This window comes from Demequina capsici (genome assembly GCF_032102965.1).
Classification (GTDB): Bacteria; Actinomycetota; Actinomycetes; order Actinomycetales; family Demequinaceae; genus Demequina; species Demequina capsici.
In genome coordinates this window covers 1484814-1598088 of sequence record NZ_CP134880.1, presented here as the reverse complement: position 1 = coordinate 1598088, position 113275 = coordinate 1484814, and the positions used below count along the sequence as shown (strand labels likewise).

At 68.6% G+C, this 113275-nt stretch carries 106 protein-coding genes and 3 tRNA genes (2 of these 109 only partly in view); 75 read left to right on the top strand and 34 right to left on the bottom strand.

Annotated elements, in window-relative coordinates; translation table 11 throughout:
- Nucleotides 1-782, bottom strand: partial view of an aldo/keto reductase gene (locus tag RN607_RS07665; protein ID WP_313541597.1) — the 5' portion only. Its footprint begins 181 nt before the window's first position; the window shows 782 of its 963 coding nt (coding positions 1-782); the start codon lies at nucleotides 780-782; the stop codon falls past the left edge of the window.
- Between the two features lie 67 nt (nucleotides 783-849).
- On the opposite strand from RN607_RS07665, the gene RN607_RS07660 reads away from it, so the two are divergent.
- A complete protein-coding gene (locus RN607_RS07660) occupies nucleotides 850-1710 on the top strand; it encodes an undecaprenyl-diphosphate phosphatase (RefSeq protein ID WP_313495916.1) in 861 nt (286 codons plus the stop codon).
- 13 nt (nucleotides 1711-1723) lie between these two features.
- On the opposite strand, the gene RN607_RS07655 is transcribed toward RN607_RS07660, so the two are convergent.
- A complete protein-coding gene (locus RN607_RS07655) occupies nucleotides 1724-2587 on the bottom strand; it encodes a PAC2 family protein (protein WP_313495913.1) in 864 nt (287 codons plus the stop codon).
- Between the two features lie 23 nt (nucleotides 2588-2610).
- On the opposite strand from RN607_RS07655, the gene RN607_RS07650 reads away from it, so the two are divergent.
- Nucleotides 2611-3309, top strand: coding sequence for an HAD family hydrolase (locus RN607_RS07650; protein WP_313541595.1), 699 nt, complete (start codon nucleotides 2611-2613; stop codon nucleotides 3307-3309).
- Between the two features lie 72 nt (nucleotides 3310-3381).
- Nucleotides 3382-4956, top strand: coding sequence for a cache domain-containing protein (locus RN607_RS07645; RefSeq protein WP_313541593.1), 1575 nt, complete (start codon nucleotides 3382-3384; stop codon nucleotides 4954-4956).
- 12 nt (nucleotides 4957-4968) lie between these two features.
- Here RN607_RS07645 and RN607_RS07640 read toward each other — a convergent pair whose 3' ends face one another.
- Nucleotides 4969-5790, bottom strand: a complete 822-nt coding sequence (locus tag RN607_RS07640) for a RecB family exonuclease (protein WP_313541591.1) — start codon at nucleotides 5788-5790, stop codon at nucleotides 4969-4971.
- Nucleotides 5791-5863: 73 nt separating this feature from the next.
- On the opposite strand from RN607_RS07640, the gene RN607_RS07635 reads away from it, so the two are divergent.
- The 22 genes from RN607_RS07635 to pyk all read left to right on the top strand — a co-directional run bounded on the left by RN607_RS07635 (nucleotide 5864) and on the right by pyk (nucleotide 32354).
- Nucleotides 5864-6973 carry a M50 family metallopeptidase gene (locus tag RN607_RS07635; RefSeq protein WP_313541589.1) on the top strand — a complete coding sequence of 370 codons (1110 nt, stop codon included), beginning with the start codon at nucleotides 5864-5866 and terminating at the stop codon, nucleotides 6971-6973.
- A 19-nt stretch (nucleotides 6974-6992) separates the two neighbouring features.
- On the top strand, nucleotides 6993-7991 hold the full coding sequence (locus RN607_RS07630) for a tRNA (adenine-N1)-methyltransferase (RefSeq protein ID WP_313541587.1): 999 nt from the start codon (nucleotides 6993-6995) through the stop codon (nucleotides 7989-7991).
- Nucleotides 7991-9394, top strand: coding sequence for a proteasome ATPase (gene arc / locus RN607_RS07625; protein WP_313541584.1), 1404 nt, complete (start codon nucleotides 7991-7993; stop codon nucleotides 9392-9394). The genes RN607_RS07630 and arc overlap by 1 nt, the downstream gene beginning before the upstream one ends.
- A 1-nt stretch (nucleotide 9395) precedes the next feature.
- On the top strand, nucleotides 9396-10907 hold the full coding sequence (dop, locus tag RN607_RS07620; RefSeq protein ID WP_313541581.1) for a depupylase/deamidase Dop: 1512 nt from the start codon (nucleotides 9396-9398) through the stop codon (nucleotides 10905-10907).
- Nucleotides 10908-10916: 9 nt separating this feature from the next.
- A complete protein-coding gene (locus RN607_RS07615) occupies nucleotides 10917-11096 on the top strand; it encodes a ubiquitin-like protein Pup (RefSeq protein ID WP_313541578.1) in 180 nt (59 codons plus the stop codon).
- Between the two features lie 41 nt (nucleotides 11097-11137).
- On the top strand, nucleotides 11138-12544 hold the full coding sequence (gene pafA, locus RN607_RS07610; protein WP_313541575.1) for a Pup--protein ligase: 1407 nt from the start codon (nucleotides 11138-11140) through the stop codon (nucleotides 12542-12544).
- Between the two features lie 65 nt (nucleotides 12545-12609).
- Entirely contained in the window at nucleotides 12610-13500 is an 891-nt protein-coding gene (locus RN607_RS07605) for an FKBP-type peptidyl-prolyl cis-trans isomerase (RefSeq protein ID WP_313541572.1), read from the top strand.
- Entirely contained in the window at nucleotides 13500-14270 is a 771-nt protein-coding gene (gene hisF / locus RN607_RS07600; protein ID WP_313541569.1) for an imidazole glycerol phosphate synthase subunit HisF, read from the top strand. The genes RN607_RS07605 and hisF overlap by 1 nt, the downstream gene beginning before the upstream one ends.
- Nucleotides 14271-16142, top strand: a complete 1872-nt coding sequence (locus RN607_RS07595) for an ABC transporter ATP-binding protein (RefSeq protein ID WP_313541566.1) — start codon at nucleotides 14271-14273, stop codon at nucleotides 16140-16142.
- Nucleotides 16139-17914, top strand: a complete 1776-nt coding sequence (locus RN607_RS07590) for an ABC transporter ATP-binding protein (RefSeq protein ID WP_313541563.1) — start codon at nucleotides 16139-16141, stop codon at nucleotides 17912-17914. Before RN607_RS07595 ends, RN607_RS07590 begins: the two co-directional genes overlap by 4 nt.
- 28 nt (nucleotides 17915-17942) lie before the next feature.
- Nucleotides 17943-18311 (top strand): phosphoribosyl-AMP cyclohydrolase, encoded by a 369-nt coding sequence (gene hisI / locus RN607_RS07585; RefSeq protein WP_313495876.1) that lies wholly within the window; start codon nucleotides 17943-17945, stop codon nucleotides 18309-18311.
- Nucleotides 18304-19851 carry an anthranilate synthase component I gene (locus RN607_RS07580; protein ID WP_313541560.1) on the top strand — a complete coding sequence of 516 codons (1548 nt, stop codon included), beginning with the start codon at nucleotides 18304-18306 and terminating at the stop codon, nucleotides 19849-19851. The genes hisI and RN607_RS07580 overlap by 8 nt, the downstream gene beginning before the upstream one ends.
- Nucleotides 19852-19881: 30 nt before the next feature.
- Nucleotides 19882-20121, top strand: coding sequence for an HGxxPAAW family protein (locus RN607_RS07575; RefSeq protein WP_313495870.1), 240 nt, complete (start codon nucleotides 19882-19884; stop codon nucleotides 20119-20121).
- Between the two features lie 50 nt (nucleotides 20122-20171).
- Nucleotides 20172-20480 (top strand): CD225/dispanin family protein, encoded by a 309-nt coding sequence (locus RN607_RS07570; protein WP_313495867.1) that lies wholly within the window; start codon nucleotides 20172-20174, stop codon nucleotides 20478-20480.
- A 7-nt stretch (nucleotides 20481-20487) separates the two neighbouring features.
- Entirely contained in the window at nucleotides 20488-20931 is a 444-nt protein-coding gene (locus RN607_RS07565; RefSeq protein ID WP_313541557.1) for a DUF2752 domain-containing protein, read from the top strand.
- Between the two features lie 82 nt (nucleotides 20932-21013).
- Entirely contained in the window at nucleotides 21014-21823 is an 810-nt protein-coding gene (gene trpC / locus RN607_RS07560) for an indole-3-glycerol phosphate synthase TrpC (protein ID WP_313495861.1), read from the top strand.
- Nucleotides 21820-23028 (top strand): tryptophan synthase subunit beta, encoded by a 1209-nt coding sequence (gene trpB / locus RN607_RS07555; RefSeq protein ID WP_313495858.1) that lies wholly within the window; start codon nucleotides 21820-21822, stop codon nucleotides 23026-23028. The genes trpC and trpB overlap by 4 nt, the downstream gene beginning before the upstream one ends.
- Nucleotides 23025-23828, top strand: coding sequence for a tryptophan synthase subunit alpha (gene trpA / locus RN607_RS07550; RefSeq protein WP_313541554.1), 804 nt, complete (start codon nucleotides 23025-23027; stop codon nucleotides 23826-23828). The genes trpB and trpA overlap by 4 nt, the downstream gene beginning before the upstream one ends.
- Before the next feature lie 65 nt (nucleotides 23829-23893).
- Nucleotides 23894-24805: a prolipoprotein diacylglyceryl transferase gene (gene lgt, locus RN607_RS07545; RefSeq protein WP_313541551.1), complete on the top strand. Its 912-nt coding sequence runs from the start codon at nucleotides 23894-23896 to the stop codon at nucleotides 24803-24805.
- Nucleotides 24806-24924: 119 nt separating this feature from the next.
- A complete protein-coding gene (gene gltB / locus RN607_RS07540; protein WP_313541549.1) occupies nucleotides 24925-29460 on the top strand; it encodes a glutamate synthase large subunit in 4536 nt (1511 codons plus the stop codon).
- Nucleotides 29453-30919 (top strand): glutamate synthase subunit beta, encoded by a 1467-nt coding sequence (locus RN607_RS07535; RefSeq protein ID WP_313541546.1) that lies wholly within the window; start codon nucleotides 29453-29455, stop codon nucleotides 30917-30919. The genes gltB and RN607_RS07535 overlap by 8 nt, the downstream gene beginning before the upstream one ends.
- A gap of 16 nt (nucleotides 30920-30935) precedes the next feature.
- Nucleotides 30936-32354 (top strand): pyruvate kinase, encoded by a 1419-nt coding sequence (pyk, locus tag RN607_RS07530; RefSeq protein ID WP_313541543.1) that lies wholly within the window; start codon nucleotides 30936-30938, stop codon nucleotides 32352-32354.
- A gap of 132 nt (nucleotides 32355-32486) precedes the next feature.
- Here the strand turns inward: pyk and RN607_RS07525 are convergent, their stop codons facing one another.
- On the bottom strand, nucleotides 32487-32951 hold the full coding sequence (locus RN607_RS07525; RefSeq protein WP_313501660.1) for a methylglyoxal synthase: 465 nt from the start codon (nucleotides 32949-32951) through the stop codon (nucleotides 32487-32489).
- A gap of 160 nt (nucleotides 32952-33111) precedes the next feature.
- Nucleotides 33112-33185 (bottom strand) — tRNA-Leu (locus RN607_RS07520).
- Between the two features lie 21 nt (nucleotides 33186-33206).
- Here RN607_RS07520 and RN607_RS07515 point away from each other — a divergent pair.
- Together RN607_RS07515 and RN607_RS07510 are read left to right on the top strand one after the other, a co-directional pair.
- Complete coding sequence (locus RN607_RS07515) at nucleotides 33207-33833, top strand: ANTAR domain-containing response regulator (protein ID WP_313501659.1); 627 nt, start codon at nucleotides 33207-33209, stop codon at nucleotides 33831-33833.
- Nucleotides 33834-34095: 262 nt separating this feature from the next.
- Nucleotides 34096-35370: an ABC transporter substrate-binding protein gene (locus RN607_RS07510; protein WP_313501657.1), complete on the top strand. Its 1275-nt coding sequence runs from the start codon at nucleotides 34096-34098 to the stop codon at nucleotides 35368-35370.
- A gap of 426 nt (nucleotides 35371-35796) precedes the next feature.
- On the opposite strand, the gene RN607_RS07505 is transcribed toward RN607_RS07510, so the two are convergent.
- The 5 genes from RN607_RS07505 to RN607_RS07485 all read right to left on the bottom strand — a co-directional run bounded on the left by RN607_RS07505 (nucleotide 35797) and on the right by RN607_RS07485 (nucleotide 39996).
- Nucleotides 35797-36525, bottom strand: coding sequence for an ABC transporter ATP-binding protein (locus tag RN607_RS07505; RefSeq protein WP_313501654.1), 729 nt, complete (start codon nucleotides 36523-36525; stop codon nucleotides 35797-35799).
- Complete coding sequence (locus tag RN607_RS07500; protein WP_313501652.1) at nucleotides 36526-37389, bottom strand: ABC transporter ATP-binding protein; 864 nt, start codon at nucleotides 37387-37389, stop codon at nucleotides 36526-36528.
- On the bottom strand, nucleotides 37382-38365 hold the full coding sequence (locus RN607_RS07495; protein ID WP_313501650.1) for a branched-chain amino acid ABC transporter permease: 984 nt from the start codon (nucleotides 38363-38365) through the stop codon (nucleotides 37382-37384). Before RN607_RS07495 ends, RN607_RS07500 begins: the two co-directional genes overlap by 8 nt.
- Nucleotides 38366-38368: 3 nt before the next feature.
- Nucleotides 38369-39481 carry a branched-chain amino acid ABC transporter permease gene (locus RN607_RS07490; protein WP_313501648.1) on the bottom strand — a complete coding sequence of 371 codons (1113 nt, stop codon included), beginning with the start codon at nucleotides 39479-39481 and terminating at the stop codon, nucleotides 38369-38371.
- Nucleotides 39482-39579: 98 nt separating this feature from the next.
- The gene (locus RN607_RS07485; protein WP_313541541.1) at nucleotides 39580-39996 is read right to left on the bottom strand and encodes a PaaI family thioesterase; all 417 of its coding nucleotides are present in this window, start codon (nucleotides 39994-39996) and stop codon (nucleotides 39580-39582) included.
- A 66-nt stretch (nucleotides 39997-40062) separates the two neighbouring features.
- Here RN607_RS07485 and polA point away from each other — a divergent pair, with 66 nt between their 5' ends.
- The 6 genes from polA to RN607_RS07455 all read left to right on the top strand — a co-directional run bounded on the left by polA (nucleotide 40063) and on the right by RN607_RS07455 (nucleotide 49266).
- On the top strand, nucleotides 40063-42672 hold the full coding sequence (gene polA / locus RN607_RS07480) for a DNA polymerase I (protein ID WP_376784256.1): 2610 nt from the start codon (nucleotides 40063-40065) through the stop codon (nucleotides 42670-42672).
- Between the two features lie 10 nt (nucleotides 42673-42682).
- A complete protein-coding gene (locus RN607_RS07475; protein ID WP_313501644.1) occupies nucleotides 42683-43705 on the top strand; it encodes a 6-phosphofructokinase in 1023 nt (340 codons plus the stop codon).
- A 168-nt stretch (nucleotides 43706-43873) separates the two neighbouring features.
- Nucleotides 43874-45370, top strand: coding sequence for a 30S ribosomal protein S1 (gene rpsA / locus RN607_RS07470; protein WP_313541536.1), 1497 nt, complete (start codon nucleotides 43874-43876; stop codon nucleotides 45368-45370).
- Between the two features lie 126 nt (nucleotides 45371-45496).
- The gene (coaE, locus tag RN607_RS07465; RefSeq protein WP_313541533.1) at nucleotides 45497-46096 is read left to right on the top strand and encodes a dephospho-CoA kinase; all 600 of its coding nucleotides are present in this window, start codon (nucleotides 45497-45499) and stop codon (nucleotides 46094-46096) included.
- A 33-nt stretch (nucleotides 46097-46129) separates the two neighbouring features.
- Nucleotides 46130-48187 carry an excinuclease ABC subunit UvrB gene (uvrB, locus tag RN607_RS07460; protein ID WP_313541531.1) on the top strand — a complete coding sequence of 686 codons (2058 nt, stop codon included), beginning with the start codon at nucleotides 46130-46132 and terminating at the stop codon, nucleotides 48185-48187.
- A 26-nt stretch (nucleotides 48188-48213) separates the two neighbouring features.
- On the top strand, nucleotides 48214-49266 hold the full coding sequence (locus tag RN607_RS07455; RefSeq protein ID WP_376784133.1) for a TerC/Alx family metal homeostasis membrane protein: 1053 nt from the start codon (nucleotides 48214-48216) through the stop codon (nucleotides 49264-49266).
- Nucleotides 49267-49278: 12 nt separating this feature from the next.
- On the opposite strand, the gene RN607_RS07450 is transcribed toward RN607_RS07455, so the two are convergent.
- Nucleotides 49279-49560 carry a YciI family protein gene (locus RN607_RS07450; protein ID WP_313501636.1) on the bottom strand — a complete coding sequence of 94 codons (282 nt, stop codon included), beginning with the start codon at nucleotides 49558-49560 and terminating at the stop codon, nucleotides 49279-49281.
- A gap of 110 nt (nucleotides 49561-49670) precedes the next feature.
- Between RN607_RS07450 and uvrA the strand changes: the two genes are divergently transcribed.
- From uvrA to RN607_RS07400, 10 genes are all read left to right on the top strand, one after another.
- Nucleotides 49671-52511, top strand: coding sequence for an excinuclease ABC subunit UvrA (gene uvrA, locus RN607_RS07445; protein ID WP_313541529.1), 2841 nt, complete (start codon nucleotides 49671-49673; stop codon nucleotides 52509-52511).
- Nucleotides 52512-52520: 9 nt separating this feature from the next.
- Entirely contained in the window at nucleotides 52521-54404 is a 1884-nt protein-coding gene (gene uvrC / locus RN607_RS07440) for an excinuclease ABC subunit UvrC (RefSeq protein ID WP_313541527.1), read from the top strand.
- On the top strand, nucleotides 54401-55318 hold the full coding sequence (gene rapZ / locus RN607_RS07435; protein ID WP_313501630.1) for an RNase adapter RapZ: 918 nt from the start codon (nucleotides 54401-54403) through the stop codon (nucleotides 55316-55318). Before uvrC ends, rapZ begins: the two co-directional genes overlap by 4 nt.
- On the top strand, nucleotides 55302-56270 hold the full coding sequence (locus RN607_RS07430; RefSeq protein ID WP_313541524.1) for a gluconeogenesis factor YvcK family protein: 969 nt from the start codon (nucleotides 55302-55304) through the stop codon (nucleotides 56268-56270). Before rapZ ends, RN607_RS07430 begins: the two co-directional genes overlap by 17 nt.
- 20 nt (nucleotides 56271-56290) lie before the next feature.
- Complete coding sequence (gene whiA / locus RN607_RS07425; RefSeq protein WP_313501626.1) at nucleotides 56291-57274, top strand: DNA-binding protein WhiA; 984 nt, start codon at nucleotides 56291-56293, stop codon at nucleotides 57272-57274.
- Between the two features lie 172 nt (nucleotides 57275-57446).
- On the top strand, nucleotides 57447-58451 hold the full coding sequence (gene gap / locus RN607_RS07420; RefSeq protein WP_313501624.1) for a type I glyceraldehyde-3-phosphate dehydrogenase: 1005 nt from the start codon (nucleotides 57447-57449) through the stop codon (nucleotides 58449-58451).
- Between the two features lie 105 nt (nucleotides 58452-58556).
- A complete protein-coding gene (locus RN607_RS07415) occupies nucleotides 58557-59747 on the top strand; it encodes a phosphoglycerate kinase (protein WP_313501622.1) in 1191 nt (396 codons plus the stop codon).
- Nucleotides 59748-59750: 3 nt separating this feature from the next.
- The gene (tpiA, locus tag RN607_RS07410) at nucleotides 59751-60542 is read left to right on the top strand and encodes a triose-phosphate isomerase (protein ID WP_313501620.1); all 792 of its coding nucleotides are present in this window, start codon (nucleotides 59751-59753) and stop codon (nucleotides 60540-60542) included.
- An 83-nt stretch (nucleotides 60543-60625) separates the two neighbouring features.
- Nucleotides 60626-60871 (top strand): preprotein translocase subunit SecG, encoded by a 246-nt coding sequence (gene secG, locus RN607_RS07405; RefSeq protein ID WP_313501618.1) that lies wholly within the window; start codon nucleotides 60626-60628, stop codon nucleotides 60869-60871.
- Between the two features lie 29 nt (nucleotides 60872-60900).
- On the top strand, nucleotides 60901-61278 hold the full coding sequence (locus tag RN607_RS07400; RefSeq protein ID WP_313501615.1) for an RNA polymerase-binding protein RbpA: 378 nt from the start codon (nucleotides 60901-60903) through the stop codon (nucleotides 61276-61278).
- A gap of 82 nt (nucleotides 61279-61360) precedes the next feature.
- Here RN607_RS07400 and pgl read toward each other — a convergent pair whose 3' ends face one another.
- Genes pgl through tkt form a run of 5 tightly spaced genes read right to left on the bottom strand, consistent with a single transcriptional unit; the run spans nucleotide 61361 to nucleotide 68184 of the window.
- Entirely contained in the window at nucleotides 61361-62056 is a 696-nt protein-coding gene (pgl, locus tag RN607_RS07395; protein WP_313545390.1) for a 6-phosphogluconolactonase, read from the bottom strand.
- Nucleotides 62057-62073: 17 nt separating this feature from the next.
- A complete protein-coding gene (locus RN607_RS07390) occupies nucleotides 62074-62982 on the bottom strand; it encodes a glucose-6-phosphate dehydrogenase assembly protein OpcA (RefSeq protein ID WP_313545388.1) in 909 nt (302 codons plus the stop codon).
- The gene (zwf, locus tag RN607_RS07385; protein WP_313545386.1) at nucleotides 62979-64502 is read right to left on the bottom strand and encodes a glucose-6-phosphate dehydrogenase; all 1524 of its coding nucleotides are present in this window, start codon (nucleotides 64500-64502) and stop codon (nucleotides 62979-62981) included. The genes RN607_RS07390 and zwf overlap by 4 nt, the downstream gene beginning before the upstream one ends.
- Nucleotides 64499-66124, bottom strand: coding sequence for a glucose-6-phosphate isomerase (locus tag RN607_RS07380; RefSeq protein WP_376784254.1), 1626 nt, complete (start codon nucleotides 66122-66124; stop codon nucleotides 64499-64501). The genes zwf and RN607_RS07380 overlap by 4 nt, the downstream gene beginning before the upstream one ends.
- On the bottom strand, nucleotides 66121-68184 hold the full coding sequence (gene tkt, locus RN607_RS07375; protein ID WP_313501605.1) for a transketolase: 2064 nt from the start codon (nucleotides 68182-68184) through the stop codon (nucleotides 66121-66123). Before tkt ends, RN607_RS07380 begins: the two co-directional genes overlap by 4 nt.
- Before the next feature lie 195 nt (nucleotides 68185-68379).
- On the opposite strand from tkt, the gene RN607_RS07370 reads away from it, so the two are divergent.
- Genes RN607_RS07370 through der form a run of 11 tightly spaced genes read left to right on the top strand, consistent with a single transcriptional unit; the run spans nucleotide 68380 to nucleotide 77622 of the window.
- Nucleotides 68380-69342, top strand: a complete 963-nt coding sequence (locus tag RN607_RS07370; protein WP_313501602.1) for a heme o synthase — start codon at nucleotides 68380-68382, stop codon at nucleotides 69340-69342.
- Between the two features lies 1 nt (nucleotide 69343).
- Nucleotides 69344-70264, top strand: coding sequence for a site-specific tyrosine recombinase XerD (locus RN607_RS07365; RefSeq protein WP_313545384.1), 921 nt, complete (start codon nucleotides 69344-69346; stop codon nucleotides 70262-70264).
- A 29-nt stretch (nucleotides 70265-70293) separates the two neighbouring features.
- Nucleotides 70294-71109: a ParA family protein gene (locus tag RN607_RS07360; RefSeq protein WP_313501597.1), complete on the top strand. Its 816-nt coding sequence runs from the start codon at nucleotides 70294-70296 to the stop codon at nucleotides 71107-71109.
- Between the two features lies 1 nt (nucleotide 71110).
- Entirely contained in the window at nucleotides 71111-71983 is an 873-nt protein-coding gene (locus tag RN607_RS07355; RefSeq protein ID WP_313545382.1) for a segregation and condensation protein A, read from the top strand.
- Complete coding sequence (gene scpB, locus RN607_RS07350; protein WP_313545380.1) at nucleotides 71983-72537, top strand: SMC-Scp complex subunit ScpB; 555 nt, start codon at nucleotides 71983-71985, stop codon at nucleotides 72535-72537. The genes RN607_RS07355 and scpB overlap by 1 nt, the downstream gene beginning before the upstream one ends.
- A complete protein-coding gene (locus tag RN607_RS07345) occupies nucleotides 72537-73286 on the top strand; it encodes a pseudouridine synthase (RefSeq protein WP_313501590.1) in 750 nt (249 codons plus the stop codon). The genes scpB and RN607_RS07345 overlap by 1 nt, the downstream gene beginning before the upstream one ends.
- Nucleotides 73287-73334: 48 nt before the next feature.
- The gene (gene aroH, locus RN607_RS07340) at nucleotides 73335-73697 is read left to right on the top strand and encodes a chorismate mutase (RefSeq protein ID WP_313545378.1); all 363 of its coding nucleotides are present in this window, start codon (nucleotides 73335-73337) and stop codon (nucleotides 73695-73697) included.
- Between the two features lie 4 nt (nucleotides 73698-73701).
- Nucleotides 73702-74754 carry a prephenate dehydrogenase gene (locus RN607_RS07335; RefSeq protein ID WP_313501585.1) on the top strand — a complete coding sequence of 351 codons (1053 nt, stop codon included), beginning with the start codon at nucleotides 73702-73704 and terminating at the stop codon, nucleotides 74752-74754.
- Entirely contained in the window at nucleotides 74751-75425 is a 675-nt protein-coding gene (cmk, locus tag RN607_RS07330) for a (d)CMP kinase (RefSeq protein ID WP_313545376.1), read from the top strand. Before RN607_RS07335 ends, cmk begins: the two co-directional genes overlap by 4 nt.
- Nucleotides 75422-76126 carry a lysophospholipid acyltransferase family protein gene (locus RN607_RS07325; RefSeq protein WP_313545373.1) on the top strand — a complete coding sequence of 235 codons (705 nt, stop codon included), beginning with the start codon at nucleotides 75422-75424 and terminating at the stop codon, nucleotides 76124-76126. Before cmk ends, RN607_RS07325 begins: the two co-directional genes overlap by 4 nt.
- Entirely contained in the window at nucleotides 76123-77622 is a 1500-nt protein-coding gene (gene der, locus RN607_RS07320) for a ribosome biogenesis GTPase Der (protein ID WP_313545372.1), read from the top strand. Before RN607_RS07325 ends, der begins: the two co-directional genes overlap by 4 nt.
- 3 nt (nucleotides 77623-77625) lie before the next feature.
- On the opposite strand, the gene RN607_RS07315 is transcribed toward der, so the two are convergent.
- Nucleotides 77626-78396 carry a glycerophosphodiester phosphodiesterase family protein gene (locus RN607_RS07315; protein WP_313501574.1) on the bottom strand — a complete coding sequence of 257 codons (771 nt, stop codon included), beginning with the start codon at nucleotides 78394-78396 and terminating at the stop codon, nucleotides 77626-77628.
- The gene (locus RN607_RS07310; protein ID WP_313545370.1) at nucleotides 78389-79351 is read right to left on the bottom strand and encodes an alpha/beta fold hydrolase; all 963 of its coding nucleotides are present in this window, start codon (nucleotides 79349-79351) and stop codon (nucleotides 78389-78391) included. Before RN607_RS07310 ends, RN607_RS07315 begins: the two co-directional genes overlap by 8 nt.
- A gap of 79 nt (nucleotides 79352-79430) precedes the next feature.
- Between RN607_RS07310 and RN607_RS07305 the strand changes: the two genes are divergently transcribed.
- Nucleotides 79431-80810 (top strand): MFS transporter, encoded by a 1380-nt coding sequence (locus RN607_RS07305; protein ID WP_313501568.1) that lies wholly within the window; start codon nucleotides 79431-79433, stop codon nucleotides 80808-80810.
- 22 nt (nucleotides 80811-80832) lie between these two features.
- Here the strand turns inward: RN607_RS07305 and RN607_RS07300 are convergent, their stop codons facing one another.
- Entirely contained in the window at nucleotides 80833-81438 is a 606-nt protein-coding gene (locus RN607_RS07300; RefSeq protein ID WP_313501565.1) for a nucleoside deaminase, read from the bottom strand.
- A 112-nt stretch (nucleotides 81439-81550) separates the two neighbouring features.
- Here RN607_RS07300 and RN607_RS07295 point away from each other — a divergent pair, with 112 nt between their 5' ends.
- The 6 genes from RN607_RS07295 to RN607_RS07270 all read left to right on the top strand — a co-directional run bounded on the left by RN607_RS07295 (nucleotide 81551) and on the right by RN607_RS07270 (nucleotide 85477).
- Nucleotides 81551-82723: a GGDEF domain-containing protein gene (locus RN607_RS07295; protein WP_313545368.1), complete on the top strand. Its 1173-nt coding sequence runs from the start codon at nucleotides 81551-81553 to the stop codon at nucleotides 82721-82723.
- Nucleotides 82724-82732: 9 nt separating this feature from the next.
- Nucleotides 82733-83911 (top strand): GGDEF domain-containing protein, encoded by a 1179-nt coding sequence (locus RN607_RS07290; protein WP_313545366.1) that lies wholly within the window; start codon nucleotides 82733-82735, stop codon nucleotides 83909-83911.
- Nucleotides 83912-83973: 62 nt separating this feature from the next.
- Nucleotides 83974-84044 (top strand) — tRNA-Pro (locus tag RN607_RS07285).
- Nucleotides 84045-84064: 20 nt separating this feature from the next.
- A tRNA-Pro gene (locus RN607_RS07280) sits at nucleotides 84065-84138 on the top strand.
- Between the two features lie 284 nt (nucleotides 84139-84422).
- Nucleotides 84423-84707: a transposase gene (locus tag RN607_RS07275; protein ID WP_313545364.1), complete on the top strand. Its 285-nt coding sequence runs from the start codon at nucleotides 84423-84425 to the stop codon at nucleotides 84705-84707.
- Between the two features lie 47 nt (nucleotides 84708-84754).
- Nucleotides 84755-85477: an IS3 family transposase gene (locus RN607_RS07270; RefSeq protein WP_313545362.1), complete on the top strand. Its 723-nt coding sequence runs from the start codon at nucleotides 84755-84757 to the stop codon at nucleotides 85475-85477.
- Nucleotides 85478-86019: 542 nt separating this feature from the next.
- Here RN607_RS07270 and RN607_RS07265 read toward each other — a convergent pair.
- Together RN607_RS07265 and RN607_RS07260 are read right to left on the bottom strand one after the other, a co-directional pair.
- The gene (locus RN607_RS07265; protein WP_313545360.1) at nucleotides 86020-86952 is read right to left on the bottom strand and encodes an aldo/keto reductase; all 933 of its coding nucleotides are present in this window, start codon (nucleotides 86950-86952) and stop codon (nucleotides 86020-86022) included.
- 21 nt (nucleotides 86953-86973) lie between these two features.
- Nucleotides 86974-87831 carry an aldo/keto reductase gene (locus tag RN607_RS07260; protein WP_313545358.1) on the bottom strand — a complete coding sequence of 286 codons (858 nt, stop codon included), beginning with the start codon at nucleotides 87829-87831 and terminating at the stop codon, nucleotides 86974-86976.
- 137 nt (nucleotides 87832-87968) lie between these two features.
- Here RN607_RS07260 and RN607_RS07255 point away from each other — a divergent pair, with 137 nt between their 5' ends.
- Nucleotides 87969-88877: a LysR family transcriptional regulator gene (locus RN607_RS07255; protein ID WP_313545356.1), complete on the top strand. Its 909-nt coding sequence runs from the start codon at nucleotides 87969-87971 to the stop codon at nucleotides 88875-88877.
- A gap of 869 nt (nucleotides 88878-89746) precedes the next feature.
- Here the strand turns inward: RN607_RS07255 and RN607_RS07250 are convergent.
- Both RN607_RS07250 and RN607_RS07245 read right to left on the bottom strand, forming a co-directional pair.
- Nucleotides 89747-90649 carry a nucleotidyl transferase AbiEii/AbiGii toxin family protein gene (locus RN607_RS07250; RefSeq protein ID WP_313501556.1) on the bottom strand — a complete coding sequence of 301 codons (903 nt, stop codon included), beginning with the start codon at nucleotides 90647-90649 and terminating at the stop codon, nucleotides 89747-89749.
- The gene (locus tag RN607_RS07245) at nucleotides 90646-91752 is read right to left on the bottom strand and encodes a type IV toxin-antitoxin system AbiEi family antitoxin domain-containing protein (RefSeq protein ID WP_313501694.1); all 1107 of its coding nucleotides are present in this window, start codon (nucleotides 91750-91752) and stop codon (nucleotides 90646-90648) included. Before RN607_RS07245 ends, RN607_RS07250 begins: the two co-directional genes overlap by 4 nt.
- A gap of 431 nt (nucleotides 91753-92183) precedes the next feature.
- Here RN607_RS07245 and RN607_RS07240 point away from each other — a divergent pair, with 431 nt between their 5' ends.
- Together RN607_RS07240 and RN607_RS07235 are read left to right on the top strand one after the other, a co-directional pair.
- The gene (locus tag RN607_RS07240) at nucleotides 92184-92612 is read left to right on the top strand and encodes an SRPBCC family protein (RefSeq protein ID WP_313501554.1); all 429 of its coding nucleotides are present in this window, start codon (nucleotides 92184-92186) and stop codon (nucleotides 92610-92612) included.
- 53 nt (nucleotides 92613-92665) lie between these two features.
- Nucleotides 92666-92827 carry a hypothetical protein gene (locus RN607_RS07235; RefSeq protein ID WP_313501552.1) on the top strand — a complete coding sequence of 54 codons (162 nt, stop codon included), beginning with the start codon at nucleotides 92666-92668 and terminating at the stop codon, nucleotides 92825-92827.
- Between the two features lie 69 nt (nucleotides 92828-92896).
- Here the strand turns inward: RN607_RS07235 and RN607_RS07230 are convergent, their stop codons facing one another.
- Both RN607_RS07230 and RN607_RS07225 read right to left on the bottom strand, forming a co-directional pair.
- Nucleotides 92897-93415, bottom strand: coding sequence for a GNAT family N-acetyltransferase (locus RN607_RS07230; RefSeq protein ID WP_313501549.1), 519 nt, complete (start codon nucleotides 93413-93415; stop codon nucleotides 92897-92899).
- A gap of 16 nt (nucleotides 93416-93431) precedes the next feature.
- The gene (locus RN607_RS07225) at nucleotides 93432-93710 is read right to left on the bottom strand and encodes a type II toxin-antitoxin system TacA family antitoxin (RefSeq protein ID WP_313501546.1); all 279 of its coding nucleotides are present in this window, start codon (nucleotides 93708-93710) and stop codon (nucleotides 93432-93434) included.
- A gap of 412 nt (nucleotides 93711-94122) precedes the next feature.
- On the opposite strand from RN607_RS07225, the gene dinB reads away from it, so the two are divergent.
- A complete protein-coding gene (gene dinB, locus RN607_RS07220) occupies nucleotides 94123-95331 on the top strand; it encodes a DNA polymerase IV (protein WP_313501544.1) in 1209 nt (402 codons plus the stop codon).
- A gap of 329 nt (nucleotides 95332-95660) precedes the next feature.
- On the opposite strand, the gene RN607_RS07215 is transcribed toward dinB, so the two are convergent.
- On the bottom strand, nucleotides 95661-96779 hold the full coding sequence (locus RN607_RS07215) for a class I SAM-dependent methyltransferase (RefSeq protein ID WP_313501542.1): 1119 nt from the start codon (nucleotides 96777-96779) through the stop codon (nucleotides 95661-95663).
- Nucleotides 96780-96949: 170 nt separating this feature from the next.
- Between RN607_RS07215 and RN607_RS07210 the strand changes: the two genes are divergently transcribed.
- The 5 genes from RN607_RS07210 to RN607_RS07190 all read left to right on the top strand — a co-directional run bounded on the left by RN607_RS07210 (nucleotide 96950) and on the right by RN607_RS07190 (nucleotide 99770).
- The gene (locus RN607_RS07210; RefSeq protein WP_313545354.1) at nucleotides 96950-97192 is read left to right on the top strand and encodes a putative acetyltransferase; all 243 of its coding nucleotides are present in this window, start codon (nucleotides 96950-96952) and stop codon (nucleotides 97190-97192) included.
- Between the two features lie 175 nt (nucleotides 97193-97367).
- A complete protein-coding gene (locus tag RN607_RS07205; protein WP_313501536.1) occupies nucleotides 97368-97682 on the top strand; it encodes an ArsR/SmtB family transcription factor in 315 nt (104 codons plus the stop codon).
- On the top strand, nucleotides 97679-98215 hold the full coding sequence (locus RN607_RS07200) for an SRPBCC domain-containing protein (protein WP_313501533.1): 537 nt from the start codon (nucleotides 97679-97681) through the stop codon (nucleotides 98213-98215). Before RN607_RS07205 ends, RN607_RS07200 begins: the two co-directional genes overlap by 4 nt.
- 211 nt (nucleotides 98216-98426) lie before the next feature.
- Nucleotides 98427-99221: a hypothetical protein gene (locus tag RN607_RS07195; protein WP_313501530.1), complete on the top strand. Its 795-nt coding sequence runs from the start codon at nucleotides 98427-98429 to the stop codon at nucleotides 99219-99221.
- Nucleotides 99222-99341: 120 nt separating this feature from the next.
- Complete coding sequence (locus tag RN607_RS07190; protein ID WP_313501527.1) at nucleotides 99342-99770, top strand: hypothetical protein; 429 nt, start codon at nucleotides 99342-99344, stop codon at nucleotides 99768-99770.
- Between the two features lie 17 nt (nucleotides 99771-99787).
- Here the strand turns inward: RN607_RS07190 and RN607_RS07185 are convergent, their stop codons facing one another.
- Together RN607_RS07185 and RN607_RS07180 are read right to left on the bottom strand one after the other, a co-directional pair.
- Nucleotides 99788-100018, bottom strand: coding sequence for a hypothetical protein (locus RN607_RS07185; protein WP_313501524.1), 231 nt, complete (start codon nucleotides 100016-100018; stop codon nucleotides 99788-99790).
- Between the two features lie 86 nt (nucleotides 100019-100104).
- On the bottom strand, nucleotides 100105-101136 hold the full coding sequence (locus RN607_RS07180) for a P1 family peptidase (RefSeq protein ID WP_313545352.1): 1032 nt from the start codon (nucleotides 101134-101136) through the stop codon (nucleotides 100105-100107).
- A 151-nt stretch (nucleotides 101137-101287) separates the two neighbouring features.
- On the opposite strand from RN607_RS07180, the gene RN607_RS07175 reads away from it, so the two are divergent.
- Entirely contained in the window at nucleotides 101288-101782 is a 495-nt protein-coding gene (locus RN607_RS07175; RefSeq protein ID WP_313545350.1) for a DUF2231 domain-containing protein, read from the top strand.
- A 60-nt stretch (nucleotides 101783-101842) separates the two neighbouring features.
- Here RN607_RS07175 and RN607_RS07170 read toward each other — a convergent pair whose 3' ends face one another.
- A complete protein-coding gene (locus tag RN607_RS07170; RefSeq protein WP_313545348.1) occupies nucleotides 101843-104185 on the bottom strand; it encodes an immune inhibitor A domain-containing protein in 2343 nt (780 codons plus the stop codon).
- Nucleotides 104186-104379: 194 nt separating this feature from the next.
- Here RN607_RS07170 and RN607_RS07165 point away from each other — a divergent pair, with 194 nt between their 5' ends.
- A complete protein-coding gene (locus RN607_RS07165; RefSeq protein WP_313545346.1) occupies nucleotides 104380-104781 on the top strand; it encodes a TfoX/Sxy family protein in 402 nt (133 codons plus the stop codon).
- A gap of 6 nt (nucleotides 104782-104787) precedes the next feature.
- On the opposite strand, the gene RN607_RS07160 is transcribed toward RN607_RS07165, so the two are convergent.
- From RN607_RS07160 to RN607_RS07145, 4 genes are all read right to left on the bottom strand, one after another.
- Nucleotides 104788-105678 carry a carbohydrate ABC transporter permease gene (locus tag RN607_RS07160; RefSeq protein WP_313501512.1) on the bottom strand — a complete coding sequence of 297 codons (891 nt, stop codon included), beginning with the start codon at nucleotides 105676-105678 and terminating at the stop codon, nucleotides 104788-104790.
- Between the two features lie 3 nt (nucleotides 105679-105681).
- Nucleotides 105682-106584, bottom strand: coding sequence for a carbohydrate ABC transporter permease (locus RN607_RS07155; RefSeq protein ID WP_313545344.1), 903 nt, complete (start codon nucleotides 106582-106584; stop codon nucleotides 105682-105684).
- Between the two features lie 80 nt (nucleotides 106585-106664).
- Entirely contained in the window at nucleotides 106665-107966 is a 1302-nt protein-coding gene (locus RN607_RS07150) for an ABC transporter substrate-binding protein (RefSeq protein WP_313545343.1), read from the bottom strand.
- Between the two features lie 243 nt (nucleotides 107967-108209).
- Nucleotides 108210-109373: an aminotransferase class I/II-fold pyridoxal phosphate-dependent enzyme gene (locus RN607_RS07145; protein ID WP_313545342.1), complete on the bottom strand. Its 1164-nt coding sequence runs from the start codon at nucleotides 109371-109373 to the stop codon at nucleotides 108210-108212.
- Between the two features lie 205 nt (nucleotides 109374-109578).
- Between RN607_RS07145 and RN607_RS07140 the strand changes: the two genes are divergently transcribed.
- Nucleotides 109579-111252: an alpha/beta-hydrolase family protein gene (locus RN607_RS07140; protein WP_313545341.1), complete on the top strand. Its 1674-nt coding sequence runs from the start codon at nucleotides 109579-109581 to the stop codon at nucleotides 111250-111252.
- Between the two features lie 25 nt (nucleotides 111253-111277).
- On the opposite strand, the gene RN607_RS07135 is transcribed toward RN607_RS07140, so the two are convergent.
- On the bottom strand, nucleotides 111278-112276 hold the full coding sequence (locus tag RN607_RS07135) for an SDR family NAD(P)-dependent oxidoreductase (protein ID WP_313545339.1): 999 nt from the start codon (nucleotides 112274-112276) through the stop codon (nucleotides 111278-111280).
- Between the two features lie 157 nt (nucleotides 112277-112433).
- Between RN607_RS07135 and RN607_RS07130 the strand changes: the two genes are divergently transcribed.
- Both RN607_RS07130 and RN607_RS07125 read left to right on the top strand, forming a co-directional pair.
- Entirely contained in the window at nucleotides 112434-112826 is a 393-nt protein-coding gene (locus tag RN607_RS07130) for a ribonuclease E inhibitor RraB (protein WP_313501496.1), read from the top strand.
- Between the two features lie 425 nt (nucleotides 112827-113251).
- Nucleotides 113252-113275, top strand: partial view of an SAM-dependent methyltransferase gene (locus RN607_RS07125; protein WP_313545337.1) — the 5' portion only. The gene runs 444 nt beyond the window's last position; only the first 24 of its 468 coding nucleotides appear in the window; the start codon lies at nucleotides 113252-113254; the stop codon falls past the right edge of the window.

Below are 113275 nucleotides of genomic sequence, written 5' to 3'. Positions count from 1 at the left end.
TGCGCCGACATCCCCAGGCCATCGGCCGCAGTGGCCAACGCCTCGACCACCGAACGTGAGCGATCGCCCAGGTACGGGTCCACGAAGCCACCGAGGTGCTCGGAAGCGGCGCGGGAGTCGGCGGGCACCGCGTCTCTGTACTTCCCCGTCAGGACGCCCCGTCCGAGCGGAGACCAGGCGAGCACGCCCAGGCCCAGGCTGCGTGCCCCAGGCAGCACCTCCCGCTCGATCCCGCGCTGCAGCAGCGAGTACTCCATCTGCGTGGCGGACAGCGCAGGCCTGCCCGTGGCCTGCGTCGCGATGCGCGCCATCGCCCAGCCGGGATAGTTCGAGACCCCCACGTAGCGGGCTCGCCCCGAGTTCACGGCGATCTCCAATGCGTGGAGAGTCTCATCCGAGCTGGTCACGGCGTCGAAGGCGTGCACGAGCCACAGGTCCACATGATCGGTGCCCATCCGCTCCAGCGACGCGTCGAGAGTGTCGAGCATCGTGTCCCGGGACGCGTCGATGACGCCGCCGGCAGCGGTGCGTCGGATGCCTGCCTTGGTGCAGATCTGAACCTCGGATCGCGATACCGCGCCCTTGATCAGCGCCCCGATCAGGGACTCGGATCCTCCGTCCGCGTAGGTCGCCGCCGTGTCGAGAAGAGTGCCTCCTGCATCGAGGAACATCTCGAGCTGGTCCGCTGCCTCCTCCACGGAGGTGTCCCTGCTCCAGGTCATGGTGCCGAGCCCCAGGCGCGACACGTCGAGACCGCTCGTGCCGACCCTCCTGCGCTGCATGCGGACGACGCTACCGTCCTCCCCACGCGTGCCGGGGACACGACGCGCGGGCGCTAGCCTTGCCGACATGACATGGTGGGAAGCCGCACTGCTCGGCCTGATCCAGGGACTGACCGAGTTCCTCCCGATCTCCTCGAGCGCACACATCCGCGTGATCGGGGAGCTGCTGCCGCACGGCGCGGATCCGGGCGCCGCGTTCACCGCTGTGATCCAGATCGGCACCGAGGCTGCGGTGCTGGTGTACTTCTGGAAGGACATCGTCGCCATCGTCAAGGCGTGGGTGGCGGCGCTGGCAGGCCGCGACGGCAAGGACCGTGGGGCTCGCCTGGGCGCCCACAGTCCCGAGGCGAGGCTCGGGTGGTGGGTGATCATCGGTTCGATCCCCGTGGTCGTCCTGGGCGTGCTCTTCAAGGACGCCATCGAGACCGCGCTGCGGAACCTGTGGATCACGGCAGCGGTGCTGGCCCTGTTCGCCTTGGTGCTGCTGTGGGCCGACAGGATCGGTGCCAAGCGCCGTCACGTCGCCGATCTCAAGGGCAAGGACGCGGTGGCCCTCGGGCTCGCCCAGGCGCTTGCCCTGATCCCTGGAGTGTCCCGATCAGGCGGCACGATCTCGATGGGCCTGCTGCTCGGCCTCACGCGCGAGGCCGCCGCACGCTACTCGTTCCTGCTCGCGATCCCCGCGGTCCTGGGCTCGGGCCTGTTCGAGCTGACGACCAGCTTCGACGGGCTGACCGACGCCTCCGGCCCGGGTCTCGCGGCGACCGCCATCGCGACGCTCATCGCGTTCGTGGTCGGTTACGGCGTCATCGTGTGGTTCCTGCGGCTGGTGACGCACCGTTCGTTCGTGCCGTTCGTGGTCTATCGGATCCTGTTCGCAGGCGCGATCGTGTCGCTGCTCGTCACGGGGACGGTCGCGGCGATCTAGGCGATCGAGGGGACTACTTGCCGGGGCCGTTGTCGCGCCTGCGCAGGAACCGCTCGAACTCGGCGGCGATCGCGTCCCCTGACGCTTCGGGCAGGCTCGCCTCGTCGAGCATGGACTCGAGCCGCTCGACGTGCTGCGCGATCTCCTCGTCCTCCTCCATGAGCTCGTCGGCGCCCCTGGTCCAGGCCTCCGCCTCGTACGGCAGGTCCCCGAGATCGATCGGGGCACCGATGAACCGCTCGATCTGGCTCAGGAGCGCGACCGTGCCCTTGGGGCTTGGCGGATGCGCGACGTAGTGCGGCACTCCCACCCACATGCTGATCACCGTGATGCCGCGGAGCTCCGCCTCGTGGCCGAGGACTCCGAGGATGCCAGTGGGGCCCTCGTAGTCGGACCGCTCGAGATCGAACAGCTCTCGTGCGGTCGTGCTCTCCGAGGACACGAAGGTGGGCAGCGGGCGCGTGTGGGGGACGTCGACGAGCAGCGCTCCGCACGTGATCAGCGTCGTGACGTCGAGGTCCTCCGCGTGGTCCAGGATCTCGTCGCAGAACTGACGCCACCGCATCGACGGCTCGATGCCGCGCACGAGCGCGATCTCACGGTCGCCCCGCCATTCGCCCTGCGCCAATGACACGACGGTTCCCGGCCAGGACAGCACCTTGTCGCCGGACGCGAGACGGGTGAGCGTAGGGCGGCTCACCTGGAAGTCGTGGTAGTCCTCGGGGTCGAGAACGGCGTGCTCCCGCGCATCCCACATGTCCGCAAGATGGTCCAACGCCGCCGATGCAGCCGCCCCCGCGTCGTTCCAGCCTTCGAAGGCGGCGATCATCACTGACTCGTCCTCGGGGAGGTGGGGCACCTCGATCTCCTCGCTCATCCGGCCAGCCTAGACTGGCGTCCGTGAATCCACACGACTCCGACCCGGCCGCCGTCCTGTGGGACATGGACGGCACACTCATCGACTCAGAGCCGTACTGGATCGCCGCCGAGAAGGCGTTGGCGACGCGCTTCGGCGTGGTGTGGACGGATGAGGACGGCTTGGGCCTGGTCGGGCGGTCGCTGCCGGACTCGGCGCAGATCCTCGCGGCTCGGGGAATCGCGCTCGCACCCACCCAGATCATCGACTTCCTCGTCGCGTCGGTCGCCGACGACATGACGCGCCGGGTCCCTTGGCAGGACGACGCTCGGCGGCTCCTCGATGAGGTGGTGTCCGCGGGCATCCCGTGCGCGCTCGTCACGATGTCCTATACACGGCTCGCCGAGGCATTCCAGGCCCGCGTGCCTGAGGCGTTCCAGGTGGTGGTCGCGGGCGACGAGGTCGAGCGGGGCAAGCCCGATCCCGAGGCATACCTGCTCGCCGCGCGCCGCCTCGGCGTCGACATCACGGAGTGCGTCGCGATCGAGGACTCGCGTTCCGGAGTCCGGTCTGCCGCGGCGTCCGGGGCGCACACTCTCGCGGTGCGCAGGCTCACCGCCCTCGAGGAGATCGACGGCGTCAGTCGGGTCCGGTCGTTGGAGAGGGTGGACCTTGGCACGCTGCGCAGCATTCGCGCAGGCGTCGTGATCGACGAGCTCGAGGATGCGGCCGAGCTGAGCTGACACCGCGAGCCTCACACGGTTCGCTCTTCGGTCGATGAGATGCGCAAGTCGCCGTCGATGAGAGGAACCGCCGTGACCCGCACGCTCCACAGGCTGACGATCCAAACGCGCATACTCGCTCTCGTCGCGCTGATCGCCATCGGCATGGTGGCGCTCGTCGCCGTCGGCGCCATGACGCTCAAGACTCGGATCATGACCGAACGGCAGGAGGCCACCCAGCACGTGGTCGAGGTCGCTGCAGGGATCGTCGGGTCGTACGTCGCGCAGGCGCAGGCGGGGACGTTGACCACCGAGCAGGCGCAGCAGGCGGCGCTCGACGCGGTGCGCGGCCTTCGCTACGACGGCGCCGAGTACTTCTGGATCAACGACGAGACGCCGACGATGCTGATGCACCCCGTGAAGCCCGAGCTGGACGGCACGGACGTCAGCGGGATCACCGACTCCGACGGGACCGCCATCTTCGTCGAGTTCGTCCGCGTGGTTCAGGCGGACGGCTCCGGATTCGTGTCGTACATGTGGCCCAAGCCCGGCACCGAGACGGACGCGCCGAAGATCTCCTTCGTCCAGGGCGTGCCGGAGTGGGGATGGGTCATCGGCTCTGGCATCTACGTGGACGATGTCGCCGCGGCAGCGTGGTCCCAGTCGCTCGCGCTCGCAGCGTGGGGCCTCGGCATCCTGGTGCTCGTCGCAGGCATCGCATGGCTGGTGGGGCGTTCCATCGTGCGCGCCGTGGAGGACGCGACGGGGGTGCTCGCCTCGGGTGACATGGACACCCGCCTGCCGGAAGGGCGTCGTAGGACGGAGCTCGAGCTTCTCGCCGTCGCGTTGAACGAGACGCTCGAGCGCGCGGCGTCGGTGGCGCGGGACGTGACCGCGGCGGTCGAGCAGCTCGACGTCTCCGCGACGACGCTGGCGGCCAGCTCGGACGGCATGACGACCGACGTGGACCGCGTGGCGGAGCGCACCGCCGCGGTCTTCGACTCCGCCCAGGAGGTCACGTCGGGGATCGACACGATCGCGGCGGCGACGAATCAGATGGGTGCGTCGATCCGCGAGATCGCCGAGAACGCGCAGCAGGTGGCGCGCATGGCCGCGGAAGCGGTCGAGGCATCCGAGGCGACGAACCGGACGGTGGTGGCCCTGGGCTCGTCGAGTGAGGAGATCGGCGCCGTGGTGAGCGTCATCACGTCCATCGCGGAGCAGACGAATCTGCTCGCGCTCAACGCGACGATCGAGGCGGCCCGGGCAGGTGAGGCGGGCGCAGGGTTCGCAGTGGTGGCGAGCGAGGTCAAGGACCTCGCGCAGGAGACCGCGCGTGCGACCGGTGGGATCTCGGAGCGGGTGCTGGGGATCCAGACGACGGTCGAGCGTGCGACCGAGGAGATCGCGAGGATCGGAGAGATCATCCGCCAGATCTCGGACTTCCAGTCGACGATCGCCGGGGCGGTCGAGGAGCAGACCGCCACGACTTCGGAGATGGCGTCGAGCACCGAGCGGGTCGCGGAGGGCAGCCGCACCATCACGTCCGCGCTGGACGAGGTGGCCAACGCATCTCAGCGCACCTCGGCTGGCATCCGGGAGGTGAGCGTCGCGGCGGTGGCTCTCGCCGACACGTCCCGTCGGCTGCGGGCCGCGGCGGTGGTGTGACGTGGCTGCGAGCTAGACGCCGATGCCAAGAGCGCCCATCGCGCGCTCGGCCGTGAGCTCCGGGGGAGTGCCTCCGAACTCCGGGCACCACGCCTGGAAGCTGCACCAGTCGCACAGCCGGCTCCTCTGCGGGGCGAAGTCAGCGGCACGGGCGCAGGCGGTGATCTCGTGCCATAGATCACGGATCTCCGATTCGACGTTCGCGATGTCCTCATCGGAAGGGCGCAGCACCAATGTGCCTCCGTCCTTGAGGAACAGCAGCTGCAGCAGCGCCGGCCGCCGTCCTTGCAGCCGTTCGATCAGCAGCGCGTAGAAGCGCATCTGAAACCGCTCCTTGGTTCCGTACCGCGGGTGCGGGGTCTTGCCGGTCTTGTAGTCCGACAGCCGTACCGAGCCGTCCGGCGCCGTCTCGACCCGGTCGATGATGCCTCGCAGCAGCGGACCGTCCGGCAGCTGGAGCTCGACGAACTGCTCCCGGCCGGAAGGCTCGAGCCGGGTGGGGTTCTCCATGGTGAAGTACGTGCGCAGGCGTCCCCTCGCGTCCTCGAGCCAGGAGGCGAGCGCGGCATCGTTCTCGTGGAGGTCGGCCAGCGCGGGATCACGCTCAAGCATGCGCTGCCAGCGTGGCGCGACGGCGCCCAGCGCGGCCGTCTCCGTGCGCTCTGACGCGGGGAGCTCGAACAGGTCCTCGAGCACCGCGTGCACGAGCGTGCCGAGCGTCGCGGCCGCGGAGGGAGGCTCCGGGATCCTGTCGATCGTCCGCAGGCGGAACATCAGCGGGCACTGGCGGAAGTCGCTCGCCCGCGAGGGCGACAGGGCAGGGGGTCGAGGCATGCCGCCACCCTACGCGGACCGTCCGACACCCCGGCGTGCGGGCGTGAGCGTTTCGAGCGCTTACCGTTGACCCATGTCGTCCCAGCCCCGCCCCACCAAGGGCCTCTCCGTCGGAACCCTCGTCGGTGCGCGGATCATCGTGCAGCCGTCCACAGTGCTGATGCTGGTGGTGCTCGCCTTCCTCTTCGCCTCGGGATCCGGCGACATCACCGGAGCCACCTTCGTCCTCGGGCTCTCGCTCGCCGTGATCCTCTTCGTCTCGGTGTTCCTGCACGAGGCCGCTCACGCCCTGACCGCGCGCGCCTTCGGGCGACGCGTCGACGAGATCGTGCTGACGCTGTGGGGAGGCCACACGTCGTTCGACGCGCGGGAGCTGACACCCCGCGTGGCAGGCGTCACGGCGGTGGCCGGTCCCGCCGCCAACCTGCTGCTTGGGCTGGCCATCCTCGCGCTCAGCTCGGCGCATGTGCTCGACGGGCTCCCTGGGCGGATCCTGTCCTGGGCCGGGTACTCGAACCTGCTTCTCGCGGCCTTCAACATCCTCCCCGGCATCCCGATGGACGGTGGTCGCGCGCTCGAATCGCTCGTCTGGGCCGTCACGGGGCGCAGGCACACGGGAATGCTCGTGGCCGCCTGGGGCGGGCGCGTGGTCGCCGTGGGCGTCGTGGTGTGGGTCGTCGGGCAGCCGCTCGTCAACGGGGGGCAGCCGGATCTGTTCTCCATCATGTGGGCGGTGCTGCTCTTCAGCATCCTGTGGCCGTCCGCGTCCGCCGCGCTCAAGCACTCCCAGACCGTGGGGCGTCGTGCCGGGCTGTCCGCGACGAGCCTGATGAGCCTCGCCGTGCCGGTGAGGTACGACGTGACGGTGGCCGACGCGATCGCCGCCGCGCAGTCCTGCGGCGCGACAGAGGTCGTCGTGCTCGCGGCGGATGGAGCAGCCGCAGGGCGCTTCGGGCTCGACGTCGCGCTCACGGTCCCCGAGGACAGACGCGCCACGACGGGCCTCCAGGCGGTGACCATGCCCCTTCCGAGAGGAGCCGTCGTGGACGCCCGCAGCGACGCCGAGGAGCTCGTGGGGGAGCTCCGGGAGTGGTGGGGCCGCACCGACGCGTGGGTCGTCGTGCGGGAAGGGGAGCCTGTCGGCGTGCTGCGGCTCCTCGATGCCATGAACGCGCTCCGCTAGCGGCCCCTAGGATTGGCGCATGAACCCAGAGACCTCAGAACCCGTCGGCGCGCCCGAGCGCCGGGGCCCGCTGCGCGACGGCGACCGTGTGCAGCTCACCGACCCCAAGGGTCGGCACCACACGATCATCCTGGGCACGGGCAAGGTCTTCCACACGCATCGCGGCCACTTCGCGCACGACGACCTCATCGGTCAGCCGGAGGGCACCGTGGTCACGACGAGCGCAGGCACCGCCTACCTGGCGCTGCGCCCGCTGCTCAGCGACTTCGTGCTCTCCATGCCCCGTGGCGCCGCGGTGATCTACCCGAAGGACGCGGGGCAGATCATCCAGTACGCCGACATCTACCCCGGTGCGCGCGTGGTCGAGGCCGGCGTCGGCTCCGGGGCCCTCACGATGTCGCTGCTGCGCGCCGTGGGCGACCACGGGTCGCTGATCTCGATCGAGCGCCGCGAGGACTTCGCGGACATCGCCCGCGCCAACGTCGAGTCGTTCTTCGGCGGGCAGCACCCGGCGTGGCGACTCGAGATCGGCGACTTCGCGGATCGGATCGCCGAGGTCGCCGACCGGGGCACGGTCGACCGGATCGTGCTCGACATGCTCGCCCCGTGGGAGAACATCGAGGCGGCGGCCGACGCGCTCGCGCCAGGCGGCCTGCTGCTCGCGTACGTGGCCACCACCACGCAGCTGTCGCGCCTCGCCGAGGAGCTGCGGGAGCACGGCTCGTTCACGGAGCCGCAGGCGTGGGAGACGATGATGCGGACGTGGCACCTCGAGGGCCTCGCGGTGCGACCCGATCACCGCATGATCGGCCACACCGGATTCCTGCTGACGACCAGGCGCATGGCGCCAGGCGTCGAGGCGCCCCTGCGGCATCGTCGGCCCGCGAAGGGCTCGTACCCCGTCGACGAGGAATGGACGCCTGAGGACCTCGGCGAACGCGCGGTGTCCGACAAGAAGGTGCGCAAGGTGCGTCGGGACGCCGTGAAGGCCGCTCCGGACGCGATGGAGGAGGAGTGATGGTGCTGGACGGCCAGGACCGGACCGCGGCGCTCGAGCGTCGCAACGCCGAGTTGCAGCGGCTGCTCGAGCTCGCCCGCGAGCAGCTGGGGGAGATGCGCGAGAAGCTCGCGGAGGCGTCGATGCCCCCGCAGACCTTCGCCACGTTCGTCCAGTGGGTCGACGGGCACGCGGACATCGTGTCCCAGGGCCGACGGATGCGTGTCGCCGTGCTCCCGGGCGCGGACCTCGCGCTCGCGCCCGGCGACGAGGTGCTGCTGAACGGCATGAGCGTCGTGGTGGGCAAGGCGGAGCCCGAGCGGACAGGTCAGGCGGCCATCGTCCGTGAGGTGATCGACGACGAGCGACTGCTGGTGGTCCAGCGTGGCGAGGACGAGCGCGTCGCGATGCTCATCGGAGGCGACGCCCACGTGCGTGTCCACGAGGGCGACACCGTCATCATCGACCCGCGCACAGGGTTCGCCTCCGAACGCGTCGAGCGCACCGGGGTCGAGGCGCTGCTGCTCGAGGAGGTGCCCGACGTGGACTACGCGTCCATCGGAGGTCTCACGGGGCAGATCGAGCGCATCCGCGATGCCATCGAGCTCCCGATCGTGCATCCGGAGCTGTACCGCGAGCACCACCTGCAGCCGCCGCGCGGCATGCTGCTGTACGGCCCCCCGGGCTGCGGCAAGACGCTCATCGCGAAGGCGGTCGCGCACTCCCTTGCCGACGCCGTCGGCGCCGACCGCAGCTACTTCCTGTCGGTCAAGGGTCCCGAGCTGCTGAACAAGTACGTGGGCGAGACCGAACGGTACATCCGCACCATCTTCGAGCGCGCGCGTGCCAAGGCCCACTCGGGTGCGCCCGTCGTCGTCTTCTTCGACGAGATGGATGCGCTGTTCCGGGCGCGTGGATCCGGCGTCAGCTCCGACATGGAGACGACGATCGTGCCCCAGCTGCTCACCGAGCTCGACGGTGTCGAGGCGCTCAGCAACGTGATCGTCATCGGCGCCTCCAACCGCGAGGACATGATCGACCCGGCGATCCTGCGACCGGGCCGCCTCGACGTGAAGATCGCGATCTCGCGTCCCGACCGTCGCTCCGCGGCGGACATCTTCTCCAAGTACCTCACCGAGACGCTTCCGCTCGCACCGGGGGACCTCGAGGCGCACGGAGGCGACGTCCACGCCACCCTGAAGGCCATGATCGACGCCGCGGTCGAGCGGCTGTTCAGCCACGGCGACGCGGACCAGCACGCCTCCGGCGCCATGGTCCGCAACATCGTCGACCGCGCCAAGACCGCGGCCATCAAGACCGTCATCTCGGGCGGGGAGAAGGGCATCTCCACCGCGCACCTGCAGGCCGCGGCCGACCAGGAGCTGGTCGAGGCGCGCGCCGTCGCCGCGCGGGAGCTCATCTGACATGCGGATCGTCGGCCTGGAGACCGAGTACGGCATCGCTGACCCTGACCGTCCGGGAGCGAACCCCATCCTCATGTCGTCCCGCCTGGTGTCCGCCTGCCGCGACGCCCTCGGCGGCCTGACAGCGCGCTGGGACTATGGCGGCGAGGACCCGTTGCAGGACCAGCGTGGCATGCGGCGCGAGCGTCGATACGCCACCGGGGACCTGTTGACGGACTCCCCGGAGTACGACGAGGCGGCGCGCGGAGTCACGTTGCGACGCCGCCGCGGATCGTGGGAGGACCCCGCGCACCTCAACGCCGTCCTGCCCAACGGCGCGCGCTTCTACGTGGACCACGCCCACCCCGAGTACTCCGGACCGGAGGTGCGCTCCGCTCGCGACGCGGTCCGCTGGGATGCCGCCGGAGACGTCATCGCGCTCAACGCCGCGCAGCGCTACCAGGAGATCGAGGGCGAGCGGGTCGCTCTGTACAAGAACAACGTCGACGGCAAGGGCGCGAGCTATGGCACGCACGAGAACTACCTGATCCGACGCGATCTCGACTTCGATGCCCTCGCAGTCGCGCTCATCCCGCACCTGGTCACCCGCCAGATCTACACCGGCTCCGGTCGTGTGGGGCTGGGCCTGCACGGTGAGACGCCGGGCTTCCAGCTGTCCCAGCGCGCCGACTACATCGAGACCGAGGTGGGCCTCGAGACCACCCTGCGTCGCCCCATCGTCAACACCCGCGATGAGCCGCACGCGCTCCGCAAGCGGTGGCGTCGTCTCCACATCATCATCGGCGACGCGAACTGCCTCGAGGTGCCGACGCTGCTGAAGCTCGGCACGACCTCGCTGATCCTCGCGGCCATCGAGGCGGGCGACGAGCGCCTCGAGGCGCTCGAGCTGGTGGAGCCCGTGTCGGACGTCCGCACGGTGTCGCGCGATCTCGCCCTCACCGCGAGGCTCCGCCTGCGGTCAGGGGAGGAGGCGACGGCGCTCGAGATCCAGCGCGCGCTGCTCGAGATCGGGCGCACGTACGCCGCGGACGCTGCCGACGCCGAGGTCGTCGCGCGGTGGGAAGGCGTGCTCGACCGGCTCGGACGCGACGTCTCCGAGGCCGCTCGCGAGGTCGAGTGGGTGGCGAAGCTTCAGCTGCTCGGCCGCATGCGGTCCAAGAACGCGGGGCCCGGCGGGGAACCGCTCGCGTGGGACGACGCACGGCTTGCCGCGATGGACCTGCAATGGTCGAGGCTCGGCGACGGGCTCGCATGGCGTCTCGCCAGCGCGGGCGCGGCGGACCGCCTCACGACCGACGACGAGGTGGCCCAGGCCGTCGCCCAGGCGCCCACGGACACGCGTGCCAGGCTGCGCGGCGCCTCCGTCGTGAGCCGGTCCGACATCGTCGACGCGGCAGGGTGGTCCACCGTGGTCCTCGATCGGGACACGCGGCACGGCAACCTCGAGGTGGTGCATCTGGACGACCCGCACGAGTCCACCAATGCCCTCCTGGACTCCTTGATCGGCGGATAGACTGACGCCATGCCTCAGGTCAACGCTTCCGGTCAGCCCTATGAGGACGACGCTCCCGAGCCCGCAGCCGCTCCCGCGGCGCAGGCCTCGACCGACGCCCTCGACGATCTCCTCGACGAGATCGACGGATCCCTTCAGACGAACGCCGAGCAGTTCGTCCGCTCGTTCGTGCAGAAGGGCGGCGAGTAGGCCGCCCCGCGGGGGCTGAGCCTGCCCGCCGTGCCCACGCGATGCAGATCGCCGAGGTCCCGCCGCCTCTCGAAGTGGAGGCGTCACGCCGCATCTTCGGTCTCGAGACCGAGTTCGGCCTCCACGTCGTGGCCCCTGGTTCACGCCCGATCACTCCCGAGGAGGTCGCGGGTCATCTCTTCCATTCGGTGGTGCAGTGGGGACGCTCCTCGAACGTGTTCCTGACCAACGGGTCCCGGCTGTACATCGACGTCGGCGCGCACCCCGAGTACGCGACGGCGGAGTGCGACTCCATCGAGGACCTGATCGCGCTCGACAAGGCGGGGGAGCGCGTGGTCCAGGACCTCGTGGTCGAAGGCGAGCAGCGGCTCCGCGAGGCAGGTGTCGACGGTCAGATCCACCTGTACAAGAACAACACCGACTCCGCAGGGAACAGCTACGGCTGCCACGAGAACTACCTGCTGCGCCGTCGGGCCGACTTCGCGGGCTTCGGACGGCAGCTCCTTCCGTTCCTGGTCACGCGCCAGATCGTCACCGGCGCGGGGTGCATCACCCGCACCCCCGAGGGAGCGCACTACAGCTTCTCCCCTCGGGCGGATCACATGTGGGAGGGCATGAGCTCGGCGACCACCAGGTCCCGGCCGATGATCAACACCAGGGACGAGCCTCACGCCAACGCCGAGCTCTACCGTCGCATGCACGTCATCGTGGGCGACTCGACGATGGCGCAACCGACCACGCTTCTCAAGATCGGCTCCACCGACCTGGTGCTCCGTCTGCTCGAGGCACGGGTCGACATGCCGGACCTGTCGCTCGCCAAGGAGATGCAGGCGATCCGTGACGTCGCGCACGACCTCACGGGGGCCGCCGAGGTCGAGCTCGCCGACGGCAGGCGGATGACGGCGGTCGAGATCCAGCAGTCGTTCCTCGACATGGTGCGCTCGCACCTCGGCGATGTCATCGAGCCGACGGACGAGGTCTCGCGGATCCTCGACCTGTGGCAGCGAGGACTGGACGCCGTGCGCACGCAGGACTTCTCGACCGTGGACACCGAGCTGGACTGGGCGATCAAGCTCAAGCTGCTCCGTCGCTACCAGGCGAAGCTCGGCTGTGCCCTCGATGATCCGCGGCTGGCGCGGCTGGAGCTGGCGTTCCACGACGTCTCACCGGAGCGCGGTCTCACTCGCCGGATGGAGGAGCAGGGCCTGATCAGGACGATCGTCTCCGAGGACGCGATCGACCGTGCGAAGACCACGGCTCCCGCCACGACCCGCGCGCATCTGCGTGGTCGGTTCGTGCGTGAGGCGCTGGCGTCGGGCCGCGACTTCACCGTGGACTGGGTCCATCTGAAGTTCACGGGCCACGAGAGCCGCACCGTGCTCCTCAAGGACCCGTTCCGGTACGAGGACGAGCGCGTCGACATGCTGCTCGACACCGTCGCACGCTGAGCAGGGGCGTGCCGTCCCGCGCGTACACTGATCAGTCTGTCCGACCCCCTACCCAGGAGCGAACCATGCGCCGCGTCATCGCCCTCGCGATCGCGGGAGCCCTCATGCTGAGCGGATGCGTGAGCGGTCCTCCCGACGCCTCGGCGTCGGTGTCGGCCAGCGGCAACGTGGATGAGATCACGGTCGGGAACGCGGACGATGGCAAGTCGCCGACGCTCGACATCCCCGAGGGGAAGGTGTGGGACACCGCGCAGACCGAGGTGCTCTGGGAGGGGGACGGCGATCAGCTTGTCGACGGTCAGCCTCTGCTGCTCGACATGTACGGCATCTCGCTCGCAGACGGCTCCGAGCTGATCAACTCCTACAAGGGCCTCGCCCGATCCTTCCTGCTCGCTCCCGAGCTGCTCGGCCAGGACCTCTATGACGCGCTGCTGGGTGCCCGCGTCGGCACCCGGATCCTGCACGTGTCGCCAGCGCCGGCGGACAACCCGGATGGGGAGCCTCCCATCGCCCTCGTGATCGATGTGCTGCCGACGCACGCGGTCGGCACCGCGGTCGACCCCCTGAGCGACATGCCGGTGGTCACGACCGCAGCGGACGGCACCCCGTCCGTCACCATCGGATCGAACGTGCAGCAACCCACGGACCTGCAGGTCGTGACTCTCATCCAGGGAGCAGGCGAGCAGGTGCGCACCGGCTCGTTCGTCATGGTGAACTTCACGATGGTGTCATGGGACGGAGAGGTGCTCGACTCGTCGTGGCCGGAGGAGGTCGCGCCGCTCGAGGTAGAGGTCGGCTCCGGCCAGTCGATCCAGGCCATCGAGGACGGCCTGCTCGACCAGACCGTGGGATCCCAGCTCCTCATCCTCGCCCCAGCGTCGTACGCGTACCCGGACAAGGGCCCCGTGGTCCTCGTGGTCGACATCCTCGACGTGTTCACACCGGAGGACTCCTGATGTCTGTCGCAGTGCGAGTGATCCCGTGCCTCGACGTCGACGCAGGGCGCGTCGTGAAGGGCGTGAACTTCGAGAACCTCCGCGACGCGGGCGACCCTGTGGAGCTCGCGCGTCTGTACGGCGATGGCGGAGCGGACGAGCTCACCTTCCTGGACGTCACCGCGTCGTCGGGCGATCGTGAGACCACCTACGACGTCGTGCGGCGCACCGCCGAGCAGGTGTTCGTCCCGCTCACCGTCGGGGGAGGCGTGCGTGCACCCGAGGATGTCGACAGGCTGCTGCGCGCCGGCGCCGACAAGGTGGGCGTCAACACCGCCGCGATCGCGCGCCCCGAGCTCATCACCGAGATCGCGCACCGATTCGGCAACCAGGTGCTGGTGCTCTCCGCGGATGCCCGCAGGTGCCGCGACGGCGCTGAGACGGAGTCAGGCTTCGAGGTGACCACGCACGGCGGCCGTCGCGGCACGGGCATCGACGCGCTCGAGTGGATCCGCCGCGCCGAGGAGCTCGGCGCGGGCGAGATCCTCCTGAACTCGATGGACGCCGACGGCACCACGGACGGGTTCGATCTCGAGATGATCCGCAAGGCGCGCGCGACAGTCTCCATCCCGTTGATCGCGTCGGGCGGTGCAGGCACCGCGGAGCACTTCGTCGAGGCGGCACGCGCCGGCGCCGACGCGGTGCTTGCGGCGAGCGTGTTCCACTTCGGTGCGCTGTCGATCGTCGAGGTGAAGGAGCACATGCGCGCCGCAGGCATCGAGGTGCGGTAGATGAGCGGCCCAGCGAGGCCGGACGAGTACAGCCTCCGGGGCTCCTTCGTCCGCCAGTCGGTGCAGCTGCTCGTGCACGGTGTCAGGCAGTCGCCATGGTTCTTCGCGGGCGGCATCGCTGCCGCGAGCGTGTTCTCTGTCATGACGATCGTGTTCGGCACGCTCCTCGGCGCCATCACGGATGATGTGGTGATCCCAGGGGTCGCGGGGGATCCGGTCGGAGGGCGATGGGGCGAGATGACCGACGACCCGATGAGAGCGATCGTCTATGCAGGCGCCGCCTTCGTGGTGATCGGCATCGTGATCGCGCTGTCACAGGCGTTCCGCCAGGCGCTGACCCAGTCCGGTGTGGCGCGTGTGGGCGGCAGGCACCGCGAGGTCGTGTCGGAGTCGCTGTCGCGGCTGCCGATGGGCTGGCATCGTACGCAGTCGTCCGGTCGGATCCTCTCCGCGATCTCGTCTGACGCCGAGACCGCCACCGGCCCGCTCCATCCGTTGCCGTTCACCGTCGGGTCCTTCGTGATGATGGTTGCGGCCGGTGTGTCGATGTGGCGGTCCGATCCGTGGCTCGCGGTGACCGGCCTCGCGGTGATCCCGCTGATCCTGCTGGTCAACCTGCTCTTCGAGCGGGTCGTCACGCCGCTCTGGCGCCAGGGGCAGACGCTTCGCGCTGACGTGTCGAACATCGCGCACGAGAGCTTCGACGGTGGCACGGTCGTGAAGGCGCTCGGCGTGGAGCGCCGCGAGGGCCGCCGATTCGCTCTCGCGGCTCGCGACCTCGCGGCGGCTGACACGCGGGTCGGGCGCGTCAAGGCGTGGTTCGAGCCGCTCATGGATCTGATGGCGCCGCTCGGCGCGATCGCCTTGATGGTGGTGGGCACGGCGCGCGCGGCGGCCGGATACGTGTCCGTGGGTGAGGTGGTGTCGGCGATGTACTTCGTCACGCTCCTCGCGATCCCGATCCGCGGGCTCGGCTGGATCCTGGGTCAGATGCCTCAGGCGCTCGTGTCGTTCCGGCGCGTCGGTGAGATCGCGGAGGCGGCGCGCGAGGTGGATGAGCCCGGCCACATCGAGGTCGAGGGCTCCGGCGCGGGCAGCGTGATCTTCCGGGGTGCCTCGATCGCCGCGGACGACGGCCACGACGAGCTCACCGTGCTCGTCGAGGGCGCGTCGATCGAGTTGCGACCCGGCACGGTCACCGCGCTCGTGGGGCCTACGGGCTCGGGCAAGTCGACGATCGCGATGGCGGCCTCGCGCCTCACTCTTCCTGCCAAGGGCCAGATCCTGCTCGACGGTGTCCCGCTTCGAGACGTGAAGAACCTCGAGGCACACGTCGCGCTCGTGCCTCAGACCGCCTTCGTCTTCGCGGGCACGGTGCGGGAGAACGTGACGCTCGGAGCGGACATCGACGATGCTGCGGTGTGGGAGGCGCTGCGGCGCGCCGCGGTCCATCATGTGGTGCGAGGGCTCGTCGGTGCCGGCCTGGATCCGCTCGATGCCGTGCTCGACGAGCGCGGCTCCAACCTGTCCGGTGGGCAGCGCCAGCGGCTCGCCCTCGCCCGTGCCCTGGTGCGCCGACCGCGGGTGCTCATCCTCGACGATGCCACCTCGGCGGTGGACCCGGTGGTGGAGCGCGACATCCTGACTGGCCTGTCGCGCAGCGCCGACGCGCCCACGGTGCTCCTGGTCGCGTACCGGCTCGCCTCGATCATGCTGGCGCACAGCGTGGTGCACCTCGACTCGGGCCGGGTCGTCGACTCGGGGTCCCACGGTGAGCTCTTCGCGCGCGATGCCGGCTACCGCGACATCGTGCTCGCGTATGAGCGTGACGCGAGGCGCGACACCGACGGCACCGAGGAGGTCTCGTCATGAGCGAGCCGAGGACGTTGCGGGAGACCGCCCGTCGAGGGTTCGTGCTGAGCCCTGAGTTCCGGACCGGGCTCGGCGTGACGCTGGCGCTCGCAGGGGTGGCTGCGCTCGGCAAGATGGCGGTCCCCTTCGTCACCCAGCAGGTGACGGACAGGGGGCTGCTCGTGCCCGGCGGGGTGCAGGTGTCGGTCGCCTTCATCTTCGCGGGGATAGGCGCCGCGCTGCTGATCATGGCGACCATCGTGGAGCGCATCGTCCGCATTCGGATGGTCACGCAGGCGGAGCAGGGCCTCGCGACGCTCCGCATCAAGGCGTTCGACACCGTGCATGATCTCTCCGTCCTCACGCAGAACGCGGATCGTCGCGGACGTTACGTCTCGCGGGTGACCGGAGATGTCGAGACGATGCGCGACCTCATGCAGTGGACGGGTGCCGCCATGCTGGTCGCGGCGTTCGAGTCGGCGATCATGCTGGTCGTGATGGCCGTCTACGCCTGGCAGCTCGCGCTGGTCGTCGTCATCGCCTATGTGCCGACCGCGCTGATGGTGCGGATCATGCAGCCGCGGATCGTGCGCGCGTATGCGCGCGTCCGTGCGCGCAGCGCAGACCTGCTCGCGGCGACCGGCGAGCAGCTCGTCGGGGTCGCGACCATCCGCGCCTACGGCGTCCATCAGCACATGCGCGCCGATCTGGCCAGGACGAACCATGACATCGTCGCCGGCGACACCCGCGCGGGCTGGCTCGGCACGTCGCTGTTCTCCACGAACGCTGCTGCTCAGTCGATCGCGACCGGCCTCGCGCTGATCGTCGGCACACGCCTGGCGTTGTCGGGCACCATCAGCGTGGGTACGGTGGTCGCCTTCGCCTTCCTCGTCTACCAGTTCGCGGGACCCGTCGGCTGGATCATCGAGATGCTCGCCGAGATGCAGCGCGCGCTGGTCGGTTGGCGCAGGGTGATCGGCCTGGTCGACACACCGGTCACCGTCGCCGATCCGGGGGAGTCCGGCACGCCGATCCCTCGAGGGCACGGCGAGGTCGGGATCGACGGGGTCCACCTCACGTACCCCTCAGGCCCCGAGGTGCTCAAGGGCATCGATCTCACGGTGCCTGCGGGCCGGAGGATCGCGCTCGTCGGCGAGACGGGCTCGGGGAAGACCTCTCTCGTGAGGCTCCTCGCGCGTTTCATCGATCCGACCGCCGGCACCGTGACGATCGGGGGCGTCGATCTGCGCGACGTCCCCATGGAGGACCTGCGGCGCTCCGTCGCGATCGTGCCTCAGGAGGGATTCCTCTTCGACGGCACCATCCGCTCGAACCTGGCGTATGCCGTCGACGAGGGAGTCGGCGCCGACGAGCTGGAGCGCCGGTCGCTCGCGGTGCTGGAGTCGCTCGGCCTCGACGGATGGCTCGCGGCCCAACCGCAGGGGCTCGACACGCCGGTGGGGCCGCGAGGCGAGCTCCTCAGCGCGGGGGAACGTCAGCTCGTCGCCATCGCGCGGGCGTACCTGCGCGACCCTGACGTGCTGATACTCGACGAGGCGACCTCGGCGGTCGACCCTGCGACGGAGGTCCGGATCTCCCGCGCGCTCGAGTCGCTGATGCGTGGCCGTACCGCGATCGTCATCGCGCACCGGCTGTCCACCGCGGAGAGGGCCGACATGGTCGCGGTGATGGACCAGGGCCTCCTCGTGGAGGTCGGGTCGCACGCCGACCTCGTGCTGCGCGGCGGCATCTACACACGGATGCACGAGGCGTGGGTCGCGCAGACGCGTTGACGGCGTCGCGGCATGGAAGGATGGGCCCATGCCCTTGGATCCCACTCTGGCGTCGCGCCTGAAGCGCAATGAGGACGGCCTGGTCTGCGCGGTCGTGCAGCAGCACGACACCCGCGAGGTCCTGATGGTCGCCTGGATGAACGACGAGGCCCTCCACGAGACCCTGACGACGGGTCGCGCGGTGTACTGGAGCCGGTCACGACAGGAGCTGTGGCGCAAGGGCGACACGTCCGGGCATCGTCAGACCGTGGTCAGGGCCTCGCTCGACTGCGATGGCGACGCTGTGCTCCTCGAGGTGGATCAGGTCGGCGCCGCCTGCCACACCGGCGAGCGCACCTGCTTCCTGACGGGTGGGGACCTCGGCGCAGTCGATGGACGTGAGGTCGGGGATGACTGACGCGCCGGTGACGGTCGCCTGGGGCGAGACGTGGCCCGCGCTCCCGCGCTTCAAGGAGCTCGGGGCCAGCCACCGCGTCGTCCCTGTGGTGCGACGGGTGCTCGCCGACTCGACGACCCCCGTGGCGGTGTATCAGGCTCTCGCGCAGTCGCGTCCGAACACGTTCATCCTCGAGTCGGCGGAACCCGACGGCACGCTCGGGAGGTTCTCGTTCATCGGCGTCCGGTCTCGCGCGGCGCTGACCGTCGACGGCGATCACGCGCGGTGGACGGGCGATGTGCCCGTCGGTCTGCAGGGCGGCGCACCTCTCACCGCGATCCGCCAGGTCCTCTCGGAGCTCGCCTCAGAGGCGATCCCTGGGCTGCCGCCGCTGACGGGCGGCATGGTCGGCGTGCTCGGGTGGGACATCATCAGGCAGTGGGAGCCGACGCTTCCGAAGAAGGCGCCGGCCGAGATCGACGTGCCGGACGTGCTGCTCCTGCTCGCCACCGATATCGCCGTCGTGGACCACCTCGACGGCTCGGTGTGGCTGATCGCGAACGCTGTGAACGCGGATGCCCAGACCGCCGGCATCGAAGGCGCGTACGACGATGCGGTCCGGCGGATCGACTCGATGGAGCGCGACCTCGCCTGCGCGCCCGGCGGCGAGGTGTCGGGCCTGGACGACGCTCCTGAGCCGAAGGTGCATCTTCGTACCGAGCCAGGGGAGTACGAGCGGACGGTGGAGTTCGCGAAGGACGCGATCCGCGACGGCGAGGTCTTCCAGGTGGTGCCCTCGCAGCGGTTCGACGTGCCGTGCGACGCAGCGCCGATCGACGTCTACCGGGTGCTTCGCACGGTCAACCCGAGCCCGTACATGTACTGCTTCCAGCTCGAGGATGCCGATGGGCGTGCGTTCGCCGTCGTCGGCTCCAGCCCGGAGTCCTTGGTGCGTGTCGAGCGTGGCGACGTCTCGACGTTCCCCATCGCGGGCTCGCGCCCTCGCGGCGCCACACCGGACGAGGACCGACGGCTCGAGGAGGAGCTGCGCGCCGACCCCAAGGAGATCGCCGAGCACGTGATGCTCGTGGACCTGGCGCGCAACGACCTGGTCAAGGTCTGCGAGCCCACCTCGGTCGAGGTGGCGGACTTCATGGCGCTGAACAGGTACAGCCACATCATGCATCTGTGCTCGACCGTCATCGGTCGGCTCGAGGCGGGACACACGGCCTTCGACGCCTTCACGGCCACGTTCCCGGCCGGGACGCTGTCGGGTGCTCCGAAGCCGCGTGCGATCGCCTTGATCGACGAGGTCGAGCCTGCGCGGCGTGCCCTGTACGGCGGGGCGGTCGGCTACTTCGACTTCGCGGGGAACACGGACACCGCCATCGCGATCCGGACCGCGCTGATCAAGGACGGCATGGCGTACATCCAGGCGGGTGCCGGCATCGTGGCGGATTCCGTCCCCGCGAACGAGGAGGCGGAGACCAGGAGCAAGGCTGCGGCGATGATCCGGGCAGTTTTCCTCGCCTCGCGGCTCACCGCGCGCGGCCGTGGCTAGACTGTCGTCACCCGGACCCAAGGAGGAGAAGTGTCGAGCAGCGTCAAGCTGAGTCCCCAGGACCTTCCCGAGGCAGCGCCTCACAACCACGGTCGCACTCTCGCGGCCTGGGTGACGAACGTCGGGCTGGTGCTCGCAGCACTGGTCGCGTCGCTCGGTATCGGCATTCCTCAGATCTCTCTCGTGTGGGTCGGGGCAGCACTGGCCGTCGTGTCTCTCGCGGCGGGTGGTGCGCTCAAGGCTCTCGGCCACGGCCAGACCGCGAGCTGACCGCGGCGCTGGCAGGCGCCGTGCGACAACGCACATCAAGGAGAAGACGTATGACCGACATCCCGCCGCCCCCGCCAGCACCCGGCATGCAGCCCGCCTACGGCGCGCCGCAGCCTCCGAACAACAACCTGGTCTGGGCCATCCTGACCACGGTCCTGTGCTGCCTGCCGCTCGGCATCGTGGCGATCGTCAAGGCCGCCGAGGTCAACTCGAAGTGGGCCGCGGGCGACTACGCGGGCGCGCAGGCGTCCGCAGAGGCTGCCAAGAAGTGGTCGCTGTGGTCGGCCGGAGCGACGCTGATCCTCGGGGTGCTGTACATCCTCTTCTTCGTGATCCTCGGGGTCGCCTCGTCCAACTGAGGCATTCATGACTGTCACCTCACTACTGACGGAGCCTGGCGAGCGACTGCTCGCCAGGCTCCCGCCGTTCGTGGCTCCAGCGGCGGTGGCGGCGGCGAGCATCGCCGCGACGGCGTACATCGCGGGAGTCGACCCGCACGAGGCCGGGCACTATCCCACGTGCCCCTCGCTGTACCTCACGGGCTTCTACTGTCCGGGCTGCGGCTCGCTGCGGGCGATCCACGACCTGGCGCACCTCGACCTCGCCGGTGCGTGGGGGATGAACCCGCTCGCCGTCCTGGTGCTGCCGTGGCTCGCATGGCGGTGGATCCGGTGGGTCCTCGCCCTGCGCGGCGTGCGCACCACCACCCGGCCGGCGCCGGGGTGGGCGATCTACACGCTCCTGGGCGCGGTCGTCGTCTACACGATCGCGCGCAACATCCCTGTGCTCATGCCGTACCTCGCGCCGTGATCGCCGGGCGTCCTCGCGCCACGCAGCGGTCATCGAGGGGCCATCGCGGCGCTACCATGGACGCCAGGGAGGTGGAGCGCCCATGAGCGTGTTGCAGAGCATCGTCGCAGGTGTCCGTGAGGACCTTGCTGTGCGTGAGCAGTCGACGTCCATGGACGCGCTGAAGGAGCGCGCCGCGCGTCTTCCGAGCGCCATCGACGCGTACCAGATCCTGGCACGCGATGAGGTGGCGGTCATCGCCGAGGTCAAGCGGTCGAGCCCGTCGAAGGGTGACCTCGCGGACATCACGGACCCCGCGTCCCTGGCCACCGAGTATGAGGCGGGGGGTGCGTCGGTCATCTCCGTGCTCACCGAGCAGCGGAGGTTCGGCGGTTCGCTGTCGGATCTCGATGCCGTCCGCGCGAAGGTCGACATCCCGATCCTCCGCAAGGACTTCATCGTCACGCCCTACCAGGTGTGGGAGGCTCGCGCGCATGGCGCAGACGTCGTGCTGCTCATCGTCGCGGCTCTCGAGCAGATGGCACTCGAAGGATTGATCGAGCGGGTGCACTCGTTGGGCATGACCGCTCTCGTCGAGGTGCACGACGTCGAGGAGACGGCGCGGGCGGTGGATGCGGGTGCGCGGGTCGTGGGAGTCAACGCCCGCAACCTCAAGACGCTCGAGGTCGATCGCCACACCTTCGCACGGGTCGCTCCCGCGATCCCCGACGGGATCCTGCGGGTGGCCGAGTCTGGCATCCGCGACAGCCACGACGTGGTCGAATACGCCCGCCTGGGCGCAGACGCTGTGCTCGTGGGAGAGGCGCTCGTGAAGGATCGCGACCCTCGCACGGCGGTCGCCGAGATGGTCGCCGCCGGCGCTCATCCCGCGTTGCGATCGGTGCGCCCGTGACGGGATCGCTGCAGGCGGCGCCCGGGCCGTTCTTCGGCGAGTTCGGCGGACGCTTCCTCCCTGAGGCGCTGATGGCCGCGCTCGACGAGCTCACCGACGCCTACGACAAGGCGCGCGTGGACCCGTCGTTCACCGCAGAGCTCGACCGCCTCGCCAGGGACTACACCGGCAGGCCGTCGATCGTCACGGAGATACCTCGGTTCGCGGCGCACGCGGGCGGCGTCCGCATGTTCCTCAAGCGCGAGGACCTCAACCACACGGGCTCGCACAAGATCAACAACGTGCTGGGGCAGGCGCTGCTGACGAAGCGGCTCGGCAAGCGCCGTGTCATCGCCGAGACCGGTGCGGGTCAGCATGGCGTCGCGACCGCGACCGCCGCGGCGCTCATGGACCTCGAGTGCGTGATCTACATGGGCGAGGAGGACACCGAGCGCCAGGCCCTGAACGTCGCGCGCATGCGTCTGCTCGGTGCCGAGGTGATCCCTGTCGCCACGGGTTCCCGCACGCTTCGCGACGCGATCAACGAGACCTTCCGCGACTGGGTGGCGAATGTCGCCACCACGAACTACATCTTCGGCACCGCCGCAGGCCCGCACCCCTTCCCGGCCATGGTGCGCGACTTCCAGCGCGTCATCGGAGTCGAGGCTCGCGAGCAGATGCTCGCGCTCGGCGGCCTGCCCGACGCGGTGCTCGCCTGCGTCGGCGGCGGCTCCAACGCGATCGGATCGTTCGACGCCTTCCTCGACGACGAGGGCGTACGGCTCATCGGCTGCGAGGCGGCAGGCGACGGCGTCGAGACCGGCCGTCATGCCTCCACGATCACTGGAGGACGCCCTGGCGTGCTCCATGGCTCACGTTCATACATCCTGCAGGACGAGGACGGACAGACACTGCCGTCGCACTCGATCTCTGCCGGCCTGGACTACCCGGGCGTCGGGCCCCAGCACGCGTGGCTCGCCGATATGGGACGTGCCGAGTACTGGCCGATCACCGACGCGGAGGCCATGGACGCCTTCCGCCTGCTGTGTCGGACCGAGGGCATCATGCCGGCCATCGAGTCGTCGCATGCCCTCGCGGGCGCGATCAAGCTGGGGCGGTCTCTAGGGCCCGGCGCGACCCTGCTCGTCACGCTGTCAGGCCGTGGGGACAAGGACGTGGAGCAGGCGGCTCGCTGGTTCGCGATGATGCCGGGGGAGGACGCGTGACCGCGCTCGGAGACCGCCTCGATCAGATCAAGGCGGAGGGCCGCTCGGCGCTGATCGGCTACCTTCCCGTCGGCTATCCCTCGGTCGAGGTGTCCGTGCGTGCCATGCAGGCGATGGTCGAGGCAGGCGTGGATGTCGTCGAGGTCGGGCTCCCGTACTCCGATCCGGTGATGGACGGGGCGACGATCCAGCACGCCGCCGAGGCGGCGCTCGAACGCGGAGTGCGCGTCGCAGATGTGTTCGCTGCGGTCCGCGGCGTGGTCGAGGCAGGTGCGCCCGCTGTCGTGATGTCGTACTGGAACCCGATCCTCCAGTACGGGCCAGAGAGGTTCGCGGACGATCTGCTGGCCGCAGGCGGTTCCGGAGTGATCCTGCCGGACATCACCCCTGACTCCGGTGCAGGCTGGGCCGAGGTCGCCGCGGGCCGCGAGCTCGACACCGTCCACCTCGTCGCACTGACCACGACGCCGGAGCGCATGCATCTCACCTGCAAGGCGTCGTCGGGCTTCGTCTACGCGGCGGCTCTGATGGGTGTCACGGGCGAACGGTCGGTGATCGGCGGAGGGGCCGAGGAGCTCGTCGAACGTGCCCGGGAGGCGGGAGCCCCTCGCGTGTGCGTCGGCCTCGGCGTGACCACGGGACAGCACGCCGCCCAGGTGGCGCGATATGCAGACGGCGTCATCGTCGGCTCCGCCCTGGTGCGGTGCCTCGTGGAGAGCCCGGACGACGTCGAGGCTGGTCTCGACGCGCTGCGCGCCAAGACTCAGGAGCTCGCAGCCGGCGTGAGAGGACTCGTGTGAGGGCATCGATCCCCAGCCCACCGGTCGAGTGGTCGCAGTTTCACCTCGGACCGCTCACGGTGCACATGTATGCCATCTGCATCCTGGTCGGCATCTTCGTCGCGCTGTGGCTGACGGGCCGGCGCTGGAAGGCGCGCGGCGGCGAGCCTGACATCGTGGAGTCCATCGCGTTCTGGGCGATCCCGTTCGGAATCGTCGGCGGACGTCTCTACCACGTGATCTCGACCCCTGGCCCGTACTTCGGCGAGGGCGGCCACCCGTGGAACGCCTTCAAGATCTGGGAGGGCGGACTCGGCATCTGGGGGGCTGTTGCGCTGGGCGCCGTCGGCGCCTGGATCGGTGCGAGGCGTGCAGGCGTGTCCTTCACCGCGTTCGCCGATGCCGTCGCGCCGGGCATCCTGCTCGCGCAGGCGATCGGACGCCTGGGCAACTACTTCAACCAGGAGCTGTTCGGCGGTCCGACGGATCTGCCGTGGGGCCTGCAGATCGATGAGGCGTTCCGCCCGGTCGGCTACGAGGCGTTCGCCACCTTCCATCCCACCTTCCTCTACGAGATGCTGTGGAACCTGGCGGGCGTGGGCGTGATCCTCTGGGCCGACCGTCGGTTCAAGCTCTGGGGCGGGCGCGTCTTCTGGCTGTACGTCGCCGTCTACACCTCGGGACGCCTCTGGATCGAGACCGTCCGCATCGACACCGCGGTCCACATCCTCGGCCTGCGCGTCAATGTGTGGGTGGCTGCTCTGGTCCTTGCCATGTCGATCGTCATGTTCCTCGTGATGGGCGCGCGCCAGCGGCGCCTTGCCGAGGTGCCCGCGTGGAGCACGCTCGCTGCGAGCCCCCTCCGTTCCGGGGACCGGGCCGACTCGGCGTCCTCCGCGCCCGAGGACGGCGGCGACGACGCCGATCCCGGTGCCGGTACGCTTGAGGGCGAAAGCGACGTCGTCGGCAACCCCGACGATGCGCCCAGCGCGCAGTAAAGAGTTCCAAAAGGGCTTGCCCGGCGCGGTACTCTGGACATCCGTGTTCCCCTAGGGTCGACGGCGCCCATCACCCATCAGGATCCCGCTCCGCGCGGGGTTCGGCGAAGGACGGTTCAATGGACTCGCTTCTCAGCGCACCTCAGCCCGCGGTCGGGCTCTACAACCCGGCATACGAGCACGACGCCTGCGGCGTGGCGTTCGTGGCGACCCTGCGCGGCACGCCCGGCCGCGACATCGTCGAAGCCGGGCTGACGGCGCTGAAGAACCTGGAGCACCGCGGCGCCGTGGGCGCCGAGACGGAGACGGGTGACGGCGCGGGAATCCTCACGCAGATCCCCGACGCCTTCCTTCGCGAGGTCACCGACTTCCCGTTGCCGCCTGTCGGCGAGTACGGAGTGGGGATCGCGTTCCTCACGCCCGGCGTGGAGGACGCCGAGATCGCGGCGTTCACCGAGGCCGCGCAGGAGGAGGGGGTCGCGATCCTCGGGTGGCGCGACGTCCCCGTGGACCTCGGCCCGCTCGGTCCTTCCGCACGCGCCGCTGCGCCCGTGTTCCGTCAGGCCTTCCTCTCGTGCGACGGCCTTTCCGGCATCGAGCTCGACCGGCGCCTCTACCGCGTCCGCCGGCGTGCGGGACACCGCGGAGGACCGTTCTTCGCGTCGCTGTCCGCGCGCACCTTGACCTACAAGGGGATGCTGACCACTTATCAGCTCGAGAAGGTCTTCCCCGACCTGCTGCACCCCGCCTTCGCGTCGGAGCTCGCGCTGGTGCATTCGCGCTTCTCGACCAACACGTTCCCGTCGTGGCCGCTCGCGCAGCCGCTGCGGATGATCGCGCACAACGGCGAGATCAACACGGTCCAGGGCAACCGCAACTGGATGGCCGCCAAGGAGGGCATGCTGCGCTCCGAGCTGCTCGGAGACCTGTCGGACATCGCTCCGATCTGCACCACCGGGGCGTCGGACACGGCCTCGTTCGACGAGGTCCTCGAGCTCCTCCACCTCGCTGGTCGCTCGTTGCCGCACGCGGTGCTGATGATGATCCCTGAGGCGTGGCAGAACAACCCGCACATGGACCCTGCGCGGCGCGCGTTCTACGAGTACCACTCGACGCTGATGGAGCCGTGGGACGGTCCTGCTGCCCTCCACTTCACCGATGGCACCCTCATCGGCGCGACCCTCGACCGCAACGGGCTTCGCCCCGGGCGGTTCTGGCTGACGGACGACGGTCTCGTGGTCTGCGGCTCCGAGGCCGGCCTGCTCGACATCGACCCCGCGAAGGTCGTGCGCAAGGGTCGTCTCCAGCCTGGTCGCATGCTGCTCGTCGACACGGCGGGCGGTCGGATCGTCGAGGACGAGGAGATCAAGGCGCAGCTCGCGTCCGAGCATCCCTACGCGGAGTGGATCGAGAGGTACGCGATCCGGCTGTCCGAAGTCCCTGACCGCGAGCACATCTCGCACTCGTCGAGGTCGGTGCAGCGCAGGCAGCGCGCCTTCGGCTACACGGAGGAGGAGCTCAAGATCCTGCTCACGCCGATGGCCGCGACCGGCGTCGAGCCGATCGGCGCGATGGGCTCGGACACGCCGATCGCGGTGCTGTCGAAGAGGCCACGCCTGCTCTTCGACTACTTCGTGCAGATGTTCGCGCAGGTGACCAACCCTCCGCTGGACTCGATCCGTGAGGAGATCGTGACGTCGATCGGCGGAGCGATAGGCCCAGAGCCCAACCTGCTCGAGGCGCTTCCTGAGCATGCGCGCAAGGTGATGCTCGAGTTCCCGGTGATCGACAACGACGAGCTCGCGAAGATCGCGCACATCGATGCCGACCCGCGCCTGCGCGGGCTCTTCTCCGCGCGCAAGATCCGTGGCCTCTACCGGGTCGCGGACGGGGGAGAGGGACTCGAGAAGCGCCTGAAGGCGATCTTCGAGGAGGTGGACCAGGCGCTCGCGGACGGCGTGTCGTTCCTCATCCTGTCGGACCGCGACGCGAACAAGGACCTGGCTCCGATCCCATCGCTGCTCCTCACCGCTGCCGTGCACCACCATCTGGTGCGCCATCACACGCGCACGCAGATGTCGATGGTCGTCGAGGCGGGCGATGTCCGAGAGGTGCACCACGTCGCGCTGCTGATCGGCTACGGCGCGGGCGCGGTGAACCCGTACCTGGCGATGGAGACTGTCGAAGACCTCGCGAAGCGCGGTTACCTCGGCGATGTCAGCCCTGAGAAGGCGGTCAAGAACCTCATCAAGGCGCTCGGCAAGGGCGTGCTCAAGATCATGTCGAAGATGGGCATCTCGACCATCGCGTCGTACCGCGGTGCGCAGGTGTTCGAGGCGATCGGCCTGGCACGGGAGCTCGTCGACCGTCACTTCGTCGGCACTCCCAGCCAGATCGACGGGGTGGGCCTCGGCGTCATCGCGCAGGAGGTCGCCCAGCGGCACGCCGACGCGTATCCGGAGTCGGGCGAGCTGCCTCCTCATCAGCGGCTGAACACCGGTGGCGAGTATCAGTGGCGGCGTGACGGCGAGGAACACCTCTTCGATCCCGAGACGGTGTTCAAGCTTCAGCACTCGACGCGCACGCGTCGCTACGACCTGTTCCGCGAGTACACCGACCGGGTCGACGACCAGGCGAGGCGGCTGATGACGCTGCGCGGCATGCTCGAGTTCGCGTCGGAGCGGCCCGCGGTGCCGCTCGATGAGGTCGAGTCCGTCGAGGACATCGTCAAGCGCTTCAGCACCGGTGCCATGTCGTACGGCTCGATCTCCCAAGAGGCGCACGAGACCCTGGCCATCGCTATGAACAGGCTCGGCGCGAAGTCCAACACCGGTGAGGGTGGCGAGTCACCTGAGCGGCTCCTCGACCCCGAGCGCCGGAGCGCGATCAAGCAGGTCGCCTCAGGGCGGTTCGGCGTCACCAGCGAGTACCTCGTGAACGCGGACGACATCCAGATCAAGCTCGCTCAGGGCGCGAAGCCAGGCGAGGGCGGTCAGCTGCCCGGCACCAAGGTGTACCCGTGGGTCGCGGAGACCAGGCACTCGACGCCGGGCGTGGGCCTGATCTCGCCTCCGCCGCACCACGACATCTACTCGATCGAGGATCTCAAGCAGCTGATCCACGACCTCAAGAACGCGAACCCGACCGCGCGCATCCACACCAAGCTCGTGTCCGAGGTCGGTGTGGGCACCATCGCGGCGGGTGTCGCCAAGTGCAAGTCCGACGTGGTCCTCATCTCGGGTCATGACGGAGGCACAGGTGCGAGCCCGCTGAACTCTCTCAAGCACGCGGGAGCGCCGTGGGAGATCGGGCTCGCGGACACTCAGCAGACGCTCGTGCTGAACGACCTGCGGGACCGCATCGTCGTGCAGGTGGACGGACAGCTGAAGACCGGTCGCGACGTCGTGATCGCGGCGCTGCTCGGCGCGGAGGAGTTCGGCTTCGCGACCGCGCCGCTGGTGGTGTCCGGCTGCGTGATGATGCGCGTGTGCCACCTCGACACGTGCCCGGTCGGAGTCGCGACGCAGAACCCCGAGCTGCGCGCGCGCTTCAGCGGCAAGCCCGAGTTCGTGGAGACGTTCTTCGAGTTCATCGCAGAGCAGGTGCGGGAGCACCTCGCCGCACTCGGATTCCGCACGCTGGCGGAGGCCGTCGGTCACGTCGAGGCGCTTGAGACGCGCTCCGCGATCGCGCACTGGAAGGCCCGGGGCCTCGACCTGTCGCCGGTCCTCGCCCGCCCCGCGGCGGGTGCGGCCCTGCTCAACTCGACGACGCAGGATCACGGTCTGGCCGAGGCGCTCGACCAGGAGCTGATCGCGGCTTCGGCCGCGGCGCTGGACCGGGGCGAGCCCGTCCGGATCGAGCGTGCGATCCGCAACGTCAACCGGACCGTCGGCACCATGCTCGGATACGAGGTGACCCGCAGCCACGGCGGCGAGGGTCTCCCGGACGACACGATCGACATCACGTTCACGGGCTCCGCTGGTCAGTCGTTCGGCGCCTTCGTGCCGCGTGGCGTCACCCTCCGCCTTGTCGGCGACGCGAACGACTACGTCGCCAAGGGCCTGTCGGGCGGGCGCGTGATCGTGCGCCCCGCCCGCGAGGCCATGCTCGACGACTCGCGCGACGTGATCGCCGGCAACGTGATCGGGTACGGCGGGACCTCCGGTGAGATCCTTCTGCGCGGCGTCGTGGGCGAACGGTTCCTGGTGCGCAACTCCGGGCTCACGGCCGTCGTGGAGGGCGTCGGCGACCATGCGCTCGAGTACATGACCGGCGGCACGGCGGTCATCCTCGGACGCACGGGCCGCAACCTGGGAGCCGGCATGTCGGGGGGCACCGCATACGTGCTCGATCTGCGTCCCGAGCGCGTCAACAAGGACGCGCTCGCAGCGGGCGACCTGACGCTGGCACCGCTCGATCCCGAGGACGAGGTCATCGTCCGTACGCTCGTCGAGCGACACGTCGATGGCACGGATTCGCCGTTCGGCAAGGAGCTCCTGTCCTCGTGGAGCGATTCCGCGGCGCGATTCACCCGTGTGCTTCCCGCGCAGTACGCCAGAGTGCGTGAGGCGCTCGCAGAGATCGAGGCGAAGGGCGCGGACCTCACCGCGCCGGGAGCCTGGGCCGAGTTCCTGGAGGTGACCGGTGGCTGACCCGCGTGGATTCCTGAAGGTGAGGGAGCGTGAGCTGCCCGCGAACCGCCCCGTGCCCGTGCGCCTGCGCGACTGGAGCGAGGTCAAGGACGAGCTGTCCAAGGACTCGGCCCAGCTGAAGCGGCAGGCCGGCCGCTGCATGGACTGCGGCATCCCGTTCTGCCACCAGGGCTGCCCGCTCGGCAACCTGATCCCTGAGTGGAACGACCTCGTGTGGCGCGACCAGTTCGAGGACGCGATCGAACGCCTTCACGCGACGAACAACTTCCCGGAGTTCACGGGTCGCATCTGTCCTGCTCCCTGCGAGACGTCGTGCGTGCTCGGCATCAACCAGCCGGCGGTCACGATCAAGAACGTCGAGGTGTCGATCATCGACCGCGCCTTCAAGGAGGGACTGGTCACCCCGCACGTCGCTCAGCGGCACACGGGGCGCACCGTCGCCGTCGTCGGTTCAGGGCCTGCCGGTCTCGCCGCCGCGCAGCAGCTCACTCGTGCCGGGCACACGGTCGCGGTCTACGAGAAGGATGACCGGATCGGGGGTCTGCTCCGCTACGGCGTGCCCGACTTCAAGATGGAGAAGCGGCACATCGATCTGCGCGTGTCGCAGATGGAGGCGGAGGGCACCCGCTTCCGCACCGGTGTGAGCATCGGTGTGGACCTCACGTGGGAGGACCTGCGCGCGCGCTACGACGCGGTGCTGGTCGCTACCGGGGCCCCGTTGCCTCGCGACCTGCCGCTGCCTGGGCGGGATCTTGACGGCATCCACTTCGCGATGCCGTACCTGCACCAGGGAAACCAGGCCGCTGCGGGGGACGACGTCGTCGACCACATCACCGCCGAGGGCAAGCATGTGATCGTGATCGGCGGTGGCGACACCGGCTCCGACTGCATCGGCACGGCGCTGCGCCAGGGCGCCGCCTCGGTCACCACGCTGGCCATCGGCAAGAAGCCCCCGCTGGAGCGCACCGACGCCATGCCGTGGCCCACCGACCCGCGGGTGTTCGAGGTCTCGAGCAGCCACGAGGAAGGCGGCGCCCGCGACTACCTCGCGTCCACCGTCGAGTTCGTCGGAGACAGTGACGGACACGTGCGCGCACTGCGCGTCGCGGAGACCCAGTACAACGCGGATGGCTCGCGCACACCGACACCGGGGACCGAGCACGATGTGCCAGCAGACCTGGTATTGATCGCGATGGGGTTCACTGGGCCGGAGGTCACAGCGCTCCAGGATCAGGCGAGGGTAGCGTTGACCCCGCGCGGTCAGATCGACCGCGCCGAGAACTTCTCGACGTCTGCCGACGGCGTCTTCGTCGCCGGCGATGCGGGACGAGGCGCGTCGCTCGTGGTCTGGGCGATCGCCGAGGGTCGCGCGGCGGCGGCTGCCATCGATGAGTACTTGACCGGGAGCACCGAGCTCCCGGCCCCAGTGACGGCGCGCACCATTGCGCTCCGTGCATAACGCAAGGTTGGAGAACATGCGAAACGCGAAGATTGTCTGCACGATCGGACCGGCCACCGCGCCGCTCGACAGGATGCGCGAGCTGGTGAACGCCGGCATGGACGTGGCGCGGATCAACCGCAGCCACGGAAGCGCCGAGGAGCACGAGCAGGTCTACCGGAACGTTCGTCAGGCTGCCGAGGAGTCGGGCCGCAACGTGGCCGTCCTCGTGGACCTCCAGGGTCCCAAGATCCGTCTTGAGAAGTTCGCCGACGGCCCCCACGACCTCGCCGTGGGCGACGTCTTCACCATCACGACCCGCGACGTCGTCGGCACCAAGGACATCTGCGGCACCACCTTCAAGGGCCTTCCGGGCGACTGCCACATCGGCGACACACTGCTGATCGACGACGGCAAGGTGCGTCTTGAGGTCACCGAGGTGACCGACACCGACGTCGTCACGAAGGTCGTCGTGCCTGGCCCCGTGTCCAACAACAAGGGCATCAACCTTCCGGGCGTCGCCGTGTCCGTGCCCGCGCTGTCCGACAAGGACGAGTCGGACCTGCGCTGGGGACTCAAGCTCGGCGCCGACTACATCGCGCTGTCGTTCGTGCGGTCCGCCAAGGACTACGAGGACGTCGCCCGCATCATGGCTGAGGAGGGACGTTCGGTCCCCGTCATCGCCAAGGTGGAGAAGCCTCAGGCGGTCGACAACCTCGAGGAGATCGTCGACGCGTTCGACGGCGTCATGGTCGCCCGTGGTGACCTCGGCGTGGAGCTTCCCCTGGAGGAGGTGCCGCTCGTTCAGAAGCGCGCCATCGAGCTCTGCCGCGCCAAGGCGAAGCCCGTCATCGTCGCCACGCAGGTCCTCGAGTCGATGACCCACGCGCCGGTTCCGACCCGTGCGGAGACCTCCGACTGCGCCAACGCGATTCTCGACGGCACGGACGCGGTCATGCTGTCCGGCGAGACCTCGGTCGGCGACTTCCCGATCGTCACCGTCGAGACGATGGCGCGCATCGTGTCGAACACGGAGCTCAAGGGGCGCAGCCGGATCGCGCCGTTCCCGACCGTTCCGAAGTCGCGCGGTGGAGCGATCACCCACGCGGCTGCCGAGATCGCCGAGAACCTCGACATCAAGTACATCTGCGTCTTCACGCAGTCCGGTGACTCCGCCCGACGGATGTCGCGCCTGCGTCCCGAGACCCCGATGCTGGCGTTCACGCCCGATGACAACACGCTCCGTCGTCTCGCGCTGTCGTGGGGCATCACCGCAGAGCTCGTGGAGGCGCCGGAGTCGACCGATGCGATGGTCAAGGTGGTCGACTCGTACCTCAAGGACAACGGCCTCGCGTCGGATGGCGAGTTCGTGATCGTCGTGTCGGGTGCGCCGGTCGGCACGCCTGGAACGACGAACTCGATCCTCGTGCACAAGGTCGGTCAGATCCGCCACTGACGGGAGCCTCGGCTCCTCTGACGTGCGAAGGGCCCAGCCGGAGCTTCCGGCTGGGCCCTTCGTCGTCCCACGGCGGGCGAGGCTTGGAGCCGATTCCTCACACGGCGGGGCGTGGGCGACCGACTGTCGCGGTCACGCGTCCGGCGCGTCCTCCTGGGGGCGCATGTCCTCCCAGTTCCGCGGGCCGAGGTCCGGGATCGCGCGGTCGTAGTCGGACTCGAAGAGCTCGGAGGAGATGATGAAGTCGGCTGTCGCGACGTTCGACGCCATGGGGATGTTCCAGAGTGCGCCCAGGCGGAGCAGAGCCTTCACATCAGGGTCGTGGGGCTGCGGCTCCAGCGGATCCCAGAAGAAGATCAGCATGTCGATGAGGCCTTCGGCGATCCGTCCGCCGATCTGCTGGTCGCCGCCGACCGGGCCCGACAGGAAGCGCTGCACCGGGAGCCCGAGCTCGTACTCGAGCATGGTGCCGGTGGTGCCGGTGGCGTAGAGGTGGTGCGGTGCGAGGCGGACCTTGTTGAAGCTCGCCCACTGGAGAAGCTCCACCTTCTTGTTGTCGTGCGCGACCAGCGCGATATGCCTCTTGACGCGGTTCATGGCCGAGCCTCCGGAATGTCGGGCGTGCGCAGGGGAGGCACGCGGATAGGGGAACCTCCACAAGCATGCCAGACCATCGACACCGGCCTGACAGTCGCTGATCACGCCGGCTGCGGGGCGCAGTACTGGGACAGGCCTGCCCGCAGGGGTGCGCGCACAGTGCCCCGAGTGGGATTCGAACCCACACTGAATCGGGTTTGAGCCGACTCCCTCTGCCGGTTGGGGTATCGGGGCGTGACGACTAGGCTAGCGCCTGTGACAGCAGAACATGACAACAAGACGGCGGCCAGCGGAGCCGCGTCGACCAGGTCCCGTCGCGCCCTTGTGGTCGAGGACGAGGCCCTTATCCGCATGGACATCGTCGAGACGCTCACCGAGGGCGGCTATGAGGTCGTCGGTGAGGCCGGAGACGGCGAGGAGGCGATCGCCAAGGCGAAGGAGCTCAAGCCTGACATCGTCGTGATGGACGTGAAGATGCCGGTGATGGACGGGATCACGGCCGCGGAGCACATCGCGAAGGACCGTGTCGCGCCTGTGGTGCTGCTGACCGCGTTCTCGCAGACCGAGCTCGTGGAGCGCGCGCGCGACGCAGGCGCCATGGCGTATGTGGTGAAGCCGTTCACGCCCGGAGACCTGCTTCCGGCCGTCGAGATCGCTGCGTCGCGGTACCAGGAGATCAGGGCGCTCGAGTCGGAGATCGCAGACATCACGGAGCGCATGGAGACCCGCAAGAAGGTCGAGCGTGCGAAGGGCCTGCTCATGGAGAAGATGAAGCTCAACGAGCCCGAATCGTTCCGCTGGATCCAGAAGACGTCCATGGACCGCCGTCTCACGATGCGCGAGGTCGCTGAGGCTGTCATCGATCAGATGGGTGGCAAGTAGCCTCGACGTCGATGAGGGGCGCGGCTTCCGAGAGGGGGCAGCGCCCCTCTCGCGTGCCGCCCCACGGCTCACGCCGATGAAGTCGTCGTCGAATGCTCTGTTAAATGCAGATTTCCTCCGCACGGAAACCGCCAAGGTCACGAAATCGTGATGCGAGTGACCCATGAGAGAAACAATCGCTCGCTAGTTTGGCGGAATCGAGTAGGGACCGTCCCTACAGCGATGCGCTGACGGTGGCTCCCGTCAGTTTGGAGGAAAGAACATGGCACGATGGAACACCATCGCGCGTGGCGCGGCCGTAGCGGCCGTCGCGACGCTGGCGCTCGCCGCCTGCTCCACCGACTCGGGTACCGGGGCGTCCACCTCGGCCAGCGGTGACAGCAGCGCCTCCGGCGACGCGCTGAAGATCGGCACGCTGCTCCCGATCACCGGTTCGCTCGCCTTCCTCGGCCCGCCCGAGATCGCAGGTGTGAAGCTCGCCGTGAGCGAGATCAACGACGCTGGTGGCGTGCTCGGTCAGCCCGTCGAGGAGATCGACGCGGACTCGTCCGACACTGCGAACCCGCAGATCGCGTCGCAGTCGGTCTCGTCGCTGATCGCGGACGGCGTCGGCGGCATCGTCGGCGCGGCTTCGTCCTCGGTGTCCCTGAACGTCGTCGACGACATCGCCGCGGCCTCTGTCGTGCAGATCTCGCCGGCGAACACGTCGACCGCTCTGTCGGGCTACTCGCCCTTCTACTTCCGCGTCGCTCCGCCGGACACGGTCCAGGGCAACGCGCTTGCCAACGTCATCATCGACGACGGCATCAAGAACCTCGGCATCCTGGTGTTCGAGGACGACTACGGCACGTCGCTCCGTGACGTCATCGTCTCGACCGCTGAGGCGGCCGGCGTGAACATCACGTACGGCGCCACGGAGACGTTCGACCCCAACGCCACCAACTTCTCGGCTGAGGTCCAGGCGGTCATGGCCACGAACCCCGACGCCATCGCGGTGATCGCGTTCGACCAGACCAAGCAGATCATCCCCGAGCTCGTGGGTGCGGGATTCGATGGCTCCAAGCTGTACTTCACCGATGGCAACACGGCCGACTACTCGGCCGACCTGCCTGCGGGCACCCTTGAGGGCGCGAAGGGCACCATCCCCGGCGCCATGCCGTCGACCGACTTCCAGGCACTGCTGGACGGCGCGAACGGCTCCAAGCTCGACTCGTACTCCTACGGCGCGGAGTCGTACGACTCGACCATGCTGCTCGCCCTCGCGGCGGTCCGCGGTGGGGCGACCGACGGTGCGACGATCCAGGCCAACATGGCGGCGGTCTCCGGCGCTGACGGTGGCACGGAGTGCTCCGGCTTCCAGGAGTGTGCAGACCTGCTCGCCAGCGGCGAGGAGATCGCATACAAGTCCGTGTCCGGCTCCGGTGCGTTCAACGCGCAGAACGACCCGTCGTCGGCCTACATCGGCGTGTACGTCTTCGATGGCGACAACGTCCCGGTGTGGACCGAGGCGGTCTACGGCGAGGTCCCCGCGGCCTGAGTCGTGTAGGCAGCTGGTAGCACAGCGCTGGAAGGGCCCCCGGCTTCGGCCGGGGGCCCTTTCGCGTGTGCCGACGGACTGACCGCGGACGGGGTCTCCGCTCGCGTCGGCGGTCCTTCACTTCGGCCGTCCGCGCAGGGGAGACCGGTGCTGGGATGCCGTCGCGATCCCCGCCTTGCGGTCCTGCAGGTGGACGACGCGCCGGCCGCGTCAGCCCGAGCGAAGGCACCATGGGTGGCCGCGGCTTCGACACGGGAGTGCGTCCCGCTCGACGGCACGGGATCGCGTGCTGCCTTCCCTGGGAGCACCGGCTGGGCGGGTTGAACCGGCGGGGACGACATCGGGTCCGGAGCGCCGCGCGACGCGCGGAGACCGACGACGAAGGGCGCCACCACGTTGTGGTGACGCCCCTCGATCGACGCTGGTCTAGGCTCCGAGCGTCCCCAGGTAGAGCTCGATGACCTTGGGGTCCTTCAGCAGCTCCTGGCCGGTGGCCGTGTACGCCGACGTCCCCTGGTCGAGCACGTAGCCACGATCGGCGATCTGCAGGCAGCGGCGCGCGTTCTGCTCGACCATGATGACCGTGACGCCGGTGCGGTTGATGTCTCGCGTGCGCACGAACGTCTCGTCCTGGCGAGCAGGGGAGAGGCCCGCGGAGGGCTCGTCGAGCAGCAGGACGTGAGGATCCATCATGAGCGCTCTCGCCATGGCGACCATCTGGCGCTCGCCACCCGACAGGGAGCCTGCTCGCTGGCTCCGACGCTCGCCGAGCACGGGGAACAGGTCCACGATCTTCTCGAACTGCGTCTTGAAGCTCCTGTGCGCCTGGTAGGCACCCATCTCGAGGTTCTCCTCGATGGTGAGCGACGGGAAGACGTTGTTCGTCTGGGGCACGAAGCCGATGCCCCGCCGCACGAGCTCATCGGCGCGCTTGTTGGTGATGTCCTGGCCGGCGAGGGACACGGTCCCGGACCGGACGGGCACCAGCCCGAAGAGGGCCTTGAGGAAGGTCGACTTGCCGGCGCCGTTGGGTCCGATGATTCCGATGAGCTCGCCTTCGCGGACCTCCATGGTGCATCCGTTGAGGATGTCTATGCCAGGGAGGTAGCCGGCGGTGATGTCGTCGGCGTGCAGGATCACAGGTGCGTCGTTCACTTACCGCTCCTCGAACAGGTCGGTGTCGTGGTGCGCGCCCAGGTAGGCGTCCTGCACCGCTTTGTTGGCCATGACGGTGTTCGGCGGTCCCTCGGCGATGATCTTGCCCTCGGCCATCACCACCACCCAGTCGGAGATCCGGCGGACCATGTGCATGTCGTGCTCGACGAACAGGACCGTGACGCCCTGGTTCTTGAGCTCGACGATGTGGTCCAGCAGAGACTCGGTGAGGGCGGGGTTGACGCCGGCCATGGGCTCGTCGAGCATCACGATCTCCGGGTCCGACATGAGCGCGCGCGCCATCTCGAGCAGCTTGCGCTGACCGCCGGAGAGCTCCCCCGCATAGTCGTCACGCTTCTTGTCGAGCTTGAAGCGACGGAGCAGCTCCTCTGCCTTCTCGGTGATCTCCGCCTCCTGCTTCTTCCACAGGGAGGGGAACATCGCGCGCACCAGGTTCTCGCCGACCTGGTTGGCCGCGCCGAGTCGCATGTTCTCCATCACGGTCATGCGGGAGAGCGCCTTGGTCAGCTGGAACGTGCGCACCATCCCCGAGCGTGCGACCTGTGCAGGCGACTTCGAGTGAAGAGAGAACCCGTTGAACGACCACTCGCCGGTCTGTGGGCGGTCGAAGCCCGTCAGCAGGTTGAAGAAGGTGGACTTGCCGGCGCCGTTCGGCCCGATCAGCGCGGTGATCGCGTTGCGCTGGACCTCGAAGTGGGCGACGTCGACAGCCGTGAGGCCGCCGAAGCGACGCTGGATGCTGTCGGCCACGATGATCTTGTCGAGCTTCGGGGCGCCTGCCTCGTGGGGCACGTTCGCGAACGGGTCCTTGGCCGGCTTCGCGGGCTTGATCTTGTCAGCCATTGATCGCCAGCTCCCTTCTGTTGCCGAGGATGCCTTGTGGTCTGAAGATCACGAGCAGCATCAGTGCCACGCCCACGAGGATGAGCGCGAACGGCTCGCGCTGCGTGGCCGTCATCAGGGTCTCGGGGATGAACATCGCGGCGAGACCCTTCACAAGGACCAGTGCGGTCCAGAAGAGCACCGAGCCGAGGATCGGGCCGAAGACGGTCGCGGCACCGCCGAGCAGCAGCAGCGTCCAGATCCAGAACGTCGTGGGACGGCCCATCGAGTCGGGGGAGACCGCGTTGCCGAAGGACCAGAGGATCCCACCGAGCGCGCCGATCACGCCGCCGATCACGAGCGCCTGCATCTTGTAGGCGTACACGTTCTTGCCGAGCGAGCGGACCGCATCCTCGTCCTCGCGAACTCCCTTGAGCACGCGTCCCCAGGGAGACCTGGCGAGCATCCAGAACAGCCACGCGAAGATCGCGACCATCGACCATGACACGACGACGAGCCACCAGGAGGTGGACGACGACCCGTGGAGCGTCCACAGTCCGATGGTGATCTGCTTGTCGGGGAATGGCGACAGGGCCTCGAACGGGGCCTTGTAGTCGGACCCGCGGATTCCGGTGGAACCCCCGGTGATGTTCTTCATCACCGACGATCTGCCGAGGAATCTGACGAACTCTGCTGCTGCGATCGTCACGATCGCCAGATAGTCGCCGCGGAGCTTGAGCGTGGGCCATCCGAGTAGGAGACCGAACAGCATCGCGAGCACCATCGCGACGAGGATCCCCAGCCACATCGACCCGCCTTCGCGGACGGTGATCGCGTATCCGTACATGCCCAGGAGCATGAAGCCTGCGTGCCCCATGTTGAGCAGGCCCGTGAGCCCGAAGTGGAAGTTGAGGCCGATCGCGGCGAGCGCGAAGGCGGCGGTGGTGGGAGCGAACATCTCCCTGGTGGCGTCGGTGAGAAGGCCTGCGAAGTCCATGCGCTATCCGACCCTTTCCGCTCGTCCGAGAATTCCCTGTGGCCTCACGAGCAGCACCAGGATGAGGATCACCAGCGCGACGGCGACCTTGAGGTCGGCGGGCAGCCAGATCGTCGACATCTCGGCGACCACTCCGATCACCAGCGAGCCGACCAGGGCGCCGAACGCCTGGCCGAGTCCGCCGAGCGTGACCGCAGCGAACATCAGCATCAGGAGCCGGGCCCCTGCGTCGAACGCGGTGCCCTCCTCGTAGAGGCCGAGGAGGATGCCGCCGAGTCCCGCGAGACCCGCGGCGATGATCCACACGAGGCGGATGATCTTGCCGACCTGGATCCCGGACGCCGATGCGAGCGCTGGATTGTCGGAGACGGCGCGCGTCGCGCGTCCCAGGCGCGTCTTGAGGAGGAACCAGGAGACACCGCCCAGGCAGGCCAGCGCGATCACCAGGGAGATCAGGGTGGTCCGACCGATCGTGACGAGACCGAGGCTGATCGGCTGGTCGATCTCGATCGTGAGGCGGAACCGGCCGCCGCCTACCCACCACTGGATGAAGTTGAGCATCGCGAGCGAAAGACCGATCGACACGATCATCTGCTGGACTGTTCCGACGCCCCTGCGGCGCAGCGGGCTCCACAGGAACTTGTCCTGGAGCCAGCCGGTGCCCGCGGATACCGCGATCGCGATGATCGCGCCCACCACGAGCGGCAGCCCGATGGTGAACGAGACAGGTACGAACGGGATCGTGACGGGCTGGGGCGTGACCAGGAAGTACGTCAGCACGGCGCCGAAGGACACCTGCTCGCCATGGGCGAAGTTGCTGAGCCCCGTGGTTCCGTAGATGAGCGAGAGGCCGACGGACGCGAGCGCGAGGAGCGTTCCGAAGGCGAGTCCGTTGACGAGCGACTGGAGAATCCTGTTGGTCCCGGCAGTCGCTGTGGTGGTGGCGGTCGTGGTGCTGTCGCCGCTCGACGTGTCAGCGGCGACCACGTGGGTCGCCGTGTCAGTCGCCTGCGCGCTGTCGGACATGATCACCGAGATGACGGTGATGACTGCCGCAGCCAGCAGGAAAACGACGATCGCACGCACGATGACGCGGCGATCGATGGTCGTCGTCACTGTTTCCTCCTGTTAGGGATTACGTCAATCTAGACCAGGCATGTTTCGGTTGTGTAGCGACGCGATAACGTGACGGAGACGGATGGATTCCTGCCTTTCTATTCGGAATTCTGCGAATCAGGGACGAGAACGCAGGTAAGCCGCGCCGATGCGACCCTGATCCCCTTGTCGTCGACCACCTCGATCGTGTACGAGCAGACGCGTCCGCCGAGGTGCAGCGGAATCGCGGTGGCGGTCACGTGGCCATCTCTGACGGCCCTGTGATGCGTGATGGAGAGGTCGATCCCTACTGCGGTGCGTCCCGGGCCGGCGTGCACCGCTGCGCCGTACGAGCCGAGGGTCTCCGCCAGCGCAGCGGTCGCGCCGCCGTGGAGCAGGCCGACGGGCTGGGTGTTGCCTAGGACCGGCATCGTCCCGACCACCTTGTCCGCGCCGACCTCGAGCAGGGTGATGCCCAGGCGCTCCATCAGCGAGCCGGGGATGACGCGGGTCAGGTCTCCGTCGATGTCAGTCATGACGATAGGTTGTCATGTGTGAGCGCGACCCCCCAAGGCACACTTCTGTTGGTCGATGGCCTGTCGATGGCCTTCCGAGCCTTCTTCGGCCTTCCCGTGGAGAACTTCTCCACCGAGACCGGCACCCCCACGAACGCGGTGTACGGCTTCACGACGATGCTCGCCACCCTGATGAGGGACCGGGAGCCCACCCATGTCGCCGTGGCGTTCGACCTTCCCGGAGGGACCTTCCGCACGGAACGCCTGCCGTCGTACAAGGGCACGCGCGATGCGACCCCTCCAGAGTTCGAGCCGCAGGTCCCGCTCATCCGCGAGATGCTCGACGCCATGGGCGTCGCCGCGGTCGACAAGCCGCGCTACGAGGCCGACGACCTGCTCGCGACGTACTCTCGGCTGGGCCGTGAGGCGGGCCTGCGCGTGCTCGTGGTCTCCGGGGACCGCGACACGATCCAGCTGGTCAACGAGGACGTGACGCTCCTGTACCCGCGCAAGGGCGTGTCGGACCTCGTGGAGTTCACCCCTGACGCTGTCCGCGAGAAGTACGGCGTGGACCCCGGCCGCTATCCCGACCTCGCCGCCCTCGTCGGGGAGACGTCGGACAACCTGCCTGGCGTTCCTGGCGTCGGGCCCAAGACGGCTGCGAAGTGGATCGCCGCGTACGGCGGACTGGAGGGGATCCTCGCCCAGGCCGACGACGTGCCCGGCAAGGCCGGTCAGAGCCTGCGACAGCACCTGGACGCGGTGCGGCTCAACAGGGAGCTGAACCATCTGCTGACGGACCTCGAGGTGCCGCTCGCGCTCGACCAGCTGGAGTACACGGGCGCGGATGCTCCGGCGATCCACGCGGTCTGCGATGCGCTGCAGTTCCGCACGCTGAGGGACCGGCTCCTTCCGTTCGTCGCCGGCAGCGACCAGGCGGAGGCGCCTGCGACCCCCAACGAGCTTCAGGTGGTCGTCGACGGCGCGCTCGACGCGATCGTCGCGCTCGCGGGTCCGGTGGCGCTGCACGTCGAGGGACGCATCGGTGCGGACGCGGATGCCTGGGCTGTCGGCGTCGCCCAGGGCGGGGCCGCGTGGGGCCTCGACCTCGCGGATCTGTCCTCTGACGACGAGCGCAGGCTGTGGGACTGGCTCGCCGACGCGAACATCCTCAAGACGGTGCACGGCGCCAAGGACGCGTGGCACGCTCTCGCCGCGAGGGGAGCCGTCCTCGCCGGGGTGAGCGGCGACACCCAGATCGCCGCGTTCCTTGTGAATCCTGATCAGCGAGGGTTCGACCTCGACTCCGTCGTCCAGCGCTATCTGAGCGTGGTGGCGATGTCACCGTCGGGCGGCGGCGAGCTCGATCTCGGTCTCGGCAGCTCGGCAGCGACGGGTGCGGGGGAGCGCGCAGCGCACGTCGAGGCTCTCGCCGCCGCGCTCGAGGCGGAGGTCGACCAACGTGGGATGGCGGATCTGTACCGCGACATCGAGATCCCGCTGATCGACGTCCTCGCGCGCATGGAACATGCAGGGATCGCGGTCGACGCCGGCCATCTCGAGTCGCTCTCCGACGAGGCCCTCGGTCGCGCCGCGCTCGCCGCGCAGGACGCGTACGACGCGATCGACGGCGACCAGGTGAACCTCGGCAGCCCGAAGCAGCTGCAGGAGGTGCTGTTCGAGCGTCTGGGGATGCCGAAGACCCGCAAGATCAAGACGGGCTACTCCACCGACGCGGGCTCGCTCCAGGAGCTGTACGCCAAACGTCCGCATCCGTTCCTCGAGGCGTTGCTCGCGCATCGGGACGCCACCAAGCTGGCTCAGATCATCAAGGGTCTCGCTGCCGAGGTCCGTGCCGACGGGAGGATCCATACGACCTTCTCGCAGACGGTCGCCGCGACCGGCAGGCTCAGCTCTCGTGACCCGAACCTCCAGAACATCCCGATCCGCACCGACGAGGGCCACCGGATCCGCGAGGCGTTCGTGGTCGGCGACGGGTACGACACCCTCGTGACCGCCGACTACAGCCAGATCGAGATGCGGATCATGGCCCACCTCTCGGGAGACGAGGCTCTCATCGAGGCATTCCGGGCAGGCGAGGACCTGCACCGGTTCGTGGGCGCTCGCGTGTACGGCGTCGAGCCAGTCGACGTCACGCCTGAGATGCGATCCCACGTGAAGGCCATGTCCTACGGCCTTGCGTACGGGCTGTCGAGCTTCGGCCTGTCGAAGCAGCTGGGGCTGGACGTGAGCCAGGCGCAGGCGCTCATGGACGACTACTTCGCGAGGTTCGGCGGGGTGCGTGACTACCTGAGGGGGGTGGTCGCGCAGGCGCGTGAGGACGGCTACACGGAGACGATCTTCGGCCGTCGACGCTATATCCCGGATCTCACCTCGACGAATCGCCAGCGGCGTGAGATCGCGGAGCGGGCGGCGCTCAACGCGCCGATCCAGGGCTCCGCTGCTGACCTGATCAAGCGTGCGATGCTGGGCGTCGAACGACGACTTCGGGACGAACGTCTGTCCTCCAGGCAGGTCCTCCAGGTGCATGATGAGCTGGTGGTCGAGACCGCGCCGGACGAACGGGCAGCGGTCGAGGCCATTCTCAGGGAGGAGATGGGAGGTGCGGCTGACCTCGCCGTGCCTCTCGACGTGAACGTTGGAGCGGGCGCCAGCTGGCGCGCCGCAGGACACTAGGGATGGTGGCATGCGCATCGGAATCCTCACGGGCGGCGGAGACTGCCCGGGCCTGAACGCGGCGATCCGCGCGGTCGTGAAGCGCGGCACCGCGCAGCACGGCTGCTCGATCGTCGGCTTCCAGAACGGGTGGCAGGGCGTGATCGACGGGGATGCGAAGCCGCTCACCCGCGATGACGTGTCGGGCATCCTCGTCGAGGGAGGCACGATGCTGGGCACCGCCAGGTGCCACCCGCACAAGGTCCCCGGCGGTCTCGAAGCGGTGCGGGACACCGTGCACAACGAGAAGCTCGACGGGCTGATCTGCATCGGCGGCGACGGCACGCTCAAGGCGGCAGGCAAGGTGTCCGACGCCGTCGGTGTTCCCGTGATCGGCATCCCGAAGACGATCGACAACGACGTGGTCGGCACTGACAGCGCGATCGGGTTCGACACCGCCGTGACGGTGGCTACTGAGGCGATCGACAGGCTCCACTCGACCGCCGAGTCCCACAACCGGGTCATGGTCGTGGAGCTCATGGGCAGGCACAGCGGCTGGATCGCCGTCACCGCGGGAATCGCCGGTGGCGCGGACATCATCCTCGCCCCCGAGGAGCCCTTCGACATCGATCAGATCGCGAAGCGCATCAAGCATCGCCATCGCTACAAGAACTTCTCGATCGTGGCGGTCGCGGAAGGCGCCATCCCTGCCGAGGGCACCTCGTGGGACGGCAACGCGACGATCGACGACAAGGGCAACCCGATCGCAGGCTCGATCGGTCATGAGGTCACGAAGGCGCTCGAGGCGCGCACGGGGTTCCCCGCACGGCTCACGGTGCTCGGATACGTCCAGCGAGGCGGCATCCCGACCGCGGCGGACCGCCTGCTCGGCACACGCTTCGGCGTGGCCGCGATCGACGCGATCGTCGCGGGGGAGAGCCACAAGTTCACCGCCATCAACGGCGAGGAGGTCGTCCTGAAGGACTTCTCAGTGATGTCCGGCAAGACGAAGTGGGTCCCTGAGGGTCTCCTCGAGGCCGCTCGCGAGCTCTGATCGCTACGCAGGGCGATGCCAACCGTTACGCGACGGTGACCTTCGCCTCTTTGTACTGCGACGCGTAGAGGCGTTACCATTGTCGATGGCCTTCGTCGCGCCTTCGTGAGCGCGCAGTCGGCCTGTCCATATTCATTCGATTTCCATGTCCACCGGAGCAACTCCTTAATGTCCGTTTCCTCCCCCGAGTCCACCCCGATCGCCGTCAACGACATCGGCACTGCTGAGGACTTCCTCGCTGCCATCGACGCGACCATCAAGAACTTCGACGACGGCGACCTCGTCGAGGGCACCATCGTCAAGGTCGACCGTGACGAGGTCCTCCTCGACATCGGTTACAAGACCGAAGGCGTGATCCCCGCCCGCGAGCTCTCCATCCGCCACGACGCCGACCCCGATGACGTCGTCAACGTCGGCGACACCATCGAGGCGCTCGTCCTGACCAAGGAGGACAAGGAAGGCCGTCTGATCCTGTCCAAGAAGCGCGCGCAGTACGAGCGCGCCTGGGGCTCGATCGAGAAGATCAAGGAGGAGGACGGCGTCGTCACCGGTACCGTCATCGAGGTCGTCAAGGGCGGCCTGATCGTCGACATCGGCCTCCGCGGCTTCCTTCCGGCCTCGCTCGTCGAGATGCGTCGCGTCCGCGACCTCGGCCCGTACATCGGCCAGCAGATCGAGGCGAAGATCATCGAGCTCGACAAGAACCGCAACAACGTGGTCCTGTCGCGCCGTGCCTTCCTCGAGCAGACGCAGTCCGAGGTGCGCTCGTCGTTCCTCACCGCGCTGAAGCCGGGCCAGGTCCGCAAGGGTGTCGTGTCGTCGATCGTCAACTTCGGTGCGTTCGTCGACCTCGGCGGCGTGGACGGCCTGGTCCACGTCTCCGAGCTGTCGTGGAAGCACATCGACCACCCGAACGAGGTCGTGTCGGTGGGCCAGGAGGTCGAGGTCGAGGTTCTCGACATCGACATGGACCGCGAGCGCGTCTCGCTGTCGCTCAAGGCGACCCAGGAGGACCCGTGGGCCGTCTACGCCCGCACCCACGCGATCGGTCAGATCGTCCCGGGCAAGGTCACCAAGCTCGTCCCGTTCGGCGCGTTCGTGCGCGTCTACGAGGGCATCGAGGGCCTGGTGCACATCTCCGAGCTCGCCGTCCGTCACGTCGAGCTGCCCGAGCAGGTCGTTCAGGCTGACGAGGAGGTCTTCGTCAAGATCATCGACATCGACCTCGAGCGCCGCCGCATCTCGCTGTCCATCAAGCAGGCGAACGAGGGCGTCGACCCCGAGGGCGAGGACTTCGACCCCGCGCTCTACGGCATGACGGCCGAGTACGACGAGGCCGGCAACTACAAGTACCCCGAGGGCTTCGACCCGGAGACCCAGGAGTGGCGCGAGGGCTACGAGGAGCAGCGCGAGGCGTGGGAGGCGGAGTACGCCGAGGCCCACGAGCGCTGGGAGGCCCACAAGGCGTTCGTCGCCAAGCAGGAGGAGCAGGCCGCCTCCGCCGAGGCCGAGGCCCCGGCTTCCGCTGCCGCGCCGCGCAAGCGTGCCGCTGCCAAGGGTGCCCCGACCTCCTACAGCTCGCAGGACGAGGACCTGTCCGACGCCGGAACCCTGGCGTCCGACGAGCGCCTCGCCGCTCTGCGCGAGAAGCTGACGGGCAACTAACCGCTCGGTCACCGAGGGCCGCGATCCGTGAGGGTCGCGGCCCTCGGTGTATCCGGGGTGACGAGCCCGTGTGTCGTGTCCCACTTCAGGTTGCGGGTCGGGTCTCGGCGGTGATTGACTCCCGGCGTGCTTCGTATCGGATTGACGGGCGGGATCGCCGCGGGGAAGTCGACGGCCGCCGCCCGGTTCGCCGAGCTCGGCGCGCGTGTCGTCGACCACGACCGGCTTGCGCGTCGCGCGGTGGAGCCGGGATCGGCCGCGCTGGTCGACATCGTCAGGGAGTTCGGCGACCGTGTGATCGTGGATGGGCAGCTCGATCGGAAGGCGCTCGCCGACATCGTCTTCCACGACGACGCTGCCAGGGAGCGGCTGAACGGCATCGTCCATCCGACCGTGTTCGCGATGGGTCAGGCTGAGGACCGGATGGCGCGACGTGACGGCGTCCACGTGGTGGTCCACGACATCCCGCTCCTGTACGAGGCTGGTGGCAGCGGCGGATTCGGCCTGGTGGTCAGCGTGCAGGCCGATCGTGGAGTGCGCCTCAAGCGCCTCATGGACGGCCGCGGGATGACCCACGACGAGGCCGTGGCCCGCATCGATGCGCAGGCGTCCGACACCGAGCGTGCCTCGATCGCGGATGTGGTGCTCGACGGGTCAGGGACGCCCGAGCACCTGATCGCGCAGGTCGACGCGCTGTGGCGGGACCGGGTGCCGCATTCGGGCTGAGGTCGTGTCAGCCCGTCGGCGTACCGTAGGGGCATGAGTCCCGACCTTCGCAGAGCTGACCATCCCTTCAAGGTCATCTCGGAGTATCAGCCGTCCGGTGACCAGCCCAAGGCCATCGATGAGCTCGCGCGACGCATCGAGGCGGGCGAGCAGGACGTGGTCCTGCTCGGTGCCACAGGCACCGGCAAGTCGGCCACCACCGCTTGGCTCGTCGAACGGCTCCAGAGGCCCACGCTGGTGATGGCGCACAACAAGACCCTCGCGGCCCAGCTGGCGAACGAGTTCCGCGACCTGCTTCCGCAGAACGCGGTCGAGTACTTCGTGAGTTACTACGACTACTACCAGCCCGAGGCGTACGTCCCGCAGACCGACACCTTCATCGAGAAGGACTCCTCGATCAACGAGGAGGTCGAGCGGTTGAGATACTCCGCGACCAATTCGCTGCTCACCAGGCGTGACGTCGTCGTGGTCTCGTCGGTGTCATGCATCTACGGCCTCGGCACGCCCGAGGAGTACATCCAAGGGATGGTGACGCTCGCAGTCGGCGACGTGGTCGACCGCGACTCGCTCCTGCGCGAGTTCGTGCAGATGCAGTACTCGCGCAACGATCTCGCGTTCACGCGCGGCACGTTCCGTGTGCGCGGGGACACGGTGGAGATCATCCCCGTCTACGAGGAGCTCGCCATCCGTATCGAGATGTTCGGGGACGAGGTCGAGGCGCTCTACACGCTGCATCCCCTCACCGGGGAGGTGGTCGAGCGCCGTGAGCAGGTCCACCTCTTCCCTGCCTCCCACTACGTGGCGAGCGAGGAGCGGATGCGGACCGCGATCAGCACCATCGAGATCGAGCTGGACGAGCGCCTGCAGGAGCTCGAGCGTCAGAACAAGCTGCTCGAGGCCCAGCGTCTCAAGATGAGGACCACCTTCGATCTCGAGATGATGCGGTCGGTCGGCACCTGCTCGGGAATCGAGAACTATTCGCGTCATATCGAGCAGAGGGAGGCCGGTACGCCGCCCCACACTCTGCTCGACTACTTCCCCGACGACTTCCTGCTCGTGATCGACGAGTCGCATGTGACGGTGCCGCAGATCGGAGCCATGTACGAGGGCGACGCGTCGAGGAAGCGGACACTGGTCGATCACGGCTTCCGCCTGCCGTCGGCGCTGGACAACCGGCCGCTGAAGTGGAACGAGTTCCAGGAGCGCGTAGGTCAGACCGTATATCTGTCTGCGACCCCTGGACGGTACGAGCTGGAGCGTGCGGACGGTGCTGTCGAGCAGATCATCCGTCCCACCGGGCTCGTGGACCCGAAGATTGTCGTGAAGCCCACCGAGGGGCAGATCGACGACCTGCTGGAGGAGATCCGTGCACGGGTCGAGCGCGACGAGCGTGTGCTCGTGACGACGCTCACGAAGAAGATGGCGGAGGATCTGACCGAGTACCTCTCGGATCGTGAGGTGCGGGTCGAGTACCTTCACTCGGACGTGGACACGCTGCGCCGAGTCGAGCTGCTGCGCGAGCTGCGACGTGGACGGTTCGACGTGCTCGTGGGCATCAACCTGCTGCGCGAGGGCCTCGACCTGCCCGAGGTGTCGCTCGTGTCCATCCTCGACGCTGACAAGGAAGGCTTCCTGAGGTCCGGCACGTCGCTCATCCAGACGATCGGTCGAGCGGCGCGCAACGTGTCGGGCGAGGTCCACATGTATGCGGACACGATCACCGACTCGATGGCGACCGCGATCGATGAGACGAACCGTCGCCGGGAGATCCAGGTCGCCTACAACACGGAAAAGGGGATCGATCCGACCCCGCTTCGCAAGCGGATCGGCGATATCACGGAGATGCTCGCCCGCGAGGAGGCGGACACCGCGCAGACCCTCCAGGAAGCACGGGCGAAGGCGCCCACCCCCGCGACGGTCGACCCTCGGCATCGCGAGCGCCCGGCAGAGGATCTCGCGCAGCTCATCGAGGACCTGTCGGAGCAGATGCGCGCGGCCGCATCCGAGCTCCAGTTCGAGCTCGCCGCCAGGCTGCGTGACGAGATCGGCGAGCTGAAGAAAGAGCTCAGAGGCATGCTCGCCGCAGGATGAGCAACGCCCGCCCCTAGGATGATCGGGTGGAGTCGCCCCTCGTCTGGACCATCACGCTCGCCGGCATCGTCGGCATGTTCGTCTTCGACCTCATGGTGGTGGTCGGTCGCCCGCACGTGCCCACCTTCAAGGAGTCAGTGCGGTGGTCGCTGTTCTACATCGCATTGGCCCTGATCTTCGGCGCGAGCTTCTGGTGGTGGTCGACTCCCGACAAGGGCGCGCAGTTCCTCGCGGGCTACGTGACCGAGGAGTCGCTGTCCGTCGACAACCTCTTCGTGTTCCTCGTGATCCTGACGCGGTTCGCAGTGCCTCCACGACTGCGTGAGCGGGTGCTCCTCATCGGGATCGCACTCGCGCTCGTCTTCCGCGGAGCGTTCATCGCCGCCGGCGCGGCCGCGCTGGCCGCCTTCCACTGGGTCTTCTTCCTGTTCGGCGCATTCCTCATCTACACCGCGGTCGTGATCGGCAGGGGCGGCGGTGCGGAGGAGGGTGAGGTCGAGTACAAGGAGAACGCGTTCATCCGGCTGGTGCGGCGCGCCATGCCTGTGACCGATGGGTACCGGGGCACGAAGGTGCTCGTGCGCGAGCACGGCGTCCGCATGATGACACCGCTCCTGCTCGTCATCATCGCGCTCGGTTCCACCGACGTGATGTTCGCCCTCGACTCCATCCCGGCGATCTTCGGCCTCACCCAGGACCCGTACATCGTCTTCACCGCGAACGCCTTCGCGCTGCTGGGGCTGAGGCAGCTCTTCTTCGTCGTCGAGGGGCTGCTCACAAGGCTGATCTACCTGTCGTACGGGTTGGCAGTGGTGCTCGGGTTCATCGGCGTCAAGATGATCCTCGAGGCCTTGCATGGCAACTCGCTGCCGTTCATCAACGGTGGCATGCCCATGGAGGAGGTCCCGGTGCCGTCGACCTGGCTGTCGCTCGGCGTGATCGTCATCGTGCTCGGCGTGGCCGCCGCAGCATCGATGATCATGTCCAAGCGCACAGGCGCACACCTGCATGACCCGCTTGCAGACCCGTCGGTCGAGGTGCGTGACGGCAGCGACGAGGACGCAGGCACGAAGGAGTGACGGTCGGGACCGTCAGCCCCTGACCGCTCCCGCCCACGGGCGCACCGAGCAGCTGGCGACAAGTCCGTGCACCTGGTACGGGTCCTCAGCGAGCAAGGCGTCTACCGCGTCACGCGAGTCAGCCTCCGCAAGGAGGATCGCCCCCGGCTCGAGCTCGTCGTCGAAGCGGCCGAACGCGAGCATGGAGCCCGCGTCCATCAACGCGGCCAGATACGCGCGATGGCTGGGCCGCACCGCGGCCATCTGCTCAGCCTGGCTGCTGTCGTACCCGTACTGGATCGCCCACATCGTCATGCCCGCCATTGTGCCGTGAAGGTCGGTCGAGCAGGTGCCGACGCTCCCGGCGGCGCGACACTCCGGCGCATCGAACAAGTGTTCGATGCCGGGGCGCGTAGCATTGCCGTGTGAATGACCGGATCCTGGTGCGCGGAGCGCGCGAGCACAACCTCAAAGGCGTCGATCTGGACCTTCCCCGGGACGCGCTGATCGTCTTCTCAGGGCTGTCGGGATCGGGCAAGTCGTCCCTGGCCTTCGACACGATCTTCGCGGAGGGGCAGCGGCGGTACGTGGAGTCGCTCAGCGCGTATGCGCGTCAGTTCCTCGGGCAGATGGACAAGCCCGACGTCGACTTCATCGAGGGACTCTCGCCGGCGGTGTCGATCGATCAGAAGTCGACGAACCGCAACCCGCGTTCGACAGTGGGGACCATCACCGAGGTGTACGACTACCTGCGTCTGCTCTACGCGCGCGTCGGTACTCCTCATTGCCCGATCTGCGGTGAGGAGATCAGGTCTCAGACGCCGCAGCAGATCGTGGACTCCGTGCTCGCGCTGCCGGAAGGCACCCGCTATCAGGTGCTCGCGCCCGTCGTGCGCGGACGCAAGGGCGAGTATCAGGATCTCTTCGAGGAGCTGCAGCAGCAGGGCTTCGCGCGTGCGCGAGTCGACGGCGAGACGGTGCAGCTGACCGAGCCGCCCCAGCTTGAGAAGAAGCTCAAGCACGACATCGAGGTGGTCGTGGACCGCCTCGTGGCACGGGACGGCGTACGGCAGCGGCTCGCGGACTCCGTCGAGACGGCGTTGCGGATCGCCGATGGGCTCGTCGTCATCGACCCTGTGGATGGTGAGCTGCCGGCTCGGCGGTACAGCGAGAAGCGCGCGTGCCCGAACGACCACGTGCTCGCCCTCGAGGAGATGGAGCCTCGCACCTTCTCGTTCAACGCGCCCTACGGCGCCTGCCCGGAGTGCACGGGCATCGGAGTCCGCCTCGAGGTCGATCCCGAACTCGTGGTTCCCGACCCGACGGCGAGCCTCAACGAGGGTGCGGTGGCACCGTGGGCGCAGACGTCCTCCGAGTACTTCGGCCGCACCGTTGCAGCGCTCGCAGATGAGCTGGGATTCTCGCTCGACCAGCCGTGGCAGGAGCTGCCGAAGGACGCGCGCGACGCGATCCTGAAGGGCAAGGACTACCAGGTCCACGTCCGATTCAAGAACCGGTTCGGTCGTGAACGCCAGTACACCACCGGCTTCGAGGGCGTGATCACGTGGCTCGAGCGCCTGCATGAGCAGACGGAGTCGGAGTTCTCGCGCGAGAAGTACGAGGCGTACATGCGCGAGGTGCCCTGCCCGGTCTGCAGGGGTGCGCGCCTCAAGCCCGAGGTCCTCGCGGTCACGATCGGCGGGATGTCGATCGCCGAGGTGTGCGACATGTCGATCGCGGACGCGAAGCAGTTCATCACGACCGCGGAGCTCGACGACCGCGGCCGAGCGATCGCGGTCCAGGTGCTGAAGGAGATCGATGCGCGCCTCGGGTTCCTGCTCGACGTGGGGCTCGACTACCTGACGATGTCCCGCGCCGCGGGCACGTTGTCGGGAGGCGAGGCTCAGCGCATCAGGCTCGCCACGCAGATCGGATCGGGCCTCGTCGGCGTCCTCTACGTGCTCGATGAGCCGAGCATCGGACTGCACCAGCGCGACAACCGCCGGCTGATCGACACTCTCACGCGCCTGCGCGACCTGGGCAACACGCTCATCGTCGTGGAGCACGACGAGGACACGATTCGCACCGCGGACTGGGTGGTCGACGTGGGCCCGGGTGCGGGCGAGCACGGGGGAGAGGTCGTGTACTCCGGTACATACGAGGGACTTCTCACGAACGAACGGTCGATCACGGGCGCTTACGTGTCCGGCAGGCGCTCGATCGAGGCGCCGTCCGAGCGGCGGAGCCTGAGGGAAGGTCGTGCGGTGACGGTCGTCGGCGCGCGCGAGAACAACCTGCGCGGCATCGATGTCTCCTTCCCCCTCGGAGTGCTGACCGCCGTCACGGGCGTATCGGGCTCGGGCAAATCGACGCTCGTGAACTCGATCCTGTACACGAGCCTCGCCAACACGTTGAATCACGCGCGTCAGGTGGCCGGCAGGCATACGCGCATCACGGGAACCGAGCACCTGGACAAGATCGTGCACGTGGACCAGGGGCCCATCGGGCGTACCCCACGGTCGAACCCGGCGACGTACACGGGTGTGTGGGACAAGGTGCGCAAGCTCTTCGCCGACACGACGGAGGCCAAGGTCCGCGGCTACGGCCCGGGCCGATTCTCCTTCAACGTCAAGGGCGGCCGATGCGAGTCCTGCGCGGGCGACGGCACTCTGAAGATCGAGATGAACTTCCTGCCGGACGTGTACGTGCCGTGCGAGGTGTGCAAAGGCGCGCGCTACAACCGCGAGACGCTCGAGGTGCACTTCAAGGGCAGGACCGTGGCGGATGTGCTCGACATGCCGATCGAGGAGGCCGCGGACTTCTTCGAGGCGATCCCCGCCATCTCGCGCCACCTGCGGACCCTGGTGGACGTCGGGCTCGGCTACGTGAGGCTCGGCCAGCCCGCGCCCACGCTCTCAGGCGGCGAGGCGCAGCGGGTGAAGCTCGCCTCTGAGCTGCAACGACGCTCGACCGGTCGCACCGTCTACGTGCTCGACGAGCCGACGACGGGACTTCACTTCGAGGACGTGCGCAAGCTCCTCGCGGTCCTGCAGGGGCTGGTGGACAAGGGCAACACCGTCGTCGTCATCGAGCACAACCTGGATGTGATCAAGTCGGCGGACTGGGTGATCGACATGGGACCGGAAGGCGGCTCCGGTGGCGGCATGGTCGTCGCCGAGGGCACGCCCGAGCAGGTCGCGGGCATCGAGTCGAGCCACACGGGCAGGTTCCTCGCGGAGATCCTCGGCTCGGGCGTCCCCGCGTAGGCTGGCGCCGTGACGAACCCCGCGGAGTACCGGCCCGCGACCGGGACGATCCCGGCGCGGCCTGGTGTCTACCGCTTCCGCGACCCGCATGGTCGCGTCGTCTACGTGGGCAAGGCGAAGAGCCTCCGTGCCCGGCTTCAGAACTACTTCCAGCCGCTCGAACGGCTTCACCCGCGCACCAGGGCGATGGTGACGACCGCGGCATCCGTCGAGTGGACGGTCGTGCGCAACGAGGTCGAGGCGCTGATCCTCGAGCACACCTGGATCAAGGAGTACGACCCACGCTTCAACGTGGTGTTCCGTGACGACAAGTCGTATCCATTCCTCGCGGTCACCATGAACGAGCAGTTCCCGCGCATGCAGGTCATGCGAGGTGAGCGCCGCAAGGGCGTGCGCTACTTCGGGCCTTACGCCAAGGCCTGGGCGATCCGCGAGACCGTCGACACGCTGCTGAACGTGCTCCCCATGCGCACGTGCTCCTCCGCGGTGTTCCGCAAGGCGGAGAGGCAGGGCCGTCCATGCCTGCTCGGCTACATCGACAAGTGCGCGGCGCCCTGTGTCGGGCGGGTGAGCGCAGACGAGCACCGGGAGATCGCGGAACGGGTCTGCCAGGTGCTCGGCGGTGATGCGAAGCCCCTCATCCGCGACCTCACGCGCCAGATGGAGGACGCTGCCGCTCGGGAGGAGTTCGAGGTGGCCGCCCGTGCCCGCGACCGTCTGCAGGCGTTGCAGAGCGTCCTGGAACGCAACGCGATCGTCCTGTCGCCTGGAACCGACGCGGACATCTTCAGCCTCATCGACGAGGACCTGGAGGCGTCGGCGCACGTATTCCACGTGCGCGACGGGCGTATCGCAGGCGAGCGCGGCTGGGTCGTCGACAAGCCGGAGCCGCTCACCCCGGCGCAGCTGGTGACGCAGCTGGTGCAGGAGGCATACGGCGGCGTGGAGCCCGCCGACATCCCGCCAGAGGTCCTCGTCCCGGCGCTTCCCGAGGACGCCTCGCCGCTGTCGGAGTGGCTCGCCGGGGTGCGTGGCGCGAAGGTGTCCCTGCGCACGCCGGCCCGTGGCAAGAAGGCGGAGCTGGCGGCCACGGGGCGCCAGAACGCCCAGCAGGTGCTCGATCAGCATCGACTCAAGCGGGCCTCGGACCTGACCAGCCGATCCGCCGCGCTGCAGGAGCTGCAGGAGGCGCTCGGCATGGCGGAGGCGCCCCTGAGGATCGAGTGCTATGACATCTCGCACACGCAGGGGACCAACATGGCGGGGTCCATGGTGGTCTTCGAGGACGCCTTGCCGCGCAAGGCGGAGTATCGGCAGTTCATCGTGCGGGACGCGGCCGATGACACCGCAGCGATGGATGAGGTCCTGTCGCGGAGGTTCGCCCGTCTCCTGGAGGAGCGTCAGCTGCCACCGGACGAGCGCGAGTCGTCCCGCTTCGCGTACCCGCCGCAGCTCGTCGTGGTCGACGGCGGGCTGCCGCAGGTGGAGGCCGCAAGACGCGTGCTCGCCCGTCTGGGCATCGACGACGTAGCGCTCGTGGGGCTTGCGAAGCGCCTCGAGGAGGTGTGGGTGCCGGGGGAGGAGTTCCCGGTGATCCTGCCGCGTGGCTCAGAGCCGCTGTACCTCCTGCAGCGCGTGAGGGACGAGGCGCACCGCTTCGCGATCACCGCGCATCGCCGCAAGCGGGGGAAGGCGATGACTGCGTCCGCGCTCGACGAGATCCCTGGCGTGGGACCGGCGCGGGCGAGGTCGCTGGTCACGCACTTCGGTTCGCTCGCCCGGCTGCGTCAGGCGAGCGTCGAGCAGATCGCGATGGTGCCGGGCGTGGGCGACCAGCTCGCGTCGGCGATTCACGCCGCCCTGCACGGCACCGATGGCATGCTGGAGGCATGACGGACGACCCGGCGCCCGAGACGTATCCTTCGGGGCTTCCGCGCCCGGATCTGTCCGGAATGCAGCGGGACAGCAGGGTGCTGATCGTCACCGGGATGTCCGGTGCCGGGCGCACGCGGGCCGCCGCGGTGCTGAGCGATCTCGGCTGGTATGTGGTCGACAACCTTCCGCCGCAGATGCTCGGCTCGCTCGTGGCGATGGTCGCGACCGATCCGACGCGCAGGCTCGCCACGGTGGTCGACGTGCGCGGCGGCGGCTACTTCTCGGATCTCGAGGCGGTCATCGACGACCTCGAGGCGAGGGGCGTCGATGTGAGGCTCCTGTTCCTCGACGCGTCCGACGAGACGTTGGTGCGGCGGTTCGAGGAGGCGCGGCGACCCCACCCGCTGCAGCGGGATGCCACCATCCTCGAGGGCATCGCGAGGGAGCGCGAAGCGGTCGCCGCAGCGCGCGGCCGCGCGGATCTCGTGATCGACACCTCGCGGCTCAACGTCCATCAGCTGCGTGACGTGGTGACCGAGGAGTTCGCCGACGAGGCACCACGGCTGCATGTGAACGTGCTGTCGTTCGGATTCAAGAACGGCGCGCCTGTCGACGCCGACTACGTGGCGGATGTGCGCTTCCTCCGCAACCCGCACTGGGTCCCCGAGTTGCGTCCGCTCACCGGCCTGGATCCTGCCGTGCGGGAGCACGTGCTCGAGTCCGACGGTGCGCAGGAGTTCCTTGCCGGGTATGCGCGCGTGCTCGACATCGCGCTCGCAGGCTATCGCGCGCACGACAAGCACTCTGTGACGATCGCGGTGGGGTGCACGGGAGGCCGCCACCGGTCGGTCGCCATGGCCGAGGAGCTCTCTGCGCAGCTCAAGGCTCGCGGATATGACGTGAGGACGACTCACCGTGACAAGGATCGCTGACGTGTCGGCGCGGAGCTTCGTCGCGCTCGGCGGCGGCCATGGGCTGTACACGTCCTTGACGGCGCTGCGCCAGGTGGCCGACTCGCTGACGGCCGTGGTCACGGTGGGCGACGACGGCGGATCGTCCGGCAGGCTGCGGTCGGAGATGGATGTGGTGCCACCCGGCGACCTGCGGATGGCGCTCAGCGCGCTGTGCGAGGACACGCCGTGGGGGCGCACCTGGAGAGACGTCCTGCAGACTCGATTGGAGACGACCGGTCCCCTGCAGGGACACGCGGTCGGCAACCTTCTCATCGCGGGCCTCTGGCAGCACACGGGCGACATCGTGGAGGGGCTCGACTGGGTCGCACGGCTGCTGCACGCTCGTGGGCGCGTGCTGCCTCTGGCGCTGGAGCCGCTGGAGATCGTCGCGGAGATGCGCCTGCAGGACGAGGATCGGACCGTGCGGGGCCAGGTCGCGGTCGCCACCGCCGAGGGGCGGGTCGTGTCGCTGCGTCTGGAACCTGCGCAGCCGCGTGTGCCGGCGGCGACGCTCGAGGCGATCACGGAGGCGGATCACGTCGTTCTGGGACCGGGAAGCTGGTACACGTCCGTGCTTCCGCACTTCCTGGTGGCGCCTGTCGCAGAAGCGCTCGTGGCCGCCGCGGCCCGCACCATCGTCACCCTGAACATCGCGCATGAGGACGTGGAGACTGTGGGGATGGACCGGATCGACGACGTGCGCGCGCTGCGGCGCGCGGCGCCCGGCTTCGTGCCCGGGGCAGTGGTCCTGGACGAGTCGCATGCCTCGGACCCGGGCCTCGTCGAGGAGCTCGAGCGCTGGGGCACCACGGTGGTGGTCGAGCAGATGTGCCTGCGCGGAGCGATCGACCGCCACGATCCAGACCGTCTGGCAGCGGCGATCGAGCTCGCCGCGCGAAAGGTGACCCCCGGGGCACTCCGGTCTCCGTGACCCATGGCACGATTGTCCCCATGGCTCTGACGGCGAAGGTGAAGGACGAACTCGCGCGCGTGCAGGTCGACAAGGTGTCGGCTCGCAAGGCGGAGATAGCGACGATGCTGCGGTTCGCGGGGGGACTGCACATCGTGTCCGGCAGGATCGTCATCGAGGCCGAGCTCGACACAGCGATCGGTGCCCGCCGGCTGCGTACGTTCATCCAGGAGGTGCACAACCTGGGCTCCGAGATCATCGTCGTGTCCGGGGGTGCTCTGCGCAAGGGCAACCGGTACGTGGTGCGCGTGGTCAAGGACGGAGAGTCGCTGGCGCGGCAGACCGGGCTGCTGGATCACCGCGGTCGCCCCGTCCGGGGTCTGCCGCCGCACGTGGTCGGCGGATCCGTCGAGGACACGGTGGCCGCATGGCGGGGCGCGTTCATCGCCCACGGATCCCTGACCGAGCCGGGACGGTCCGCAGCGCTCGAGGTGACGGCTCCGGGCCCTGAGGCCGCCCTGGCGCTCGTGGGCGCCGCGCGGCGCCTGGGCGTGACCGCCAAGTCCCGCGAGGTGCGGGGAGTCGATCGCGTCGTCATCAGGGATGGCGAGGCGATCGCTCAGATGCTCGCTCGTCTGGGCGCGCACGACGCCATGCTCGACTGGGAGGAGAAGCGCACTCGGCGGGAGGTGCGCGGGACGGCGAACCGGCTCGCGAACTTCGACGACGCGAACCTGCGCCGCTCCGCACAGGCGGCCGTCGCGGCCTCGGCGAGGGTCGCGCGAGCGTTCGACATCCTCGGCGACGAGGTCCCCGAGCATCTGCGAGAGGCAGGGGAGCTGCGCCTGGCGCACCGCGACGCGTCGCTTGAGGAGCTGGGCCGTCTTGCGGACCCGCCGCTGACGAAGGACGCCGTTGCCGGACGCATCAGGCGCCTGCTTGCGACGGCCGACAAACGGGCCGAGGAGCTGGGCATCCCCGACACCGAGGCGGGCATCGGTCCCGACCTCATCGAGGTCGATTGAGGGCCAACATCCCTGCAAGCCGTCGGGACCTTCGTCGCGCGGAACGCGGCGTGGCTTAGTAGTAGGGTGGAGCCAGTGACCCGCCGTGGCGCGGTGTCATCTCGCACTACGACGTGCGGCAATCTGCTACCTAACGCGCCGAGGTCTTCGGCGCGAGCCGAGGAGAGAAACTGTGACCATCAAGGTCGGTATCAACGGCTTCGGCCGTATCGGACGCAACTTCTTCCGGGCCGCTCTGGCCGAGGGCGCCGATTTCGAGATCGTCGGGGTCAACGACCTCACCGACAACAAGACCCTCGCGCACCTGCTGAAGTACGACACCGTGCTCGGCAAGTTCCCCAAGGAGGTCACCTACGACGACGACGCCATCTACGTCGACGGCAAGGCGATCAAGGCTCTCGCTGAGCGCGACCCCGCCAACCTCCCCTGGGCCGAGCTGGGCGCCGACATCGTGATCGAGTCGACCGGCTTCTTCACCGACGCGACCAAGGCCAAAGCTCACATCGAGGCCGGTGCGAAGAAGGTCATCATCTCCGCGCCCGCGTCGAACGAGGACGCCACCTTCGTCGTGAACGTGAACCACACGGACTACGACCCGGCCTCGCACCACGTCATCTCGAACGCCTCGTGCACCACCAACTGCCTCGCGCCCGTCGCGAAGGCGCTGAACGACGCCGTGGGAATCGAGAAGGGCCTCATGACGACGGTCCACGCGTACACCGGTGACCAGAACCTCCAGGACGGCCCCCACAAGGACCTGCGTCGCGCCCGCGCGGCCGCGCAGAACATCGTCCCCACCTCGACCGGTGCCGCGAAGGCCGTGGCCCTCGTGCTCCCTGAGCTCAAGGGCAAGCTGGACGGCTTCGCGATGCGCGTGCCGACCATCACCGGCTCCGCCACCGACCTCACCTTCGAGGCCTCGCGTGAGGTCACCATCGAGGAGGTCAACGCCGCGGTGAAGGCTGCCGCCGAGGGCGCGATGGCCGGGACCCTCTCCTACGTCGAGGACGACATCGTCTCCTCGGACATCGTGGGTGACCCGCACCAGTCGATCTTCGACGCCAAGCTCACCAAGGTGAACGGCAACATGGTCAAGATCGTCGCCTGGTACGACAACGAGTGGGGCTACTCGACCTCGCTCGTCAAGCTGACCAGCTACGTGGGCGAGCGTCTCTAACGACTCACCGCCTGAAGTGACTGACGGCGACGCCCGCGCACGCTCCGGCGTTCGCGGGCGTCGTCGCGTCGCGACCCTCACACTCACGAGATTTCAAGGACTGAGATGAAGACCATCGACTCACTCGGCGACCTCAGCGGCAAGAAGGTCCTGCTGCGCGCCGACCTCAACGTGCCTCTCGACGGCACCACCATCACCGACGACGGCCGCGTGCGCGCGTCGGTGCCCACGATCGAGAAGCTGCTCGGCGCTGGCGCCTCCGTCATCGTCATGGCGCACCTCGGTCGGCCCAAGGGCGAGCCGGACCCCGCATACTCGCTGGCCCCGGCCGCCGCCCGCCTCGCGGAGCTGCTCGGCAAGCCTGTGACCCTCGCCGCCGACCTGGTCGGTGACGACGCCAAGGCGAAGGCGGCCGCGCTCGAGGCCGGCTCCGTGCTCATGCTTGAGAACGTGCGCTTCGACGCGCGCGAGACGTCCAAGGTCGACGAGGAGCGCCAGGCGCTCGCCGCCGAGCTTGCCGCGCTCGCCGATGTGTTCGTGTCCGACGGCTTCGGTGTCGTGCACCGCAAGCAGGCCTCGGTCTACGACGTCGCCCAGCTCCTGCCCGCCGCCGGCGGCCTGCTCGTGCAGAAGGAGGTCGAGTCGCTGAGCAAGGCCGTCACCGACCCGGCCCGCCCGTACGCGGTGGTGCTCGGCGGCTCGAAGGTCTCGGACAAGCTCGGCGTGATCGCGAACCTGCTGACCAAGGCCGACCGCCTGCTCATCGGCGGTGGCATGGTCTTCACGTTCCTCGCCGCCAAGGGCTACGGCGTCGGCAAGTCGCTCCTCGAGGAGGACCAGCTCGACACCGTGAAGGGCTACCTCAAGACCGCCGAGGAGAACGGCGTCGAGATCGTCCTTCCGACCGACATCGTCGCGGCGGAGGGCTTCGCGGCCGACGCCGCTCACCAGGTTGTCGCCGCGGACGCGATCCCGGACGGCACCATGGGCCTCGACATCGGCCCCGAGTCGGGCAAGCTCTTCGCCTCGAAGATCCTCGACGCCAAGACGATCGTGTGGAACGGTCCGATGGGCGTGTTCGAGTTCCCGGCCTTCGCCGAGGGCACGAAGGCCGTGGCGCAGGCCATGATCGACTCCGACGGCTTCTCCGTCGTCGGCGGCGGCGACTCGGCAGCCGCGGTCCGCCGCCTCGGCTTCGACGAGGCCGGCTTCGGGCACATCTCTACGGGTGGCGGCGCGTCACTCGAGCTGCTCGAGGGCAAGGTGCTCCCGGGCCTGGCCGTCCTGGAGGACTGACTGATGGCACGTACCCCGCTCATCGCCGGCAACTGGAAGCTCAACCTCGACCACCTCGAGGGCACCCACACGGTGCAGAAGCTTGCCTGGCTGCTGCGCGACGCCAAGCACGACTTCGAGTCCGTCGAGGTCGCCGTGCTGCCGTCCTTCACGTCTCTGCGTTCGGTGCAGACTCTCGTGGATGCCGACAAGCTCGACATCAAGTACGGCGCTCAGGACATCTCGCAGCACGAGTCGGGCGCCTACACCGGTGAGGTGTCGGGCGCGCAGCTCGCCAAGCTCGGCGTGAGCTACGCCGCTGTGGGGCACTCGGAGCGCCGCCAGTACCACGGCGAGACCGACGAGATCGTCGCCGCCAAGACCAAGGCCGCATTCGCGCACGGCATCGTGCCGATCGTGTGCGTCGGCGAGGGACTCGACATCCGCAAGGAGGGTCGTCACGTCGAGTACACGCTGGCCCAGGTCGACGGCGCGCTGAAGGACCTTCCGGCGGACAAGGCCAAGGACGTCGTCATCGCCTACGAGCCCGTCTGGGCGATCGGCACCGGTGAGGTGGCGACCCCCGCGGACGCGCAGGAGGTGTGCGCCGCGATCCGTGGTCGCATCGCCGAGCTGTACGACGCCGAGCTCGCGGACGGCGTGCGCGTGCTCTACGGTGGCTCGGTCAAGTCCTCGTCCATCGCTCAGCTCATGGCGGAGACCGATGTGGACGGCGGCCTGGTCGGAGGCGCGAGCCTTGATCCGGAGGAGTTCTCCAAGATCGCCCGCTTCAAGGAGCACCAGGTCGGTCTGTGATGCATGACGGCGCGGCCTGGGTTGTCCCGGGCCGCGCCGTCGTCGCGTAAACTTGACCCGACAAACGACGACCTGGGAGTACCGTGCAGATTCTGGAAGGCATCCTTTGGGTGCTGCTCGTCATCTTCAGCATCGTCATCATCGGCCTGGTGCTCATGCACCGTGGCCGCGGCGGCGGTATCACCGACATGTTCGGCGGAGGGCTTGCCTCGGGCATCCAGTCGTCGTCCGTGGGTGAGCGCAACCTCTCGCGCATGACGTGGGGCGCCGGAATCCTCTGGTTCATGGTGATCGTGCTCCTTGGCCTGATTCAGCGCTTCGCGCTGTGACCGACTGATCCTGAGGGGGTACGGCACCGATGGCTGGTGGAAACGCTATCCGTGGCTCGCGCGTCGGCGCGGGTCCGATGGGTGAGAACGAGCGTGGAGAGTCCGCTCCGCGCCGGACCGTGAGCTACTACTGTGCGAACGGTCATGTGAACTCCCCGAGCTTCGCGCTCGGCGAGGACTTCGAGGATCCGGAGATCCCGCTCGAGTGGGACTGCCCTCGCTGCGGTCTTCCCGCGGGCCTGGACCCCGAGAACCCGCCTGAGCCGATGCGCAACGAACCGTACAAGACGCACCTGGCCTACGTGAAGGAGCGCCGTTCGGACGCCGAGGGCGCGGCGCTCCTCGAGGAGGCGCTTGCGGTCCTGCGCGAGCGGCGTGGAGACGTGGAGGTCGTCGCGGCTGACTAGCCGCCTGCGCTCGTGATGAGCTGACGACGAGAGAGGGGCTCCGCCATGACGGCGGGGCCCCTCTCTCGTCGTCAGCCGACGCTCAGATTGCTGTCGCCGCAGCTGCGTCGATGATCCAGAGGGTCTCGTCGGTGCCGCGTGCCGCAGCGCCGGGGAAGGTCTCGTCACCGTGCACGCATGACGCCACGGAGGCGGCCTTCTCCGCTCCGGCTGCGATGACCCATACGCGCCGGGCCCGGCGGATCGAGTCGAGCGACAGCGTCACTCGCGTAGGGGGCGGCTTGGGGGAGTTGTGGACGGCGTATGCCGCGGGACCCCCGTCGGTGTAGCTGGGGTGGCCGCGGAAGAGCGAGGCGACGTGTCCATCGGGCCCGAGCCCCAGCATGAGGACGTCCCAGGCGGGATCGCCCGCAGCCGTGATGGCGGCACGGTAGGCCTCCGCTGCAGCCTCGGCTGTGTCGTGCTCCGACGATGCTCCCATCCGGTGGATGTTCTCCTCCGGCAGAGGAAGCGCCGCCAGCATCGCGGATTGCGCCTGTCCCTCGTTCCGGTCCGGGTCGCCGGCGGGCACGAAGCGTTCGTCTCCCCACCACACATGCACGGACGTCCAGTCGACGTCGCCGGCCAACGGAGAGGCCGCGACCTCGGCCAAGGTGCCGATCCCGACGGTGCCGCCGGTGACGACGACGTTGACGACGTCCTGGGCGGCGAGCACGTCCTGGATCGTCACGAGCAGTCGCGCCGCGGTTGTCCGGGCCACGGCGTCCCGGTCGGGCATCACAAGAACTCTGCGGTTCATCGGGTTCCTCCAAAGGTTGCCAGCGTCTCGCCGTACACGGGATCGTCGTCGAGGCGCCGCAGCTCCTCCGCCAGGCACTCGTCGAGGGTGCGTGCCGGCAGCGCGATGACGTGGTCCGGCTGACCGGGCTGCGACAGGGTCGCGTGACGTCCGTCAGGACGCGAGATGCTGATCTCGCCCGATGGGGTCTCCAGCACGATGTGCTGCAACGCCGAGACCGAGGCATCGTACGTGGCCTCGATCTCGCATCCGAGCACATTCTTGAGCCAGGCCCCGAGCAGCAGGATCGAGGGACTGTTCATGTCACCGTGGATGCGTGCCTTGGTCACGACCGGCTCCGTGACCTGCTCGAGCGCCGAGGCGAGCAGTGCGCGCCAGCGGGTGAGGCGGGTCCATGCGAGGTCGGTGTCGCCCTTGCGGTGGTCGTGCGCGAGGCACTGAAGCACGAACCCAGGGTCGGGATCGCCCTTGGAATCGGTGATGCGGCGCTGAGCCATCTTGCCCAATCCCGTCATCGAGCACTCGTGGGGGACGTCGGCGGGCCACCAGGCGACGATCGGTGCGTCGGGCAGCAGCAGGGGAGTGATGAGGGTGTCGTCATGGCCCACCTGAGGACCCGACGGCCTCAGGACGATCACCTCGGAGGCGCCGGCGTCGCCGCCGACGCGGATCTCCGCGTCGAGGCGCGCCTCGGCACCATCCTGGGGGGCGATGACGATGATGCGGCAGGGGTGCTCACGGGAGGCTACGTTCGCCGTGGCGATCGCCGCTTCGAAGTCAGCGTCCTTCGCATCGATCACGAGCGTCATCACACGCGCGAGCGTGATGACGCCGCCCTCGCGCTGGGACTCGACGAGCCGCTTCGCGATCGCTGACGTGGTGGTGTGCGGGAGCTCGATGATCACGGGCGCCTCCAAGCGCGGCCGTCGCGGGCCATCATCTCATCCGCGCTGGCAGGACCCCAGGTGCCGGAGCGGTACTGCTCCGGCTGGCCCTGCGTGGTCCAGTACGCGGTGATCGGGTCGAGGATCTGCCAGGAGAGCGCGACCTCCTCCTGGCGGGGGAACAGCGGCGGGTCACCGAGGAGCACGTCAAGGATGAGGCGCTCGTAGGCCTCGGGCGACGACTCGGTGAACGCGTTGCCGTACGCGAAGTCCATGGTGACATCGCGCACCTCCATGGTGGACCCCGGCACCTTGGATCCGAAGCGCAAGGTGACGCCCTCGTCGGGCTGGACGCGGATCACGAGAGCGTTCGTGCCGACCTCGGTGCCCTGGATGTGCTGGAAGTACGGTGACGGCGCCTTCTTGAAGACGAGCGCGATCTCGGTCACCCTTCGACCGAGGCGCTTGCCAGCGCGGAGGTAGAACGGCGTTCCGTTCCAGCGGCGGTTCGGCAGGTCGAGCCGGATCGCGGCATAGGTCTCGGTCGACGAGTCGGGGGAGATCCCGTCCTCGTCGAGGAATCCGCCCACCTGCTCGCCGCCTCGCCAGCCGGCCGCGTACTGGCCGCGTGCGGTGCCGAGGCCGAGGTCCTCGGGGAGCCTTGTGGACCGCAGCACCTTCTCCTTCTCCGTGCGAAGGTCGGCCGCCTCGAAGCTTGCGGGCTCCTCCATCGCCGTGAGTGCGAAGAGCTGGAGCAGGTGGTTCTGGATCACGTCGCGCGCGGTCCCGATGCCGTCGAAGTAGCCGGCGCGCGAGCCGATGCCGATGTCCTCGGCCATGGTGATCTGCACATGGTCGATGTACTGGGAGTTCCAGATCGGCTCGAACAGCTGGTTCGCGAAGCGGATCGCCAGCAGGTTCTGCACCGTCTCCTTCCCGAGGTAGTGATCGATCCGGAACACGGAGTCGGGTGGAAACACCTCGGAGACGACCGCGTCCAGCTTCTCCGCTGACTCAAGGTCGTGCCCGAACGGCTTCTCGATGACGACGCGGCGCCACGTGCCCTCCCTGGGGTCGGACAGCCCTGAGTCGCGCAGCTGCGTGATCACCTGAGGGAAGGCCGACGGCGGGATCGAGAGGTAGAACGCGTGATTGCCGCCTGTGCCTCTGCGCTCGTCGAGCTCCTCCACCGTGCGGCGCAGCTCGGCGAAGGCGGCAGGGTCGTCGAAGGTCCCCTGGACGAAGCGGATGCCCTCGGAGAGCTGGCGCCACGTCTCGTCGCTCCACGGGGTGCGGGCATGCTCGCGCACCGAGTCGTAGACGACCTGGGCGAAGTCCTCCCGGCCCCACTCGCGTCGGGCGAAGCCGGTGAGCGCGAAGGCGGGCGGCAGCAGGCCTCGGTTGGCGAGGTCGTAGACGGCGGGCATGAGCTTCTTGCGGGCCAGGTCGCCTGTCACACCGAACATCACGAGGCCGCACGAGCCGGCGATGCGGGGAAGTCTGCGATCCCGGGGATCTCGCAGCGGATTCACGTGGGTCATCCCTCCAGTAGGGCCGCCACGCGGGCGACCTGGGTGCGGTCGGTGAGGTTCAAGCGGAGCACCGGTCGACCCGCCTCTGACAGAGAGCGGGCGTCGCCGGCGGCCTGGGCATGGATCAGCCGACCGAAGGTGAACGGGAGGCCTGGGATCGCCAGGTCCTCGGAGAAGTCTGCCGTGAGCAGCAGGAACACGCCGCTCGCAGGGCCGCCCTTGTGGAGCTGGCCGGTCGAATGCAGGTAGCGGGGGCCCCAGCCGAACGTGACAGGTCGCGCCAGCCGCTGGGCGAGTGCGCGGCGCGCGCCCGGGAGCGAGGGGTTCGCCTCACGGTCGAGGTAGGCGAGGACCGCCAGGTAACCGTCCGAGCCGAGGCACTCCTCGAGCGTCTGAAGCGCTTCATGGACGGTGGTGACGGCGGAGAGCTCGGCGAGGGTGCCGTAGGCCTCGATCCCGTCGTCGACGAAAGCGGGAGCAGGTCCGGGGGAGTCGGACTCGAGGAGGTCACGTGCCGCGGTCCTGGACGACTCGACGTCCGGCTCGTCGAACGGGTCGACGCCCAGCAGCCGTGCGGTGACGGCCACGGCGTGCTCCCACAGCAGGAGCAGCGCGCCGAGGGTGCCGGACACGGTGAGCACGGGGCCTTCGGCATCGTCGTCCGCGCTCAGGGAGACGAGGCGGCAGTCGATCGCGTCGGGTTGGCCCAGGTCGGGTGCCTGAGGAGCCGCCAGCACCGGGACGACTCCCTTGCCGCCCTTGCCTGTCGCGCCGCCGACGAGGTGCTCGATCCAGTCCCCGAGGCCGACGATGCCGGAGCCGTGGTCGGACACCACGAGGAACCTTCGACGGCCCGCGAGCGCGGCGCCGAGCACCAGGGCGGGGTTGGCTCGGTCGTCCTCCTCGAGGGACTCCGCGACGGCGGCCGCCTCGTCCAGGACCTCGAGCACGGGCACCCCTGCGAGCGCGGCGGGCACCAGGCCGAACGCGGAGAGCGCCGAGAACCGCCCGCCCACGCTCGGGTCCTCGAGGAACAGTCCCCGGCAGCCTTTCGCGCGTGCAGCGGCCTCGAGGGGAGAGCCCGCATCCGTGACGACGACCATGCGACGGCGAGGATCGATCCCTGCTTCCGTGAAGGCGCTCTCGACGGCCGCCCGCAGTGCCTCGGTCTCGATGGTGCTGCCTGACTTGGACGCGACGACCATGACGGTCGAGCGGAGGTCGCCTGCGAGTGCGGCGCGGACCCGATCGGGCGACGTGGAGTCGAGGGTCACGAGCGGCACGCCGTACGTCGCGCAGATGACCTGGGCTGCGAGGGTGGCTCCGCCCATGCCCACGAGCACCACGCGGTTGACGCCTTCTCCTCGAAGGTCGACGAACAGCTCCTCGAGCGGCTCGAGATGTCGGCGCGCTGTCTCGTGGAGCGCGGTCCAGCCCAGATGGGACGCCGCGTCGGCCTCAGCTGCGGGACCCCAGAGCGTGGGGTCCCCGGCGCCGAGGCGCGACGCAACGTGGTCCTCGACCTGGGTCGGGAGAAGGGCGCTCACGTGCTCCGCGACGTCTCCGCCGACGGTGACCGCGAGGTGCGCCTCCGAATCGAACCCGACCCAGGTGCTGAGGAAGGCTGTCACCTGGTGGCCTCCACCGCCTCCTGTGCCTTCGCCGCGACGTTCTCGGCGGTGAAGCCGTACTTCTTGAGGAGGAGCGAGCCGGAGGCGGACTCGCCGAAGTGGTCGACGCTGACGATGCGACCGGCGTCGCCGACGATCTCGCGCCAGCCGAGCGAGGAGCCCGCCTCGACGGAGACACGCGCCTTGAGGGCGGCCGGGAGCACGGACTCCCGGTACGCGGCGTCCTGACGCTCGAAGCGCTCCCGCGACGGCATCGACACCACGCGCGCCTTGATGCCGTCGGCGGCGAGCAGGTCGCGCGCCTCGACGGCGACGGAGACCTCGGAGCCGGTCGCGATGATCACCACGTCGGCGTCCTCGTCGGCGCCGGCGAGGACGTACGCACCCTTGTCGACGCCGTCGGCGCTGGTACCCGCGAGGGTGGGGACGTTCTGGCGCGTGAGGACGATCGCGGACGGGCGGTCCGTGGTCTCGAGGATCGTCTTCCAGGCGTATGCGGTCTCGTTGGCGTCGGCGGGACGGATCACGTCGAGGCCGGGGATCGCGCGCAGCGTGGCCACGTGCTCGATCGGCTGGTGCGTGGGGCCGTCCTCGCCGAGGCCCACGGAGTCGTGGGTCCACACGAAGGTCGTGGGGATCCGCATCAGCGCGGCCAGGCGCACCGACGCGCGCATGTAGTCGGAGAACACGAGGAACGTGCCGCCGTACGCGCGTGTGAGGCCGTGGAGCGTGATCCCGTTGAGGATCGTGCCCATGCCGAACTCTCGGATGCCGAAGTGCAGGGTGCGTCCGTACCAGTCGCCGTTCGGCCACGAGTGGGTGGACCGACGCGGGGGCAGGAACGACGGCTCGCCGTCCATCGTGGTGTTGTTCGAGCCCGCGAGATCGGCGGAGCCGCCCCAGAGCTCGGGCAGCACCGGCGCGAGCGCGGTGAGCACCTTGCCCGACGCGGAGCGCGTGGCGACGGACGAGCCGACCTCGAACTGCGGAAGCGCGGCCTCCCAGCCCTCGGGCAGCTCGCGCTTCTGGATGCGGGCAAGGAGCGCGGCGCGCTCAGGCTGCTCGGCCTCCCACCGCGAGAAGGCGGCGTTCCAGTCGGAGTGCGCCTGCTGGCCCCTTTCCTTGACCTCGCGCATCCGCGCCAGGACGTCGGGCTCGACGACGAACGACTGCTCGGGATCGAAGCCGAGCACCTCCTTGAGACCCGCGACCTCGGTCGCGCCGAGAGCGGAGCCGTGCACGCCGCCGCTGTTCTGCTTGGTGGGCGAGGGCCACCCGATGATGGTGCTGAGCCGGATGATCGAGGGCTTCCCGGTCTCGGCCTGAGCCGCCTCGATCGCGGCGAGCAGCGCTGCCGGATCCTCCTTGTAGCCGTCGGCCGTGATCCAGTTCACGTGCTGCGTGTGCCAGCCGTACGCCTCGTATCGCTTGAGGACGTCCTCGGTGAACGAGATGTCAGTCTCATGCTCGATCGAGATCCTGTTGTCATCCCAGATCACGATGAGGTTGCCGAGCTCCTGGGTGCCCGCGAGCGCGCTGCCCTCGTGGGAGACACCCTCCTGCAGGTCGCCGTCCCCGGCGATCACGTACACGAAGTGGTCGAACGGCGAGGTGCCGGGCGCGGCGGCGGGGTCGAGCAGCCCACGCTCTCGACGCGCCGCCATGGCCATGCCGACGGAGGACGCGATGCCGGAGCCGAGCGGGCCAGTCGTGATCTCCACGCCGTCGGTGTGCCCGTACTCAGGGTGACCAGGGGTCTTGGAGCCCTCGGTGCGCAGCTGCTTGAGGTCGTCCAGCGAGAGGTCGTACCCGGAGGCGAACAGCTGCAGGTAGAGGGTGAGCGACGAGTGGCCGGCGGAGAGCACGAAGCGGTCGCGCCCCAGCCACTTCGAGTCGGCGGGGTCGTGCCGCATGACGTTCTGGAAGAGGAGGTACGCCGCGGGCGCGAGCGAGATCGCCGTCCCGGGGTGGCCGTTACCCACCTTCTCGACGGCGTCGGCCGCGAGCACCCGGAGGGTGTCGACGGCGCGGTGATCAGCGGCGGTCCAGTTGAGGCTCACAGAAACTCCAGCGAAGAGATATCGACTATGACGACCCACAGCCTAGTAGCCGCCTGGGGGCGTCGCTGGCGCGGGTCAGGTGCGACAACCATGGGTCGGGCCGATGTGTTCCTGGGAGGGTCGTCGAGTACCACCCACGCGTGTCAGGTAGGACGGAGGTCCCACTCCCTGGCTCGCGCGGCTTAGAATGTCCGCATGCCCCAGCCAGCGACCGCAGTGACGGATGTGCCCGCTCCGGCCGTGCCCCGGTGGCTGTTGGCGACGCGGGTGCTCAAGGCCTATGTGGCGCTGACGAAGCCGCGCATCATCGAGCTGCTGCTGGTGACGACTCTTCCCGCGATGATCCTGGCCGCCGATGGTTGGCCGCCGATGTGGCTCACGCTTGCCACGCTCGTCGGCGGTTACCTGTCCGCGGGCAGCGCCAACGCCTTCAACAGCTACATCGACCGCGATATCGACGCGGTGATGAAGCGCACGCGCAACCGGCCGCTGGTGACGGGTGCTGTCGCTCCTCGTGACGCGCTGGTGTTCGCCTGGGTGCTCGGCGCCGTGAGCCTCGCGTGGTTCTGGTTCGTCGTGGGCTCGCCGCTCTCCGCCGGGCTCACGCTGTTCGCGATCCTCGGCTATGTGGTCGGCTACACGCTGCTGCTGAAGCGGCGGACCGCCCAGAACATCGTGTGGGGCGGCATCGCGGGCTGCATGCCTGCTCTGATCGGCTGGGCCGCTGTCCGCGAGTCGTTGTCGTGGACTCCGTTCCTGCTGTTCCTCATCGTGTTCTTCTGGACGCCGCCCCACTACTGGCCGCTGTCCATGAAGTTCCGCAAGGACTACGCGCACGCCGAGGTGCCGATGCTGCCTGTCGTCGCGCCGACGCGGCGCGTTGCCATCGAGATGATCGCGTACGCGGCCGCCATGATCCTGACGAGCCTGGTGCTCGTTCCCGTCGCCGGGATGACGTGGGTGTACCTGGCCGTCGCCGCCGGCGCGGGTGCATGGTTCATGAAGGGGTGCATCGAGCTGTACGTACGGTCGCAGCGTGGGGACGAGAAGCTGCGCGAGATGAGGCTGTTCCGCGAGTCGATCGTGTATCTGACGCTGGTCTTCGCAGCGGTGCTGGTGGACCCGTTCCTGCCTGACCTCCTGACGGTCTGGGGCTGAGATGCTCGCTGGCCAGCGGGAGGGGTACCTCGCGCATCTGGCTGTCGAACGCGGGCTGAGCGACAACACGCTCGCCGCCTACCGCCGGGACCTGGCCCGGTACGAGTCCTTCCTCGCGGGGAAGGGCGTCGAGTCGCTCGGCCTGGTCGAGCGCGCCCACGTCGCGGACTTCGCCCAGGCGATCGGCACCGGAGCCGACGGTGGGCGGGCGCTGGCTCCCGCGTCGGCATCGCGGGTCGTCGTGGCGGTGCGAGGCTGGCATCGGTTCGCCGTGCAGGAGGGATGGAGCGGTGACGATCCGTCGCTCCAGGTCAAGCCGCGCGCGGTGCCCAAGAGGTTGCCCAAGGCGATCGCCACCGACCAGGTGGCCGCGATCATGGAGGCTGCGTCCCAGGGCGACGGCGTAGCGCCATTGCGCGACAGGGCGCTGCTCGAGCTCGTGTACGCGACTGGCGCGCGCATCTCCGAGGCGGTCGGTCTGGACGTCGACGACGTCTCCCTCGAGCCGGGCGCCGAGTCGGCGCTCCTGCGCGGCAAGGGCCGGAAGGAGCGGGTGGTCCCGCTCGGCACGTTCGCCGCCGAGGCGCTGAACGCCTATCTTGTACGGGCCCGATCGGGGCTTGCCGCGCACGGCGCGGGCGTGCCCGCGCTGTTCCTGAACGCACGAGGTGCCCGACTGTCACGCCAGAGCGCGTGGGCCATCCTGCGGGTCGCGTCGGAGCGTGCAGGGGTGTCCGATGTCAGCCCCCATACGCTGCGCCACTCGTTCGCCACCCACCTGCTGTCCGGCGGCGCGGACGTGAGGGTCGTGCAGGAGCTGCTGGGCCACGCCTCGGTGACGACGACGCAGGTGTACACCCTGGTGACACGCGATTCGCTGAGGGAGGCGTACGTCCTCGCTCACCCGCGTGCCCGCGAGTGAGGGCCAGGACGAAACGGTAGCCTGGGCGCGTGACCGATTTTCCCGAACCCAAGCCCCTGACCAGCCATGGGCCCGCGCGAGTCGTGGCGCTGTGCAATCAGAAGGGCGGGGTCGGCAAGACGACCACCTCGGTGAACCTCGCTGCGGCGCTCGCCGAGTACGGGCGGAAGGTCCTGCTCGTCGACTTCGACCCGCAGGGTGCCGCGTCCGCGGGCCTGGGCGTCAACTCGAACGACCTGACGACGACGGTCTACGACCTGCTGATGCGCAATGACGTGAAGACGCGCGACGTCATCATGGAGACCGGCTACGACAACCTTGACCTGCTGCCGGCGAACATCGACCTGTCCGCGGCCGAGGTCCAGCTGGTCGGGGAGGTCGCTCGCGAGAGTGCGCTCGCGCGCGCGCTGCGGGATGTGGTGGACGACTACGACGTGGTCCTCATCGACTGCCAGCCCTCTCTCGGTCTGCTCACGGTCAACGCGCTCGTCGCCGCGCACGGCGTCCTCATCCCGCTGGCGTGCGAGTACTTCGCGATGCGCGGCGTGGCCCTGCTCGTCGACACGATCACCAAGGTCCAGGACCGTCTCAATCCGCGCCTGAGCATGGACGCGATCATCCCGACGATGTACGACGCGCGCACCCTTCACTCCCAGGAGGTCGTCGAGCGCGTGCGCGACGCGTTCGGGGATCGCGTGACCGAGACGATGATCGCGCGCACCGTCAAGTTCCCCGACGCGACCGTGGCAGCAGAGCCGATCCTCACGTTCGCCCCGTCGCACTCGGGCTCCGAGGCGTACCGCCAGCTCGCGCGTGAGCTCATGTCGCGCGGGGTAGCCGCGTAGCGTGACGGCCGGCCTGCCCCAGCCGGACCAGGCCCCTCGGAAGGGCTTCGAGGTCCACCTCGACAACTTCGAAGGTCCGTTCGACCTGTTGCTGAGCCTCATCTCGAAGCATCAGATGGAGATCACCGAGGTCGCGCTCGCGCGCGTGACGGACGAGTTCCTCTCGGTGGTCCGTGCGCGGGAGGTCGAGTGGGACCTGTCGCAGGCGTCCGAGTTCCTGGTGGTCGCGGCCACCCTTCTCGATCTCAAGGCGGCGCGCCTCCTGCCCCAGGGCGAGGTCGACGACATGGAGGACCTCGAGCTGCTCGAGGCCCGCGACCTGCTGTTCGCCCGTCTGCTGCAGTACAGGGCCTTCAAGGACGTCGCGGCGAGGTTCGAGTCGATGCTGGAGGCGCCGCGGCGCGTGCCGCGGGACGTGCCGCTCGAATCGCACTTCGCGATGCTGCTGCCCGAGCTCGTGTGGAACGTGACCCCTGACATGCTCGCGATGCTGGCCGCCAGGGCGATGGAGCCGAAGGCCACGCCTGCGGTGTCGCTGACCCATCTGCACAACCCGGCGGTGAGCGTGCGCGATCAGGCGCATGTGGTCGCGGTGCGGCTGCAGCACTCGGGCGCGGTCACCTTCCGCGCGCTGGTCGCCGACGCGGAGAGCATCCACGTGGTCGTCGCGCGCTTCCTCGCGCTCCTGGAGCTGTTCCGCGAGGCCGCCGTGTCGTTCGAGCAGGCCCGCTCGCTGGGTGAGCTGACGGTGCGCTGGACAGGTGGCGCCGAGGAGGTGGACGTCTCGGCCGAGTTCGACGAGGACGATGCCATGGGCGTCGGGTTGGAGGCCGCGAGGGAGTCCGAGCGGTCGATCGAGGGAGGTACCCGCTGATGGATCAGCACATCCGAGGGGCGCTCGAGGCGGTGCTGATGGTCGTCGGGGAGCCCGTGCCCGCCGACCAGCTGGCAGCGGCCGTGGAGACGCCTGTCGACCAGGTCGTGACGGTGCTGCACGCGTTGCGAGACGAGTACGCGGACCCTGAGGTGCCTCGTGGCTTCGAGCTGCGTGAGGTCGATGGCGGGTGGCGCATCTATTCGTCGCGACTGTACGCGGACGTCGTGGGACGCTTCGTGGTCGAGGGTCAGTCGTCGCGGCTGTCGCAGGCCGCGCTGGAGACTCTCGCCGTCGTCGCCTACCGGCAGCCTGTGACACGTGGTCAGGTGTCGCAGGTGCGCGGCGTTAACGTGGACTCCGTGATGAAGACGCTCAGCGCGCGCGGGCTCGTGACCGAGGTCGGCGAGATCAGCGGCGCGCTCCTGTACGGCACCACGGTCGAGTTCCTCGAGCGGATGGGGATGTCCACGCTGGACGACCTGCCGCCGCTCGCCCCGTTCCTGCCGGAGCTCGCCGATGTCGACGCCCCAGAGTCGATGGGGGACCGGTGATGGCCGAGCTGGAGATCCACCGGCCGGAGGGGATCCGCCTGCAGAAGGTCCTCGCGTCCGCCGGGGTCGGGTCGCGACGCAAGTGCGAGGAGATGATCGAGGCCGGGCGTGTGCGTGTCAACGGCGAGGTCGTCGATCAGCTGGGGGTGCGGGTGGATCCGGACTCCGTCGCCATCGAGGTGGACGGGAAGCGAATCAGCGTCGACGACACTCATGTGACGGTCGTGCTGAACAAGCCTCTCGGCGTGGTCTCGACGATGCATGACCCGCAGGGTCGGCCGGCGCTCGACCAGTACGTGGTCGAGTACAAGGAGCGTCTGTTCCACGTCGGTCGTCTCGATGCGGAGACCACGGGCGTGATCCTGCTGACCAACGACGGCGATCTGGCCAACCGCTTGGCGCACCCGACGCATGGCGTGTCCAAGATCTATGTGGCCAAGGTCGAGGGCAGGGTGGCGAAGACGCTCGCGACGACGCTCAAGGAGGGCGTGGAGCTCACCGACGGTCCGGTGCGGGTCACCTCCTGCGTGGTGCTGGACGTGTCTGGCGAGCACTCGCTCGTGCAGGTCGAGCTCCACGAGGGGCGCAACCGCATCGTGCGTCGTATGTTCGACGCGGTCGGGCATCCCGTGGTGGACCTGGTCCGCACGCAGTTCGGTCCGATCCGCCTCGGCACGCTCGCACCTGGGGAGGTGCGTCAGCTGAACCGCGAGGAGGTCGGCGAGCTCATGGAGGTGGCGGGGCTCTAGCCCCGTCCCAGGTCGGACGCGCCAGCACGCGACCGATACGATGACGCCATGACCGTACGCGCGATCCGAGGAGCCATCTCGCTCGACGTGGACGAGAGGTCGCATCTTCACGAGCGGACGCGCGAGCTCGTCGCGGCCCTCATGGAGCAGAACTCCCTCACCACGGACGACGTCATCTCCGCGATCTTCACCGTCACGCCGGACATCGTGTCCGACTTCCCTGCGGCTGCGGCGCGGGAGATGGGGTTCGGCGCCGTGCCCCTCATGTGCGCCCAGGAGATCCCTGTGCCGGGAGCGCTGCCGCGCATCGTGCGCGTCATGATGCACGCCGAGATGAACGTGCCTCGCGACGCGGTGGTCCACGTGTACCTGCGTGGCGCCGTCGCGCTGCGACGTGACCTGGCCCAGTAGCGCCGTGGACGCCACCCCTCGCACCCATATCATCGGTGCCGGCCTCATCGGCGCGAGCATCGGGCTCGGCCTGCGCGCCGCAGGCTGGACCACCACGATCGCGGACGTCTCGGCGAACGCGGAACGGCTCGCATGGGACATCGGCGCCGGCATGCCGCTGGGGGACGACGCGCCCGAGCTGGTGATCGTCGCGGTGCGCCCGTCGGACACGGGGGACGTCGTCGCCAAGGCCCTCGCCACGTGGCCGGGTGCGCTCGTGACGGACGTCGCCTCCGTGAAGGCGCCGGTGCTGGATGCGGCGCGAGCGGTGGGCGCGGCCGACCGCTATGTCGGTTCCCATCCGATGTCGGGGCGGGAGGTGTCGGGAGGGCTCGCGGCCCAGTCGGACCTGTTCAGCGCGCGCCCCTGGGTGATCTGCCAGGGTGAGGCTCCACGTTCCGCGGTCGCAGTCGTCGCGTCGGTAGCGCAGGCGCTCGAGAGCGATGTGGTGGAGATGGAGGCGTCGGCGCATGATGCGGCGGTCGCGCGCGTCTCGCATGCCCCTCAGGTGGTCGCCTCTGCCGCTGCGGCCGCCCTGGGCCCGCTCGGCGCGGATGACGTGGCGCTTGCTGGGCAGGGTCTGCGCGACGTGACGCGCATCGCCGGATCGCCTCCGGCGATGTGGGCGGACATCGCGCGCCTGAACCGGCATGCGATCGTCGCGACGCTGGACCACATCATCGGCGATCTGGAGGACGTGCGCGAGGCCGACGACATCGGTGAGGCTCTCACGGACCTGATCGCGCGCGGCAACCTCGAGGTCGCGCGGATCCCCGGAAAGCACGGCGGGCGCACCCGGGAGTGGAGGGGAGTGACCGTGATCGTGCCCGACACGCCGGGCCAGCTGGTGCGTCTCCTGACCGATGCGGCGTCCGTGGGTGCGAACGTGGAGGACCTCTCGATCGAGCATTCTCCGAGGCAGCCCGTCGGCCTCACCACCTTGTACGTCGAGCCCGCGAGCGCCCCGCCGCTCGTCGAGGCATTGGAACGAGCGGGATGGACGGTGGCCGCCTCATGACCGGGATCGTGATCGCAATCGACGGACCTGCGGGGACCGGCAAGTCGACGGTCGCCCGCGAGGTCGCTCGTCGCATGAGGCTCGCCTACTTCGACACGGGCGCTACCTACCGCGTGGGCACCTTGTGGTGCCTTCGCGAGGGCGTCGACCTCGGCAACCAGGGCGATGTTGCTGCGATGGTCGCCACGATGAACGTCGAGCTGATCCTCAACCCGAGCAACCCTGCGATCGTGCTGGAGGGTGAGGACGTGTCGCGCCTGATCCGGTCCGACACTGTCGCGCTGCAGGTCTCCAAGGTCGCGACGAATCTCGAGGCGCGGCGGATCCTCGGTCAGTGGCAGCGGGACGTGATCGAGTCCGAGCGGGTCGGCGGGTATTCGGAGGGTCGGGGCGTGGTCGCCGAGGGACGCGACATCACCACGATCATCGCTCCCGACGCGGACGTGCGGGTGCTGATGACGGCGGACGAGGAGGTCCGAGTGGCCCGACGCGCGGGCGAAGGCGCGGACGTCGCCACCGTGAGGGAGGCGGTGCTCGGTCGCGACCGCCAGGACGCGACGGTGGTCGAGTTCCACACCGCGGCCGACGGGGTGGTCACCGTGGACACGACGGATCTCACGATCGACGAGGCCGTGCGAGCGGTGCTGACGCTCGCAGAGCGAGTCTCGTGAGCGGTCGTCAGGTGCCGAGCCGCTGGGGTCCTCGATGGTCCCGGTGGGTCGGTCGCTTCATGGCGAAGGTGCTGTGGCGCACCGAGGTGCGCCACCTGGATCGGTTGCCACGATCGGGGCCGGTGATCGTCGTGGCAAACCATGTGGGCATCGCGGACGGACCGTTGCTCCACGGCGTCATCCCACGCGGGTCGCACTTCCTGATCGGCGGCCACATGATGGAGGGCCTGCTCGGCAGGATCCTGCGGGTCGCGCAGCAGATCAAGGTCGAGGGCGGAGGGCGCCAGGCCCTCGCGCAGGCGTACGAGGTCCTGAAGCGTGGCGATGTCGTGGGCGTCTTCCCCGAGGGCACGCGCGGTGGAGGAACAGCGGAGTCGGTCCACGGGGGTGCCGCATGGCTCGCGCTGCGCACCGGAGCCCCTGTCGTTCCGGTCGCGATCCTGGGCACCAGGCTCCCTGGAGAGTCGGTCAGCGCGTGGCCGGAGCTGAGGCGACGTATGCTTATGGACTTCGGTGAGGCGACTTCGCTCGACACACCCCAGGAGCTGAAGGGCCGCGCCCGGCAGGACTGGGCGGATCAGCGCGTGGGCGAGATCCTTCGGGATCACCTCGCCGCAGTCCTTCCCACGACGGACCTCGAGCTTCCGAGGGACGATCCGCGCGCCGAGCGCGCCGCGAACGAAGCCCAGGAGGCAGAATGACCGACTTCGACGAGCTCGGCCCGGGTGAGACCGAGCTTCCGGTTCCCCATGAGTCCGATCCGGCCGAGAGCCTCGACGAGATCCGCGAGGCGGCGCTGCGCGCCGGCCTCGAGGCGTACGACCTCACCGAGGAGGACCTGGCGGCGCTTGAGGGCGACGCCGCACCGGTCGTCGAGGAGGCGCTCCCGACCCTTGCGATCATCGGCCGTCCGAACGTCGGCAAGTCGACGTTGGTGAACCGGATCATCGGCAAGCGGCTGGCTGTCGTGGAGGACCGCCCCGGTGTGACGAGGGACCGCGTGAACTACCGCGCCGAGTGGGCCGGCCGTGACTTCATGCTGCTCGACACGGGCGGTTGGGAGAAGAACGTCACAGGCATCGACCTGTCGGTCGCCCAGGCCGCCGAAGCCGCGATCGAGCTCTCGGACGCGATCATCCTGGTGGTCGACGCGACCGTCGGCGCCACCTCGACCGACGAGCAGGTGGTGCGCCTGCTGCGCAAGTCCGGCAAGCCGGTGGTCCTTGCGGCGAACAAGGTCGATGGACCCCAGGGAGAGCTCGAGGCGGCTGCCCTCTGGAACCTCGGCCTCGGCGAGCCGTATGCGATCAGCGCGCTGCACGGTCGCGGCACCGGCGACCTGCTCGACGCGGCGCTGGCGATCCTTCCGACGGAGATGCCCCAGGTGGAGGTGCCTGAGGACATGCCGAGGCGCATCGCCCTGGTGGGCAGGCCGAACGTGGGCAAGTCCTCGCTGCTGAACAAGCTCGCGGGCGAGAACCGCGTCGTGGTCCACGACGTCGCCGGCACGACCCGCGATCCGGTCGACGAGACCGTGGAGATCGACGGGCGCCCGTTCGTCCTGGTGGACACCGCCGGCATCCGGCGTCGCGTGCACCAGACCAAGGGTGCGGACTTCTACGCCTCGCTTCGCACGCAGACCGCGATCGAGCGCGCCGAGATCGCGCTGGTCCTGCTCGACGCGTCGGCGCCGTTGACGGAGCAGGACACGCGGGTGATCTCGCAGGTCGTCGATGCGGGCCGATCCATGGTCCTCGTCTTCAACAAGTGGGACCTGGTGGGCGAGGACGAGCGCTTCCTGCTGGAGCGGAGCATCGAGCAGGACCTCGTGCAGCTGCGGTGGGCTCCCCGCGTGAACCTTTCGGCGCGCACGGGCTGGCACACGAACCGTCTGATGCCAGCGGTGGATCTGGCGCTCTCCAGCTGGGATCAGCGTGTGTCGACGGGACGCCTGAACACCTTCCTCGGCGAGCTGGTGGCGGAGCATCCGCACCCGGTGCGCTCAGGCAAGCAGCCCAAGATCCTCTTCGGCACTCAGGCGTCGACTCGTCCGCCGCGCTTCGTGCTGTTCTCCTCCGGGTTCCTCGATCCCACGTACCGTCGATTCATCGAGCGGCGCCTGCGCGAGAACTTCGGTTTCGAGGGCACGCCGATCCAGATCTCGGTGCGTGTCAGGGAGAAGCGCAAGAAGCGCTGACGCTCAGCTCCATGAGCCGCGCGCGATCAGCACGTCGCGGAGCAGGTCCGCACGGTCGCTCACGAGGCCGTCGACGCCCATCTCTAGCAGCCGCGTCATCTCGGCGGTCTCGTTGACCGTCCATACGTGGACCTCGCGGCCCACGCGGTGCGCGGCGGTGACGTGACGTGACGTGAGCAGGGTGGTGCGGCCCATCTGTGCGGGAATCTGCAGCAGGTCCACCCGGCGCAGCGCGGCGCCCACGCCGCGTCCCAGCGCGCCGACTGCGAAGAACCCGGCGGCCTCGGATGTGCCCGCCGAGGTGGCGACAGGGCGGCTGAGCCGCTTGAGCGTCGCCACCCGCCGGCGAGCCGAGAACGACGCGACGCACACGCGTGCGTGGGAGCCGGTCCTCTCGATCGCGTCGGCCACGGGTCCGATGCCGGAGACCGCCTTGACGTCGATGTTCACCCGGAGCTCGGGCCAGGTGCCGAGCACGTCCTCCAGCAGCGGCACCGGCTCCACGCCGCCGATCCGCGCACCGAGCACCTCTGAGGACGGGAGGGAGGACACCAGCCCGACGCGGTCAGTGGTCCTGTCGAGCGACGCGTCGTGCAGGGCGACGGCGACGCCGTCCGCGGTGCCGTGAGCGTCGGTCTCGACGTAGCGGAAGCCCAGGTCGACCGCCGCCTGGAACGCCTTCATCGAGTTCTCGAGCCCCTCGCGGGAGAAGCCTCGATGAGCGAGTGCGACGATGGAGCCGCTCTCGCCCAGATACGGGTGACGCTCACGCATCGTCGCCCCCTCGTGACGGGAGAGCATGTGCGAGCCACCCGGTCACCCCGCCGAGGTACATCTCACGCGGCGCCGGGGCCGAGAGCGTGAGGTCGTGGACACCATCGGGCACCACGAGCAGCGAGACGTCGGCCCCCAGCCGCGGGGCGAGGCGGGAGATCGCGTCCACGTCCACCACGGTGTCCTGCGAGTCGAGCCGAGGGTTGTCGGGCGAGTCATGGCCTCCTTCGGCCGCCCGCGCGACGAGGACGGGGATCGCGAGCTGCAGGCCGGCGGCGACCTGCCGCTGCGCCTTGAGCACAGCCGCAAGCCACGCAGCGCGCACCGGAAGCCCGTCGGGACGCTTCCACGCGGTATCGAACTGCCATCGGCCGCCGTTCTGGGCGTGCAGGTGGGTGGCGTACCAGGACGGACCCGAGGAGACGATCGACAGCGGTCGGGTGCGAGCGATCACGGGCAACGATCGGGCTCCGAGGCGCATGCGCCAGGAGGAGGGCGCGCCGAGGAACGGGGAGTCGAGCACCAGCGCCTGCACGTGGCCTGGACCGTGGCGGTGAAGGCGCAGCAGCGCCGTGAGCCCACCGGTCGAGTGCGCATGGAGGGCAAGAGGGACTGTCGGCTCGAGGTGAGCCACCGCCTCGGCTGCCAGCGCGATGTCCTCACCGGGCTCGTCGACATCGTGCATCAGGTGCGGCACGTCGTCCTGCCGCAGCGAACGGCCCGCCCGCCGGAGGTCCACCGCGTAGAACGCGTAGCCCTGGCTCACCAGATGCTCGGCAAGGTGCTCCTGGAAGAAGTAGTCGTTGTAGCCATGGACGTGCAGGACCACGCCGCGCGGACGGGCCGGCCGCGCGAGCGCGCGCACCAGCGTCGCGGCGCCGAGCGGCGCCTGCTCGAACCCCGGGAGCACGTCCTCACGCCACGCGAGCGCGGCGCCGGGCGAGGGGGTGGTCACTCGCGCATCGTAACGCTCCGTCGGTGCACGTACGCCGCGTCGTCACGCGCCGTTCACCAGGTTGGTGCAGGCTGTGCTCATGACCGACGACGTGCGTCCCCTCACCGAGGCCAGTCCGGAGCTCGACGGCGAGCTCTCCGCCGACTCAGGGCGCGCCGCGCCTGGGAAGGGACGCATCGCTGCCTGGGCGCTGTGGGATTGGGCGACTCAGCCGTTCAACTCGGTGATCGTCACCTTCGTCTTCACGGCGCTGTACCTGACGTCCGATGCGTTCGTCGATCCTGAGATCGCGGCGCTGGGCCCCGACCATCCGTCGTACGACCTGGCGATCGCGAGCCTCACGAGCGGTCTTGGCCTCGCCGGGACGCTCGCGGGCGTTCTCGTGGCGCTGCTGGCGCCGGTGCTCGGCCAGCAGGCCGACACGGCGGGCAAGCGCAAGCGGTGGCTCGCGATCTCCACCGGCGTGTTGACGATCGTGACCGCAGCCCTCTACTTCGTGCAGGCGGCGCCCGCGTACTTCGTGCTGGGTGTGGGCCTGATCGCGATCGGGCTCGTCGCGAACGAGCTGGGCGGCGCGCAGTACAACGCGCTCATCACCCAGGTGACCACCCCCCGTAACGTGGGTCGTGTGTCCGGCCTGGGGTGGGGGCTCGGATACGTCGGCGGCATCGTGGCGTTGGTCCTGGTGGTCGTGGCCGATGGTGCGGACTGGTGGGGGATGTCCACCGACAACGGCATGGCGTACAGGATGATCGCGCTCGGCTGCGCGGCGTGGACAATCCTGTTCGGGTGGCCGGTGTTCGCGTTCGTCCCCGAACCGCGCGCCGCAGGTCGGGAGAAGGTCGGCTTCCTTGCTGGTTACGCGCGCCTGGGCCGTGACGTGGCGAGGCTCTGGCGCGACAGCAGGGAGACGGTCTGGTTCCTGGCGGCGAGCGCCATCTACCGGGACGGGCTTGCAGGCGTGTTCGCGTACGGCGCCGTGATCGCCTCGGTCGCCTTCGGGTTCAGCGCCACAGAGGTGTTGATCTTCGGCATCGCGGCGAACCTTGTGGCGGGTCTCGCGACGATGATCGCTGGCACGATCGACGACCGGATCGGCCCGCGGACCCTGATCCTGTGGTCGCTTGGCGGCATGGTGGTCGCGGGGACGGCGATCATCGTGCTGAACGGTGCGGGTCCGATCGTCTTCTGGGCGGCGGGCCTGGTCCTGTGCCTGTTCGTGGGCCCCGTGCAGGCGGCGTCGCGGTCACTGCTCGCGCGCGTCGCCCCGCCGGAGAGGGAGGGCGAGATGTTCGGCCTGTACGCGACGACGGGACGCGCTGCGTCGTGGATGGCGCCTCTGATGTGGACCTTGGCGATCGCGCTCACAGGTGCGACGATCTGGGGAGTGGTGGGCATCATCGGGGTCGTCGCCGTGGGCTTCGTGGCGCTGATGTTCGTCAAGATCGAGGCCCGCTGAGCCTCGTCGGGTCGAGCGACCGTCAGTCCTTGTCGATGCGGCCGGAGCCGCGCGCGTTGTAGACGGTCGACGTCGACGACCCGTAGGCGGCGTACACCGCGAGCGCGTCGTCCCTGCCGATGCCCTGGGTCACGGAGATACCGCGAGCCTCGAACTGCTGCGCCCAGTCCGCGACCATGGGTCCCTCGTCGAATCCCGTGAGGCGTTCGAGCTCTGGCCCGTCGCCCGCGACCACCAGATGTCGGATGCCGGACCACATGGTCGCGCCGTAGCACTGGACGCATGGACGCCAGTTGACGACGAGCGTCAGGTCCCGATCCGCGCCGAGGTCCCAGGTGCCGACGCGTCGCTGGGCCAGGCCGAGCGCCATGACCTCGGCGTGTCCGCTCGAGACGCCCGACGCGAGCACCACGTTGACGCCGACGGAGATCAGCTCGCCGGTCGCCTCGTCCACGACGATGGCGGCGAACGGGCCGCCGCCACCCTCCCGCCAGTTTCGGTCAGCGAGCGCGTTGACGAGCGCCATCTGGGCCTCGTGCCCGACGACGACGCGCGGGAGGGAGCCGAGCTCCTCCACGAGCCACTGCGGCAGGGAGAGCGAGAAAGACGACGTCAGCGGTGCAGGCACTTCGGCTCCAGACAGAGGGGGTGGCGGTCGCGTCCGATTGTCCACGGTCGATGTTGCCGCCGTGTTGCTCGAGCGTCCTGCGGGCCGGACGTGGCTCGGTAGGCTCGACTCCATGCTCGACGCCACGACCATGCGGATCGTGCTCGCGACGGTGACCGGCATCGTCCTGCTGCTCTTCTACGTGGGCACATACCGCAGGACGGGGTCTCGTTACGCGATGTGGTGGTGCTTCGCGCTGCTCGCGTCGGGGACGAGCACCGGGCTCTACCTCTTCAACGGCACCGGCCTGCAGGCGATCGCCAACCCTCTTGGCAACGTGTTCGGAGTCGTGGGGACCGGATGCGTGTGGTTCGCTGCGCGGGCGGTGCGTGGGCGGGCACCGATCTGGCCGGTCGAGGCGTTCCTGGTGGGTGTCGTGGGTCTCGCCGCGTTTCTGGACCACCCCGCGCATGACATCTGGGCAGGCGGCGGCTTCCTGCTGTGGGGCATGCTCGTGAACCTGGCGCTCACGGTGGGAGAGACGATCCTGCTGATACGCGAGCGGCGCGGCGCGACACGGTCCGCCGAGCCGGACGTGACCACGTCGGCGCTGAGGGCGCTGCTCGTGGCGTCCGGTGGACTGGCCGTGCTCTACGCCGGGCGCATCGCCGGCTACTACCTGCTCGGTCCGTTCGACCCGCGTTTCAAGGAGTGGCTGGGCAGCTCTGTGACGACGCTTGCGATCACGGTGGTGCTGGTGATCGCGACCTTCAGCGTCAGCGAGATCAGCCACTACGAGGTGACGCGAGAGATCAGGCTCCGTGCGCGCTACGACGACCTCACCGGGCTGCTGACCCGCGCCGAGTTCCTGGAGCAGGCTGACGCGTGGCGCGGCAGGCGACCCGGTGCTGCCATCGTCATGATGGCCGACCTGGATCACTTCAAGGCGCTCAACGACGCCCTGGGGCACGCGGCGGGAGATCGCGCGCTGCTCGCGTTCGGGACGGCCTGCAGGCAGGCCGTGGAGGGACGAGGGATCGCTGGTCGCATCGGTGGCGAGGAGTTCGCGATCCTGCTTCATGGCGACGACGTGACCTCCGCCCGCCAGGTCGCGGCCGAGATCTCGCACCGCTACGCGCATGACACCCCGATCCGGTTGGGCACTCCCACCGTGAGCTACGGCGTGGCGGCAGCAGCAGCGCAGGAGATCTTGAGCGACGCGATCGCGCGAGCCGACCGAGCCCTGTACCGGGCGAAACGCGCCGGTCGCGACCGGTTCGAGGTGGACGACGCGTCCGATCAATAGGCTTGTCGCATGCTCGACCTCGACACGCTTCGAACGGCGCAGGCCGCCGTGGGAGTGTGCGCGTTCGCGCTCGTCTATCTAGGGACCTACCGGCCCACCCGCGCACCGTACGCCGCGTGGTGGAGCGCAGCAGTCGTCGCGTCCGGACTCGGCACGGCGATCTACCTGGTCGCTGGAGGGCTCGGACGCCTGTCCGACGCGCTGGGGAACGCGGTCAGCGTCGTCGGCGCGGCGCTCGTGTGGTGCGCTGCGCGGTCTCTGCATAGGGGCCGGATCACCTGGTGGCACCTGGTTCCCGTGCCAGTCGTGGTGCTCGTGTGGTCGCTCCTGGACGTCCGTTCCGACGGTGTGCTGTCGGGGACCCTGGCGCTGCTGCTGGGCATGGGTCTGTTCCTCGGGCTCACCGCGATGGATCTGGTGCGCGTGCTCAAGCAACGGTTCCTGGCGCGCTCGGAGGATGCATTCCACTCGGCGCGGGCTGCTGTGGTGTCGATGGTGATCGCCTCGGCAGCGACGTCCGGCTTCTACGCGCTGCGCGTGGTGTCCTACCTGGTCGTGGGCCCGTCGGACCCCTTCTACGTGACCTGGACGGGTCCGTTGGCCACCACCCTCGTGATCCTCATCATGCTCGTGGTCGTCACGTACTCCGTCACCGAGCTCAGCCACATGGAGATGTCTCGCCAGTGGCGCGAGAAGGCGACGCACGACGATCTCACGGGCCTGCTCACCAGGGCCGCCTTTCACGAGCTCGCTGAGTCCGCGCTGCTGGAGGCGGCGACGACTCATCGCGCACTCGTGATGATCGCGGCCGACTTCGACCACTTCAAGCTGCTCAACGACACTTACGGCCACGCGGAGGGCGATCGCGCGTTGTCCGCATTCGGGGACGCCTGCAGGGGAGTGCTGCGCGAGCAGGACCTGGCGTGCCGCATGGGCGGCGAGGAATTCTCGATCCTCCTTGTCGGAGCAGGCGTCGAGGATGCTCGAGCGGTCTGCGAGCGGCTTTCCCAGGTCTTCGCACGCGGATACGCCGACCGCCCACTGCACCCGCCGACGGTCAGCTGGGGTGTCACCGTCGCCGACCCCGCCAAGCCCCTGGGTTCGCTCATGGCCAGAGCCGATGCCGCGCTCTACCGCGCGAAGGATGCCGGCAGAGACCGGATCGAGCTCGATCCGACCTCCACGTGACGCCTCGCGGCCCGAATGGTCTTCAGAGACCCCAGACATCCGCTACGATTATCAGGCTGTCACGGGCTGTGGCGCAGTTTGGTAGCGCACTTGACTGGGGGTTAAGGGGTTTACCCCGCTCTGGTCGGCCCGAATAACTGAAAATCGATGCCACGGGATGTGGCGCAGCTTGGTAGCGCACCTGACTGGGGGTCAGGGGGTCGCAGGTTCAAATCCTGTCATCCCGACGAAAAAGCCTTGATGAGAAGCCATTTTCATCGGGGCTTTGTCATGTCTGGCGACGGGTTTTTGTCGGTCCCCCTCTGGTCCCCTGGGCGCAGCGTGGGCTCGTGATCGTCGCCCGCCGAATACCCTCCGGGGCTTCTCGGACTTCATGCCTGTGGATAAGGGGACCAAAAGGGGACCAGAATCTCATACCGGGGGTGCCCGCGCGCGGTGCCTCAGGGAGCCTGCCCCGCTTTTCCGGACACCTGAGTTGAGGCGATGATCGTCTCAGAGAGGAGTCCGTGAGATGCCTGCTGCTCACCCGCCGGAGTTCCGGCGTCGAGCCCTGGATCTTGTCGCGCAGGGCAACCCCGTCGGTCAGACCGCGCGTGATCTGGGGATCAGCGAGTCGTGCCTGCGGAACTGGATGAACCGTGACGCGGTCGACTCCGGCCGCAAGCCCGGCATCACGACCGAGGAGCATAAGGAGCTCGTCGAGCTGCGCCGTCGCAACCGGGTTCTGGAGATGGAGATCGAGATCCTCAAGCGTGCTTCGGCGTATTTCGCCAGGGAGAACGTGCTCCCAAAATAGGGTTCCGGCTGGTCCAGGAGCTCGCCGCGGACGGTGTCCCCGTCGCGGTGGCCTGCCGGTTCCTGAAGGTCTCCGCGTCCGGCTACTACGACTGGCGAGAACGAGCGCCGTCGCTGCGAGCCGTCGCGGACGGCGAGCTGACTGCGACGATTCGACGCATCCATGCCGACTCGTGCGAGACCTATGGCGCGCCTCGGGTGCTTGCGGAGCTGCGGCTCGGACTCGGTGTTCACGTCGGCCGCAAACGCGTCGCTCGGCTTATGCGGCTGGGCGGGATGGTCGGTGTCTCGCATCGGCGCAAGCGACGGGGCTGGAAACCGGACACCGCGACGCACGAGGATCTCGTGAAGCGGCAGTTCCGCGCGAACGCGCCGAACCGGCTCTGGTTCTGTGACATCACGCAGCACCGCGCGAGAGACGGGTGGGTCTACTGCGCGGCCGTGATCGATGCGTTCAGTCGCCGGATCGTGGGGTGGTCAATCTCGGATCGGATCACCGCGGAGATCGTCGTCGACGCGCTCGAGATGGCTCGCTGGCGGCGCCGCCCCGAGCCCGGCACCGTGGTCCACGCGGACCGCGGAACGCAATACACCAGCTGGCTGTTCGGGCACCGGCTGCGCCAAGCCGGGCTGCTCGCCTCAATGGGCAGAGTCGCGTCGAGCGTTGACAACGCGCTCATCGAGAGCTTCTGGTCGACGATGCAACGCGAGCTGCTGGACCGCACGACCTGGGATTCGCGGGCGCAGCTCGCGTCGGCGATGTTCGAGTAGATCGAAGGCTTCTACAACCCGCGCCGCCGACACACCAGCCTCGGCGACCTCAGCCCCGCCGACTACGAAACCCTTCACACCGCCGCCGAAATCGCGGCATGATCAACACACAAGAACCGTCCGGGAAACCGGGTCAGGCTCCCAGCGACCTCGACGGGCCTGAGTGGCGGGACGGGCTGCTGCTTCCGGTTGACCGGGCGGGGAAGGCACCGGCTTGTTCTGCGGCGGAGGCGAGGTGGCGGTCATCGGGACGCAGGTAGCCGCCGGTGGTCTCGACGGAGGCATGGTCGAGGATGTCCTGAAGAACGTGGAGCGGGATGCCCGTAGGGGTGGAGCCCGATGAGGTCTCGCACGCGCTGGGCGAATCGCCCTCATCGTGGCTCGTCGCGTCGACGCCAGGACGCCGCAAGTCGCCTGTTCGCGCTTCTCCTGAACGGTATCGCCCTCCCCTGTGCGTGAAGGACACCTGGAATCGCGCGCCGATGACGTGCGTCGGGAGCCGTACTCGAGGGAGGCGGCGCCCGACGCACATTTAGCCAGGGTCAGGGCACGGAGTAGCCCGCGGCGCGGAACAGCTCGTACCACTCGGCGCGCGTCAGCGGGAGGTCTGATCCCTGCGCGGCGGCGGCCACGCGGTCGGGCGTGGTCGTGCCGAGCACGACCTGCATCTGCGCCGGGTGGCGAGTGATCCAGGCCACCGCGATGGCCTCGACCGGGACGGCGTATTGCTCCGCAAGCCGATCGACGACCGCGTTCAGCTTCGGGTAGCGGTCGGATCCCAGGAATGGGCCGTCGAAGAATCCGGCCTGGAACGGCGACCAAGCCTGGATCGTGATGTCGTTCAGGCGGCAGTAGTCGATGATCCCGTCGTCGCGCACGATCGACTGGTCGAGGCCCTGCATGTTCGCCGCGACGCCCTGGGCGATCATCGGCGCGTGCGTGATCGACAGCTGCAGCTGGTTCGCCACGATCGGCTGGGTGACGTGCTTGCGCAGCAGGTCGATCTGGCGGGGGGTCTGGTTCGAGACGCCGAACGCCCGCACCTTGCCGGCGGCCGATAGCTCGTCGAACGCGCGGGCGACCTCCTCCGGCTCGACGAGCGCGTCGGGGCGATGCAGCAGGAGGATGTCGAGGTAGTCGGTGCCGAGCGCCTGGAGAGAGCCGTTCACTGACTCGATGATGTGCTCGTAGGAGAAGTCGAAGTACGGCCCCTCGCGGACGATGCCGGCCTTCGACTGGATGATGAACTGCTCGCGCTCGGACGAGGTGAGCTTCAGCGCTTCCGCGAAGCGACGCTCGCAGCCGTGCTTGGAGCTGCCGTAGACGTCGGCGTGGTCGAGGAACGTGATGCCCGCGTCGCGCGCGGTGCTCACGAGCGTGCGGACCTCCTCGTCGGTCTTGTCCTGGATCCGCATGAGTCCAAGGACGACGTTGGGCACCACCATGTCGGTGCCGGGCAGGGTAAAGGTCTTCATCGGTTCTTCCTCGTGTCGGGATCAGGCGGACAGGCGGGCGACCTGGTCGCTCGTCAGGACGAGCTCTGGTGCGCGGGCAGAGTCGCGGATGCTGTCGGGGCGGGACGCGCCGGGGATAGGGATCACCACGGGCGCGAGCGCGAGCTCCCAGGCGAGGGTCACCTGGTACACGCTGGCGCCGACCTCGTCCGCGACCTCCTGGAACGCGCCGTGACGGTCGGCGAGGTCCTTCGCGCCCGCGATGCCCCCGAGGGGGCTCCACGGCAGGAAGGCGATGCCGAGCTCGGCGCAATGCTCGAGCTCACCCTGGCTGGAGCGGAACGCGGGGGAGAACTGGTTTTGCACCGATGCGAGCCGCCCGCCGAGCACCTCGCGGGCCTCGTCGATCTGCGCCACGTCGGCGTTGGAGATGCCGGCCATCAGGATCACGCCCTCGTCGAGCAGGTCGCGGATCGCGCCGACCGAGTCGGCGTACGGCACCGCCGGGTCGGGACGGTGGAACTGGTACAGGCCGATCGCGTCGACGCCGAGGCGGCGGGCGGACTCCTTCGCGGCGCGTTTGAGGTACTCCGGGTCGCCGTTGCGCGTCCAGGAGCCGTCGCCCGGACGCAGGTGGCCGCCCTTGGTCGCGACGAGCACGTCGGCTGCGCCGGGGCCGTACTCGCGCAGGGCGCGGGCGATGAGCTCCTCGTTGTGGCCGACCTCGTTCGCGTCGCGGTGGTAAGCGTCCGCGGTGTCGATGAGGGTGACGCCGGCCTCGAGGGCGGCGTGGATCGTGGCGATCGAGCGGTCCGCGTCGGGGCGGCCCTCGATCGACATGGGCATGCCGCCGAGGCCGATCGCCGATACGGTCCGATTACCGATGGTGCGCTGCTGCATCTACATGTTCCTTCGTGAGGTCCTCGTAGCGGTGCCGTCCGGCGCCGCGTCCTCACTCTAGGAAGCGGTAATCTAGAAGTCCAACCGGTGCTTGTTCTGGGATTGAGAAGCTGGAGATGTGAGTGGACTTGCGTCAAATGGAATACCTCCTCGCGGTCGCCGAGGAGCGCCACTTCACGCGCGCCGCGGAGCTCACCGGCATTTCTCAATCAGGGCTTTCGTCGGCCATCCGCAGCCTCGAGGAGGAGCTGGGTACTCCGCTGTTCGATAGGACCACGCGCCGGGTCGAGTTGACTGAGGCGGGTCTGGTGCTACTGCCCCACGCGCGCCAGATGATCGCTCAGGCGGTCGCCGCCCGCGATGCCGTGGTCACGGCGAGCCGCGAAGTCACCGGGTCTCTGCGGGTGGGGTCGGAGCAGTGTCTGGGCTTCGTCGACGTGGTCGGCCTCCTGGAGCGGTTCCATCGCCGCCACCCCCGCGTCGAGACACATTTCACGCAGGCGGGTTCGCAGGACCTCATCGCCCTGGCCCGCGCCGGCAACATCGACGTGGCCTTCGTCGCGTCCACCAAGCACCTCGGTGCACTGCCGCACCGCACATTAGGCGAGGAGTCACTGGTTCTCCTGACTGCCCCGAATCATCCGCTCGCCGCGTCATCCGGCTCGCGTCCCGAGGTGACCTGGCGGCAACTCGAGGGCGCCGATTTCATCGACTTCACCCCTTCCTGGGGCGTCCGAGACATCAACGACGAGAGGCTCGCCGCTCAGGGAGTGAGCCGCCGCGTACGTTGCACCGTCAACGACGTGCACACGCTACTCGACCTCGTTGGGCGCGGCCTCGGCGTCGCCATCGTTCCGCAGCACGTCTCGGCCAAGCCTCAGGCGGCGGGGCTCCGCGTATTCACCCTGCCCGGGACTGCCGGGCCGTCGTGGACCGTCTCGGTCGTCTCGACCGCGCGTGTTCCCGTCGACGCCCCCGCGGCGCACCTGCTCGAGCTGCTAGGGGACGCCAGCGCGGCGACCGAGACGCGCGCCCTGGTCGGCTGATCATGTCGTCCTCTTGAACGAGTCGCAGACCGTCGCGAATAGCTGCTGAAGTGTCGCCCGGTTCCCCCTCTGCCTCAACAACCCCGACGCGGCCCATCACTTCTGCAACACAGGCGGAACTGTGCCACCTCGCGGGACCTCGGTGATATCCCGATTGACGGGGGACCAGAAGGTGGGCCAGAGTCATGCGGCCCTTCACGTCCTGGGAGGCCACTCTGGCAGATGGCCGATCAGGTGGAGCGAGAGGGTCAAGACCCCTTGTCCGGGGCAAGCTTCGGCGAACAAGGTGAGGGAACTTTCGGATCGTTCCGCCCAAACCGAGACCTCTTAGACCCCTCGCGTGCCTTCGCAGAGGGGACCAAACGGGGACCAGAATCATGCATAACCATGATTCTCATGACGGGATCTGAATGATCTGACCCGCGGAATCATTCCGAAACTCGGTCCGATCGACGTTCCTCGACGCCTGGGGGTCAAGGGGTCGCAGGTTCAAATCCTGTCAGCCCGACGTTGTGAAGAGCCGTTTTTCCTGGTAAATGCTAGGAGGGCGGCTCTTCTGCTTGGGCCTGAATATGAGCCTAGTCATCACTTTGGGGCGCTTGCAGGGCACTTGCTCAGAGGGCGAAAGCGGTGTCGGTCTAACTCGCCCCGGCGAGTCAGACCGACTGGAGTCGGGCGGTCGAGCCAATTGCGCTCGAAGGATTCGCCCACGCGGCCCCATAGTCGACAGAGTGCGAGACAGGTATGTGCTGTCTGTGCCTGTTCTCGCCGAACCGAATCCGGCGTCTCGATCGCGTCGCGTCTACCTCGACTCGCGGCGCGAGTGGGCGGAGGTGCGCCTGAGTTGGAATGCTCACGCGGTTCGGAGGTCACTTCCACCCGAGATCGACGTGCGACCAGGTACCTGTGGCTTCGCCGCGGAGCACCGGGTCGATGAATGCGTTCATGAGCTGCGCCGCGAGCGCGACGGTCCGGTAGTTCGCGCAGGCGGGCACGGGTTTGGCGTCCTTCGCGTACCGTCGTCCCCAAGAAGGAGGGACGGTGAAACGGTCGGGGATCTCGAGGCCCCGTACGCGTGCTTCCGTTACGAGCGATCGTCGCAGCTTGTCGGCGTCGACGTCCTCGGTAGTAGCCAGCACCACGAGGTCGACGAGATCCCATTCCCGGGTGGAGGGCTTGCCGCTGTACTCGGCGATCGTGGCGCAGACCTTGTCGGCGATCTGATCGACGACGGGGTAGAGGCGGTAGTCGTGGCTTGCCAGCCTCGGGATATGGAGTCTGTTCGCCGGCGCCGTCACCGTCGGATCGTCGGTGATCACGACGTTGACGACGAGGTCGACGTTGAGCGCGCCGCGCTTGTTCGCGCCGACGTAGACGTCGAAGCTGACGCGGTAGCCGTCGGCGTATGCCTGCTGGCCGCCTATGGAGCTGCGATGGCCCGTGTATTCGAACCGGAAGTAGTCCCCGAGGTCGACGGCAGCGAGTTGTCGCAGGTCGGCAAGGGCACCTTCGAGGGAGAGCCCCGTACGGAACAGGTCCACGTCGCTGGTCGTCCGCGCTGATCCGACTCGCGCGAGGACGCCGGTGCCGCCCTTGAGCACCCATCCGGATTCGTCGGCCTCGGAGAACACGCGGCTCAGGAAGCGGCGGAAGTGTTCCTGGGCGATTCGGTCTGACATCGTGATCGACGGATCCGCCGCGGAGGCGCGTCTTGCCGCGTCACGGATAGCCGCCTCGACCCCGGCGGCGGACGTGTAGGGCTCGGAATTCAAGGCTTCGCCTCGACGGTGTCGATGTCGACGCCGGCATGGTGCTGTGCAACCTGGGCGAGCATCGCCCAGTCAGCGGCGACGATCGCCTCGCTGACGCGCTTCTGTGCACTTGTGGCACGCGCAGCGATGCCCGCAGCGCTGAGGTTCGCGATCGCCTGCTGGATGTTGGGGAGGGCGGCTGCCTGGGACGTCACCAGCCGTTCCAGCGTCTGTGACATGGCGGCGACCTGCTTCGCCTGGGTATCGAGAGCTGCGCGCAGAGCAGCGGAGTCGAACGTCGCAGTGGCCGAGGCGATCGCTTGAGCAAGTTGGTCGATCGAGGGGAAGGCGGACAGCACGGTCTCGCTCAGTGTGGTGGTCAGTGCTGTGATCTGCTTTGTCTGTGCTTCGAGTGCCGACTGCAGCGCGGGGCTATCGAGAAGTGCAGATACGTCATTCGCCGCGAGGTAGTCGCGTGCAACAAGTGCACCGAGGTCTGGCATGTCCACGATCTGTCGCGACAGGCTCTTCAGATCGATGTGCGCCACCTCGAGCAGTTCCTCAAGCAGTGCGTTGCCGTCGCCCTTGGCGTGGCCGTTGCGCTCGGCGAGCGGGCCGAGCAGTTCCACGAGGCGGGCGGAGTCAAACTTCGTCTTGCGGGTGGCGTCTCGGAGCGCGTCGCCGACGTGGTCGAGCTGTGCGCGCTGCTCGACGAGGTCGGCAATGGTGCGCTCCGCGGTGGTTACGGGCAGGCCTTCTCGGACTGTGATGTCGTCGCGCGTTAGGGTGCGTGTCCGGTAGTGCACGTCGGGTCGTTGAGTCTGCTTGCGGTGCGGTGTGGTGAACTCGCTGCGCACCGCGCGGAAGTCCCCGATGTCATGCAGAACGGCCGCAGATTCTCCCGAGACGACGACCTTGCTGGGCTCGTCCCGAAGTCGCTCCCACGCAAGACGTGCCGGGTCCGATGCAAGCCACGCCGCGCGAAGTTCGTCGTGTTGGCCGCCGGGTGCGCCAGCATCTTTGTAGACCCCGTGCGCCAGGCGGACCAGGTCCCCGGACTCGGTCAGGCGGTTGAGGTTCATGTGGCTCACGCCGCGCACACTGGCCTGAGCCGAAGTGACCATGCCCCACTGGGACTCGGACGCCTCAGCTAGTGTTCTTAGCGCTTCGCGTGCCTGCATGCTTGGATACTAACGCCATGAACGTTAGTTTCCCAGCGGTATGGGGCGAGTCGGTGGAATTGGTTCGGCACTCGACGCGTCGATCTGAGCGATCCAGAGCGGGGTAGCCTCGCCGGTCGCAAGCCAGATTGGACGTTGCTAGGCACTGCGGCGGACCAAAGAGCATCACGCTGAAGTTCCGCATGGTCGCGGCGATCGCTAATCCGCGCGGAGCAGTCGAAACGTACAGTGTCGTCTCGCGGGTAGCCCGGTTTGCTGATGATGAGGGCGAGGACTTCGAGGCGAAGCGGGTCTTCTCGGAGGCCGCTGTTCGCGCCTCGCTCGACGCGAGAGGATGACTGCCCCCGTGCCGGCTCGTGCGAGATACGGATCCCATGCCGTCCGCATCCCGCACCGTCGAGATCTCCGCACCGATCAGCGCTGTCTACGCCTTCTTCACTGACCCCGCCAACGACCCGAAGTGGCGTGGCGGCGTCAAGGAGATGCTTCTCGACGGGCAGCCGCGCGTCGGCGCCGTGGTACGCCGGGTGGTCGCCGGGCCGGGTGGCCGCTCGATCGACGCGAACGTCGAGATTACCGAGCTCACGGCGCCGACCAGGTATGCCTCCAAGACGGTGACAGGGCCCGTGCGCCCGGTCGGAATCTACAGCTTCGTGTCGGCAGGTGACCGGACGAGAGTGACGTTCTCGCTGGATGTCGAGGTGAGTGGTCTGAAGAAGCTGTTCATGGGCGGGCCGGTGCAGAAGAGCATGGACGGTGAGATGGCCGCGCTTGACAAGGCGAAAGAGCTCCTCGAGTCCTAATCCCGCACCTGCGGGCATGCCGGCGCAAACGCGTTGGGGTTGAGGAGGCGACGATGCAGATCCCTAAGCCCGGTCCGGCCACGGGCGGCTACCTCGTCGCGCCCGCAGCCTGGAGGGACGAGCCCGAGCTGCTCAGCGAATGGATCGGCCTCGCCCTGGCTCAGGTGAGCGCACTGCCGCCGAAGCAGTCGAAGGCCCGCAACAAGGGGTCCTGATGCGCCGCTTCGTGCGCCCGGGGTTGAGTGGAGGCGCAGCCGTTGTTCCGGTGAAGTGGCCGGACGTGCTCAGCCGATTCCGAGCGATGCGCGTGCGTCTTTGAGTAGCAATGCGAGTGCCATCGGGTCGTGGGGGAGTTCGGCGAATTCGGGGACGGCGCTCAAGTAGAAGTCTTTGGCTGCGGAGTCCTTGCAGTGCACGACGATCGCTCGGGCGCCGATATCACTGGAGGCTGCGACGGAGCGACGGATCGCGTCGAGCAGGAGTGCCCGTCCGAGACGCTTTCCTGTGTGGCGTTCGTCCACGGCGAGCCGCGCGAGAACGATCACGGGGACCGGGTGGCGGCCACCGCCGGAAGTCATACGCGCGGTTGCCTGGGCAGGGGCGACGGATCCCATCGCGATCGCGTAGTACGCGACGACGTCGGCGCTGTCGCTGGGCGTGACGACGGCGACCCGGGTGTGGCCACCCTTGTGGGATCCCCGCGCATGCTTCTGCAGCCAGGTGGTGAGCTCATCGCTGGTGCAGCGGAAGCCCGTGACGTCGTGTGCGTCCGCGAGGTGGACTGGGCTGCGGTAGTCGCTCACCGGCTAGTCTCGCGGATCAGCGGTCGCTGAAGGGCGACGGCTCGGACGCAAGAGCCGCGAGTCCGGGCAGGGTCCGTGCAGGCTCCTCGAGCTGGGCGAGGAAGGAGTCGTAGTCCTCGTCGGACAGGCGGAACGTCCAGCGCTCGGCGAGGACCTCGTCGGCAGCCTTCTTCGCAGCCTGGAGCACGAAGGTCGACAGGTCCTGCTCGGAGGCGCGGGCTGCTTCGCGCAGGTGGTCCTTCGCGTCCGCGGTGATTCGCATCTGCAGGTACTCGTCGCGAGTGGGCGTAGCCATGTCGTCCTCCAAAGACTCGACCTCCACTGTAGACACGCTGTCATGGCAACGTCAATACAGTGCGGTGGCGCGATGCGACTTGGGATTGGCCGTCGAGGAGCCGCCACCGAGGTCGCAACCTCATCAGATTGTCATCAGATTCAACCGGGACCAGCCGTGAACATCTGGATACCCTCGTGAACAGCGAATCGCCTGATTCCCCAACAACTTGGGGGAATCCGTCAGTCTCGGGGACAACCGTAAGGGACCGGATAGAGACTGGTTGCTGCAAGCGGTCGCCGGTTCAGATCCTGTCGCCCGACTCGGGAGAGATCCCTTTCAGCGCGACCCGTCGGCCAGGCACGGAGCTACTGCGATGTCGGGCGCCGGTGAGACCATTCCTGGAGGAACGTGGGGCAGCTGGAGGTGTGACATGCGGGGCGAAGCGACCGTGCTCCACGCTGACCTCGATGCGTTCTACGCCTCGGTCGAGCAGCGGGACGAGTCCGCGCTTCGGGGAAGGCCCGTGATCGTGGGCGGTGGCGTGGTGGTGGCCGCGAGCTACGAGGCGAAAGCTCGGGGCGTTCGCACCGCGATGGGGGTGCAGCGGGCGCGTGCGCTCTGTCCCGACGCCATCGTCGTCCCGCCCCGCATGGAGGCCTACTCCGAAGCGAGCCGTGCAGTGTTCGAGATCTTCCACGACACCACGCCGTACGTGGAGGGAGTCTCGATCGACGAGGCGTTCCTTGAGGTCGGGGGACTGCGCCGCCTTGCCGGGACTCCTGAGCAGATCGCCGTGCGCCTGCGGGAGCGCGTGCGTGCCGACGTTGGGCTCCCGATCTCGGTCGGCGTTGCGAGAACCAAGTTCCTCGCGAAGGTTGCGAGCGCGGTCAGCAAGCCCGACGGGCTCCTCGTGGTGGAGCCCGACCGCGAGGAGGCGTTCCTCCATCCACTCCCAGTCGAGCGGCTCTGGGGCGTCGGCGCGGTGACCGCGGAGAAGTTGCACGGCAACGGCATCTACACCGTGGGGCAGTTGGCAGAGCTCGACGCCGCGACCGCCGAGCGATGGCTCGGCCGGGCGGCCGGTGCGCATCTGCACGCGCTGGCCCGGCTCCGGGACCCGCGGCCAGTCGACACGACCAAGCGCCACGGATCCATCGGCTCGCAGCGGGCACTTGGCAATCGGCCGCATACGAGTGGTGAGCTCGGGCTGATCCTCACTCAGATCGTCGATGGACTTGCAAAGCGCCTACGTGATCGCGGATCGTCGTGTGCCACCGTGGTGCTGAGGCTTCGCTACGGCGACTTCACGAAGGCGACCCGATCGCGCACGCTCGCCACGCCGACCGACCGCACCGAGGTGGTGCTCGGCGTCGCCCAGCGCTTGCTCGCGGCGGCGGGTCCCGACATCGCCGACCGCGGCGTCACTCTCATCGGCGTCTCGCTCGCGCACCTGACCAATGCCGGCACGGTTCAGCCGGAGCTTCCGATCGACTGGAACGACGGAGCGCGCATCGATACTGCGCTCGACACCGCCCTCGATGCGGTCCGTGATCGGTTCGGCTCCGCCGCCGTCACGCGCGCGGCGCTGATCGGTCGTGATCCTGGTTGGTCGGCGCCGCGGCTGCCCGAACACGAGTAGGAACACGCACTGCCCGGTCAGGTCCCGTGAAGTGGGTGGCGACTCCCGGCCGTCATCAGGGGCAGCTGCGTGGTGGTGTTGAGCATGCGGCCAGTCGTTGCCGACCAGGAGCGAGAACCGATCACAGTGCCATCAGATTCAACCGGGAACAACCGAGAAGGACCGGAAAGAGACCGCTTGCCCCAGGGTTCGCAGGTTCAGATCCTGTCAGCCCTACGTCTTGAAGGTCCGTTCATCCTGGTAAACACGGGGGAACGGTCCATCTGCTGCGCGTGGGATGCCGACTCGGGTCGCACGCGTCGTACGCTCGGAGGTCGGCCCGGCAGCCCTTACCGGCGTGTCGAGACCGTGACGGTGAACTTGGCGTTGCGTGCGACCTGCTCGGTAGGGCCGATCTCGCGCTCGAGCAGCGGCCGATACTTGAGCCCTGAGTTCCACACGCACCACAGCTGTCCTCCGGGGCGCAGGACTCTTGCCACTTCGGCGAACATCCGGGGTGCGATCAGGTCGGTCACCGCAGCGGCTGAGTGGAACGGCGGGTTCAACGTGACGAGAGATGCGGTGGCGGAAGGCCTGGCGCCCAGCATGTCGTCGCGCACCACCGTGACGCGGTCCTCGATGCCGTTGGCGAGCATCGTCGCTTTGGCGGACTCGACGGCGACGGACGACTGATCGCACGCGTACACATGCGCGCCGCGATGTCGTGTCGCCATCCATGCGCCGATGATTCCCGTGCCGCATGCCAGATCGATGAAGGGATCGTTCGGTGCTCCGCCGACGGGAGAGTCGGGAAGGTTCGCGAGCAGGAGTCGGGTGCCGATGTCGAGGCGCGCACCTGCGAAGGCCCCGCCGTACGCTCGCACCTCAAGGCCTGCGACCTGCGCGGCGGCAGGAGCGGGATCGCGACCGCCCCGAGGCGCGCGGACCAGGAGAACCCGCGACTTCTGCCGGGCATGGCTGACGTCCAGCTGCCTGAAGTTCTCGCTCAGCACCGTGTTCATCGACACCGACATGTGCTTGAGCCGCCCGCCCGCGACCACCACGACGCTGGGGTCGGCGTGCGCGGCGATCAGGCCGACGATGTCGCGCAGCGCATCGAGGGAGCGCGGTAGGCGGAGCAGGACGACCTTGACTCCCCGCACCAGTTCCGCATCGAGGGGGCCCGACCGATAGTGGCCGGTGAGGCCCACGCGAGCCGCGTTGGCGTCGAGCGCGCGCTCACCGGTGATGGCGTCGAGATGCGTTCGTATCCCGCTCGCGCCGGCATCGGCCGCCCCGAGGGTGAGCGCGCCATAGGCGTCGTTGATCACGACGATGTCGCCCGGCAGGGCGGACGCGCGCAGCTCCGCAGATGTGTCCAGGATGAGTCGATCTGCCGCGTCGACGGCGACCAGCCCAGGTGCCTCGACGTCAGGCCAGCGCCGCAGCGCGTCGAAGATCGCGCTCACTGCGAGACATCTCCGTCGTCTTGCCGTGCCCGCACGGCACAGGGGAGAGGCCTGGTGCGGATGCGAGCGGAGAGGATGCGCAGGTGGGAGCCGGTCACGAGGAGAGCCTAGCCGTGGGGGCCGAGGTGATCCTCGAGGTGGCGGCTTGGCGGTTCTGGAAGGATGAGCTCATGCCTGAGCAGCCCGATCGACGGAATCTGGTCCGTCTACCTGCACCCGGTGCGCGTGTGGTGGTGCGGTACCTGATCCCCTCCGGCGAGGCGACAGACGCTCTTGGCGAGCTGCTCAGCGTGGACGACCAGGCGGTGGTCGTGGACGGCGTGCGTGGGGTCGAACGGATCCTTGTGACCACGATCGTCGCGGCGAAGGAGGTGCCTCCTCGTCCTCAGCGCCGTCCGCGCGGTCCTGAGTAGCTGACGGCGCAACCGCGGTGATCCCCAGCGGTTCGAGACGGCGCGGCCAGGGCCGTCTCGGACGCTCGTCGCCCTCGGTGCGGGGACTCCTCGAGGCCGGTGTCGCGCCAGGCGGCGAGGTCTCCGTGGAACATATGTCTGGACATTCATATGAAGTGATGTTCAAATGAAACCCATGGACGGTTTCACCCTGATCGCCGAGCCCGCTCGGCGTGCGATCGTGGATCGCCTGCGGTTGTGTGAGCACGACGTCGGCACCCTGGTGAGCGAGCTGCAGCTGTCGCAGCCGCTCGTCTCCAAGCATCTGCGGGTGCTGCGCGATGCGGGCGTCGTGGACGTCGAGGTCGCGGGAAAGCGTCGGGTCTACCGGCTTGCCGAGCGCCCGCTGCCGGACGTGATGGCCTGGGTGGAACCGTATGTCGAGCGGTGGAACGCGAGCTTCGACCGACTTGCCGAAGCTCTGGAGGACGAGAACGAGGAGGAGAGATGACCGAGCATGCACCTGACGACGCGCTCGTCGCCGCGATACATGAACCCATCGAGACTCTGCTGGAAGCCGAGGAGGGCCGCTGGACGCTCGTCATGCGTCGCCAGTTCCCGCACACTCCCGAGCGGCTCTGGGCGATGCTGACGGAACCCGAGAGGCTGGCGCTCTGGTCGCCCATCGTTCCGAACCGGTCCCTTGCGACGGTGGGGCCCGCAACGAGTCGTGAGAATCCAGGGGATGCGCCGGTCGACACCGAGGTTCTCAGCGTCGACGCCCCACGGGAGCTGGTGCACCGATGGCGCGACGATGTGCTGCGGTGGACCATCACGCCCGACCGCGGCGGCGCCATCGTGGAGCTGCGTCAGTCGTTCGCCGACCGAGCGCTGTCGCCTGACTATGCGGCCGGCTGGCAGGTGTGCCTGGGTCGGCTCGCCGCAGAGGACGGTACCCCGCGGGAGCGCCCCACGGGACGGCGTGCTCTCGCCTACGGCTGGCAGGACCTGCGCGACGGTTACCGCTCCCAGCTCGCCGACTAGGCATGGCGGCGGGTCCGAGGAACGTTCGATGTGGCTCCCAAGGCGCGACTCATGCGCACCCGTCCAACATGCCAGGCAGGCCGTGTGTGCGTAGCCGCGAGTCGCGACTCGTCCCGGCCAGGCTTACAGTCCGAAGTGCTGGCATGTCACCCGGTTTCACCGGCGAGACCTCGCGACAGTCCCCACTTCGCCGGGCTGAGGAAGCACACGCATGAAGCACTTCATGGGCGCTCTAGGAGCGTTCGCGGTCTCGACCGCTCTCATCCTCTCGGGAGGCTCGGCCATGGCCGCCTCGCCGAGGACCACGACGATGTGCGACGGGACGCTCCCGTCCGGCACCTACGCCACGGTCATGGCTACCGGCGACTGCGCTGTCGCCGCCTACGCCGACATCACCATCATGGACGACCTCGTGGTCGCTCCTGGCGCCACCTTCAATGCCGACTGGGCTCCGTCCACGATCATGATCGGCGGCAGTGTCCGTGCAGGCGCCGGCTCATGGCTGGCGCTCGGATGCACGATGGCCCACGGAGGCTGTGAGGACAACCCGATCAACGTCGGCCCGTATGCCGGAGAGCACTCCGACATCACCGTGCACCGTGGGATCGTCCTCAGCGGCGTGTACAACGCGGCGCTGAACGGCATCGAGGTCTGGGGCAACGTCGTCTCGACAGGCGGAGGTGCTGGACTTGACGTCCAGGGCTTCATCCCGTTCTCCCTGAAGGACGACGTCTTCCACGGCAACGTGGTCGTCAACGGGTTGACCACCACCTGGTTCGGCCTCATCCGGTCGCAGGTCGACGGCAATGTCGTGTTCAGCGACATCATGCTCGCCGACCCCGACGGCAACGAGATCGTCGCCGATCAGATCGGCGGGAACCTCATCTGCCACGGGAGCTCTCCGGCGCCTCAGTTCGGCGACGCGGTGTTCTCGAACCCCGACCCGCTCAACATGGTGGGCGGCATGGCGATCGGTCAGTGCGCCGCGTTCCCTGCGGAGTCCTGACCTCAGAGCGCGAAGGGCTGCGGCGGGGACGCCCTGCCGCAGCCCGGGCAGCGCGCTCCCGAAGCCGATCGAGCAGGAATCAAGAAGCACCCAGCGTCGTGGAATCCCTACACTGAACGCATGGCTGACACGACGAGCACGGGCACGTTCAGTGCCGAGGAGAAGCGGGCGATGCGCGCCCGTGCCAAGGAGCTGAAGGCGGCCGCCGACCAGGCGTCGAACGCTGCCGCCAACGTGGAGGCGATCGCCAAGCTGCCTGACGACGAGCGGGAGCTCGCCGAGCGCATCCGCGACATGGTCGTCGGCGCTGCGCCGCAGCTCGACCCGAAGACGTACTACGGCTTCCCGGCGTGGGCCCGTGAGGGCAAGGTGATCTGCTTCTTCAAGCCGAAGTCGAAGTTCAAGGTCCGCTACTCGACCTTCGAGTTCGACACGGCGGCGTCATTGGACGACGGCGCGGTGTGGGCGACCGCGTTCGCGGTTCACAACGAGATGACCGACGAGGACGTGGCGATGCTGGCGGCGCTGGTGACGAAGGCTGCCGGCTGAGTTCCGGCGCGACGCGCTCAGACCAGCCAGCCGCCCCACTCGAGCATCGCGTGGAGCGCCTCCTCTGGGCTGTCGAAGGACCGGTCCGCGACCTCGACTCCTCGGTCGTACTCGGAGGTGAACTCGGCCCACTCCCACACGTCTCCGACGAGTTCAAGCGAGCCCAACTGAATGCCAGTGGGGGCGGAGACGATGTAGTGGCTGCCGTTCCATCGGGCCAGGTGTCCCGCTTCGGTCAGGTCCTCCATGGCGCGATCCTCCTCTCGGATGGCGGGGCACGGGCCCCTTCACTCCACTATGGTCCCGGCGACGTGCCGATGCCGCGGCGAACGGCCTACAGGTCCACCGCAGGTATGACGCCTCCGTAGGCCTCCTCGAAGGGCACGGTCGTCGCCGCGCGACACGCGTCGTAGATGCTCTCCTGCACTGCACGGGCAGCGGCATGGCCCAGCAGGTCCACCTGGAGGTGGATGTCCGTCGGGCCCTCCTTGAAGTACTGGCCGTTCGGGTTGAGCGGCTCGCGCAGGGTCGCGGTGCTGAACACGAACAGCGAGTCCCCGTCCGCCGAGGTGTGGACGGGGTTGATCGCGCGCACCTGGCCATGGGTGGCAAGGTGCGCGAGCTTCTCGTAGTGCTCCTTCGAGCCGAGGTCCACGTTCGTGCCGACCACCGTGATGGTGGTGTTCGTGAAGGGCCTGGTCACGATGTCGCTCACCTGGTCGTAGAAGGCGAAGCCTCCCAGCTCGGCCCGGTTGCCGGCGAGCACCTGGCCCGTGGGCAGGACCACGTTGCCGACGGCGTTCACGACGGACATCGCGGTCACGATGATGCCGCCTCCCAGGTCGACGCGAGCGGACCCGACTCCGGCTTTCATCGCGCCCACCTTCGTGCCGCCGTCGAGCCACAGGAACTTGCCTACGGATGCGCCCGTGCCGGCGCCGACGCTGCCGCTCGCCACGGGCGCGGTGCTTGCGTTGACGTAGGCCTCGCGGCCGTAGTCGGCCTCGAACGGTGCGACGCTCATGCCCAGGTCGTAGATGGCCGCGCCAGTGATCGACGGGTTGAGGATGCCCCCGTCAGGGCCGGATCGGAAGCCCACGCCGTCCCGGCGCATGGCCTCCATGATCGATGCGCCCGCCATGAGTCCCGTGCTGCTGCCGCCTGCGACGAAGATGCCGTTCAGGCGGTAGTCGGTCCGACCCGCGTGAAGGCCTTCGGTGTTGAAGCCGCCGGCGCCGCCGCCGTACGCCTTGAGGGCCACGGTGGCCGGCGAATCGAACAGCACGACGGTGCATCCCGTGAGCCGGTCCAGATGGGTGGCATGGCCCACCCGAACCCCTGGCAGGGCGGTGAGAGTGGCGTTCACGAGCGCTCCGATCCGATCAGAGTGGTGCGCCCACCCTATGGCGTGCTCGGCCGTGGTCGCATCCGTGAACTTTGGTGGATTCTTGGGGCCCCGGCGGTTCACTGACCCCAGCGGGCGTGCGTCCCGCCATCCTGAGTGGAAGGAAGGAATCATGAGCTGGACCGTCAACGGTATCCCTGCACACCCCCTGCTCGTCCATGCCGTCATCGTGCTGGTCCCGCTCGCGGCGCTGGCGGCGATCGCGGTGGTGGTGTGGCCCGCCGCGCGACGGTGGCTGGGTATCGGCATGCCGATCCTCGTGACCGCGGGTGCGATCAGCACGGCGCTCGCCAAGCAGGCAGGGGAGTGGCTCGAGGAGCGGGTTCCCGACAGCACCCTGCTGCAGAAGCACACCGAGGGCGCGGACCAGCTCGTGCCCGTGGTGATCGTCTTCCTGATCCTGGCGTGGGCCTACTGGTGGTGGATGCGCCGCCAGGCACGGCAGAGCGGCGAGGCCGGATCCCGCGGACGGGCCGTCTCGATCGTGCTGGGAGCCCTGCTCGCGGTCGCAGCGGTCGGCACCACGGCCGACGTCATCATCGTGGGCGACGCGGGCGCCCAGGCCGTCTGGAGCGACCAGGGCGACTGGAGCGGAGCGGGCAGCTGACCTGTGACGACGGGCCCGCCGCCGTGAGGTGACGGGCCCGTCGTCGTCGCTCCGCTTCGCCTACGCGGCAGGGTCCGGGTTCACCACGTCGACCGTCATCGTGCCTCCGGTCGTCTGGCTCGTCACGCCGACGGTGACGCCGGCACCCGCGACAAGCACGCCTCCGAGCGGGTTCGACTCATCGAAGAACGCGTCGACCTGCTGGTCGTCGAAGGTCCCGATCTGCGTGGTGGTGCCGTCGGAGCCGACCGCGGCGACCGACTGGATCGACTGCGACTTGCCCTTGCCGACGATGATCTCCTTGTGCAGTGACACCGCCGTCAGCGTGTTGAGGCCGAACGCGGCGTCGAACGGCTGACGTCGATTGCTCGGAGCCGTGCCGTCCGGATAGGTGAACTTCGCGGGGTGCGAGTCCACGGGAAGCGCCAGCCCGTGTCCGGGATGCTCGATCGTGTTGTTGTCGCTGTACGCCTCGTCGACCACCCACACGAGCATGCCATCCTGGAAGGCGAAATGCTCCACCTGATCTGGCGCGGTATACGCCGCGTCGAACTGGTACGGACCCGTGCGGAGCGTCGTGTCGTAGCCGACGTACGTGCGGTTCTCCACCAGGTAGTACCGGTCGCCTTCGCTCGTCTCCGTGCCGGTGGAGCGGCTGAACCCGTCCGGCGTCCAGTCGCTGACGTCCGACTCGACGTCGTCCGTCGCGAGCGTGGTGCCGCCGCTCTTGATGACGATGTCATCGAGGAAGGCTCCGGCATAGTGGACCCCGCCGTCGGTCTGGTAGCGGAACCTGAACTGGACGGCACCACCGCCGGGGACGGTGTATCGCAACGTGGACCATCGGCCGTTCGACGACCCGTCCACCGGCTTGCCCACCTCGGTCCAGTTCGCGCCGCCGTCCGTCGAGTACTCGGCGTACAGGTAGTCGTACCCTGCCTCGATGTCGTACCAGGCCTTCGCGGTCACCGTCGCCGACCTCAGCCCTGTCAGATCAAGGTCCCGCGTGAGAGTGACGTTCAGGTCGTCTGCGCTGCCAGTCCACCAGGCGTACGAGCCCGAGCGAGGTGTCGTGTATTCGTTCGTGATGCCCTCATCCGGCACATCGACGATGAGCGCCTGCTCCTGGCCCGCCGTCTGCAGCGCCGCGGGGCTCAGCGTGTATGTCCCGGACGTGCCCGGTCCCACGTACGCCCAGTCGAGCCATCCGAGCTGCAGCTTCTCCCACGGTCCGAAGTAGTTGGGCTTGGTGCCGATGTCGTCCCCGCCGTCGCCCAGCCACGAGCCGCTGGACATGAGGGTCCAGAACGCGGTGGAGTTCTCGCCGCCCGCGGTGTCGTACAGGTCCGGGAGGCCCAGGTCATGCGCGAACTCGTGCGCGAAGACCCCCAGACCACCGTTCTCCGCCTCGACGGTGTAGTCGCCGATCCAGATGCCGGTGTCGCCGATCTGGGTGCCGCCGAGCTTGACCTGCCCGGCGTAGTCGAGGCCTGTGTCAGGGTCGGTCAGCGTGATGGTCGGGCCCGTCACTCCGTAGTCCGTCGCGTTCACGTACCAGCGATGGGACCAGATCGCGTCGTCGCCTTGAGCGCCACCGCCTGCATCCTCGCCCTCGCCGGCGTGCACGGCCTGGAAGTGGTCCAGGTAGCCGTCGGGCTCGTTGAAATTGCCGTCGCCGTCGACGTCGTAGCGGTCCCATACGTCGTAGGACGCGAGCTCTGCCTTGATGTCCTCCAGGCTCGTGCCCTTGGCCACCTGCGCGTCGTACCAGGCGTTCGCTGCGTCGGCGATGAACTGCCAGGCTCCTCCGTAGTCCTCGACGCTGTTGTCCCCATAGGTGGACGCGTTTCCAGGCACCTTGACCCAATCCGAGACCTCGCCTGCGACGGTGTAGCTGCCGGACGACTGCTGGGTGTAGAAGTCGGCGAACGAGTCACCGGGGCCGAAGAAGAGGTCCTCGTAGTAGGCCCGGTTGAAGTCGTCCACCCAGTGCGTCGAGTTGTTGACGGACCGGTCCGGCTCCTCGATCTCGTTGTGAAGGGGGCCGGGCGTGGTGCCCAGCTTTCCGCTGCCCTGATCGCCGAACTCGGCCAGGATCGTGAACACCTGACCCGTGCCCGTGACGGTGTCCTGGTAGTGCTTGCCCTCGCCGAGCTCGACCCCGCCGTCCGTGCCTGCCTCAGCCTGGCCGGACAGGATGAGGTCCTGGGCGGCCTTGCGTCGTTCATTCTGCCTCTGCGTGAGCGGGCCCGGCCGGTTGTCGGGCCGCGACTCGACGCTGGCGGTGTCGTCCGCTGTGTCAGCGGCAGGTGCCCCCACCGCGGTGGGCGCCAAGGCTGTCCCGGCGCTGATCGTCATGGCTGCCGTCGTCGCGGCCAGCCACCCCCGTGTCCTGCGTTGCATCTGCACTCCCCTTGATCGGTGTTGATCCGAAGCGCGCCGCCCCCTTCGCGGTGATTCGGACGCTTACACGTTGACGCGTCCACCGCTTTGTGAGCCCCGCATGCCGCGGTATCGAGCGCCTATGCTTCCCACAGGAGACCGCGTCCTGCACGAGGCCCTGCAGCACGTGGTCACGAGCATGGAGAGGGCGGACGATGCAGCTTCCTCAGCATTCCGACGAGGCCAAGGCGTACTTCCGGTCGTTGGTCGACGGACTGGCGGGGATCGAGGTCCGACCCATGTTCGGAAGCGTCGGCGCCTTCGTCAACGGCAACATGTTCGCCGGACTGTTCGGCGATGCCGTGGGGGTCAAGCTTGATCCGACGGCGCTCGACGATCTCCGCGCGCTCCCGGGGAGCGGCCCGTTCGGCCCCGCCGGACGACCCATGGGCGGCTATGCCTCGCTCCCTCCGGACCTGGAGGATGGCGCGAAGGTCGCCTGGTTGGAACGCGCGCTGGCATACGTCGCGACCCTGCCCCCGAAGGCCCCGAAGCCGCGTCGTTCCGTCAGGCGACGCGGTCCCGCTCGCACCCTGCGCGCAACGCCTGCATGCTGAGACGCGTCAGCCCTTCACAGAGCCGGACATCAGCCCGCCGATGAAGTACTTGCCCAGCAGGATGTAGACGAGCATCGTCGGTGCGGAGGCCAGGAGAGCGCCCGCCATGGATGCGCCGTAGTTCGCGAGGATCGAACCGTTCGCCAGGTTGTTGAGCGCCAGCGTGACAGGCCCGTTCTGCGACGACGAGAAGAACACGGCGAAAAGGAAGTCGTTCCAGATGGACGTGAACTGCCAGATGAGGACCACCACGAAGCTCGGGATGGACAGTGGCAGGACGATCGACCAGTACGCGCGCAGCATCCCTGCACCGTCCACGCGCCCGGCCTCGATCAGCTCGATGGGCACGGACTCGTAGTAGTTGCGGAAGATCAGGGTCGTGATGGGGATTCCGTAGATGACGTGCAGCATGATCAGCGTGGGAACGCCGCTGGGCAGCCCGATGCCGAGCACCAGCTGGAGCAGCGGGATCATCACGGCCTGGTAGGGGATGAACATCCCGAACAGGATCAGGGTGAAGACGACATCCGCTCCTCGGAATCGCCACCTGGACAGCACGAATCCGTTCATCGAGCCGAGGATCGACGAGATGATCGAGGCGGGCACCGCCAGCATCACCGACCGGCCGATCGCGGGCGCCAGCGTCGTCCATGCCTCGCCCCAGTTGTCGAGCACCCACACGGTCGGCAGGCTCCACGCGCGTGCCGCCGTCGCGTCGCCCGATCCCTTGAAGCTGGTCACCACGAGGACGTAGACGGGGATCAGGACGACTACCAGGAAGAAGAAGAGCACCAGGTACTTGACGGTGCGGCCGAGCGCGTAGCGCGGGTCCACCTGGCGCCTCGGCGGCCGCGGGGACGGCGCCGATGACGTGGTCTGAGCCTCGGTCACAGCCATGGCTCATCGCCTCCCCGAGCGCGCCACGTGGACCAGGTAGGGCACGATCAGCACCGCCACGATGACCAGCAGGATCACGCCGACGGCAGCCGAGTTCGCATAGTCGTACTGGCTCTTGAACACGAACATGTCGATCGCGGGCACCTTGGTCTGATAGTTCGCCGGTTTCGAGATCGACATGATCAGGTCGAACACCTTGAGCGACATGTGGCCGATCACGATGACCGCGGACAGCAGGATCGGCGTGAGCTGGGGGAAGACCACCAGCCGATAGAGCTGGAACTCGGAGACGCCGTCGACCCGTGCGGCCTCGCGGAGCTCCTGGGGGATGCCACGGAAGCCGGCCAGGAACAGAGCCATGATGTATCCGGCCAGCTGCCAGATCGCTGGGATCGCGATGGCCGTGATGCCGACGTTGACGTTGTTCCACCAGCCGTTCTGCAGGAAGTTCAAGCCGACGATCTGGAAGAGCCGGTTGAGGCCGGTCGCCTTGTCGTCCACGTTGGAGTTGAGGAGCCAACGCCAGACGACGCCGGAGGCGATGAAGGAGACCGCCATCGGGAACAGATAGATCGAGCGGAATACGCCCTCGTACTTGACGGGACGATCCAGCAGCCACGCCCACATGAAGCCGAACACGAGCGCGCCCGAGAGGAACACGATCGTGTACAGGGCGAGGTTCTTCAGCGAGTGCTGGAAGGAGTCGCTTGCCAACAGCTCCCAGTAGTTCTGGAGTCCGACGAACGACACCGGAGCCTTGCCTGTCGTCTGGGCCGCCGTGTGCATGTCCGTCATCGACGTGTACGTGTTGATGGCGATCAGTCCGTACACGAAGATCCCGACGAGGATCAAGGACGGCGAGATCAGCAGCAGCGGCGGGCCCCACCGGCGGATGTCCCGAAGCATGACGCAACCCCTCTCAGCTCGTATCGCGGCCACGGCGGAGCCCGCCCGACCCGGAGATCGAGCGGGCAGCGCCCTTCGGGTCAGCCGGCCGAGGCGGCCAGCTCCGTCTGGAAGGTGGCAAGGTCGGAGCCACCCGAGGTGAACTTGCTCGTGGCGTCGGAGATCGCGTTCAGCTGGGCGATCGGTGCTGCGGCGCCGTGAGCCAGCGACGGGACGATCGTGTCGGACGCGAAGTCCTTGATCGCGCTCTGCTGGTATGCGTTGAACAGGCTCGGGTCCGCGTCGGTGCGGGCAGGGATGGAGCCCTTCGCGATGTTGAAGGCCGTCTGACCCTCAAGCGAGCCGACGACGTCCAACCACGCCTTCGCGCCGTCGGGGTGCGGTGCACCTACGGGCAGTGTGAAGGAGTCGGAAAGGAAGTCGAAGATGCCCGACGTGCCTGGCACCGGGAAGTAGATGTAGTCCGTTCCCGCCGTGAGGCTCTGAGTGTCGAGCTCGCCCGCCGCCCAGTCGCCCATCACGTTGAACCCGGCCGTGCCGTCGACCACCATCTGGAGCGCGTCGGGCCAGTCGAGGCCGTCACGGTCCGTGTTGGTGTAGCTCATCAGCTTCTGGAAGTCCTCCAGCGCCGCCGTCACGCCGCTGCCGGTCCAGTCGGTGGTTCCGTCCCACAGGCCGATGTAGCCGTCCGCACCGAGATCCGAGATGAGGACCGTCTCCAGCAGCTGGACCTGGGTCCACGTGGTGGCGATCGACAAGGCGGTCTGGCCGGATGCCTGCACGGCGTCGAGCGCCGTGAACCAGTCGGACATCGTCGCGTAGGTGGCAGTCGAGTCGAGGCCGGCGGCCTCGAGCACCGACGGGTTCGCCCACACGACGTTCGCGCGGTGGATGTTCGCCGGCACCGAGTAGATGGCGCCGTCCACCGTGAGCAGGCTGAGAAGGTCCGCCGGGAACACGTCGGTGAGGCCGAACTCCGTGTACAGGTCGCTGATGTCCTGCACCTGACCTGCCGCGATGTAGTCGTCGAGCTCCGCGCCCGCGTGCGCCTGGAATGTATCGGGCGGATCGTTGGCCTGCAGACGGGACTGCAGCAGGTCCTTGGCCGCGGAGCCTGCACCACCGGCCACCGCGCCGTTGACGAACGTCACGTTCGGGTACTTGTCGGCGAGCACGCTCACCAGTCCGTCGAGGCCGGCCTTCTCACCGCCGGACGTCCACCAGGTGAAGACCTCGACCTCGGTCGCGGTGCCCATGCTTCCGGACGCCGTGCCGCTCGCACTCTCCGTGGGAGAGCCTCCGTTGCCGCTGCACGCCGTGAGCGCAAGTCCAGCAGCCATCACGCCGGCGATCACGCCGGCGAACCTTCGTGGGGTGTACATGATCTTCCCGCGCCTCCATTGCCGCATTGGGTAGGGAGTCGCGATCATGCCGCCGGGCCGACAAATGCGGCTCCAATTTCTGATATACGCCTGGTTCGAAGGGTCGTCAAAATGAGCATGGAATCGATAGAGATATGCAATCTGCAGAACTGTTCGCGCACCATGGAATTGATGTCGGCGGCGCCGCCGGGGAGCCCGCGCAGAGCCGTGGAGACGCGCCGCCACGGCGGCCGTCGGCGAGCGTCACGCGCTCGTGATCAGGAAGGGAAGGGCGCGTTGCAGGGAGTCCATGGTGGCTGTCAGGCTGATTCGGAAATGTCCTGGACGCTCGAAGAGCCGCCCCGGCATGACGTAGACCTGATCGTTTGCGAGGCGCGCCGCGAACGCATCCCCGTCGCCATCGGGTGCCTCGCCCCACAGATAGAAGGTGCCGTCGGGGCGCGTGAGCGTGAATCCCGCCTCCGAGAGCGCACCATGCACCAGGTCGCGCTTCGCCTCGAGCTCCACAAGGTCGATCCCCACCTCCTCCAGAGCGGGCGCCGCGTACTGCATGACCGCGTCAGGGAAGCCCCACCCGATGGACAGCTGGAGCGGGGTGAGCGCCGCACGGAGCTCCGCGCGCGTCTCGGCTGGCATCAGGGGTGACAGCGCCAGATACCCGAGGCGCTGGCCGGGGGCCAGCAGGATCTTCCCGTAGCTGTAGTCGATCAGGGTCCACGGGTAGACGGTGGCGGGACTCGTGAACGGCACACCGGCGAAGCGGATCCGGCGGTACGGCTCGTCGCTGAGGATCCAGATGCGGCGCCCGATGCGTCCCGAGGCGTCGTCCGCCAGCCGCGCCAGGGCCGTGAGCTGATCGTGGGAGTACACGCGCCCCGTCGGATTGGCGGGGGAGTTGACGACGATGATCCTGGTACGAGGAGTCACCGCGGCGGCGATCGCGTCCAGGTCGAGGTCGAACGAGTCGGCGTCGAGCGGCACGGGAACCGGCGTGAGCGCTGCGGAACGCAGCATCGGTGAGTAGCAGAACCACCCTGGCACCGGCACGATCACCTCGTCGGCCGGATCCGTGAGGAGATGCAGCGCGAGCGAGATCGCTCCGAACGCGCCCTGGGTCATGGCGACGTCCTGGGGCTCGAAGGCGGTGCCGAGCTCTGCGCTCAGCCCGGTGGCGACCGCGGTGCGGGCAGGTTCCTCGCTCGTCTTGTACGCGAACCAGGTCTCCGAGCGGGGCTGCACCTGCGCGGCGAGGGCCGCGACGAGCCCCGGGAGCGGCATCTCGTGCGGATTGCCGAAGGTCAGATCGACTGCACCTGGCATGCGCGCCAGGACCTCCATCTGCCCCAGGAAGTCGGTGACGGGCGCTATCTCAGACTCCGCGGACCTTGCGCGACGTGCGAGCTCCATGGTGCGTCCCCTCAGAACGTGTCCAGTGCGGCGGGTCACTCTGGTTCACCAGACTGCTCCACCGTTGACGCGTCAGCAAACGCGCGCGATGAGGGTCGCGCCCCACGCCGCGCGAACCGGCCCGATGTGGGAGGCTTGCGGCACATGGTCGTCCCTGCAAAACGCCCGTCTCAGGGCGGGCAGTTCGGGCCGGAAGGGGAATCGGATGGTCAAGGTGGCGCGGGGCGGATCCCGACTCGATGTCGCGGGTGCGACGGTCGGCCTGGTGGCGGTGGCGCTGTCGCTCACGCCGTCGCTGCTGCCTCGCCCCGCGTGGGGCCAAGGTCTCGTGTCCGGCCTGGGCTTCGCTGTCGGCTACGGCGTGGGGGTCCTGCTGTGGCGGGTGGCCGCCCGGCTGTCGAAGGGGCGGCTGCCTGCCGCCGCCGAGGCACGCGCGTGGATCGTCGTCGCCGTCGGCTTCGTGGGGGCCGCCGCGCTGATGCCGTTCGCCCTGGAGTGGCAGAACTCGGTGCGCGAAGCGGTCGGGATGCCCGACACGGACGGCTTCGACTGGATGTGGGGTGCCATCGGCGTGGCCGGAGGCTCCTGGCTCGCCTTCGCGATCGGACGAGGAGTGGCAGGTGGCTACCGGCGCCTGTGGGCGCTGATCGCACCGCGCGTACCCGGGCGCGAGGCGAGGCCACGAGTCAGCGGGTTCGCGACAGGAGCCCTCACGGTGGTCGCGATGCTTGTCGTGCTGTCGCTCGGCCTGTCGGTCCTGTCGTTCCTGCTCACGGCAGCCTCGGTGCAGCACAACCGGCAATACGACCCTGACTATCCCCAGCCGACGAGCCCGCTGCGATCCGGCAGCGAGGCGAGCCTCGTCGCATGGGATCAGGTGGGGCAGGCCGGCGCCAAGATCGTCTCCGGCGGTCCCACGGTGTCGCAGCTCGAGCTCGTCACCGGAGTGTCCGCCAAGGAGCCCATCCGGGTGTACGTGGGGATCGACGTTCCTGGCACCTTCGAGGAGAGGGCTCAGCTCGCGGTCGACGAGCTGATCCGTACAGACGCCTCCGACAGAGCTGTCCTGATGATCGCCGGCACGACCGGGTCGGGCTGGCTCGACCCGGCTGCGTTGGACGGATTCGAGTACCTGCATGCAGGTGACACCGCGATCGTCGCCATGCAGTACGGCGCCACGGGCAGCCCTGTCTCGGCGATCCTGACGCCGGAGCTGTCGCAGGACGGCACCTCAGCGCTGGTGCGTGCCGTGACGTCATGGTGGGAGACGCTTCCGCAGGACCACCGGCCCCAGCTGGTGGTGTACGGGCTGAGCCTGGGAAGCTTCGGTATCCAGTCCGCGTACGCCGACATGGCCGACCTGCAGGCCTCCACCCAGGGGGCGGTGCTGGCCGGCACCCCGTCGTTCACGTCCATCTGGAGCGCCGCGCAGGCGTCCCGGGACGCGGGCAGCCCCTACTCGCTTCCGGTGCTCGATGGTGGCGCCCACGTCAGATGGGCGGACCAATGGGGCGGGCTGCAGACGCTCGCCGGCACCTGGGACGACACTCGGGTGGCCTATCTGCAGCATGGGAACGACCCGATCGTATGGATCGGGCCCTCCGTGATCTGGTCCGAGCCCGAGTGGCTGAAGACCGGCCAGCGTTCCACCGCGGTGAGCAAGGACATGGTGTGGATCCCCGCGGTGACGGCGTTCCAAGGCGTCATCGACCTGGTGCTGTCGACGGCGGTGCCGGAGGACGCCGGGCACAAGTACGGCAACCTGGCGGTCGACGGACTGCACCAGGTGACCGGTGACGCAGGGTTGACCGACAGCGCCGTGGACCGCATCCGGGCGGTCATCGAGCTGTACGACACCTATTCGCCGGTCTCGAACTGATCGCGCGCTCCGCGGTCTGCGCGCGTCAGGAGCCGAAGTAGTCGGCGACTCCGGTGCTGTCGAGGCTGAGGCTCCACAGCCTCGCCTCAGCCTCCGGATCCCGCTCGGCTGCCAGCAGGACCGTCGGACCGGGCAGCCCGCGCCCCTCGGGGCCGTAGAACTGTCCGCTCGTCGCCGATGGCCGCAGGGCCGCGGTGAGGATCCCGACGGCACCGTCCTCGACCGAATGCGCCCGACGCAGGGTGCGGCCCAGGATCATCCGGTCGAGCAGGCGTGCGCCGCCGGCTTGGGCGGTCTTCTCCTGAAGCCCGGAATCGGTCGGCCCGGGGTGAGCACAGAGCGCCTTGACCCCGAGGTCGGCGTGCGCCCGAGGCATGCGATCGTGAAGCGCGTAGGTGAAGAGCAGGTTCGCCAGCTTCGACTGCTGGTACCGACGCCACTTCCCGAGTCCAGGGAAGCCGTCGCCGCCCAGCGCGCCGCCGCGACGCTGCAGGAACTCGTCCTTGAGGGCGGGGCCGCGGCGGGCCCCGCTCGACTGGTTCACCACTCTCGCGTCGCCGCGCGCGGCGGCCGCGGTGACGAGCGCCGGCCACACGAGAGACGTGAGCAGGAAGTGCGACAGGTGGTTGGTCTGCATCTGGATGTCGAAGCCGTCGCCGGTCGCGGTGTCGGGCAGCCCCATCACGCCCGCGTTGTTGCACAGGACGTCCAACCCGTCCGGAGCTGCCGCGATGAGGGCCGCACCCGCCTCGGCCACGCTCGCGAACGACTGCAGATCGCACGGGATGAGCTCGGCCTCAGCGCCCGCACGACGGAGCGCGTCGAGCGCCGCATCGGCTCGCGCAGACGGGCGGTTGAGCATCAGCACCCGCGCGCCGAGCGCACCGCACGTGCTCGCCATCACCTGGCCCGTGCCGCTCGTCGACCCGGTCACAGCCACAGTGCGGCCGTCGAGCCGTGGCAGCATGCGAAGCGCCTGGTCGAAGACCTCGGTCGCGCGAGGAGCAGTGGGGCTGGGCGCCATGTGCTGGGCTCCTTCGACGTCCGGGGCGGGGCTTCGCATCACGTCGATGCGGTTCCTGTCTATCACGCGCGTCGCCCTGCCGTCAGCGGTCACGCGCGGTGGAAGGCTTGGTTCGCACGTGCTCGAACCTGCGCGCTCGCGCGGCTACGGTGGACCCATGGGACTCCTGAGCAAGATGTTCGGCGCGCGTGCCCGCGTCGCGCCGTACGGCCTATGGGGCGACGACGCTGAGCAGCTCGCCGCGTTCGAGGCGAGAGGCGCCGAACCGGGTGCCCCGCGCGAGTCGGAGTTCTTCATCTCGTTCACGTCCGACGTCAAGGCGAAGGCCGCGGCCGACGTGCTGCGCACGCAGCGGGTCTATCACGAGCTCGTGGAGCCGAGTCATGACATTCCCGAATGGATGATCTTCGTGCGGGGATATCAGCAGCCGCTCGTACCCGACTTCCTGCGCGAGACCGTCGACCTGTGCTCGGATCTGGCGGCGAGATTCGGCGGGGAGTACGAGGGCTGGGCGGGACTGCTCACGGCCGAGGAGAAGGGCGGGGAGTGATCTGCACGCTGCGCCGGTGGACCGATGCGGACCTTCCGACGCTCGAGGCGGCGAACGCGCCGGCCATGATGGTGCACCTCGCAGGTCCCGAGAGCGCGGCGCGCGTGAGGCGCCGCCACGAGCAGTACATCCGCGGTTGGGATGCGGGAGCTCCGCGCATGTTCACCATCCGTGACCGGACCGGGAGGACGGCGCTCGGCGCGATCGGGTGGTGGCGGTCCGAGTGGGATGAGGTTCCGTGCCTCGAACGCGGTCTGCCGCGCTGCGGGACTCGCTCTCCGCTCCACCGTGGAGGACGCGTACCGCGGAGTCCCGATGACCCTCAACGTGTGGACCTTGGACCTCACCGCTGCCGCACCGTGACGGTCCACGACCAGGACGTCCTGCCGACGCCACGAGCGGCGTGCGATGGCAGGATCGGGCGCATGACGATCGAGATGACGCCTCTG

Excerpts from the sequence above, each read along its gene's own strand:
- RN607_RS07660 (WP_313495916.1), top strand. The coding sequence starts at position 850 with ATGACATGGTGGGAAGCCGCACTGCTCGGCCTGATCCAGGGACTGACC.
- RN607_RS07655 (WP_313495913.1), bottom strand. The coding sequence starts at position 2,587 with ATGAGCGAGGAGATCGAGGTGCCCCACCTCCCCGAGGACGAGTCAGTG.
- RN607_RS07640 (WP_313541591.1), bottom strand. The coding sequence starts at position 5,790 with ATGCCTCGACCCCCTGCCCTGTCGCCCTCGCGGGCGAGCGACTTCCGC.
- RN607_RS07635 (WP_313541589.1), top strand. The coding sequence starts at position 5,864 with ATGTCGTCCCAGCCCCGCCCCACCAAGGGCCTCTCCGTCGGAACCCTC.
- RN607_RS07630 (WP_313541587.1), top strand. The coding sequence starts at position 6,993 with ATGAACCCAGAGACCTCAGAACCCGTCGGCGCGCCCGAGCGCCGGGGC.
- arc (WP_313541584.1), top strand. The coding sequence starts at position 7,991 with ATGGTGCTGGACGGCCAGGACCGGACCGCGGCGCTCGAGCGTCGCAAC.
- dop (WP_313541581.1), top strand. The coding sequence starts at position 9,396 with ATGCGGATCGTCGGCCTGGAGACCGAGTACGGCATCGCTGACCCTGAC.
- RN607_RS07615 (WP_313541578.1), top strand. The coding sequence starts at position 10,917 with ATGCCTCAGGTCAACGCTTCCGGTCAGCCCTATGAGGACGACGCTCCC.
- pafA (WP_313541575.1), top strand. The coding sequence starts at position 11,138 with ATGCAGATCGCCGAGGTCCCGCCGCCTCTCGAAGTGGAGGCGTCACGC.
- RN607_RS07605 (WP_313541572.1), top strand. The coding sequence starts at position 12,610 with ATGCGCCGCGTCATCGCCCTCGCGATCGCGGGAGCCCTCATGCTGAGC.
- hisF (WP_313541569.1), top strand. The coding sequence starts at position 13,500 with ATGTCTGTCGCAGTGCGAGTGATCCCGTGCCTCGACGTCGACGCAGGG.
- RN607_RS07595 (WP_313541566.1), top strand. The coding sequence starts at position 14,271 with ATGAGCGGCCCAGCGAGGCCGGACGAGTACAGCCTCCGGGGCTCCTTC.
- RN607_RS07590 (WP_313541563.1), top strand. The coding sequence starts at position 16,139 with ATGAGCGAGCCGAGGACGTTGCGGGAGACCGCCCGTCGAGGGTTCGTG.
- hisI (WP_313495876.1), top strand. The coding sequence starts at position 17,943 with ATGCCCTTGGATCCCACTCTGGCGTCGCGCCTGAAGCGCAATGAGGAC.
- RN607_RS07580 (WP_313541560.1), top strand. The coding sequence starts at position 18,304 with ATGACTGACGCGCCGGTGACGGTCGCCTGGGGCGAGACGTGGCCCGCG.
- RN607_RS07570 (WP_313495867.1), top strand. The coding sequence starts at position 20,172 with ATGACCGACATCCCGCCGCCCCCGCCAGCACCCGGCATGCAGCCCGCC.
- RN607_RS07565 (WP_313541557.1), top strand. The coding sequence starts at position 20,488 with ATGACTGTCACCTCACTACTGACGGAGCCTGGCGAGCGACTGCTCGCC.
- trpC (WP_313495861.1), top strand. The coding sequence starts at position 21,014 with ATGAGCGTGTTGCAGAGCATCGTCGCAGGTGTCCGTGAGGACCTTGCT.
- lgt (WP_313541551.1), top strand. The coding sequence starts at position 23,894 with ATGTATGCCATCTGCATCCTGGTCGGCATCTTCGTCGCGCTGTGGCTG.
- gltB (WP_313541549.1), top strand. The coding sequence starts at position 24,925 with ATGGACTCGCTTCTCAGCGCACCTCAGCCCGCGGTCGGGCTCTACAAC.
- pyk (WP_313541543.1), top strand. The coding sequence starts at position 30,936 with ATGCGAAACGCGAAGATTGTCTGCACGATCGGACCGGCCACCGCGCCG.
- RN607_RS07525 (WP_313501660.1), bottom strand. The coding sequence starts at position 32,951 with ATGAACCGCGTCAAGAGGCATATCGCGCTGGTCGCGCACGACAACAAG.
- RN607_RS07510 (WP_313501657.1), top strand. The coding sequence starts at position 34,096 with ATGGCACGATGGAACACCATCGCGCGTGGCGCGGCCGTAGCGGCCGTC.
- RN607_RS07500 (WP_313501652.1), bottom strand. The coding sequence starts at position 37,389 with ATGGCTGACAAGATCAAGCCCGCGAAGCCGGCCAAGGACCCGTTCGCG.
- RN607_RS07495 (WP_313501650.1), bottom strand. The coding sequence starts at position 38,365 with ATGGACTTCGCAGGCCTTCTCACCGACGCCACCAGGGAGATGTTCGCT.
- RN607_RS07485 (WP_313541541.1), bottom strand. The coding sequence starts at position 39,996 with ATGACTGACATCGACGGAGACCTGACCCGCGTCATCCCCGGCTCGCTG.
- polA (WP_376784256.1), top strand. The coding sequence starts at position 40,063 with ATGGCCTTCCGAGCCTTCTTCGGCCTTCCCGTGGAGAACTTCTCCACC.
- RN607_RS07475 (WP_313501644.1), top strand. The coding sequence starts at position 42,683 with ATGCGCATCGGAATCCTCACGGGCGGCGGAGACTGCCCGGGCCTGAAC.
- rpsA (WP_313541536.1), top strand. The coding sequence starts at position 43,874 with ATGTCCGTTTCCTCCCCCGAGTCCACCCCGATCGCCGTCAACGACATC.
- uvrB (WP_313541531.1), top strand. The coding sequence starts at position 46,130 with ATGAGTCCCGACCTTCGCAGAGCTGACCATCCCTTCAAGGTCATCTCG.
- RN607_RS07450 (WP_313501636.1), bottom strand. The coding sequence starts at position 49,560 with ATGACGATGTGGGCGATCCAGTACGGGTACGACAGCAGCCAGGCTGAG.
- rapZ (WP_313501630.1), top strand. The coding sequence starts at position 54,401 with ATGACGGACGACCCGGCGCCCGAGACGTATCCTTCGGGGCTTCCGCGC.
- whiA (WP_313501626.1), top strand. The coding sequence starts at position 56,291 with ATGGCTCTGACGGCGAAGGTGAAGGACGAACTCGCGCGCGTGCAGGTC.
- RN607_RS07415 (WP_313501622.1), top strand. The coding sequence starts at position 58,557 with ATGAAGACCATCGACTCACTCGGCGACCTCAGCGGCAAGAAGGTCCTG.
- tpiA (WP_313501620.1), top strand. The coding sequence starts at position 59,751 with ATGGCACGTACCCCGCTCATCGCCGGCAACTGGAAGCTCAACCTCGAC.
- RN607_RS07400 (WP_313501615.1), top strand. The coding sequence starts at position 60,901 with ATGGCTGGTGGAAACGCTATCCGTGGCTCGCGCGTCGGCGCGGGTCCG.
- pgl (WP_313545390.1), bottom strand. The coding sequence starts at position 62,056 with ATGCCCGACCGGGACGCCGTGGCCCGGACAACCGCGGCGCGACTGCTC.
- zwf (WP_313545386.1), bottom strand. The coding sequence starts at position 64,502 with ATGACCCACGTGAATCCGCTGCGAGATCCCCGGGATCGCAGACTTCCC.
- RN607_RS07370 (WP_313501602.1), top strand. The coding sequence starts at position 68,380 with ATGCCCCAGCCAGCGACCGCAGTGACGGATGTGCCCGCTCCGGCCGTG.
- RN607_RS07365 (WP_313545384.1), top strand. The coding sequence starts at position 69,344 with ATGCTCGCTGGCCAGCGGGAGGGGTACCTCGCGCATCTGGCTGTCGAA.
- scpB (WP_313545380.1), top strand. The coding sequence starts at position 71,983 with ATGGATCAGCACATCCGAGGGGCGCTCGAGGCGGTGCTGATGGTCGTC.
- RN607_RS07345 (WP_313501590.1), top strand. The coding sequence starts at position 72,537 with ATGGCCGAGCTGGAGATCCACCGGCCGGAGGGGATCCGCCTGCAGAAG.
- aroH (WP_313545378.1), top strand. The coding sequence starts at position 73,335 with ATGACCGTACGCGCGATCCGAGGAGCCATCTCGCTCGACGTGGACGAG.
- cmk (WP_313545376.1), top strand. The coding sequence starts at position 74,751 with ATGACCGGGATCGTGATCGCAATCGACGGACCTGCGGGGACCGGCAAG.
- der (WP_313545372.1), top strand. The coding sequence starts at position 76,123 with ATGACCGACTTCGACGAGCTCGGCCCGGGTGAGACCGAGCTTCCGGTT.
- RN607_RS07315 (WP_313501574.1), bottom strand. The coding sequence starts at position 78,396 with ATGCGTGAGCGTCACCCGTATCTGGGCGAGAGCGGCTCCATCGTCGCA.
- RN607_RS07305 (WP_313501568.1), top strand. The coding sequence starts at position 79,431 with ATGACCGACGACGTGCGTCCCCTCACCGAGGCCAGTCCGGAGCTCGAC.
- RN607_RS07295 (WP_313545368.1), top strand. The coding sequence starts at position 81,551 with ATGCTCGACGCCACGACCATGCGGATCGTGCTCGCGACGGTGACCGGC.
- RN607_RS07290 (WP_313545366.1), top strand. The coding sequence starts at position 82,733 with ATGCTCGACCTCGACACGCTTCGAACGGCGCAGGCCGCCGTGGGAGTG.
- RN607_RS07275 (WP_313545364.1), top strand. The coding sequence starts at position 84,423 with ATGCCTGCTGCTCACCCGCCGGAGTTCCGGCGTCGAGCCCTGGATCTT.
- RN607_RS07265 (WP_313545360.1), bottom strand. The coding sequence starts at position 86,952 with ATGAAGACCTTTACCCTGCCCGGCACCGACATGGTGGTGCCCAACGTC.
- RN607_RS07260 (WP_313545358.1), bottom strand. The coding sequence starts at position 87,831 with ATGCAGCAGCGCACCATCGGTAATCGGACCGTATCGGCGATCGGCCTC.
- RN607_RS07255 (WP_313545356.1), top strand. The coding sequence starts at position 87,969 with ATGGAATACCTCCTCGCGGTCGCCGAGGAGCGCCACTTCACGCGCGCC.
- RN607_RS07245 (WP_313501694.1), bottom strand. The coding sequence starts at position 91,752 with ATGGTCACTTCGGCTCAGGCCAGTGTGCGCGGCGTGAGCCACATGAAC.
- RN607_RS07240 (WP_313501554.1), top strand. The coding sequence starts at position 92,184 with ATGCCGTCCGCATCCCGCACCGTCGAGATCTCCGCACCGATCAGCGCT.
- RN607_RS07235 (WP_313501552.1), top strand. The coding sequence starts at position 92,666 with ATGCAGATCCCTAAGCCCGGTCCGGCCACGGGCGGCTACCTCGTCGCG.
- RN607_RS07225 (WP_313501546.1), bottom strand. The coding sequence starts at position 93,710 with ATGGCTACGCCCACTCGCGACGAGTACCTGCAGATGCGAATCACCGCG.
- dinB (WP_313501544.1), top strand. The coding sequence starts at position 94,123 with ATGCGGGGCGAAGCGACCGTGCTCCACGCTGACCTCGATGCGTTCTAC.
- RN607_RS07210 (WP_313545354.1), top strand. The coding sequence starts at position 96,950 with ATGCCTGAGCAGCCCGATCGACGGAATCTGGTCCGTCTACCTGCACCC.
- RN607_RS07205 (WP_313501536.1), top strand. The coding sequence starts at position 97,368 with ATGGACGGTTTCACCCTGATCGCCGAGCCCGCTCGGCGTGCGATCGTG.
- RN607_RS07200 (WP_313501533.1), top strand. The coding sequence starts at position 97,679 with ATGACCGAGCATGCACCTGACGACGCGCTCGTCGCCGCGATACATGAA.
- RN607_RS07195 (WP_313501530.1), top strand. The coding sequence starts at position 98,427 with ATGAAGCACTTCATGGGCGCTCTAGGAGCGTTCGCGGTCTCGACCGCT.
- RN607_RS07190 (WP_313501527.1), top strand. The coding sequence starts at position 99,342 with ATGGCTGACACGACGAGCACGGGCACGTTCAGTGCCGAGGAGAAGCGG.
- RN607_RS07185 (WP_313501524.1), bottom strand. The coding sequence starts at position 100,018 with ATGGAGGACCTGACCGAAGCGGGACACCTGGCCCGATGGAACGGCAGC.
- RN607_RS07175 (WP_313545350.1), top strand. The coding sequence starts at position 101,288 with ATGAGCTGGACCGTCAACGGTATCCCTGCACACCCCCTGCTCGTCCAT.
- RN607_RS07170 (WP_313545348.1), bottom strand. The coding sequence starts at position 104,185 with ATGCAACGCAGGACACGGGGGTGGCTGGCCGCGACGACGGCAGCCATG.
- RN607_RS07165 (WP_313545346.1), top strand. The coding sequence starts at position 104,380 with ATGCAGCTTCCTCAGCATTCCGACGAGGCCAAGGCGTACTTCCGGTCG.
- RN607_RS07160 (WP_313501512.1), bottom strand. The coding sequence starts at position 105,678 with ATGGCTGTGACCGAGGCTCAGACCACGTCATCGGCGCCGTCCCCGCGG.
- RN607_RS07155 (WP_313545344.1), bottom strand. The coding sequence starts at position 106,584 with ATGCTTCGGGACATCCGCCGGTGGGGCCCGCCGCTGCTGCTGATCTCG.
- RN607_RS07150 (WP_313545343.1), bottom strand. The coding sequence starts at position 107,966 with ATGTACACCCCACGAAGGTTCGCCGGCGTGATCGCCGGCGTGATGGCT.
- RN607_RS07145 (WP_313545342.1), bottom strand. The coding sequence starts at position 109,373 with ATGGAGCTCGCACGTCGCGCAAGGTCCGCGGAGTCTGAGATAGCGCCC.
- RN607_RS07140 (WP_313545341.1), top strand. The coding sequence starts at position 109,579 with ATGGTCAAGGTGGCGCGGGGCGGATCCCGACTCGATGTCGCGGGTGCG.
- RN607_RS07135 (WP_313545339.1), bottom strand. The coding sequence starts at position 112,276 with ATGGCGCCCAGCCCCACTGCTCCTCGCGCGACCGAGGTCTTCGACCAG.
- RN607_RS07130 (WP_313501496.1), top strand. The coding sequence starts at position 112,434 with ATGGGACTCCTGAGCAAGATGTTCGGCGCGCGTGCCCGCGTCGCGCCG.